Annotated in this window: 104 protein-coding genes and 2 pseudogenes (2 of these 106 running past the window's edge); 65 read left to right on the forward strand and 41 right to left on the reverse strand. The window is 63.6% G+C overall.

The annotated features are described in order from the left end of the window. The 8 genes from AWB65_RS08120 to AWB65_RS08155 all read right to left on the reverse strand — a co-directional run. On the reverse strand, positions 1-892 hold the 5' portion of the coding sequence (locus AWB65_RS08120; protein ID WP_087666668.1) for a serine/threonine protein kinase. The gene continues 428 nt to the left of window position 1, outside the view; the window shows 892 of its 1,320 coding nt (coding positions 1-892); it begins with the start codon at positions 890-892; its stop codon lies off the left edge, out of view. A 3-nt stretch (positions 893-895) separates the two neighbouring features. Then, positions 896-2,050 (reverse strand): S41 family peptidase, encoded by a 1,155-nt coding sequence (locus tag AWB65_RS08125; RefSeq protein WP_125474084.1) that lies wholly within the window; start codon positions 2,048-2,050, stop codon positions 896-898. A gap of 4 nt (positions 2,051-2,054) precedes the next feature. Continuing rightward, positions 2,055-2,507, reverse strand: a complete 453-nt coding sequence (locus AWB65_RS08130) for a hypothetical protein (protein ID WP_125474085.1) — start codon at positions 2,505-2,507, stop codon at positions 2,055-2,057. A 52-nt stretch (positions 2,508-2,559) separates the two neighbouring features. Next, a complete protein-coding gene (locus AWB65_RS08135) occupies positions 2,560-3,177 on the reverse strand; it encodes a hypothetical protein (RefSeq protein WP_087666671.1) in 618 nt (205 codons plus the stop codon). Positions 3,178-3,225: 48 nt separating this feature from the next. After that, positions 3,226-4,197, reverse strand: a complete 972-nt coding sequence (locus AWB65_RS08140; protein WP_235007546.1) for a serine/threonine-protein kinase — start codon at positions 4,195-4,197, stop codon at positions 3,226-3,228. A gap of 10 nt (positions 4,198-4,207) precedes the next feature. Next, positions 4,208-4,969 carry an FHA domain-containing protein gene (locus AWB65_RS08145; RefSeq protein ID WP_125474086.1) on the reverse strand — a complete coding sequence of 254 codons (762 nt, stop codon included), beginning with the start codon at positions 4,967-4,969 and terminating at the stop codon, positions 4,208-4,210. Between the two features lie 231 nt (positions 4,970-5,200). After that, positions 5,201-6,625, reverse strand: coding sequence for a PP2C family protein-serine/threonine phosphatase (locus AWB65_RS08150; RefSeq protein ID WP_159907558.1), 1,425 nt, complete (start codon positions 6,623-6,625; stop codon positions 5,201-5,203). A 119-nt stretch (positions 6,626-6,744) separates the two neighbouring features. Continuing rightward, positions 6,745-8,352, reverse strand: a complete 1,608-nt coding sequence (locus tag AWB65_RS08155) for an FHA domain-containing protein (RefSeq protein ID WP_125474087.1) — start codon at positions 8,350-8,352, stop codon at positions 6,745-6,747. Between the two features lie 559 nt (positions 8,353-8,911). On the opposite strand from AWB65_RS08155, the gene AWB65_RS08160 reads away from it, so the two are divergent. From AWB65_RS08160 to AWB65_RS08240, 17 genes are read left to right on the forward strand one after another with little or no spacing between them, the layout of a single operon-like run. Further along, positions 8,912-9,526 carry a Pvc16 family protein gene (locus AWB65_RS08160; protein WP_087666675.1) on the forward strand — a complete coding sequence of 205 codons (615 nt, stop codon included), beginning with the start codon at positions 8,912-8,914 and terminating at the stop codon, positions 9,524-9,526. A gap of 43 nt (positions 9,527-9,569) precedes the next feature. Beyond that, positions 9,570-11,552: a phage tail sheath C-terminal domain-containing protein gene (locus AWB65_RS08165; protein ID WP_087666676.1), complete on the forward strand. Its 1,983-nt coding sequence runs from the start codon at positions 9,570-9,572 to the stop codon at positions 11,550-11,552. Between the two features lie 34 nt (positions 11,553-11,586). Then, on the forward strand, positions 11,587-12,957 hold the full coding sequence (locus AWB65_RS08170; RefSeq protein WP_087666677.1) for a phage tail sheath family protein: 1,371 nt from the start codon (positions 11,587-11,589) through the stop codon (positions 12,955-12,957). A gap of 10 nt (positions 12,958-12,967) precedes the next feature. Next, positions 12,968-13,414, forward strand: coding sequence for a phage tail protein (locus tag AWB65_RS08175; RefSeq protein ID WP_087666678.1), 447 nt, complete (start codon positions 12,968-12,970; stop codon positions 13,412-13,414). Beyond that, positions 13,411-13,779: a hypothetical protein gene (locus tag AWB65_RS08180; RefSeq protein ID WP_087666679.1), complete on the forward strand. Its 369-nt coding sequence runs from the start codon at positions 13,411-13,413 to the stop codon at positions 13,777-13,779. The genes AWB65_RS08175 and AWB65_RS08180 overlap by 4 nt, the downstream gene beginning before the upstream one ends. Next, a complete protein-coding gene (locus AWB65_RS37730) occupies positions 13,722-13,949 on the forward strand; it encodes a DUF6760 family protein (protein WP_087666680.1) in 228 nt (75 codons plus the stop codon). The genes AWB65_RS08180 and AWB65_RS37730 overlap by 58 nt, the downstream gene beginning before the upstream one ends. 6 nt (positions 13,950-13,955) lie before the next feature. Then, positions 13,956-14,414: a phage tail protein gene (locus tag AWB65_RS08190; protein ID WP_087666681.1), complete on the forward strand. Its 459-nt coding sequence runs from the start codon at positions 13,956-13,958 to the stop codon at positions 14,412-14,414. Further along, on the forward strand, positions 14,411-17,560 hold the full coding sequence (locus AWB65_RS08195; RefSeq protein ID WP_087666682.1) for a hypothetical protein: 3,150 nt from the start codon (positions 14,411-14,413) through the stop codon (positions 17,558-17,560). Before AWB65_RS08190 ends, AWB65_RS08195 begins: the two co-directional genes overlap by 4 nt. Next, positions 17,551-18,267, forward strand: a complete 717-nt coding sequence (locus tag AWB65_RS08200; RefSeq protein ID WP_087666683.1) for a CIS tube protein — start codon at positions 17,551-17,553, stop codon at positions 18,265-18,267. The genes AWB65_RS08195 and AWB65_RS08200 overlap by 10 nt, the downstream gene beginning before the upstream one ends. Beyond that, positions 18,264-19,334: a phage late control D family protein gene (locus AWB65_RS08205; RefSeq protein WP_087666684.1), complete on the forward strand. Its 1,071-nt coding sequence runs from the start codon at positions 18,264-18,266 to the stop codon at positions 19,332-19,334. Before AWB65_RS08200 ends, AWB65_RS08205 begins: the two co-directional genes overlap by 4 nt. Beyond that, a complete protein-coding gene (locus AWB65_RS08210; RefSeq protein ID WP_087666685.1) occupies positions 19,331-19,978 on the forward strand; it encodes a phage baseplate assembly protein V in 648 nt (215 codons plus the stop codon). Before AWB65_RS08205 ends, AWB65_RS08210 begins: the two co-directional genes overlap by 4 nt. A 54-nt stretch (positions 19,979-20,032) precedes the next feature. Further along, entirely contained in the window at positions 20,033-20,443 is a 411-nt protein-coding gene (locus tag AWB65_RS08215; protein ID WP_087666686.1) for a gp25 family contractile injection system sheath assembly initiator, read from the forward strand. Between the two features lie 59 nt (positions 20,444-20,502). After that, entirely contained in the window at positions 20,503-23,565 is a 3,063-nt protein-coding gene (locus tag AWB65_RS08220) for a putative baseplate assembly protein (RefSeq protein ID WP_087666687.1), read from the forward strand. Beyond that, the gene (locus AWB65_RS08225; protein WP_125474088.1) at positions 23,565-24,740 is read left to right on the forward strand and encodes a baseplate J/gp47 family protein; all 1,176 of its coding nucleotides are present in this window, start codon (positions 23,565-23,567) and stop codon (positions 24,738-24,740) included. Before AWB65_RS08220 ends, AWB65_RS08225 begins: the two co-directional genes overlap by 1 nt. Then, positions 24,733-25,428: a phage tail protein gene (locus AWB65_RS08230; protein WP_087666689.1), complete on the forward strand. Its 696-nt coding sequence runs from the start codon at positions 24,733-24,735 to the stop codon at positions 25,426-25,428. The genes AWB65_RS08225 and AWB65_RS08230 overlap by 8 nt, the downstream gene beginning before the upstream one ends. Continuing rightward, on the forward strand, positions 25,403-26,413 hold the full coding sequence (locus AWB65_RS08235; protein ID WP_125474089.1) for a hypothetical protein: 1,011 nt from the start codon (positions 25,403-25,405) through the stop codon (positions 26,411-26,413). Before AWB65_RS08230 ends, AWB65_RS08235 begins: the two co-directional genes overlap by 26 nt. Positions 26,414-26,426: 13 nt before the next feature. Beyond that, entirely contained in the window at positions 26,427-28,694 is a 2,268-nt protein-coding gene (locus tag AWB65_RS08240) for an ATP-binding protein (protein WP_087666691.1), read from the forward strand. 54 nt (positions 28,695-28,748) lie between these two features. On the opposite strand, the gene AWB65_RS08245 is transcribed toward AWB65_RS08240, so the two are convergent. The 3 genes from AWB65_RS08245 to AWB65_RS08255 all read right to left on the reverse strand — a co-directional run bounded on the left by AWB65_RS08245 (position 28,749) and on the right by AWB65_RS08255 (position 31,091). After that, complete coding sequence (locus tag AWB65_RS08245; RefSeq protein WP_087666692.1) at positions 28,749-29,420, reverse strand: glycoside hydrolase family 19 protein; 672 nt, start codon at positions 29,418-29,420, stop codon at positions 28,749-28,751. Between the two features lie 302 nt (positions 29,421-29,722). Then, positions 29,723-30,253, reverse strand: coding sequence for a hypothetical protein (locus tag AWB65_RS08250; protein ID WP_087666693.1), 531 nt, complete (start codon positions 30,251-30,253; stop codon positions 29,723-29,725). A gap of 61 nt (positions 30,254-30,314) precedes the next feature. Then, entirely contained in the window at positions 30,315-31,091 is a 777-nt protein-coding gene (locus AWB65_RS08255; RefSeq protein ID WP_087666694.1) for an eCIS core domain-containing protein, read from the reverse strand. 599 nt (positions 31,092-31,690) lie between these two features. Between AWB65_RS08255 and AWB65_RS08260 the strand changes: the two genes are divergently transcribed. Then, positions 31,691-34,978, forward strand: coding sequence for a CHAT domain-containing tetratricopeptide repeat protein (locus AWB65_RS08260; protein ID WP_087666695.1), 3,288 nt, complete (start codon positions 31,691-31,693; stop codon positions 34,976-34,978). Positions 34,979-35,067: 89 nt separating this feature from the next. Then, positions 35,068-35,655: an OmpA family protein gene (locus AWB65_RS08265; RefSeq protein WP_087666696.1), complete on the forward strand. Its 588-nt coding sequence runs from the start codon at positions 35,068-35,070 to the stop codon at positions 35,653-35,655. A 32-nt stretch (positions 35,656-35,687) separates the two neighbouring features. Here the strand turns inward: AWB65_RS08265 and AWB65_RS08270 are convergent, their stop codons facing one another. Continuing rightward, a complete protein-coding gene (locus AWB65_RS08270) occupies positions 35,688-37,304 on the reverse strand; it encodes a serine/threonine-protein kinase (RefSeq protein ID WP_159907560.1) in 1,617 nt (538 codons plus the stop codon). A gap of 562 nt (positions 37,305-37,866) precedes the next feature. On the opposite strand from AWB65_RS08270, the gene AWB65_RS35470 reads away from it, so the two are divergent. The 4 genes from AWB65_RS35470 (at position 37,867) to AWB65_RS08285 (ending at position 44,730) form a co-directional block, all read left to right on the forward strand. After that, positions 37,867-38,067: a hypothetical protein gene (locus AWB65_RS35470; RefSeq protein WP_125474091.1), complete on the forward strand. Its 201-nt coding sequence runs from the start codon at positions 37,867-37,869 to the stop codon at positions 38,065-38,067. Positions 38,068-38,544: 477 nt separating this feature from the next. Next, complete coding sequence (locus AWB65_RS08275) at positions 38,545-39,900, forward strand: surface lipoprotein assembly modifier (RefSeq protein ID WP_159907562.1); 1,356 nt, start codon at positions 38,545-38,547, stop codon at positions 39,898-39,900. Positions 39,901-40,010: 110 nt separating this feature from the next. Then, entirely contained in the window at positions 40,011-43,160 is a 3,150-nt protein-coding gene (locus tag AWB65_RS08280) for a FecR domain-containing protein (protein WP_087666699.1), read from the forward strand. 262 nt (positions 43,161-43,422) lie between these two features. Beyond that, positions 43,423-44,730 (forward strand): OmpA family protein, encoded by a 1,308-nt coding sequence (locus tag AWB65_RS08285; protein WP_235007547.1) that lies wholly within the window; start codon positions 43,423-43,425, stop codon positions 44,728-44,730. Positions 44,731-45,188: 458 nt separating this feature from the next. On the opposite strand, the gene AWB65_RS08290 is transcribed toward AWB65_RS08285, so the two are convergent. Then, complete coding sequence (locus AWB65_RS08290; RefSeq protein WP_087666701.1) at positions 45,189-45,797, reverse strand: hypothetical protein; 609 nt, start codon at positions 45,795-45,797, stop codon at positions 45,189-45,191. Positions 45,798-46,446: 649 nt separating this feature from the next. Between AWB65_RS08290 and AWB65_RS08295 the strand changes: the two genes are divergently transcribed. From AWB65_RS08295 to AWB65_RS08320, 5 genes are all read left to right on the forward strand, one after another. Then, positions 46,447-47,616 carry a patatin-like phospholipase family protein gene (locus tag AWB65_RS08295; protein WP_087666702.1) on the forward strand — a complete coding sequence of 390 codons (1,170 nt, stop codon included), beginning with the start codon at positions 46,447-46,449 and terminating at the stop codon, positions 47,614-47,616. A 210-nt stretch (positions 47,617-47,826) separates the two neighbouring features. Beyond that, complete coding sequence (locus AWB65_RS08305) at positions 47,827-48,273, forward strand: Ohr family peroxiredoxin (RefSeq protein ID WP_087666704.1); 447 nt, start codon at positions 47,827-47,829, stop codon at positions 48,271-48,273. A 43-nt stretch (positions 48,274-48,316) separates the two neighbouring features. Further along, positions 48,317-48,589: a hypothetical protein gene (locus tag AWB65_RS08310; RefSeq protein ID WP_087666705.1), complete on the forward strand. Its 273-nt coding sequence runs from the start codon at positions 48,317-48,319 to the stop codon at positions 48,587-48,589. Between the two features lie 120 nt (positions 48,590-48,709). Continuing rightward, positions 48,710-49,219 (forward strand): peptide-methionine (S)-S-oxide reductase MsrA, encoded by a 510-nt coding sequence (gene msrA, locus AWB65_RS08315; RefSeq protein ID WP_087666706.1) that lies wholly within the window; start codon positions 48,710-48,712, stop codon positions 49,217-49,219. 104 nt (positions 49,220-49,323) lie between these two features. Then, positions 49,324-49,782 (forward strand): MarR family winged helix-turn-helix transcriptional regulator, encoded by a 459-nt coding sequence (locus AWB65_RS08320; RefSeq protein WP_087666804.1) that lies wholly within the window; start codon positions 49,324-49,326, stop codon positions 49,780-49,782. 152 nt (positions 49,783-49,934) lie between these two features. On the opposite strand, the gene AWB65_RS08325 is transcribed toward AWB65_RS08320, so the two are convergent. Together AWB65_RS08325 and AWB65_RS08330 are read right to left on the reverse strand one after the other, a co-directional pair. Further along, a complete protein-coding gene (locus tag AWB65_RS08325; RefSeq protein WP_087666707.1) occupies positions 49,935-50,759 on the reverse strand; it encodes an undecaprenyl-diphosphate phosphatase in 825 nt (274 codons plus the stop codon). Positions 50,760-50,987: 228 nt separating this feature from the next. Further along, entirely contained in the window at positions 50,988-51,905 is a 918-nt protein-coding gene (locus AWB65_RS08330) for a hypothetical protein (protein ID WP_125474092.1), read from the reverse strand. Between the two features lie 352 nt (positions 51,906-52,257). On the opposite strand from AWB65_RS08330, the gene AWB65_RS08335 reads away from it, so the two are divergent. From AWB65_RS08335 to AWB65_RS08350, 4 genes are all read left to right on the forward strand, one after another. Next, positions 52,258-53,913: a SulP family inorganic anion transporter gene (locus tag AWB65_RS08335; RefSeq protein WP_087666708.1), complete on the forward strand. Its 1,656-nt coding sequence runs from the start codon at positions 52,258-52,260 to the stop codon at positions 53,911-53,913. 99 nt (positions 53,914-54,012) lie between these two features. After that, positions 54,013-54,948: a hypothetical protein gene (locus AWB65_RS08340; RefSeq protein ID WP_087666709.1), complete on the forward strand. Its 936-nt coding sequence runs from the start codon at positions 54,013-54,015 to the stop codon at positions 54,946-54,948. Positions 54,949-55,055: 107 nt separating this feature from the next. Next, positions 55,056-57,551, forward strand: a complete 2,496-nt coding sequence (locus AWB65_RS08345) for a glycogen/starch/alpha-glucan phosphorylase (protein ID WP_087666710.1) — start codon at positions 55,056-55,058, stop codon at positions 57,549-57,551. Between the two features lie 29 nt (positions 57,552-57,580). Further along, on the forward strand, positions 57,581-58,255 hold the full coding sequence (locus AWB65_RS08350) for a VIT1/CCC1 transporter family protein (protein ID WP_235007548.1): 675 nt from the start codon (positions 57,581-57,583) through the stop codon (positions 58,253-58,255). 26 nt (positions 58,256-58,281) lie between these two features. On the opposite strand, the gene AWB65_RS08355 is transcribed toward AWB65_RS08350, so the two are convergent. Genes AWB65_RS08355 through tauA form a run of 3 tightly spaced genes read right to left on the reverse strand, consistent with a single transcriptional unit; the run spans position 58,282 to position 60,961 of the window. Next, complete coding sequence (locus tag AWB65_RS08355) at positions 58,282-59,202, reverse strand: ABC transporter permease subunit (protein ID WP_374729736.1); 921 nt, start codon at positions 59,200-59,202, stop codon at positions 58,282-58,284. Further along, a complete protein-coding gene (locus tag AWB65_RS08360; protein WP_087666712.1) occupies positions 59,148-59,927 on the reverse strand; it encodes a taurine ABC transporter ATP-binding protein in 780 nt (259 codons plus the stop codon). Before AWB65_RS08360 ends, AWB65_RS08355 begins: the two co-directional genes overlap by 55 nt. Further along, positions 59,924-60,961, reverse strand: a complete 1,038-nt coding sequence (gene tauA, locus AWB65_RS08365) for a taurine ABC transporter substrate-binding protein (protein ID WP_087666713.1) — start codon at positions 60,959-60,961, stop codon at positions 59,924-59,926. Before tauA ends, AWB65_RS08360 begins: the two co-directional genes overlap by 4 nt. 298 nt (positions 60,962-61,259) lie before the next feature. Here tauA and AWB65_RS08370 point away from each other — a divergent pair, with 298 nt between their 5' ends. The 5 genes from AWB65_RS08370 to AWB65_RS08390 all read left to right on the forward strand — a co-directional run bounded on the left by AWB65_RS08370 (position 61,260) and on the right by AWB65_RS08390 (position 65,899). Next, positions 61,260-61,727, forward strand: coding sequence for a rhodanese-like domain-containing protein (locus AWB65_RS08370; RefSeq protein WP_087666714.1), 468 nt, complete (start codon positions 61,260-61,262; stop codon positions 61,725-61,727). 33 nt (positions 61,728-61,760) lie between these two features. Next, a complete protein-coding gene (gene epsC, locus AWB65_RS08375) occupies positions 61,761-62,705 on the forward strand; it encodes a serine O-acetyltransferase EpsC (protein WP_087666715.1) in 945 nt (314 codons plus the stop codon). After that, a complete protein-coding gene (locus tag AWB65_RS08380; RefSeq protein ID WP_087666716.1) occupies positions 62,702-62,962 on the forward strand; it encodes a helix-turn-helix domain-containing protein in 261 nt (86 codons plus the stop codon). Before epsC ends, AWB65_RS08380 begins: the two co-directional genes overlap by 4 nt. A 95-nt stretch (positions 62,963-63,057) precedes the next feature. Continuing rightward, complete coding sequence (locus tag AWB65_RS08385) at positions 63,058-63,990, forward strand: family 2A encapsulin nanocompartment shell protein (RefSeq protein ID WP_087657662.1); 933 nt, start codon at positions 63,058-63,060, stop codon at positions 63,988-63,990. Next, positions 63,965-65,899, forward strand: a complete 1,935-nt coding sequence (locus AWB65_RS08390) for a family 2A encapsulin nanocompartment cargo protein cysteine desulfurase (protein WP_087666717.1) — start codon at positions 63,965-63,967, stop codon at positions 65,897-65,899. The genes AWB65_RS08385 and AWB65_RS08390 overlap by 26 nt, the downstream gene beginning before the upstream one ends. A 45-nt stretch (positions 65,900-65,944) precedes the next feature. On the opposite strand, the gene AWB65_RS36860 is transcribed toward AWB65_RS08390, so the two are convergent. The 3 genes from AWB65_RS36860 to AWB65_RS08400 are packed head-to-tail and all read right to left on the reverse strand — an operon-like array spanning position 65,945 to position 67,738. Beyond that, positions 65,945-66,718 carry an acyl-CoA dehydrogenase family protein gene (locus tag AWB65_RS36860; protein ID WP_235007549.1) on the reverse strand — a complete coding sequence of 258 codons (774 nt, stop codon included), beginning with the start codon at positions 66,716-66,718 and terminating at the stop codon, positions 65,945-65,947. Positions 66,719-66,721: 3 nt separating this feature from the next. Next, positions 66,722-67,150 (reverse strand): hypothetical protein, encoded by a 429-nt coding sequence (locus AWB65_RS36865; protein WP_235007550.1) that lies wholly within the window; start codon positions 67,148-67,150, stop codon positions 66,722-66,724. Between the two features lie 12 nt (positions 67,151-67,162). After that, positions 67,163-67,738 (reverse strand): peroxidase-related enzyme, encoded by a 576-nt coding sequence (locus AWB65_RS08400; protein WP_087666718.1) that lies wholly within the window; start codon positions 67,736-67,738, stop codon positions 67,163-67,165. Positions 67,739-67,944: 206 nt separating this feature from the next. On the opposite strand from AWB65_RS08400, the gene AWB65_RS08405 reads away from it, so the two are divergent. The 5 genes and pseudogenes from AWB65_RS08405 to AWB65_RS08425 all read left to right on the forward strand — a co-directional run bounded on the left by AWB65_RS08405 (position 67,945) and on the right by AWB65_RS08425 (position 71,806). After that, entirely contained in the window at positions 67,945-68,586 is a 642-nt protein-coding gene (locus AWB65_RS08405; protein WP_087666719.1) for a peroxidase-related enzyme, read from the forward strand. Positions 68,587-68,662: 76 nt separating this feature from the next. Further along, positions 68,663-69,007, forward strand: a pseudogene (locus AWB65_RS08410) (DUF3088 domain-containing protein). Positions 69,008-69,258: 251 nt separating this feature from the next. Next, positions 69,259-70,083 (forward strand): isocitrate lyase/PEP mutase family protein, encoded by an 825-nt coding sequence (locus AWB65_RS08415; RefSeq protein ID WP_087666720.1) that lies wholly within the window; start codon positions 69,259-69,261, stop codon positions 70,081-70,083. A 102-nt stretch (positions 70,084-70,185) separates the two neighbouring features. Then, entirely contained in the window at positions 70,186-70,632 is a 447-nt protein-coding gene (locus AWB65_RS08420) for an SRPBCC family protein (RefSeq protein ID WP_087666721.1), read from the forward strand. Positions 70,633-70,777: 145 nt separating this feature from the next. After that, entirely contained in the window at positions 70,778-71,806 is a 1,029-nt protein-coding gene (locus tag AWB65_RS08425) for an SGNH/GDSL hydrolase family protein (RefSeq protein ID WP_087666722.1), read from the forward strand. Between the two features lie 15 nt (positions 71,807-71,821). On the opposite strand, the gene AWB65_RS08430 is transcribed toward AWB65_RS08425, so the two are convergent. From AWB65_RS08430 to AWB65_RS08445, 4 genes are all read right to left on the reverse strand, one after another. Beyond that, positions 71,822-72,715 (reverse strand): NAD(P)-dependent oxidoreductase, encoded by an 894-nt coding sequence (locus tag AWB65_RS08430; protein ID WP_200821687.1) that lies wholly within the window; start codon positions 72,713-72,715, stop codon positions 71,822-71,824. Next, entirely contained in the window at positions 72,712-73,023 is a 312-nt protein-coding gene (locus AWB65_RS08435; protein WP_087666723.1) for a putative quinol monooxygenase, read from the reverse strand. Before AWB65_RS08435 ends, AWB65_RS08430 begins: the two co-directional genes overlap by 4 nt. A gap of 36 nt (positions 73,024-73,059) precedes the next feature. Then, the gene (locus tag AWB65_RS08440) at positions 73,060-74,418 is read right to left on the reverse strand and encodes an NAD(P)H-dependent oxidoreductase (RefSeq protein ID WP_087666724.1); all 1,359 of its coding nucleotides are present in this window, start codon (positions 74,416-74,418) and stop codon (positions 73,060-73,062) included. Between the two features lie 180 nt (positions 74,419-74,598). Next, positions 74,599-75,507: a LysR substrate-binding domain-containing protein gene (locus AWB65_RS08445; protein ID WP_087657673.1), complete on the reverse strand. Its 909-nt coding sequence runs from the start codon at positions 75,505-75,507 to the stop codon at positions 74,599-74,601. A 193-nt stretch (positions 75,508-75,700) separates the two neighbouring features. On the opposite strand from AWB65_RS08445, the gene AWB65_RS08450 reads away from it, so the two are divergent. Next, positions 75,701-76,729: a TRAP transporter substrate-binding protein gene (locus AWB65_RS08450; RefSeq protein ID WP_087666725.1), complete on the forward strand. Its 1,029-nt coding sequence runs from the start codon at positions 75,701-75,703 to the stop codon at positions 76,727-76,729. Then, positions 76,726-78,615, forward strand: coding sequence for a TRAP transporter large permease (locus tag AWB65_RS08455; protein ID WP_087666726.1), 1,890 nt, complete (start codon positions 76,726-76,728; stop codon positions 78,613-78,615). Before AWB65_RS08450 ends, AWB65_RS08455 begins: the two co-directional genes overlap by 4 nt. Before the next feature lie 1,163 nt (positions 78,616-79,778). Here AWB65_RS08455 and AWB65_RS37620 read toward each other — a convergent pair. After that, positions 79,779-80,513 carry a hypothetical protein gene (locus AWB65_RS37620; RefSeq protein WP_200821688.1) on the reverse strand — a complete coding sequence of 245 codons (735 nt, stop codon included), beginning with the start codon at positions 80,511-80,513 and terminating at the stop codon, positions 79,779-79,781. On the opposite strand from AWB65_RS37620, the gene AWB65_RS37625 reads away from it, so the two are divergent. Continuing rightward, positions 80,491-81,702, forward strand: a complete 1,212-nt coding sequence (locus AWB65_RS37625; protein ID WP_268808241.1) for a hypothetical protein — start codon at positions 80,491-80,493, stop codon at positions 81,700-81,702. The genes AWB65_RS37620 and AWB65_RS37625 overlap by 23 nt on opposite strands. 302 nt (positions 81,703-82,004) lie before the next feature. Here the strand turns inward: AWB65_RS37625 and AWB65_RS08475 are convergent, their stop codons facing one another. The 3 genes from AWB65_RS08475 to AWB65_RS08485 all read right to left on the reverse strand — a co-directional run bounded on the left by AWB65_RS08475 (position 82,005) and on the right by AWB65_RS08485 (position 84,852). Then, positions 82,005-82,838 carry an SHOCT domain-containing protein gene (locus AWB65_RS08475; protein WP_087666727.1) on the reverse strand — a complete coding sequence of 278 codons (834 nt, stop codon included), beginning with the start codon at positions 82,836-82,838 and terminating at the stop codon, positions 82,005-82,007. A 352-nt stretch (positions 82,839-83,190) separates the two neighbouring features. After that, positions 83,191-84,015, reverse strand: a complete 825-nt coding sequence (locus tag AWB65_RS08480; RefSeq protein WP_087666808.1) for an alpha/beta hydrolase — start codon at positions 84,013-84,015, stop codon at positions 83,191-83,193. A gap of 219 nt (positions 84,016-84,234) precedes the next feature. Next, positions 84,235-84,852 (reverse strand): dihydrofolate reductase family protein, encoded by a 618-nt coding sequence (locus tag AWB65_RS08485; RefSeq protein ID WP_087666728.1) that lies wholly within the window; start codon positions 84,850-84,852, stop codon positions 84,235-84,237. Positions 84,853-85,148: 296 nt separating this feature from the next. Here AWB65_RS08485 and AWB65_RS08490 point away from each other — a divergent pair, with 296 nt between their 5' ends. Beyond that, entirely contained in the window at positions 85,149-85,391 is a 243-nt protein-coding gene (locus tag AWB65_RS08490; RefSeq protein ID WP_087666729.1) for a hypothetical protein, read from the forward strand. Between the two features lie 95 nt (positions 85,392-85,486). After that, positions 85,487-86,749, forward strand: a complete 1,263-nt coding sequence (locus tag AWB65_RS08495) for a multidrug effflux MFS transporter (RefSeq protein ID WP_087666730.1) — start codon at positions 85,487-85,489, stop codon at positions 86,747-86,749. Here the strand turns inward: AWB65_RS08495 and AWB65_RS08500 are convergent. Beyond that, entirely contained in the window at positions 86,661-87,662 is a 1,002-nt protein-coding gene (locus tag AWB65_RS08500) for a LysR family transcriptional regulator (RefSeq protein ID WP_087666731.1), read from the reverse strand. The two genes, AWB65_RS08495 and AWB65_RS08500, sit on opposite strands and share 89 nt — an antisense overlap. A gap of 141 nt (positions 87,663-87,803) precedes the next feature. Here AWB65_RS08500 and AWB65_RS08505 point away from each other — a divergent pair, with 141 nt between their 5' ends. From AWB65_RS08505 to AWB65_RS08525, 5 genes are all read left to right on the forward strand, one after another. Then, on the forward strand, positions 87,804-88,742 hold the full coding sequence (locus AWB65_RS08505) for a 2-hydroxyacid dehydrogenase (RefSeq protein WP_087666732.1): 939 nt from the start codon (positions 87,804-87,806) through the stop codon (positions 88,740-88,742). A 73-nt stretch (positions 88,743-88,815) separates the two neighbouring features. Next, positions 88,816-90,192 carry an MFS transporter gene (locus tag AWB65_RS08510; RefSeq protein ID WP_087666733.1) on the forward strand — a complete coding sequence of 459 codons (1,377 nt, stop codon included), beginning with the start codon at positions 88,816-88,818 and terminating at the stop codon, positions 90,190-90,192. Between the two features lie 43 nt (positions 90,193-90,235). Beyond that, positions 90,236-91,411 carry a YncE family protein gene (locus AWB65_RS08515; RefSeq protein WP_087666734.1) on the forward strand — a complete coding sequence of 392 codons (1,176 nt, stop codon included), beginning with the start codon at positions 90,236-90,238 and terminating at the stop codon, positions 91,409-91,411. Between the two features lie 157 nt (positions 91,412-91,568). Beyond that, entirely contained in the window at positions 91,569-92,465 is an 897-nt protein-coding gene (locus AWB65_RS08520; protein ID WP_087666735.1) for a fructose bisphosphate aldolase, read from the forward strand. Between the two features lie 145 nt (positions 92,466-92,610). Then, positions 92,611-92,988: a hypothetical protein gene (locus AWB65_RS08525; RefSeq protein ID WP_235007551.1), complete on the forward strand. Its 378-nt coding sequence runs from the start codon at positions 92,611-92,613 to the stop codon at positions 92,986-92,988. Between the two features lie 36 nt (positions 92,989-93,024). On the opposite strand, the gene AWB65_RS08530 is transcribed toward AWB65_RS08525, so the two are convergent. From AWB65_RS08530 to AWB65_RS08560, 7 genes are all read right to left on the reverse strand, one after another. After that, a complete protein-coding gene (locus AWB65_RS08530; protein ID WP_087666736.1) occupies positions 93,025-93,648 on the reverse strand; it encodes a superoxide dismutase in 624 nt (207 codons plus the stop codon). Positions 93,649-93,681: 33 nt separating this feature from the next. Then, the gene (locus tag AWB65_RS08535) at positions 93,682-94,173 is read right to left on the reverse strand and encodes a DUF2753 family protein (RefSeq protein ID WP_087666737.1); all 492 of its coding nucleotides are present in this window, start codon (positions 94,171-94,173) and stop codon (positions 93,682-93,684) included. Between the two features lie 124 nt (positions 94,174-94,297). Further along, on the reverse strand, positions 94,298-94,723 hold the full coding sequence (locus AWB65_RS08540) for a cupin domain-containing protein (RefSeq protein WP_087666738.1): 426 nt from the start codon (positions 94,721-94,723) through the stop codon (positions 94,298-94,300). A gap of 77 nt (positions 94,724-94,800) precedes the next feature. Then, positions 94,801-95,616 (reverse strand): AraC family transcriptional regulator, encoded by an 816-nt coding sequence (locus tag AWB65_RS08545; protein ID WP_087666739.1) that lies wholly within the window; start codon positions 95,614-95,616, stop codon positions 94,801-94,803. Between the two features lie 23 nt (positions 95,617-95,639). Next, positions 95,640-96,572 carry a GlxA family transcriptional regulator gene (locus AWB65_RS08550; RefSeq protein ID WP_087666740.1) on the reverse strand — a complete coding sequence of 311 codons (933 nt, stop codon included), beginning with the start codon at positions 96,570-96,572 and terminating at the stop codon, positions 95,640-95,642. A gap of 22 nt (positions 96,573-96,594) precedes the next feature. Next, positions 96,595-97,566 carry a nitrilase-related carbon-nitrogen hydrolase gene (locus AWB65_RS08555; RefSeq protein ID WP_087666741.1) on the reverse strand — a complete coding sequence of 324 codons (972 nt, stop codon included), beginning with the start codon at positions 97,564-97,566 and terminating at the stop codon, positions 96,595-96,597. A 329-nt stretch (positions 97,567-97,895) separates the two neighbouring features. Continuing rightward, a complete protein-coding gene (locus AWB65_RS08560; protein WP_087666742.1) occupies positions 97,896-98,207 on the reverse strand; it encodes a DUF4148 domain-containing protein in 312 nt (103 codons plus the stop codon). Positions 98,208-98,636: 429 nt separating this feature from the next. Between AWB65_RS08560 and AWB65_RS08565 the strand changes: the two genes are divergently transcribed. After that, entirely contained in the window at positions 98,637-99,821 is a 1,185-nt protein-coding gene (locus AWB65_RS08565; RefSeq protein ID WP_087666743.1) for a porin, read from the forward strand. Positions 99,822-99,875: 54 nt separating this feature from the next. On the opposite strand, the gene AWB65_RS08570 is transcribed toward AWB65_RS08565, so the two are convergent. Then, complete coding sequence (locus AWB65_RS08570; RefSeq protein WP_235007552.1) at positions 99,876-100,601, reverse strand: substrate-binding domain-containing protein; 726 nt, start codon at positions 100,599-100,601, stop codon at positions 99,876-99,878. A gap of 234 nt (positions 100,602-100,835) precedes the next feature. Next, a pseudogene (locus tag AWB65_RS37825) lies at positions 100,836-100,961 on the reverse strand (hypothetical protein); the annotation flags it as partial. Between the two features lie 48 nt (positions 100,962-101,009). Between AWB65_RS37825 and AWB65_RS08575 the strand changes: the two are divergent. The 11 genes from AWB65_RS08575 to AWB65_RS08625 all read left to right on the forward strand — a co-directional run bounded on the left by AWB65_RS08575 (position 101,010) and on the right by AWB65_RS08625 (position 112,855). Continuing rightward, complete coding sequence (locus AWB65_RS08575; RefSeq protein WP_087666745.1) at positions 101,010-102,185, forward strand: phytanoyl-CoA dioxygenase family protein; 1,176 nt, start codon at positions 101,010-101,012, stop codon at positions 102,183-102,185. 130 nt (positions 102,186-102,315) lie between these two features. Next, on the forward strand, positions 102,316-103,230 hold the full coding sequence (locus AWB65_RS08580; protein WP_087666746.1) for a LysR family transcriptional regulator: 915 nt from the start codon (positions 102,316-102,318) through the stop codon (positions 103,228-103,230). A 140-nt stretch (positions 103,231-103,370) separates the two neighbouring features. Beyond that, positions 103,371-104,294, forward strand: a complete 924-nt coding sequence (locus AWB65_RS08585; protein WP_087666747.1) for an intradiol ring-cleavage dioxygenase — start codon at positions 103,371-103,373, stop codon at positions 104,292-104,294. A 65-nt stretch (positions 104,295-104,359) separates the two neighbouring features. After that, positions 104,360-105,238 (forward strand): sugar phosphate isomerase/epimerase family protein, encoded by an 879-nt coding sequence (locus tag AWB65_RS08590; RefSeq protein ID WP_087666748.1) that lies wholly within the window; start codon positions 104,360-104,362, stop codon positions 105,236-105,238. Positions 105,239-105,277: 39 nt separating this feature from the next. Next, complete coding sequence (iolG, locus tag AWB65_RS08595; protein ID WP_087666749.1) at positions 105,278-106,270, forward strand: inositol 2-dehydrogenase; 993 nt, start codon at positions 105,278-105,280, stop codon at positions 106,268-106,270. A gap of 24 nt (positions 106,271-106,294) precedes the next feature. Then, the gene (locus tag AWB65_RS08600; protein ID WP_087666750.1) at positions 106,295-107,383 is read left to right on the forward strand and encodes a Gfo/Idh/MocA family protein; all 1,089 of its coding nucleotides are present in this window, start codon (positions 106,295-106,297) and stop codon (positions 107,381-107,383) included. Positions 107,384-107,476: 93 nt separating this feature from the next. After that, a complete protein-coding gene (gene chvE / locus AWB65_RS08605) occupies positions 107,477-108,547 on the forward strand; it encodes a multiple monosaccharide ABC transporter substrate-binding protein (protein WP_087666751.1) in 1,071 nt (356 codons plus the stop codon). 92 nt (positions 108,548-108,639) lie between these two features. Then, positions 108,640-110,178 (forward strand): multiple monosaccharide ABC transporter ATP-binding protein, encoded by a 1,539-nt coding sequence (gene mmsA, locus AWB65_RS08610; RefSeq protein ID WP_087666752.1) that lies wholly within the window; start codon positions 108,640-108,642, stop codon positions 110,176-110,178. Further along, entirely contained in the window at positions 110,171-111,379 is a 1,209-nt protein-coding gene (gene mmsB / locus AWB65_RS08615) for a multiple monosaccharide ABC transporter permease (RefSeq protein ID WP_087666753.1), read from the forward strand. The genes mmsA and mmsB overlap by 8 nt, the downstream gene beginning before the upstream one ends. A 79-nt stretch (positions 111,380-111,458) precedes the next feature. Next, the gene (locus tag AWB65_RS08620) at positions 111,459-111,755 is read left to right on the forward strand and encodes a Dabb family protein (protein WP_087666754.1); all 297 of its coding nucleotides are present in this window, start codon (positions 111,459-111,461) and stop codon (positions 111,753-111,755) included. Between the two features lie 38 nt (positions 111,756-111,793). Then, complete coding sequence (locus AWB65_RS08625; protein WP_087666755.1) at positions 111,794-112,855, forward strand: maleylacetate reductase; 1,062 nt, start codon at positions 111,794-111,796, stop codon at positions 112,853-112,855. A 38-nt stretch (positions 112,856-112,893) separates the two neighbouring features. Here AWB65_RS08625 and AWB65_RS08630 read toward each other — a convergent pair whose 3' ends face one another. Then, positions 112,894-113,385: a hypothetical protein gene (locus tag AWB65_RS08630; protein ID WP_087666756.1), complete on the reverse strand. Its 492-nt coding sequence runs from the start codon at positions 113,383-113,385 to the stop codon at positions 112,894-112,896. A 382-nt stretch (positions 113,386-113,767) separates the two neighbouring features. Here AWB65_RS08630 and AWB65_RS36295 point away from each other — a divergent pair, with 382 nt between their 5' ends. Continuing rightward, complete coding sequence (locus AWB65_RS36295) at positions 113,768-114,616, forward strand: response regulator (RefSeq protein ID WP_159907576.1); 849 nt, start codon at positions 113,768-113,770, stop codon at positions 114,614-114,616. A 62-nt stretch (positions 114,617-114,678) separates the two neighbouring features. Here the strand turns inward: AWB65_RS36295 and AWB65_RS08640 are convergent, their stop codons facing one another. Next, positions 114,679-115,343, reverse strand: partial view of a diguanylate cyclase gene (locus AWB65_RS08640; protein ID WP_087666757.1) — the 3' portion only. 277 nt of this gene lie beyond the right edge of the window; 665 of the gene's 942 nt are visible here — the last part of the coding sequence; the start codon falls outside the window, past its right edge — the gene reads right to left on this strand; it ends in the stop codon at positions 114,679-114,681.

Raw genomic sequence — 115,343 nt, forward strand, 5'->3', positions numbered from 1 at the left:
CCGCCGCGATGAGCAGGCTCGCCGCCACCATGTAGTACTTCCAGATGCCTCTGCGCTGATACGCCTCGATCGCCTTGATGAACTGCATGCAGCCCTGATAGCGGTCGACCGGACTCTTTTGCAACGCGCGCTTCACCATGTCCGCGACGCGGCGCCTGATCTTAGGATTAGCGGCTCGCGGATCGGGTACCGGGCTCGTCAACTGCTGCGCCTGCACGGTCTGAAACGACGCTCCATGGAACGGCAGCTTGCCCGCGAGCATCTCGAACAGGATCACGCCCGCCGAGTAGACGTCCGACCGATGGTCGATCGCGCCGCTGTCACGCAGTTGCTCGGGGCTCATGTATTCCGGCGTGCCGATAATGTGGCCTTCCGACGTGCGAGCGAGACCCGCCGCCCGCATCGCGATGCCGAAATCGGTCAGGCGCGCGCGGCCTTCGCTGTCCACGAGGACATTCGACGACTTGACATCGCGATGCACGATCGCGCGCTGATGCGCGAAGTTGAGCCCCGCCAGCACGCCGCCGATGATCGACAGCGCCTGCTTCTCGGGCAGTCCGCGGCCGCCTTTGCTATCGACTAGATCGGAGAGGGCCTGCCCGTCGACGTATTCGAGGATCAGGAAATATTCGTCGCCGACGTGGAAGTAGTCGAGCATCCGCACGATGTTCGGGTGATCAAGCTCGGCCTGGTGGCAGGCTTCCTCGTAGAACCGCTGGGTGAAGCTCGGATCGCGGGTGAGTTCGGGCTTGAGTACCTTGACCGCGTACTTGCGGTCCGGGATCTCGATGTTGTGCGCGAGGTAGACCCGTCCCATGCCGCCTTCGCCGAGCTTCTTCTCGATGAAGATATTCGAATGGATGGTCCGGCCGATCAGGCTGTCGTCGCGCATGAATCACTCCGTCGATGGGGTTGCGCTTGCGTAGGCAGCGGTCCCGGCGCCCGCCGCGAGCGCTTTCATGGGCGCGAGGCCGCGGCCGTTGAAGGCGAGACCGCGCGGCGCCGTGAGATAGCCGGTGGTCAGGATCAGCGCGGAGCCGTCGGCGAGCTCGAAGATGTCTTGCCGGCTGCCCTTGCCGGCGCTCTGCGTGCCGATCGATACGCCGCGTTCGTTGCCGGTGAGCGCGGCGATGAACACTTCCGCCGCGCTCGCGGTAGCTTCGTCCTGCCAGAGATAGGGCGTGTGCGGGCGCGGCGTCCGGTCGAGCGTGCTCGAATAGAGACGCGCGCCGTCCCGGCCGCTGACCGTCACGATCGGCAAGCCCTTGTCGAGAAAGAGCATCGCGGTGTCGATCGCGGCGTAGAAATCGCCGCCTCCGCAGCCGCGCAGATCGAACACGACGGGATGCTTCGCGTCCCAGCGCGCGAGTGCGGCTTCGACCTCCGAGCGCGTGCTGGGCGCAAACCGCGCGATCCGGATCACCTGCAGCGAGCCCACCGTATCGAGCGTGAGAGCGGGCGCATCGACGCGAGAGCGCGTCACGCTAACGCGCCGGGTCGCGCCGCTCGCGTCCGCGATCTGCAGCAGCACGGGCGAGCCTTGCGCGCCGGTTGCGAGCGCGGCGAGCACCGGCAGCGGCTTGCCCGCGACGAGCGTGCCGTCGATCGACACGAGCCGCTCGCCCGCCCTGACGCCGGCAAGCTCCGCGGGTCCGCGAGCGTAGGGATAGCAGATCGTCTCGCCGGAGTGACGCCGTTCGAGATCCATGCCGACGCCGCCGTACGATCCTTTCGAGAGTGCGCGATATTTCGCGTATTCGTCGCGGGTCATGAAACCCGAATAAGGGTCCTCCGCGCCGAGATAGTCGGTCAGCATCCGCGCGACGACCTGGCGGGTGTCGGCCGTCGCGAACGCCGCCCGCTGCGTGATGACCGAGAGCGCGTCGGTGTAGAGGCGCAACGCGGCATCGGTGCCGCTGGCAGCGCGGGCGTCGGCTGGCCGGTGCTCGCCGTTGTCATCGACGGGCTGGCTGCATCCGCCAGCAAGGAGCGCTGTCGCGAGCAACGCTGTGGCTGGCCTGATCCTGAGTTTGGACGGGGGACGGGTCACCGGGCTATTTGATCTGCGAGAGAAGTTCCAGCCGCTTCTTGATGTCGGCCTTCAATTGATCGATCTTCTGCTGCTGCTCGGCAGGATTCATCGTCGTATTCTGCGAAAGCGCTGCGAGCGCCGCGCGGTCCTGGGTCAGCTCGGCGTCCAGCTTGCGCTTTCTTGCGCGCTGCGCGTCGTTGTCGGTGGCCGCCTGTTGATTGGCGGCCTGCAGCTTCGCCAGGCGCCGTTCGAGCTCCTTGTTGCTGACCTGCTTTTCGTGCAGTTCGGCACTGACCGTTTGCATCTGCTCCTGGAGCGCCGCCTGCTCCTTCTGGGCTTGCGTGAGCTGCACGGTCTTCTCGTCGATGCGGCCCTGCGTGGCGTTCAACTGCTGGTTCTGCTGAACGAGCGTGCAACCCGCGAGCGCCGGAATCAGCAAGCAAGCGAGCGTGATCGATATGGCTTGTGCTGGCATGGCGGCTTCCATTCCCTGTCATCGTGGGCAGTGTGACGCGCGTTCGCCCGGCCTAGATCCGCTGCCGCTGCGCTGCGAGCGCATTGGTCTCGCGCTCGGTCTCGGCAAGCAGCATCTGCTGACGCTGGATCTCGGAGGCGAGCTCCTGCGACTTCACGGTCTGCTGCGCCTGGAAGCTGCGCATTGAGCTGAGCTGCTTGCGTTGCAGCGTGACGCTGTCGTTGGCCAGCTTGATCTGCGTGTCGAGCGCCTTGCGCTGATCGGCGAGTTTCTGCTGGTCGACCGTCTTCTGCCGCATCTGCGCGACGAGCTGATCGGTATTCTGCGTCGCCGTGCCGACGTCCTTCTTGAGCTGGTCGTTGTACGCGGCGGTATCGCTGTTCACATCCTTGACGTACTTGAGACGCGCGTCGAGATCGTTTTCATGCCCCTCGAGCTCTTTCTCGCGCTTCGCCATCTTGTTGGAATAGGCGTAGCATCCGGCACCGCCGATTACGCCCACACCCGCCGCGATGGCCGCGCATTTTCCCGTGTCACCTCCCGCGAGCTTGCACAGGAGTGCCGCCGCGACCGCGCCGCCCGCGCCGCACTCGAGCGCCGCGTTCTGCTGAGGGGTGGCACAGGCCGTCGTCAACGCGGCGAGAAGGGTGATGAGGACGATCCGGATCATTGCGCGCTCCTGAATTGAAAAAGCACTGGTCCTGCGTAACTGAGACGCTCAACCGCTCATGACGATCATCACGCCCGCGACGACCACTGCCAGCGCGACGACCGCCATCGCGATGCGCGTCGGCGAGCCGAGCGGGCCCGCGCGGGCCGGGCGCGCGGTGTCGTCGGCGCCGGCGGCCAGGCGCCTCGCGAACTCGGCACAACCAGGGATGCGCCGTGCCGGATCTTTTTCCAGCGCGCGCATGACGAGCGCGTTCACGTGCGCCGGGATGCCCGGCGCGCGCTGCTTCGGCGGCACCGGCTTGGCGCTCAGATGCATGGCGAGCACCGCTGCGAGGGCCGCGTCGTCATTCTCGTTGTCCGCGCCGTCGGCCACGAACGGCGCCCGGCCGGTCAGCGCTTCGTACAGCACGCAGCCGACGCTGTACACGTCCGAGCGGTAGTCGATCGTGCCGGTCGCGCGAATCTGTTCGGGGCTCATGTAGGCGCTCGTGCCGACCGAACTGCCCATTTGCGTGAGCCGCTTCTCGCCGACCGCGAGCGCAATGCCGAAATCGGACAGATACGCATGCTGATGCGATTGATCGAGCAGCACGTTCGACGGCTTGACGTCGCGATGCACCATGCCGTGCCGATGCGCGTAGTCGAGCGCACCGAGCACTTCGGTGATGATCGGCAGCGCGGTCGAAACCGGCAGGCGGCGTTGCGGGCTTTTCTCCAGCAGCCCCGCGAGCGAGCCGCCCGAGGCCAGGTCCATGACCATGCACGGCTGGCCCGCGACGCTGAACACCTCGCGAACCTGGACAATGTTCGGGTGACGAAGGCTAGCATGGTGACGGATCTCGCCGATGAAGCGATCGGCGAAGCGCGCCTCGCCCGCGCCCGAATCGGCGATGATCTTGATCGCCACCTGATCGCCGCGCCGCTGGTCCCACGCGCGCCAGACGCTCGCCATGCCCCCCCGGCCGAGCAGGCCGTCGATCACGTAGGCGCCGACGTGTTGTCCGCTGCGAAAGCCCATGATGATCTCGTCACAGCACCCTGGAGCGGTCGCGAGGCGGCGGGTCATCCGGCTCGTCCGGATCGTCCGGATCGTCGCGGCGCGTGTGTGTCACGTGCGCGCCGCCTTCGTCCGCGATGATCTTGCGGAACACCCAGACCGTGTCGCCCGTCTTGATCTTTGCGCCGTCCTTCAGGTCGACGCCGGTGGTCTCGACGAACTCGCCGTCGACGAACGTGCCGTTCGTGCTGCGCAGATCGAACAGTTCGTAGCGGCCCTGGCGGCAGAGGATCGTAGCATGTTCGTTCGACATCGTCGGATCGGATTGCAGCAGCACGTCGCACGGCCGGCCGCCTTCACTCGCGACTTCTCCCTTGCCGATCACGTTGCGTCCTTCGTAGAGTACGAACAGTTCGCCCTGGCGCTCCCAGGTGAAGGTGGCGATCGCCCCGGTGATCTTGCGCCTTGCGACGGGCTGATGCGAGCGCGACGGCGCGCTGCGCTCGTCGCCCGGGTCGATGCGGGTGGCGCCGGAGTCGCGATTCGGCGAGCTGCCGGGAGTGACGGTAGCGTTGCGTGACATGGTCGGATTCCTCGATACGTTGGGCGCCACGGCATCGGGCGAGCTCTTGTCCCTCGACTGGCTTTCCGCCCGGCATACGGGGCATTCGGTCCAGCTCGGGTCCATCGGATGGCCCTTCGGACACGTGGTCTCGGTCTTGCCGTAGCCAGTGGCGGGCCGGGCGCCGCCCCACAGACGACCGATGACGGACTTGATGGTTTTATCGCTCATGAGGCACCGCCTTCGTGGGATGCGCGCAGGGCGCGGTTAGGGGAGCGCCACGGTGGCTTGGCCCTGCTGCGGCATCGCGTGGCGCGTGCTCGCGGCAGCGGGCACGTCCGGCTCGGCGATGCGCGCGGGCGGTCTCGTGCCTGGCCGGCGGCGTGCTGGACTGGCTGATCGGTCATGAATGGACTCCGTTCGTGAAATCATTCGAATGCGGTGCTGCGAATGCGGCGGATCTCATGGCGGACCTTCGGGTGAATCCTTCGGCGCTGCGCTCGCCGCCGGCGCCGCTGCGGTCGCGCCGGGCGGCGGCGCGGCGGCCGTGGCCGATTTCGTCTCCGCTGCCGATTCCGCTCCCGCCGACGCTGCCGGCACTTTGGCGCTCGCCGTGCGCGCCGGCGGCTGGGTTTTCTTCGCACTGTCGGCGCGAGGCGTTGCATGCGCGTGCGATGCTGAGGGCGCGCTTGCGTGGCTCTCGGCGTTGAGCCGCTTCTCCATCTGGTCGATGCGTCCGCGCAACTCGTCGAGTTTGCGATTGAGCTCGTTCTCGGCGGCGCGCTGGTTCGTGGCGTCCTGCTGGATGCGCATCTCGAGCGCCTTAAAACGCGCGTCGGGTGAAGCGGGCAGCGCGGCCGTATGGCTCGCACCGTTCGCGGACACGACGGCCGCACTCGTGCCCGATCGCGTCGTCATGCTCGTGCTCGCGCCAGGCGCCGAAGCGCCCGGCAATGCTGTCGCGGCTGAAGCCGATGTCGATGCGGGAGGTATCGGAGGGGCAACCACGGCTGCCGGCGTCAATGCCGTTTGTGCGGGCACAGCGTCACTGGCATGGCGCGCCCCGTCACCGGCGCCGACGAGCGTCGCATGCATGCCCGACCACCCCGGTCCCAGCGCCAGAGCCGCGAGCGCCGCCAGTGCCCCGCCGATGGCGCCGGGCACGGCCCAGCGTCGCCACGGTGCTTGTCTTGCGCCATAGTGCAGCACCTGCACGGTCACGTTGTCCTCGCCGCCGCGTTCGAGCGCGAGCCGCACGAGTTCGTCCGCCGTCTGCTGGGCTGCGTGACCGCTGCGCATCACCGCCGCAATGTCGTCGTCTTCGACGTAGCCGCACAAGCCGTCCGAACACAGCATGCAAGCCTCGCCGGGATGCACGCGCACCCAGCCGCTCACCTCGACCTCGACCCGCGCCGCCTGTCCCATCGCCCGCTCGAGCACGCTCGCGTCCGGATGATTCGCCGCCTGCGCTTCCGACAGCACTTTCGCATCGACCATCCGCTGCACGAGGCTGTGATCCTTGGTGAGTCGTTGCAGCGTGCCGCGCCGGTCGAGCAGATAGGCGCGGCTGTCACCGACGTGCGCGAGCATGACCTGGTTGCCGGCCGCGAGGAGCGCGACGGCGGTGGCGCCCATGCGCGCCGTCGCGGGATTGCTGCTCTGACCGCGCACGAACACGGCGTCGTTGGCTGCCTGGAACGCGCTTTCGAGCGTCGCGGCCGCGCTGTCCAGCGACGCTAGATCCGCCAGCTTCTGCTGCAGCGTCTCCACCGTCAACTGGGCGGCGAGCGCGCCGCCGGCATGACCGCCCATGCCGTCGGAGACGACGAAGATGTCGCCGGCTCGCGCGCGGACCCAGCTCATCCGGTCCTGATTCTCAGTGCGCACAAAGCCAGTCTCCGAACGTTGTCCAACCGACCATGTAGCCATAGGAGATGTCGCCATGCCTTAAGCCGCCGTGCTGTTCGCCTGTGCCGTTCAGTTCGCGTTCGTCGTATCGGGCGAGCTCACGGGACCCGGCGTTCGTAGTGGTTCTCGCGCCGGCCGGGATCGTCGCGCGGCGCCTGATAGTCGGCGCTGCGCACTTCGTAGGTCGTGCGGGCGAAGCGCAGCACGTCGCCCGGTGCGAGGCTGACGGGTGCTTCGCCGAGACGCACGTCGTTGCGCCAGGTGCCGTTGCTCGACTGAAGGTCGGTGAGGTAGAGCGTGCCGCCTTCGAAGCGGATGGCCGCATGCCGGCGCGAGACGTAGCCATCGTCCGGCACGACGAGGTCGTTGTCGTCTTCCGCGCCGATACGCACCGACGTCTTCTCGATCGGATACGGCTTGCCCGGGTGGCGTCCCGTTGTGTTGACGAGAAAGGCGGCTGGCCGTCCGGGCGCGGGCGGTGTGAACACCGCGCCGACCCGCGTGCTTTGACGTTCGCGCACGGGCGGTGGCGGACGCACCGGAGGTACCGGAGTGGGTCCAGGCTCGGGCCTGGAGCGCAACGCGAAGAAGATCGCGATCAACCCCGCGAGCAGAGCGAGCACCCCGGCGAGCAGTCCCTTCATGTTGATGGTGATGTTGAACAACGTGAACGACATGTTGAGCCACGAACGCGATGCGGGCGCCGGCGCCTCTGCGGACGCCGGCGCCGGTGCCGGCGCCGGCGTCGTCTCCGCGGGTGGAGTCACGTCCGGCTTCGCGGAGACGGGTGCAGCGACGGCCGAGTTGATCCGGATCAGCGTGACCGGCCGGCCTTGCGGCGCGTAGGCGAGCGCCGCCGAACTCGCCGTCGCGTTTCCGGCGTCGGAACGGTATCCGAACCTCACGTCGTAGGCGGACGGCTGAGTGGTGCCGAGTTCGTCGCGAATCGCGTCGGCCAGTTTTGGCGCGCTTTCGACGAGTTCGAATTTTCCGCCGGTCGCGCTCGAAAGCGACGCGAGCGACCCAGACCATTTTGGTGCAAGCGGACCGAACGCGATTGCATCGAGCGGCGCCTGACGCTGATGCGCGATTTCGACGAGTGTCTCGCGCGGCATCCTGCTGCCTTCATCCTTGCCGTCCGAGATGACGATCAGGCGCTTTGGCCCGTGCGCCGGATCGTTGGCGAGCCGCGCACCGGCGCTCGCGATTGCGTCGAACAGTTTGGTCTGGCCGTCGCGTCCGGACTCGCCCTGAATGCCATCGATCACCCGCAGCGACTCGTTCACGTCGGAGGTGAACGGCGAGAGCGGCGTGATGGTCGAGCCGAACGCCATGATGCCGATGCGCAGATCGGGCCGCGGCGTTGCGAGCACGTCCTTCATCGCGTTCTTGATTTCGCGCACGGCACCCTGCATGGAGCCGCTGCGGTCGATGCAGATGATGACTGTCGTCGCCAGGTCGGGGCCGAGGTTCGACGCGGGCGTCACCGTGCTCGCCGGCACGCGCGTATCGACGCCGTCGCTCTGCAAAACGAGCTGAAAAGCGGAGGGAGGAGGCGCATCGTCCGGAGAGCGCACCGTGACGATGATCTCCCCGCGCGCGGGTTGCGCGACGGTGACCGCTTGCAGATCGGCGGCGTGCACGTGGACGCTCGCGGCGAGCACGGCTGTCAGTACCCACGCTGCACGAATTACAGATAGGCTCACGTTGCCTCCTGCTGACTGACCCTGCGAGACACGCGTGGCGCGAGTGGCGTCACGCAAGACACGCTCATTGGACCGGACGCGCTTTTCAACACGCCAGCTGATCCTCAGTTATGCCGATGCTGAATATTCGCTGCGTGATCGCTCGCCCGGCTGGCCGCGTTTGCGCCCAGCTTTGCGAATGCACGCATTACGTCAGAATCATTTATAAATCCCGGTTGCCAACAGCGTTAGTGGTTTCGTCGCTTCGCCGTATTTTTTAGGAATGCATTTTCAATGCCCCATTGCTTGGACGTATTAAAGTCGAAAAATTGAATCAGCCAAAGACAACTAGCTGGCGCATTCAGCCACCTTTGATAGCGATCCTTGACATTGATTGAGGCGTCGCCTATCCCTCTAATCGTTCGGTAGCGAAGCGGGATTGAATGACTCGCCTTGCCGGACAGAAAAGCGCTCAGCACTCCAACCTCGCGGCATCTGCCGCTCCCGCATCGCCCCGGTCGTCCGACCGGCGTCTGAGCGGGCGCGGCAGTGACCAGACTCTGGCAGGACAGGAAAAGTCATGATCGACGACCTCGACGAGACGCTCGCAGCTTTGTTGCGGCGCGAGCTTGCGCCAGGCTTGTCCGAGCAGATCCAGGTCAGCTTCGAAGCGCCCGACGACCAGTTCCCGCCGCAGTCCGTCATGACACCCGCTGTCGACCTGTTTCTTTACGACGTTCGGGAAAATCTCGAATTGCGCAATAACGATGTCTATTTCGAACGCCGTAACGATGGCGTTTCTGAGCGCATGCCCGTGCCCGTTCGTATCGACGCGTCCTATCTGATCACGGCATGGCCGCGCGAGGGGCTCGCGAGTCCGGCGGAGGACGAGCATCGCCTGCTCGGGGAAGTGATGCGCGCGTTGCTGAGGCACCGCACGCTGCCGCGGGAGCTGCTGCGCGGACGGCTCGCCGAGAGCGACATGCCGCTGCCGGTGAGCGCGCTGCAGCCGGGGCGTCTGCAAAGTCTCGGCGAATTCTGGCAGGCAATGGGCGGCAAGCCCAAGGCGGCGATCAACTACACGGTCACGCTGTCGGTTGATGTAGGTATTCCGAAAGAAGTGAGGCTCGTCACGGAAAGAGTGTTCCGCTACGACGCCTGGATGAGCAGCGCCATCGTGCGCGCTCGCGTCTGAAGTTAATCCTGTTGGCGGGTATCGACTGTAAGGGGACGTTTCTATGTCAAGCGCTACTTATCTTGCCCCTGGCGTCTACGTGGAAGAAGTGCCTTCCGCGCAGCAACCGATCGCGGGCGTGGGAACCAACGTGGTCGGCCTCATCGGCATCGTACCGCCGACGATCTATCTTCCGGTGCCCAATCCGGACTACGATCCCGTCGCGGCGCGAGCGGCGCTTGAACTGGAAGCCCTCACCGCGAGGCGGGCTGAACTCGATCCGGGCAAGCCGGAACACGCAGGCGAGATAGCGACACTCGACGCGGAGCGTGAGCGGCGCATCGCGAGCTTGCGCGGCACGGAGCAGGAGCTCAAGACCAAGCTCGGACTCGCGCAGACCAAGCTTGTGTCCGCCAAGGCGGATCTGGACAAGGCCACGACCGAGCGCGACGATGCCCAGAAGGCGCTGCAGCCGCTCGATGCCGAATTCGAGGCTGCCTCCGCCGAAGACAAGGCGGCCAAGCAGGCGGCGCTCGACACGGCACGCACGACGCTGGCGAACAAGGAAACCGCGCTGCGCAGGGTCACGTCGAAGCACGCCGCAGCGGACACCGACATCGCGCGGCTGCAGCGTGAACTGGCCGAGACGAGCGCGCTGCTGCCGGCCGAGCCCGGGACCGCCGAGACGCCGAAGCCGGGCGAGCCCGTTCCGCCGGCACCTCAGAACGGCGAGAAGGAGGACGGAGGCGAGAAGAAAGGCGCTGGCGGCGACAACGATCCGCTTGCGAAGGAGCTGGCTTACTTCGACAGCGAGTCGAAGCCGGATGACCGCGCGCTCTCACCGTCGATCCTGCGGCCGTACATCCTGCAGGCGTTCACGTTGAAAGCGGATGCATGCGACACCAAGCTCTGTACCAACTTCACCGAGTACACGGACCGCTTCGGCACGTTCTCCGCCTATCGCGACGACCCCGTGCGCCCGGCCGCCGATCCGGCCAATCCCGATGCGCCGGACAACCCCGACAAGTGGATCTTTCAGCCGTGCCATCCGGGCCATCATGCGCTGACGCATGCGGTCAACGGCTTCTTCAAGAACGGCGGCACCAAGGCATTCGTCGCGCGTATCGAGCGGCTCGACCAGCTCGAACGCGTGCTGAAGAACTTCAGGTCGATCGACGAGATCGCGATCATCGCGGCGCCCGGTCTGCCGAGAACGCCGGACACCTGGGAAGCGCTGATGACGCATGCCGAGAACCGCGAGAACTGCTACGCGATCCTCGACACGCCCGAAGAAGTAGCGGACGCGCAGGGCGACCTCGATATCGGCCAGCTCCAATATTCCGGCACGAATTCGATCCTGCCGCGCGTGTGCAAGAACGCGGCGCTCTATTTCCCGCACATCGAAGTGAGCGATCCCGCGAAAGAGTTGCAGGACGCCGATCCGGGGCGCAGGGTTGCGGCGAAGTATCGCGGACGCACGTACGTGCCCCCGAGCGGACACATGGCAGGCATCTACGCGCTCACCGACACGCAACGCGGCGTGCACAAGGCGCCGGCGAACGTGGCCGTGCGCGGCGCGCTCGAAGTCAAGTACTACATCAGCAAGCCGCTGCAGGAGTTGCTCAATCCGCAAGGTGTCAATGCGATCCGCATCATGAGCAACACGGTGACCGTGTGGGGCGCGCGCGGGATGGGCGGCGACAAGCTCGCCGAGTGGAAATACATCAGCGTGCGGCGGCTCTTCCTGTTCCTGCAGAAGTCGATCGAGGAGGGCACGCAGTGGATCGTGTTCGAACCGAACGACGAAGCACTGTGGGGCAAGATCAAGCTCAACATCACGGCGTTCCTGACCAACGTATGGAGAACCGGCGCGCTGTTCGGCACGACCCCGGAGCAGGCGTTCTACGTGAAGTGCGACGCGGAACTCAACCCGCCCGCCGTGCGCGATGTCGGCCAGGTGGTGACCGAGATCGGCGTGGCGATCGTGCGGCCGGCGGAATTCGTAATCTTCCGCATCACGCAGTCCACCGGCATGACCAACGCGTGAACTACGCCATGAGCGATCGAGCGTGCGACACGCCATGAAAGCCGACCCGACATCCGGCGCCGCCTGGGGCCGTCACGAGGCGTATCGCACGCCTGGCCTGTATCTCGACTGGGACCCGAAAGGGCTTGCGGGACGCAGGCGGCTGGCCTCTGGCGTGCCGGTGTTCGCCGGCTTCGTCAAGGCGGGATCGTTCGGGCCGGGCGAGCGGCATGCGCGCCAGTTCGATCGCTGGGAGCGTTTCGACGCCGCGTATCGCGACGCAGCGCCCGGCGACCTGCTGTCCTGCGCCGTGCGCGGCTTCTTCGAGAACGGCGGCGAACGATGCATCGTGCAGCCCGTGCAGACCAGTCTCGATGCCTGGTCGGACATACACGACCGTGCAGAAGCGCGCGAACTCGCCGATCGGCTCATCTCGCCGTTCTCGGAGTCGGGCGTGCTGCGCGACCTCGAATATGTGGATCTCGTCTGCGTGCCCGATGCGATGACTCCGCAACTGCTCGCCTTTCCCGAGTATGTGTTCGATGTGCAGAGGGAGATCGTCGAATACTGCGCGCGGATGCGCGACCGCTTCGCAATTCTCGACACGATGCCGTCCTTGGCTATGCCCAAGGACGACGCGCAGGATGATGCGAATCGCGCGCCGTCCGGCACGATGACGATGTCCACCGTCCGCAGGCATAGCGCGCCGGGCAACGCGAATCGCGCGATGCTCGACGCAATCACGCAATGGCAGTCGCTGCCCGCCGAACACGGCGCGCTCTATTTTCCCTGGGTGCGCGTGCGCTCGCCGCGGCCGAACGCCGACGCGCGCGAGACGGTGCTGGTGCCGCCTTGCGGTCATGTCGCTGGCGTGTATGCGAGAAGCGATCGCCGCGTCGGCGTTCACAAGGCGCCGGCGAACGAACTGCTCGAAGGCGTGCTCGACGTCGATGTGCAGGTGAACGATCGCGATCAGGCCGATCTCAACGACGCGGGCGTCAACTGCCTGCGCGAATGGCCGGGGCGCGGACTGCGCGTCTGGGGCGCGCGCACGCTGAGCGACCGCGCCACCTCGCGTTACGTGAACGTGACGCGGCTCGTGCTCGCGGTCACGCGCGAGCTGGAGCGCAACCTGCGCGATCTCGTCTTCGAGCCCCACAATTCGGCGCTCTGGGGCGCCGTCGAGGATCGCGTGCGCGGCTATCTTCGCGAGCTGCATTCAAGTGGCGCACTGAAGGGCCGCGATCCATCGGAGGCGTACTTCGTCAAGTGCAATGCCGAGACCAATTCAGTTGAAGGGCGCGACGCCGGCACGCTGGTCGCGCAGATAGGCCTGGCGGCAACCGCGCCGGCCGAATTCGTCATCGTTCGAATCACGCAAAGTGCAGATGGCGTGACCTTGGGCGGACCCGCGACGCAGGCGTAAGGAGAGACACATGGCAACCGGAGATCGCAGAGACCCTTTCCGAGGCTTCAAGTTCAGGGTGCAGCTGGACGGCATCCAGCGAGCAGGCTTTCGCGAAGCGTCGGGGCTCGACGCCGCCACCGATCCGATCGACTATCGGGAAGGCGACGACAAGACCCTGACGATACACAAGCTGGCAGGCCTCAAGAAGTTCTCGAACATCACGTTGAAGCGCGGCATCACCGACGATCTCGATCTCTGGAAGTGGCGCAAGCAGGTCATGGACGGCAAGATCAAGGATGCCCGCAAGAACGGCTCGATCGTCCTGATGGACGACGAAGGCAAGGACGTGGCGCAGTGGGATTTCGTCGCTGCGTGGCCGACCAAATGGACGGGTCCGACCTTCAACGCGACGGCGAACGAAGTCGCGATCGATACGCTCGAGATCGTGCATGAAGGCCTGGATCGCACGAAATGAAGATCCAGACGGAGTTCCCCTTCACGTTGCCGCGCGGCTACGTCGACGGCGAGGGCAACCTGCATCGCGAAGGCGTGATGCGTCTCGCGACTGCGAACGACGAGATCGCGCCGATGAAGGATCCGCGCGTGCAGGTGAATCCTGGCTATCTGGCGGTGATCCTGCTTTCGCGCGTGGTGACGCGTCTCGGCGATCTGCCGCAGGTCAATCCGCGCGTGATCGAGGAACTGTTCGCCGCCGACTTCGCGCATCTGGAGGACCTGTACCGGCGCATCAACACGCAGGGACACAGCCGCCTCCATGTGGTGTGCCCCGGCTGCGACAAGAAGTTCGAGGTGGAGGTGGAGGCTTCGGGGGAGCAATAGGCTACCGCCCGGAGCAGATCTTCGAGGAGGTAGCCTATCTCGCCTATCACTTCCATTGGCCTTATACGCAGCTGATGACGCTCGATCACCTCGAGCGCCGCCGCTGGGTCGAAGAGACAGCGAAGATCGTGGACCGGATCAACGACGCACAGACCAACAGCCTGGAGTAGACCGACATGTCTCTCGACGTCCATGGCGCGGATAGCCTCTATCTCGGATTCCTCTATTCGGTCACGCTCAAGAACGCGCCCGATCCGGTGGCCGGTTTCAACGAGGTGTCCGGGCTCACCATCGAAACGGAAGTGGAGACCTTGCGCGAAGGCGGCGTGAACGGATACGAACAGCAGATTCCCGGCCCCGCGAAATACTCGTCGCGGCTCGTGCTCAAGCGTGGCATCGGCGACCTCGCACATTTGTGGGAGTGGTATGCGGGCGTTCTGCAGGCGCGGATCGAGCGCCGCGACGTGACCATCACGATGCTCGACAGCCAGGGCAAGCCCGGCATCAAGTGGGTATTCAAGGAGGCGTGCCCGGTTAAATGGACGGGGCCGGAACTGCGCGCGAATACGTCGGCGGTGGCGTTCGAGTCCGTCGAGCTGGTTCATCACGGCGTGGACCTGGGAGTCGGGCGGTGAACGAATCGGACAACGGCCACGGGGTTCCTCTCGGCGACGCGATCTGGCAACGCCACGCGGGTACGCCCGTCATCTCGAGTGCGCGCGAAGGCGCGCGCGGCGAGCATGGCAGAGGGCTCGGTGCGTCCGTCTTCGACAGGCATACGGCTTTCGCCGAGTCGATGTTCCGACGCCGCGGCGAGCACGGCGCGCGCGGGGGGCACGTCAGCGGGCCGTTCGTGATCGCGAGGAGGAGTTTCGACACGCATGACGGGAGCGGACAGGTTCTGCCGAACGAGGTTGGCCCGGATGGCCCGGACGACACGGCCGGACCCGCTCGCGCGGCAATGGCAGGCGATCAGCACGCAATGGGCGCCCAGGCGACCGAGACGGCCAGCGTCGTGAAAGCGGGCGCGGGTCAGGCTTTGAGTTCGAAGCGGGGCGTGGCGGCTTCGGCGTTGCGCGTGGCGAGAGCGGTCGACAACGGGTCACCGAACCGAATCGATCGGTTCGCGACGCAGGGCGAAAGCGCGGTTCAGGTCGAATCGACGCAGCCTCTCGCGCGTTCCGATGCCCCTTGGGCGAGCGGTCCTTCGGTTTCGCCGGCTGATGCGCCGATGCCCGCGCCGATATCCGCTCGCGCGGATTCGCCGGGCGCGGGTTTTTCAGGTGACGACGGTGCGGCTCACGTCGTCGCGGCGCCTCATGTGCCGGTGCTTACGCAGACGGCGCCCGGTCGGCGTTTGCGTGAAACGACTGCGGCGCCGCCGGCGCTCGCTCCGCTCGCGCGCGCGATGCAAGCCGTGCATCGGCAACGCGATGCGATGTCACAGCCGACATCGTGGGCCGGGGCGACGAGAGGCCTCGCAACGCCCACCGCCGCGACGCTGCCCGTCACCTTGGCCGGACCGGTTGTCGCGCGGCCGGTCCCTGAGTTTCGGCTGAACGCGCCGATGGGAGCCCCCGTTGCGGCTTCGCCGGTGCAATCAGGCCCGTCACGCATCGCGCGATCGGGTCTGCAGACAGGCGGCCCGGCGAATACGGCGCCGATGCCGCTCGCCCGCACGGCGCCAGCGATCAGGGAAACAACGGCGGCAAGCAGGGTGCCAGCAACCGTGGCGACGACACTAGAAAGCGCAGCGCCAGCATCAAACACGGCGAGAGCGACGGCGGCGGCGGGCACGGCAACCATAGCGTCAGCGATACGGCCGGAGCAGTCGCCCGTGCCCGCAATGCCGCTCGACGCGTTAGTTAGTCATGCTCCGTCGGCCAGCGACGAATCGCGGAATGCGCAGGAACCCGTGGCCGTGCGGGGCACGGAATCGAGCATTCCGGTTGCCCGAGCACAAACGGAACGCTCGACGCGCGCGACGAATGGCCTCGATGAACGGTTGCGTGTCGCGTTGAGTCAGGTGCGGATCAACCGGTCTGCCGACTCTACCGTTCCCGCGCGCGCGCTCGCAGCGGCGGCGCCATCGGACGATCGGCCGCATGCGGGTGAATCGGCGAAGGGTTCGGGACAGACCCATGCGGGTAACGTCGGCGGGCTCATTGCGGGCACTTCTCCAGCCGCGTCCAAGCCGGCGCGCGCGAACGATCCGCCGGCTCGGACCGTGGCGCGTGCGTCCTTCGATGCACCGGTCGTAGCGCGGGCTGGCGAAGCGCAGTTGCAACCGATGCAACTGATGCAACCGATGGCCCGGCCGAGCGTCACATCGACTACCGATGCGGCGAGTCCGCAGCTTGCGGGCGCGGTAAGTACGGCGAAGATCGATCCAGTCGCAAGCGCAACAGGCGAGATCGCCCGGAACGCGTATGCGCCGCGCGAATTCGCGTCGCGAGTCAGGACAGTCGAAAATGCAGCTTCGCCTTCGCCCGGACCGCTCGTCGCGCGGCGCCCGCTTTTGGTTGCGATGCGATCGGTCGCGTCCGGTGCTGTGGTTCCGGCGCCGCAGGGCGCGCCGCTCGCCGATCAGCCGATGCGGTTCGAACAGCGCCCGTTGCTCGCGGGGCGCGGTACGCACGCGAGCGCATCGACCTCAGCGGAGTCTTTGATCGTGAGCCGGGCGGTATCGACAACCGCGACCCTCGACTCACCCGGCTTGCCCGTTTCCACGCAAACGCAAACGCAAGCGGATAGGAACGCCACATCAGAGCCACCCGCTCCGATCCCGCAGCGCGATTCGGGCAGCGTGACGAACAGGATCGAGCGAGTGGGTGAGGCACAGCCGGACGCATCGGGGCCACACATGCCCGGACTGCGGCACGTGGCGAGTGACACGACGGTCGCGCGGAAGATCGCGCACGACGTCTTTCCATCGACGACATTCGGTGGTGGCGCGGCGCCGGAACCCGCGCGCACCGTCAGCGTGTTGCCCGCGGTGACGCACCGGCTCAGCGGCGCCGAGCGCGTGATCGCGCCTTCCCGCGATACGCCAGCCGATACGAACACGAGCACCCAAGCGAGCGAAACCAGCACCGCGCTCCCGGCTGTGCGCCGCTTCACGACGAGTCGATCGACGGCTTCGGGCGAACTCGCGTATCACGCTTTAACTCATTCGCGGATGCCGGACCTACCGGCAGCAGCACACGGTGCTCAGAAAGTGCCGTCCCACGTCGTCGCGAATCGGGCAGTTTCGCCAGGGGCGGCGGCACCGGGCGACGCACTCCCCGCGCTCGCCACGAACGCGGCCCCGATCACGCCTGCGGACCAGAGCCACGCTCCAAACGCACAGCAGGCAACGCAGGCATCGCTGCGCCGCAGTGTCCAAAGCGACGCGCAAGCCGTGCCTGCGCAGCGCCTGTCGCGCGCGCGTGTCGTTCTGCCGCTGCAGCGCGCCGTTCAACCCGGCAATGCGCACTCAACCCGCCGGGCAAACTCGTTCGCTCCGACTGCGTTCGTCTCGCACGACTCGCTCGCCGAGTCCTACGGCGTCGTGCCGGTCGCCTTGCAGGCCGAGCCGCACGCCGCCGCTTCAGCGCCGGCAGCCCCGGCCGGGCAAGCAAGCGCAAACCCGGCCGCGCACGCGAATCCGGAGTCGTCGCAAAAGAAAGATGCCGGTGCGGGCGCACCCGGCGCCGAGGAACTCGCCGAACAGGCGTGGCAGATCATCATGGACAGGCTCGCCATCGAACGCGAGCGTCGTGGGGGGGCAACATGGCCCTAGACAAGCTGACGATCCTGGTCGAAGCGGATGCGGGCAAGCTTCAATTCAACCGGCGCGACAAGAGTCACCTGATCGAAGCAATGTTCAATCCGAAAAGCCTCGGGATCACCCGTTCGGTGCAATGGGAGAGCGCGAAGGCGGCCAAGCGTGACAGTCCGGAACTGCAATACACGACGGCCAATCCCGCCACGCTGACGCTCGATCTCTTCTTCGATACCTACGACCGTCCGCAAGCCGACAAACCGAGCGTGTACGTCCACATGAAGAAGCTCGTCGACCTCACGCTCGTGAAAGGCGACAAGCATCGGCCGCCGGTTTGCCAGCTTTTCTGGGGCGCCCAGGAAATGATCTTCCAGGGCGTGCTGCAGAACCTCGACCAGAACTACACGATGTTCCTCGAGAACGGTGTGCCGGTCCGGGCCACGGCCAAATGCACCTTCATGCAATGGCGCGCGAACGCGAGCGATCTGAAAAAGCAGAACCTGATGTCGGCCGACGTTGCAAAAAGCTGGACGGTCCGGCGCGGTCAGACGCTCGCCAGCATCGCGGCCGAGGAGTATCTCGATCCGGCGAACTGGCGTGACATCGCGGCCGCGAACGGCATCGACGATCCGCTCGCACTCGCTCCCGGCACGACGCTGTTGCTGCCGGCGCTGCCCGTCGGAAGGCTTTCGCCCGGCAGCCGCCGTAATAGGGAGGAGCCGTGAACGCGCGCAGTGAGTTCGATACCCTCGCGCCCGAGTTCTCGCTGCGCATCAACGGTTCACCGTTGCCCAACGATGCCGCGGCGGACCTCATCGATGTCGTCGTCCTCGAGGATGTCGATGCGATGAGCATGTTCACCTTCTCGCTCACCTGCTACGACTCGGCGGAGATGAAAGTGAAATGGGTCGATGACGCGATCTTTCGCGAAGGCAATCCGGTCGAGATCGAGATCGGCTATCGCGACAACAAGCGCACGATCTTCAGCGGAGAAATCACCGGCCTGGAACCGACCTTTCTGGAAGGCAATCCGCCCACGCTGACCGTGCGCGGCTACGATCGCCGTCACCGGCTCGCACGCGAGCGCAAGACGCGCTCCTACACCAACGTGAAGGACAGCGACATTGCGAGCCAGCTCGCCGCGTCGGCCGGACTGAAGCCGCAAGCCGACGATACCAGGGTCACACTGCCATACCTGCTGCAGCACAACCAGACGGACCTGGAGTTCCTGCTCGCGCGCGCAAGGCGGATTGACTATGAAGTCGTGGTCGATGACCGCATGCTGATCTTCCGGCCGCGCAAGATAGACGGCGATGCGGTGCTCACGCTGCGCCGTGAAATCGAACTGCTGGATTTCCGCCCGCGCATGACGACGATGGGCCAGGTCGAGGAGCTGCTCGTGAAGGGCTGGAATCCAAAGGACAAGAAGGAGATCGTCGGCCGCGCGAGCGCGTCGGACGTGACGAGCCTGATGGCGGGCAAGGCGTCGGGCGCGTCGAGCGTGAGCCATCTGTTCGGCAAGTCGGGCAGCGCGAGCGTGGTGTCCGCCGTGCAGAGCCAGGACGACGCCGACGCGGTGGCCAAACAGCGCTTCGGCGAAATGGCGCTCGGCTACATTCGCGGCGACGGCCAGTGCATCGGCGATCCAAAGCTGCGCGCCGGCATCGTCGTGAAGATCGAAGGGATCGGCGAGCGCTTCAGCGGGCACTATTACGTCACCTCGACCGAGCAGCGCTTCTCCCCGAAAAAAGGCTACCGCACCCGCTTCGCTGCGAGGAGGAACGCGACATGATGCACGACGAACTCCTGCGCACCCTGCTCGCGCGCACCGACGCGGACGGCCGCTACTTCGGCGTGGTGGTCGGGATCGTGACCAACAATCACGACCCCGACAATATGCACCGGGTCAAGGTGCGCTTTCCGTGGCTCAATCTGGATGACGAAAGCAACTGGGCGCGGGTCGCGAGCGCAATGGCCGGCAACGGACGCGGCGCCTATTTCCTGCCGGAAGTGGACGACGAAGTGCTCGTCGCGTTCGAGCACGGCAGCGTCGAGCATCCCTATGTGATCGGCTCGCTCTGGAACGGCAAGGACGCGGCGCCGGAATCGAACGCCGATGGCAACAACGACAACCGCGCGTTCCGGTCGCGCAGCGGGCATGTAATCCGCATGTCCGACAAATCGGGCGGCGAGAAGATCGAAATCATCGACAAGACGGGCAACAACCGCGTCGTCATCAGCGCGTCGGACAACTCGATCTCGATCGAGGCGCAGGGCGACATCGCGATCCGCTCGCAAACCGGCAAGGTGACGATCGAAGCGATCGGGGTGGAGATCAACTCGAAGGCCGACGTCAAGGTGACGGCGAATACGACCATCGACGCGACGGCGACCGCACCGATGAATCTCAAGGGCGCGATGATCAACCTGAATTAGCGCGTTCGGCGGCCGCCACGCACGGATCGCGCGTCACGAACAAGGGAGCAGACGATGCCTGCAGAAGTGCTCGGAGTCGGCTGGGACTTTCCGGTCAAGCTCGCCGCCGACGCGAACGGCGACTCGCGCATCGCGATCGCGCGCTATGAAGAGTGCGTGAAGCATTCGATTCTGATTATCCTCTCGACGGCCAAGGGCGAGCGCGTGATGCGTCTCGACTTTGGCTGCGGACTGCACGATCTCGTTTTCGCGGTGAACGGCAGCGCGACGCAGGGCATGGCGGCGTTTCACGTGCGCGATGCGCTGGAGCAATGGGAACCGCGCATCGACGTGCTGAACGTGGCGGCATACGCCGGGGGCGATTCCGACGAGCAGTTGTTGCTGGAGATCGACTATCGCGTGCGTCTCACGGACAGCCGGTTCAACCTCGTCTATCCGTTCTATCTCGACAGGCCGCTCGCGTGACACCGCAAAACGCTCCCCTCGTCCGGACACAGCGGCTGAGCGCCTCGCGAATCGGTGCGGTGCTCGCACGCGAGCTCGAATCGCAGGCGCAAATCGTTGTTCGCGAGCAGGATCGCGATCCGTTGCGCGAGGCGCTCGGACAGGTGTTCGCGCACTACTGCGATGTGCTGACCGATCGGCTCAACCGTGCGCCCGACGCGCATCTCTTCGCATTCACGCAACTGCTCGGCGCGGCCCGCGAGGCTGCCGTGCCGGCTCGCGCGCCGCTCGTCTTCAAGGCCGCGCGCGGCGCTGCGAACGTCCCGGTGCCCGTCGTGCCTCGCTACACCGAGGTGGCGGCGCCGCCTGCCGCGGGCGAGAGCGAGGCGGTCGTGTTTCAGACCGAGGCGGATCTCGAAGTCGTGCGCGCCGACATCACGCGCGCCGTCGCGGTCGATACCGGGCGCCGCCTCGTCGCCGATGCGAACGGCGTGCTTGCCGGGACGGGGCTGCCGCCCGGCGTCGATCCGTTTGCGCATGCCGTGCCGCTGATGCGGGCGATGCTTATCGGCCATCCGACGCTCTGGGCGACGCCCGATCTCATCGGCTTCTCGTTGCAGGCGGATATCGCGCGTCCGGGCGCGCGCGAGCCCGGCACGCAGCTGAGCTGGGGCATCGCCACTGCCGACGGATTCGCCGCGCTCACGCCGTTGCTCGACACGACCAATGGTCTGACCCAAAGTGGCGAAGTGCGCTTTGGTGCGCTGACCGAGGGCGTGAGGGTCACGCCGTTCGCGCTGCACGGCGTGACGAACTGCTGGCTGACGTGCCGCATCGTGCCTGCCGTCGTTCGACCCGCGCCGCAAGCGCCGGCGGCCGATTCTCCCAGCGAGCCGGCAAAAGCAACGGCCACGGCGCCTGCAACGCCCGAAGCACCGTCGGCGTCCGCGCGCACCGCAAGCGCTCCGCTGACCATCGCGGGATTGCGCCTTTTCGCGGACCGCGCGCTCGAAGCGGCGCCTGTCGAAGCCGCGCTGTTCGGCCGCCTGCCGCTCGACGTGACGCGCGATTTCTATCCGTTTGGCGAGCGCCCGCGTTTTGGCGACGTGTTCTACCTGGCGTCGGGCAGCTTCGCGATCGCCAACGCTCGCGCCGTGCTTTCGATCCAGTTGACCAATCCCGCCGGAGTCGCGCCCGATGCCTCGCCCATCCCGCCGGTGAGCCGCGCGGGCGATCCGCGCGTGCAGTGGGAGATGCACACGCGCGCCGGCTGGGTCCCGATCGCGGTCGACGACAAGACGCACGCGCTGACCCGCAATGGCGCCGTCAGCTTCGGTATTCCCGCCGACGTAGAGGCGACCTCGATCGGCGGCGTGACGAGTGGCTGGCTACGCGTGCGGCTGGTGTCGGGAAACTACGTCCCGGAACTGCGCCCGGCCGATCCCGTCGTGATACCCATCGATGCGCCGCCGTCCATCGCCCGGATCCGCGTGTCGATGTCGCTGCACATCGGGCCTGTCCTGCCTGAGCGTGTCGTGATCGAGGACGGACTGGAGGCGCGCCATGTCGTGGTCGCGGCGCTGCCGCAGTTCCCCGCGTTCAGCCCGTTCCAGCCTTATGACACCGAGGGTCGTGCGCTCTACCTGGCGCTCGCGGCCGATCCCGCGCAACTCGCGAAGCGCACGCTGAATGTCTACTTCGCGCTTGCGGCGAACGATGCGCGGCCGGTCTGCCGCGTCGACGAGAGCGCATTCGTGCAGCGCTGGCAGGTGCGCGGGGCGACCCGCTGGCACGATTGCACGGTGATCGACCGCACGGGTGCGCTGATGCATCCGGGCATCGTCAGCGTGACGATCGGCGAGGACGTGGCGCCGTGGACCACCACCGCGCTCGACCCGAACCCGGCGCTGGTCTGGCTGCGTGTCATGCTGGCTGCATCGGTCGCGACGCCGGGAGACGAGGGCGCGCTGGTGCCGGTGGCGGACCCGGACCGCCTGGCGGCGGCAAGGGCGTCGGTACGGCCAGCGGGGTCCGCTCCATGCGACGACAGCGCGTTACTCGCCGTGCGGCTCATTGCGTTGAACGCGGTGAGCGCCATCCAGTCGATCCGGCTCGAGCGTGAGCTGGTCGGTTCCAGCAGCGGCCGGCCGTCGCAGTCGTTCCGGCTCGCGCGCAGTCCAGTGGTCGGCGAGGTGCTGCTTGAAGTGCGCGAAGGGCAAGAGAGCCAGCCGGTCGACCCCCGCGACTGGGTACGCTGGACCTGCGTTGAAGACTTCACCGGCGCGAGCCACGACGCCCGTGTGTTCACCCTCGATCGCACGAGCGGCACGGTGCGCTTCGGCGACGGCCGGCACGGGCGGATCCCGCCGGCGGGCGGCAATAGCGTGCGCGCGAGCTACAACGCGGGCGGCGGAGCGCGCGGCAACCAGCCGGCCTGCACAGTCGCGCAACTGCGCACGACCATTCCGTATATCCAGTCGGCCGCCAATTGCGATGCCGCGACGGGCGGCCAGGATGCCGTCGACAACACGTGGCTTCGCGCAACGGCGCTCGCCCGCATTCGCCATCGCGACCGCGCTGTGTGTGCCGAAGACTATGCCGACCTCGCGCGCCGCGCCTCGCCGCAGGTGGCGCGCGCCATGTGCCGGGGCGCAAGGGACCTGTCGAAGACAGGTGCGTCGAACCAGCCCGAGCAGGGCGTCGTGAGCGTGCTGATCGTGCCGCACAGCGCGGATGCCGAGCCACAGCCCGCGCGGGCGCTGCTCGAACGCGTGAGGAGTTATCTGCTGGCGCGCTGCGCGGCTGGCGTTGAAGTGATCTTGCTCGGTCCCGCGTATCTGCGCGCGAGTGTCGATGCGCAGATCGTGGTGGCGTCCGGCGCGTCTCCGGTGCGCGTCGCCGCCGCATGCGAGGCGCGGGTGAACGCGTTCCTGCATCCTGTCACGGGCAATGCGGGCGGCGAGGGCTGGAGCTTCGGCGAAATCCCGCACGCGTCCGACCTGCTCGCGATGCTGCGCATCGTTGACGGCATCGATCACGTGCGCGGACTGCGGATTTTCTTCGACGCCAGCGAGCCTGACCTGCGCGAGCGCGGCGACTTCCTCGTCTGCGCGGGGCGCCATACGATTCGAGCGAGCGGATGATGACGCAAGCTCCCCATCTCGATGACCGCGATTTCGACGACCTGGTTCGCGAAGGGCTGGCGCTGCTGCCGGTCTACGCGCCCGAGTGGACCGACCACAATCCGTCGGACCCGGGTGTCACGCTGATTGAATTGCTCGCTTATTTCGCGGACATCCTGCTCTATCGCATCGGACGCATCACGCCCGCCGCAAAGCTGCAGTTCCTGCGCCTGCTCAAAGGCTCCCCCGACTACGACTTCAGCCAGCGCTTCGCCGACGCTGCGGGCCAGCCAGCACGCGTCGTCGATCCGATGGACGAACTCGCGCGCGAGATCCGCGAAGCCGTGAGCGAGCTCGCCCATCTGCAATGCGCAGTAACGCCGGGAGATTTCGAGCGTCACGCGCTCGCGGTGATCGAACGCGAACTGCCGGGCCGGCGCGCGCACGCGCACTGCATCGCGAATGCCGACCTGAGCGGAGGAAACCACTCGCGTGAGTCGCTCTCGGCCGCGCGCGGGCACGTAAGCCTTTTGATCGCGCTACCCGACGACCTGCCGCCGCACGAAGCCGCGCGCGTGCGCGACGCCGTACGCGCTGACCTGCTGCCGCGCCGTCTCCTCACGACGCGCCTCGCCGTGCTCGCGCCGCCCGTGCTGCGGGCGGGCATCGGCTTCTCGCTCGCACTCTTGCCCGGCGCGTCGCTGCAACGCGTGCTCGATGATATCCGCGCGGTCTTAGGGCGCCGCTACGCGCTCTTCGGCGCGGATGCCGAAGCCGACGCAGATCTCGATGCCGGCGCCGAGGAACGGATCTTCGGCCGGCCGCTGAACCTCTCGGAAGTCGCCGCGCTGATCGACGATGTGGACGGCGTCGATTATGTAGAGGACTTGACCGTGCGCACGCTCGGCAGCGAGACAGAGGGAGCGGACGCCGAACTCGGTGTGCAGATCGGCGCGAGCTCGACCGTCGGTATCGACGCGCGTCTTGGCGGCATGCATGGCACAGGCGCCGAGCGGCTTGAGCGCGACAGCGCGGGTGCGCTTTCGTCGGTGCTGCTGCGGCCGTGGGAAGTGCTGAGGCTGGAGCTCGTTCCGGACGCGGTGCGGCTGATCGACAGGCCGGCGGCGCTCGTCCTGCGCGGCGGCGCCGTCGAAAACATCGATGGCGCGCCGAATGGAGACGTCGATCATGAATGAGCCCGCCGACCGCATGATGGCGGCGCTGCCCGCCATTTACCGCGCTACCGACGATAGCGGGCAGTTGCGCGCCCTGCTGCGCGGCTTCGAGGCGATGTTGCTCGACAGCGGCGACGCCGCCGAGCCGGCGATCGCGCAAGACATCGACGTCATTCCAGAGCTTTTCTCGCCGCTCGGTGTGAAGCCGTCAGGCGAGCTCGCCACGCCGAACGGTTTGTACCGCATCCAGGCGAACTGGCGTAGCGAGGCGCCCGAGCGTTTTCTCGCCTGGCTCGCGCAGTGGGTCGCGTTCAGCCCTTATCCGCTGTTCCCGCCCGAGCGGCTGCGCAGGATCATCGCCGGCATCGTGCCGCTCTACGGCAGCCGGGGCACGCGCCACTACCTCGAAAAGCTGCTGGCGCTCTGCTTCGACGAAGTGACCGATATCTCGATCGACGAAGAGCCGCTGCACGGATTCCTGATCGGCCGCGCGCGACTTGGAACGGACACTGTACTGGCCGCGGACGAACCGTTCCGGTTTCGGGTGGCAATGGTCGTGCGCGAGCACGGGAAGACCGTGGCGGGCGACTGGGAGGCATTCGAGGACCGCGTGCGCGCGATCGTCGATTTCGCCCGGCCGGCGCATACCGAGTACGAATTGGTGCTACGAAGAGGCACAGGACATGCACAAGAAACTGCTGATCAATAAAAAGCCGGCGTATTACCGCGGCCAGTTGTTGCTCGAGGACGATTTCATCGCCGAGCAGCGTTATCACGCGAACGCACGTTATCGTCACTCGCTGAACCTGCACGGCTGGGGCGTCGTGCGCGGTCTGGAAGTGCGGCACGCGGGCACGAACGAGATTGTCGTGAGCCCGGGTTTCGCCATCGACGGACGCGGCCACGAAATCGAACTCGTGCAGGAGGAGAAGATCGAGGTGCCGTCCAACTCGGCAAACGCGACGCTCATGGCGAGCCTCGTCTACGACGAGGACGATACGCCCGCCGCCGGCGACAGCGAGCGCCGCACCCGCAAGTGCTATGCGGTGCTGGCGCTCACGGTGGGTGTCGCCGAAGCGGCGGTCGTCCTCGCGAGCGTCGAACTGGACGAGCACAGCCATGTCACCGCGCACGGCATCAGGACGACCAACCGGCGCAACCTGAAGACGCCGCTATCGCCGGGCTGCGTCACGGCGCGCGCGCTCGATCCGCACTTGCGGACCGGCTGGCTCAGGATGCCGTTCCGTCCGACCGCCTGGCCGTCCGATGAAGAGGATGCACCACCGCCGTTTCGCGTGGGGCCGACCGAAGCGCGCTCGCATCGCAAGATCAAGGACGAGCCGAACCTGAATGGCGCGGGCGGCACGATGGCGATCTCGCTTGCGCCCGGCGTCACACGCGTGTTGAAGCTGCGCGTCGCCGGTGCGGAGAACGAGGGTCGGCTCAGGGTCGAACTGTATATCGGCGGCTGGGACGCGAAGAACCGCAAGCATGTCGCGAACGTCGTGCTCGATGCGGAAGTGAAGGGCGGACCCTATGACGAGACCTGGGACGTGTCGAAAGGCGACATTCATCTGGAGACCTCCACGCTATCCGTCGCGATCCGTGCCGACGGATACGCGAGGGTGTCCCTCGTCGCCGTGGAAGTGACCTGCGATCCGGCGCTGCTGCAGGTTGCGCCGGTGATCGGCTGAAGCCGGGCACGCGATGGCCAAGGCAAATCGACCTTCCGTCGAGCCATTCGCCGGCTCGCTCGATCATCTGCTCGCGGAGCTGGAGCGGATCGATCTGCTGATCCGTTCGCGGGTCGCCGCATTCCGGGCCTGCCAGCCCGGTGACGAGCAGTTTCGCGGGCTCTATGTCTCCGAGCAGCAGGTCGATGCGCTGCTCGCCGCGCCGCTCGGCAAGCCGGCATGGCTCGGCACCGATGCCACCGACGCCGCCGATGCCAAAGCGCGCGCTTCGCTCGACACGCGCCTCGCCGAACTCGCGCGCCGCAATGCCGAGCGCAAGCGGCTGGCGCTGGAAGCGGGCACCGGTCTGCGGCTCGAACGGCTGCGAAACCTTTTCGGACTGGACGAGACCGACGTCGATGTCCTGCTCGTCTGCCTCGCGGTCGAACTGGACACGCGCTACGAGAAGCTCTATGCATACCTGCAGGACGACGTGACGCGCACGCGTCCGAGCATCGATCTCGTGCTCACGCTGCTCGTGCCGGAGCCGATGCAGCGCATCGCCGAACGCGAGCGCTTCGCAGCGGGCGCCCCGTTGCGCGCGGTCCATCTGCTCGAACTGTTCGACGATCCCGCGCGCGTCTCGCCGCCGTTCATCGGCAAGGCGCTTAAGGCGGACGCGCGGATCGTCGCGTTCCTGCTCGGCTCCGACCGGCTGGACGCGCGGGTCGCGCCGTACGTGGAACTGCACGACGGCGGCCCGAACCTCGGCGCGCTTCTGCTCGACGACGACACGAAGCGGGGCCTGCTCGGCCTTCTGCGCAATGCCGCCGGTGCGGACCGCAAGGATGCGAGCACCGGCGACGCCGCAAACGACATGCGTTTCGTGATGCATCTGCAGGGGCCGCACGGCTCGGGCCGGCGCGCCGTCGCGGGCGCGCTGTGTCATGAACGCCACCAGCCGCTTCTCGCCGTCGATCTCGAACGGCTCGTAGCCGATGGCGGAACGGGGCTCGCCTCCTCGCCGCAATTCGAACTCATCGATCGCGAAGCGCGGCTCGCCGGCGCGGCGCTCTACTGGAACGGCTTCGACACTCTGCTCGCCGCGGGGCGCGAGAGCGAACTCGGCGCGTGCCTGCGGGTTGTGTCCGGCGCGCGCGGGCCGTCGTTTCTCGCTGGCGAGCTGCCGTGGTTCGAAAGCGGCGCACTCGGCGACGCGCGCTTCATCGACGTCCGCCTGCAACGGCCTTCCGTGCCGACGCGCATCGAGCTTTGGCAGAAGGCCGCGGCCGCGCAGAAGGTGGATGCCGTGCAGCTGGATATCGTCGGCGTTGCGACCAAGTTCAGGTTCACGCCCGGTCAGATCGCCGAGTCGATGCATACGGCCGCGAGTCTCGCGGCGTGGCGCGATCCGGAACACGCGCGGATCGCGTCGCAGGACCTGTACGATGCATGCCGCGCGCATTCGAATCGCACGCTCTCGACGCTCGCGCAGAAAATCACGCCACGCTTCAATTGGAACGACATCGTCCTTCCGGCGGACCGCCTCCAGCAGTTGCGCGAGATCTGCAATCACATCAAGTACCGCAACCAGGTCTTCAATCAATGGGGCTTCGACGCGAAGCTGGCGTCGAGCAAGGGACTGTCGTTCCTGTTCGCGGGGCCGTCGGGCACCGGCAAGACGATGGCCGCGGGAATCATCGCGGCCGAACTCGGCCTCGACCTGTACAAGATCGACTTGTCGCTCGTGATCAGCAAGTTCATCGGCGAGACGGAGAAAAATCTCGGCAAGATTTTTGACGAAGCGGAGACCGCGAATTCGATCCTCTTTTTCGACGAAGCCGATTCGTTGTTCGGCAAGCGCAGCGAGGTCAAGGACTCGCACGACCGCTACGCGAATATCGAGGTGGGGTATTTGCTGCAGCGTATCGAGGAATACGAAGGCATCGCGATCCTCGCTACCAACTTTCGCAGGAACATGGACGAAGCGTTCGTCAGGCGCCTGCAATTCACCGTCGATTTTCCGCTGCCGGGCGAGGATGACCGGTTTCGCATGTGGAGCGGCATCCTGCCTCAGGACGCGCCGCGCGATCCCGCGCTCGATCTCGCGCTGATGGCGAAGCGATACACGCTCACGGGCGGAAACATCCGCAACGTGGCCCTCGCGGCCGCGTTCCTCGCAGCCGACGACGGCGACATGATCCGCATGACGCACCTCATCGCCGCGACGCAGCGCGAGTATCAGAAGATGGGCAAGCTCGTCGGCGATCGCGACTTCGAGCACACGCCCGCGTCGTCTTGAACGCCGTTCGGCCGGTAATGCGGTTATGTCCTGAACGGCGTTTCTGAATTGCGTTCAGACGACGGTGCTGCCGCCAGCGACATCCGCGCCGAGAGCGTTGCTCGCCAGCTCGAACGCGTTGTCCCGGCCTTGCTCGCCTTCGTGCGCCGGATTGATCTTCGCCGTGATCTGATGGAAGGCACCGGTGTCCGCCAGCTCGTTGCAGCCGTGCGACTGCCAGAACCAGGCGGCGACCAGCGCGGCAGTGCTGGCGTCGTTGCGCACGCTGTCCGGGTTCGACACGAGGTCTTTGCCGATCGCCCGGCCGGCGGCGTCGAAGTTGCTTTTGAAGGTCAACTGGATGAGGCCCGAACCGCGGTATCGCCAGCCATCGCCGCATGCCGCCGGACCATTGCCGCATTTGTTCTGATAGACGAGGTTCGCGATCTTTTCCTGCCGGTCCGGTGGCACGCAGGTCTCGCCCGGCTGACGGCCGAGCGCATTGCATTGCTGCTGCGTCAGCGACGAGAACACGGCGTCGAGCCGGGCGGCCGCATAGTTGAATCTTTCGGCGACGGGCGGCAGCGGGAAGCCGCCGCTCTCGTAAGCGAGTTGCGCAAGAAAGGCTGCCTGGCGTGCGGGCGTGTTGATCTGAAACCGGTCCATAGCAGCGGACAGAGGGCCGAGCCAGAATGCCGCGCTCGCTTGCTGCGCACCGGTTGCCGCCATGAACGTTGTCTGGTCCATGTGAGTTCTCCGCGTCGAATATCGTCGGGGACAGGCCGCCCGGCAGATGGATCGAGCCGTTCCCGGAAATGGAATGCCGCCGGAAATGTCGTAAGGATGAAGCTGTTTTGATGGGCGGGGTGTCGGGGCTGGCATGACGGCGCGGGATTGCCGCGTGCCGGCCTGTTAAGGTTTTAGCACGTAACAGCCGGCAATTTCGGTTCGGATGCCGACGTATGAGCGGCTCGCCACACTGGACGGCGGAACCCGCCAAGTAAATGTCATCGCGCTTTCACATGCACTGCAAATGCTTGCTGGGCGCCCTAGTGACGCAGCATCACGACGGCCCACGTGAGCACGATCGAACTCAGGATAAGCAGCGCATATTTCACCCAGAAGCTGTACTGATAGCGCCATTTCGTGGGCTGGTTCTCGTCGATGTCGACCCTGACGAGCCGGTGTCCGGTCGTCGCTTTCCTGACGACATGCTCGAGAATCGGAATCTCGGAACGGGCAATCGATTTGACCGTCTCGATGTCGAATACCTTCTTGCCGGCCATACCCGTGAAGAGCGGGATCAGCTTCTTTTCGGTCAGTTCGCTCACCAGGCTGAGCGAGAGTAAAAATGAAACGATCACCGCGAGTTGTATGTTCGGCAACGCCGCGTGCAGGCCATCGCCGATAAAGCGAAACAAGCGTTCCAGTATTGGCGCCACGAACGCATCCATGAACAGGAAAAGCGGAACGACGACAATCGCGGCACAGCAGAAGCACACTCGGGCATAGAGAGTCATGGTGGCGATCTTTTCCCTGGCTTCCTTGTAGATCAGGTCGGTGACTTCGGCGGTGATCATTGCGGTTCCTCTTAGGCGACAGCATCAATGCCGATTGCCGATTGGCCGGTGCGGCTTTCTTCTACTCGTCGGCGTGGGTGTGCTCGGCCCGCTTCGTTCGCAGGACTGGGCTGCTTCCCTGCTGCACCGTGTGCGCAACTTCATGCGCAAGGAGATGCTGACCCTGCGGACTGTGAGGGTCGTATTGCCCCTGATTGAAGTGGATATCACCTCCCGTGGTGTACGCACGCGCGCTGATCGCCTTCGCCGCCTCGACCGATTGCGACCCCGTGTGAATGCGCACGCCGGTGAGATCCGCGTTGAGTGCATCGCCGAACTTCCGTTGCAGCGTGACCGGCAAAGGTTGTCCAGCCGACTTCGACGCAGCATGCACGGCATGCTCCGCATCGGGATGAAGGCCCGCGTCGCTCGCGTCCTGCGACGAGCGGTCGATGCTTCGCCGATGTTCATCGTCCGGCACGGATTGCGCTGTGATTGACGGATCGACGGCACGCTGTGGGGTCGCTTCAGGCATGGTCATCACACGATCGGCGAAGTGTTCCGCCTCCTGTTCGCTGGCGTCCGCCGGGTGGCTGACGTCGAGCTTGGCCTGGATCATGCCCTGGACATGGCGGTTGCCGACCGTGCGCTGCATTTGCAGCAGCGTCTGCGCAGGATCGCGCCAGACTTTCGATGGCGATCTCGCGACTTGATTGCAGAGCGCACAGCGATGCGCGACTACGGGTGTAGCCGCCATCGCCTTTTCCTTGTCTTTGTCCTCTTCCCGCATCTCCGGCTGGCGCGACACGCGTGTGCCCGAGCTGTCAATGTCCGTTGCATATTCGCGTTGGTACGTCACGATGGACCTCCGTCAAACGCCAGACTTCTGCGGGCCCGCGCGGGCTGCTCAAAGCGCTCGCGCAACGCGAAGCGCCGGTGCGCCACGCGAGCGCCTGACGATTCAAGCAAAGGTCACGGCGAACGCCTTGTCAAGCTCATCGACGCCGGTTTGACCGAATAGGCTGGACGTATGGCGCGATTGCTCAAGCAACGCGAGCGGGGGTTTTGCAAACAGCGAAAAAACCTCCGCCAGATTGAAAGCATTCCTGATGCATTGGGTACCGGATCAAACATCGAGTGCGGTTTCGATTTGGCGTGCGAAGTCGATGACTTGGCGGACTGATCGCAGTCGCGCGCCGGAGAATGCATGGCATGCACGTCGATGCTCGTAGATGGCAACGTCGGGATGGAGGCGATCGACGTTGAGCGTAGCGCCTTTACGTCGAAGTGCGGATCGTATTAGAGCCGCGCACCGCCCCCTGACCGCTAGTCACTGCTGCAAGTGTTTACATGGAGTCGAAGTGGTCGATCAATGCGATGCCGAATGCACGGGTCAACGCATCGAGAAGGGTCGGCATGCGAATCATCCGCACGGCCACGACTAAACGGTAAAAGCACATGACGCGGATTCGGGCCAATCACAGCGTGGCCATCGGTCTCTCCATGTTTCTGGCCGTACAGCCAAGTCCGGTCTGCGCGCAGACTCCGGCGCCGTCCCTGACGGGAGCCGCGTCCTCGCCCGCCGGCGGAGAGGCGCTTGATCTCGCCGCGCGGGCCCGTCAGCTCGCGGCGTCGAATCAGATCGAACAGGCCATCTCGCTCGGCGAACGCGCGCTCGTCATGGCACGCTCGCGCTACGCTCCGCGACACGAATACGTCGCGTATATCCTCGATGATCTCGCTACCTGGAATGCCCGGCAGCGGCGCTTCGCCGAGGCGCTGCAGTTGTCCCGGCAGGCGGTGGAAACGATTCGAAGCGCGAAGGGCGCGGAGTCGAGGGACTATGCATGGCTTGTGAACAACCTTGCTTCCATCTATGCCGCGAGCGGTCAGTTTGAGCAGGCCGTGATTTACTACGAGAAGAGCGCCACCATCTTCACCAGGAACGCGGCAACCGATCCTGAACACGCGGCGCAAGTCGCGCGTAATCTCGGTGTCGCGTATCTCGAACTCGCGCGTCCCGACGATGCGGAGACTCAGTTCGCCGCAGCCCTGCGAGCGACACGCGGGCTCCGCGGTGATCAAAGCCCGGCGACGGCACGCGCTTATCTCGATCTGGCAGGCGTACATCTCCGGCAGGAGTCGATCGTAGCCGCGCGTAACGAGGCAAGCGTCGCGCGCCGTATTTTCTCTGCGCAGCAACCCGTGGACGCCGCGAGCCTGGCGTCTGCGGACGTCACGCTCGCGCAGATCGACATTTACGATTCGAGGCTTGACAGCGCCAAGGCGCTGCTGGACCAGGCGTTGAAGACGCTCGATGCGTCCGCATCCGCGGACCCGCTCGCGCGCGCCTCGGTGCTTTACAACATCGGCTGGATCGAGATTTTGCGCCGCGAGGCGATCGAGGCTGAGCATGTCTACACGGAAGTCCTTGCCATCTACCGGCGCGCGTACGCCGATTCGCATCCGGCCGTCGCGCGAGCGCTGCATTGTCTCGCGATCGTCTATCAGGATCTCGGCCAGTTTGACGAGGCAAGACGGCTCTATGAACGCGCTATCGCGGCTTTCACGGCGAGCCTCGGCGACGCGAGCGCAGCGGCGGCTGCGACGCGCGTCGAGTACTCGCTGCTGCTCTCCGAGTCGGGCGACGCCGGCCGCGCGGCCCTGCAGGCTCGTACCGCGCTGTCGACCTACGAGCGTTTGCCCGGCCGCTGGGATGTGCGGCGCGGCTACGCCTATTCGGCGCTGGCCCGCGCCGAGCATCGCGCAGGCGATCTCGCGAACGCCGAGAAGCACTATGCGATGGCGCTCGCGCTGATCGGCACGGTGCGCGGTAGCGAGTCGTCGGATTTACCGCCCGGTCTCACCGATCTAGCGCGCATCCATGTCGCGCAGAAGCGCTACAGCGAGGCCGGCGACGAGCTTGCACGCGCGGTCGGCATTCTTCGCAAGGACGGAGCGACGACGGCCGCCGGGCTCGCCGAAAGCCTGTCCGAGCTCGCGAACCTGCGACTCGCAGAAGGCAATCCGACCGATGCGCTTTCGATATCCCGCGAGGCGGTGCAGATCGCGCGGCAACGGCTCGATGTCGCGCAGCGTGCGCTGTCGTCATCGGCGCTCGGCGAGCAGCGGCTGGCGCGCGGGCTCTTCGAACAGTTCCTCGAAATCGGCTGGGCCAATCATCCGGCACCCGATACCGCGCTCATGCGCGAGATGTTCGAGGTGGCGCAGCTTCCGCATCTGAGCGGCACGGCGGGGGCGGTCAGTCAGATGGCGGCGCGCTTCGCCGCCGGACAAGGGCGGCTGGCAGAGCTCGTGCGCCAGCGCCAGGATGCGGGCGAACGCTGGCAAGCGCTGGATCGTTCAATGATCGAGGAACTGGCCGGGATGCCAGGCGTCGCGTCCGGCCAGGCGCGCGCCCCGGGAAACCGTCAGGCGCTCGCCGAACTCACTCGTTCGATCGAAACCCTCGACGAGACCCTGCGACGCGATTTTCCTCGCTATGCGGAGCTGACGCATCCCCGGCCGGTCGCCGCGAGCGCGGTGCAGGCGCTGCTGAGGCCGCGCGAGGCGTTGCTCTTGCAGGTGACGTCGCCTGAAGCGTCCTATGTGTTTCTCGTCACGTCCCGCTCGCTCGATTTCACCCGCGCAAACCTGAACGCGACGCAACTCAGGCGGACCGTCGATTCGATTCGCGCGGGCCTGAAGCTGGAGGGCGTGAGATTCATGGAGGATTTGCCCGTCTTCGATGTCGCGTCGGCGAATCTGCTGTACCGGCAGCTTCTCGCACCGTTCGGGCAACAACTAGGCCGCACGCAATATCTGGTCGCCGTGGTCGATCGTGCCATGCAGAGCGTGCCGCTCTCCGTTCTTCTCGCGACGCCGGCCAGCGAGCCGCCCAAAATATTTTCCGATTACAGCAAGCTTGATTTCCTGAGCCGCCATCTCTCGTATTCGATCGATCCCTCGGTCAGCGCATTCACCGCGCTGCGCGCGGTCACGCTGCAATCGGGCGCGAGCAGGCCGTTCATCGGCTTCGGCGATCCGGTGCTGACCGGGGACGGCAAGCCCAGGCGCGCGGCGTTGCCCAATGCATTCGCCGGCGGAGTCGATCCTGAACTGCTGCGCACCCAACTCAAGCCGCTCCACGAAACGCGCGACGAACTGACGAGCGTCGCCCATGCGCTCAAAGCGAGTGACCGCGACCTGTTTTTCGGCGCGGATGCGAGCAAGCCGAGGGTGATGGGCGCCGATCTCGCTTCATATCGGATCGTCCAGTTCGCCACGCACGCGCTCTCCGCGGGAAGCTTTGGACTGGCCGAGCCCGCGCTCGTGCTGACGCCGCCAAAGAAGGCGACCGCCGCCGACAACGGCCTGCTCGCGGCAAGCGACATCGCGACCTTGCGGCTCGACGCCGACTGGGTCGTTCTGTCGGCCTGCAATACGGCGGCGCCCGAAGGTCGCGATGGTGCGGAAGGACTGTCGGGGCTCGCCAAGGCGTTCTTCTATGCAGGCGGCCGGGCGCTGCTCGTAAGCCACTGGACGGTCGAGTCCCGTTCGACCGCGGTCCTGATGGTCGGCACGATGCGCGCGCTGGCCGACCATCCGGAGATCGGACGGGCGGAGGCACTGCGTCGCGCGATGCTGTCGATGCTCGATGGTGAGAGCAAGCCGGCGTTCGCGCATCCCGTGTTCTGGGGCGCGTTCGTCAACGTGGGAGAGGGCGCGCAGACCGCGTCGCCTTGATGAAATGCTTCAAAAGGTCCGTGTTCCGCGCGTGGCAGCGTCCGGAAAGCGGCTTGCGTGATCAATACCGATGATGAAGAGGTGATCCGATGGCTTCTGTTTCCTGTCTCATGCGCGTTGTCGTGATGGCTTGCGGCGCTTCTATCGTCCTCGCGACGGAACTCGTCTCTGCGCAAGCCGTGTTCGACGAACGCAATACGAGCGCGGATCAGCTTAGAAAAGCGCTCACGCCCGTGGCGCCGGCGACCACGCGCGGGGAGCCGATCACCGTGCGCGGCTTCGATCCTTTGACGCCCGACGCGGCGGCGCCCGTGCAGCAGGGAACGACGGGCCACACGGGGGGCGCGTCGTTGCTGATTTCGTTCACGAGCAACTCGACGAACCTCACGCCGGCCGCGAAGGCGGCGCTCGACCAGTTGGGGAAGGCGTTGCGCTCCGAGCAACTGGCTGCGTACCGTTTCCAGGTCGAAGGGCACGCCGATCCGCGCGGCCCGTCCGATGTGAACATGCGCCTGTCTACGGAACGCGCCCAGGCAGTCGTGCAATACCTGTCGAGCGTGGGCGGCGTGGCGCCGGAGCGCCTGACGGCGGTCGGCAGGGGCTCGACGCAGCCGATGAATCGCCACAACCCGGCCGCGCCGGAAAACCGGCGCGTGACCATCATTACCGTGCAGTGAAGCGTGCAGCGCCGGGCCGCGACCGGCTCGACTCACTCGTGATAGGCGACGGAGTCGATCTGGAACATGGCGGCGCCAAAGGAATTGGGACAGTCCGCGCCGGGCGCGCAATGCGGCGTTCCGGCGAACGGGGAATAGCGCTCCGTGCGACGCGCGGCCGTTTCGCGTTGAACGACGGGCGAAATCTTCGCGAACGGAGCTTGCCTGCTGAGGCCGGCGTCGCTGAAGTCGCGCGGTGAAGCGGAGACGATCACGAGAAACCGGTTCGGACCGACCGGCGCGGAGGCCACCATCGGCCAGTTGGAGCGAGGAAGGAACAGCGTTTCGCCGGCCGAGACGCGGTTGTTTTCGTCGCGCTCGTTGGGAAACAGCATCGTGTATTGGTCGGTCGGGTCCGTCATGAAGACGTAGACGAAGCCGCTGCGGCTCGTCGTGACGGCGAACGTGAGCTTGTCCCGGCCGATGCGCGCGCTCGAGGCGGACTGCACGGTGACGTGCTGCGACGCGTCGGCGAGTTGGACGATGCGTGCCATTTCGCCCGCCGGTGTGTAGGGCGGCGGCGGGGGTGGGGGCGGGGGCGGCTTCTGGAGCGGCGGCTTCAGCAAGTGCCAGCCCGCACCGCCGCCGAGCGCCACGACACCGAGCACCGCTGCGGCGATGTAAAGACGCTGCCGGTCGGGTCGTGACGCCGGTTCGGGTTCGACCGGCGGCGGGGTGGGATGGCCGTTGCCCGCATCGATATGGGTCCCCAGTTCCGCGGCGAATTCAGCGATGCTTTGCGGCCGGTGTTCGGGCCGCACGGCGAGTGCGTGGTCGATCGCTTGCAGAAAGCGTGCCGAATAGCGGCCGCTTGCGACGACCGCGAGCGGCTCATACATGTCCTCCATCGTGCGGCTGATCGAAGCAGGAGGCGCCGTCCCCGTGATCGCGAAATACACGACGGCCGCAAGCGCGTAGACATCCGTCCACGGGCCTTGCGTCATTGAACGCTCCAGGCCGTATTGCTCGACCGGCGCATATCCGGTCTTGTAGATCACAGTGGGCGCATGGCTCATCGTGCCGATGATGCGCCGCGCCGCGCCCAGATCGAGAAGCACCGGCCGCTCGGGGTCGCTGGCGATCATGATGTTGTCCGGCGAGACGTCGCGGTGATAGCACTGTGCGCGATGCAACACGCCGAGCGCCTCCATCAGCGGCCGGAGCATTGCGCGGAGCCAGTTTTCGTCGGGCGGCGTGCCTTTCGCGCGAATCGTGTCCCAGAGCGTCATGCCCTCGTAGTACGGCATCGCCATGTACGCCGTGCCGTTCGCTTCCCAGACACGAAGCACCCGGACGATCGACTCGTGATCGAACTGCGCGAGCAGCCGCGCCTCTTCAAGGAACTTGCGCTTGGCCTCGACGAATATTTCCTCGTGCCTGTTCGAGCGCACCAGCACGTCGGTGCGGCCCGAACGGCAGGCGAGCGTGGCGGGCATGAATTCCTTGATCGCGACCTGACGATGCAGCAGCGTATCGTAAGCCAGGTAGACGATGCCGAATCCGCCCTCGCCAATCAGCCGGATCAAGTCGAATTCCGCGAGCCGCGAACCGGGCGCGAGCGCGAGCGTGCGTTCGCCGAACGTTCCGGCTGATTCATCGATACGAGTCATCGCGTGGCACTCCGTGAGAATCCGGCAGTCCGTGCGGCGCGCCGCACGTGGCTCGATGCGCCGGTCCGAGCCGGAAAGCCGGCGCGGCCGGTCCGGTTCCCGCATGCGAAGCGCGATTGCGCGGCCATGCGATCCGATCTCGATCGAATGCTTGCCCCGTGGCGTGCGGTGGATGCTTTTTTCAGCAGGGTCGAGCCTGAGGTCGTGCGGCAAAAAGGTGGGCTTCAGTTCAAGTGTATTGGGCGAAGTTTGAACTTACAATCCCCATCGAAGAGGGGGGCTTGCGGGGCGCGAGGGGCGCGGTCCTGATCGATTCACCCAATCGGACGATCGCTCGATGTCGGTTGAAGCGCCGGCATGCTAAGCGCACCAGACGCTAAGCATCACCTATCGAAAACGTGACAACATCAGAGGGGTTCGAACACAAGCTCGGGGTTCTCAAAGGGCGATTTCAACCTGAGCGCAAGATTGTCATAACGCTGTGCGTCCCTGCCGCTCTAAGCTGGAGTTCAAGCCCGCGCTAGGCGGACTGACTGGCCTTTCAACGCAAAGGAGATACAACATGAGCGACGTGAACACGGGTGACACGGATTCGGATTCTTTTCCTGCCTGTTTCCGCAATAAGTTCAGCGGTCTATATAAAACCTTCAACAAGGGAGACCTGGCTTTTCCGACCAATGAATGGGTTCGCATTCACGCTGGTACTTGCGAATGTGAAGGAAAAACGGGCGACGACTGCCAGGAACCCGGCGATCCCGGTTGATCGCGCATTCAGATGCCCTTCCAGACTCTGCGCCAGCCGTTCATTTGCAAATGGGGCGAAGAATCAAGCATGCGCAAGCGTCTGGCTGTGCGTCTTCATTCAGCGTCCGATCGTTCGTATTGTCGTGTGCGACGAAATCCGGCGCCACTGCGACAGTCACGCGGGAGGTTGATGTCTGAGCGCGTTCAATCCTGTTGCTGTCTGGAGGAACGATATTTATTATTTCCGCATATAGAGCGCGACGTAGTGTGCGAATAATTTACCTAAAAATGTGCACGGTTTTTTTGCCCTTTATTTTGCAACCGACTGCATTTGTTTTCGCGCGCTTCACGCTGCACAGACCCGGCTTTCGCAAGGGACTCAAAATGAGCAATAAGAACCGACACGTTGCCGGGTAATATGCAAAGCTCTGCTTCCGGACGTGTGCAACGGCCTGCACCTCAAAAGCGCAGCGCATCGGTACGAATGGCCTGTCACTTGAAGTTTGCCGCGGAGAGAGTGATCCCGCTTGCGTTCGTCGCCACGGGCACCACGGCTGCGGCGCAGGAGATCGCGCCCGTCGTGTCGCCCGAGCCAGGAAGCCGTGAATCGCCGCAATATCGCGCCGCCTTCGAAGCGATGATGGCCGATCCCACCAACTCGGAGCGTTCGTTCGAGTTCGCGAGGGTGGCAGCATCGGAGGGTGACTTGCGAGGTTCGATCGCCGCGCTCGAGCGCATCCTCAAGATCAACCCCGGCCTGTCGAACATTCGCCTGCAATTGGGCGAACTATACCTGCGCGCGGGCGCGACGGACCTCGCGGCCGTCTATCTGCGACAGGCACTCCTCGCGCCCGACGTCCCTGGCCCCTTGCGTCAGCGCGCGCAGTCGCTGCTGGGTCAGGCCGAGCGCGCGCAGCGCAAGCATTTCTTCACCGGATCGATCTACGCCGGCGGGCGCTACGACAGCAATGCGAACGCCGGTCCGTCGTCGCGCGAAGTCAGGGTGCTCGGGCAGCAAGGTCTGCTCGACGAGCAGGCACTCGGTCACAGCGACTGGTCCGCGGAAGTGGGCGGCACGCTCAACTACACGTATGCGTTCGACAGTCAGGCCGGCAACGACCTCGAAGCCAACTTCACGACGTATAACCGCCGTTATAAAGACACGCACCTGCTGAATCTGAACAGCTTCGGGACGGACATCGGGCCGCGCTTTTACATCGGCGGGGTATTGGACCCGAGTTGGTCGGTTCGACCGTTCGTGTCCGCGACCTATCTGCTGTTGAACAGCCGCGACTATCTGGGCGGATACGGCGCAGGCGTGAATCTGCGCAAGATCTTCGCGACGGCGTCGTATTTCGACGTGACGCTCGAAACCAGCGATCAGCATTTTTTCAACCAGGGCGCGTTTCCGACCAACTCGAATCGCTCGGGGATGTACACCGAACTGCGCGGCAGCGTGAGCTACCAGGTGCTTCCCGCGACGCGGCTCTTCAGCGGACTGAGTCTCGCGCAGCGCAACTCGGAGGCCGGCTTCGAATCGTTCAAGGAGATCGGCTTCGGGGCGGGCGTGACGCAAACGTATCCCGCGCCGTTCCACTGGACCGAGTATTCGTGGAGCACGTCGCTTTATGCGGGCGTGCGCCGGAGCGTCTACAACGAAGCCGACCCGGCCGTCGATCCGACGGTCAAGCGCCAGGACAACCGGTTCGACATCGTCCTCTCGAACAACGTGCGCATCACGCAGACGCTCACACTGACAGCGGTCGTGCAGTACTCGAACACCAATTCCACGCTGCCGAATTTCAAGTATCACGACACGAGTGCCAGCCTCGGGCTCGCGTGGAGCTTTTAGGCGAACCATTCCGCTTCGATTCGAAGCGCCGCACGACAGCGCAACGGCCAGCGCGTGCGTTCTGTGGTTTCACCCCTGGCCGTCGATCACCGTAGCAGGAGCAAACGATCATGACCAGATTGATGGCAAGGATCAATGCGATGCCGGCAATGATGGTGGGCCTGATGATGGCGGCGCCGCTGGCGCAGGCCAGTGTCGAAGGCGTGACGCTGAGTTTTTCGCCCGGCAACGGACTCAAACCGCGGGTCGAGGTTAAACGAGGCGTGGTGGCCGCCGGTCAGCGGTATGCGACCGGTGCATCGGAGATCCGGGAAGTGCTGTTCCCCGACGGGACATCGGTCACGCTTGCGCCTAACACCGAACTCGAGATCGATGCATTCGATTATCCGGACACGGGTAGCGGACAACTGGCGCTGCGGTTGGGAAAAGGACTCGTGCGGATCGCGGGCGGCAGATTCAGTGAGGCCAAGCCTATCGTGGTCAGGACGACGGCAGGAGAGGTCAGGCTGGACGCGGCATCGGCGGTCGTCGAGGTGACTGCCGAAGGGCGGACGCGCGCGAGCCTGCTGGTCGGGCGGGACGTCGAGATGGTGAGCGGCGGGCAGACGCAGCGCATCGAGCGGCCGGGCTTCGAGCTGGTTTCGCTGACGGGGCAGGCGCCGCCCGCTGGGCCGTCGCGGGAAGCGGAAGGCGTGGCGGCTGCCGATGCGTTCGATTTGGGAACCGCGCAGTTGTCGGGGCTGACGAAGGACGAGGAGGATCAGCTTGGGCGGGCGGGGCTGTCGCAGATCGCGGCGGCGGGGGCGGCAACGCTGGCACTGGCGACGGAAGACAAGCCGTCGGGAAGTCTGTCGATAGAGACACCACCGCCAGCACCGCCAGCACCGCCAGCACCGCCTACGGGCGGGTTCGTGGAGATTGGCTCAACAGCCGGAGGAAAAGGATCGGAGGGATTTGGCCCGGGCAAGTTCCTCGTCGCCGGGTATAGACCGGATGATCAGCCATCGGAATCGAACGGCGACCTGCGTTCGCTTGCCCAGAGTCGCGGAAATGCGACGGTCAACGGTGGCACTTTCGACGAGCCTGTCAGGGGGCGCGTGCCGACGACGAATCGTTTGTTTATCTCCAGCGAACCTTATACTCAGAGCATCGGCATGCCCACACTCGTATCCGACAAGTTCGACGGAGCTTTGCTCGCACTAACACCGCCCGATGCGCAATTGCAATATATCTTCCGGCAGGAAAATAATCCCGGCCCAGGCGATCAAGGCTTCCCGGGGATTCAATTGGACGGGATCAACCAGCGGCTCGGTTTCGGAACCGATCATGTCTTGTCGGGTTTCAATTTTGATACCTCGCCACCGTTTCTGTTCAACAAGGGCATCATCCCCTGGCCTCAGCCCGGCGTGTTGGGCGTCTCCTACGACGTAGCAGAAACGGTTGCCACCGTCCTGAACCCGACCCGTCCCGGCAGTGGCTCCATCTTTGGGACTGCGTCGCACTGGGAGATCCTGCAGGCGGGGTTCAAGATGGACACGCGAAAAACCGCTCCCTCGGCGCCTGATGATCCTCTCGGCAAAGTAGAGGCTGAGACCATGATTCGCGCCGCCGACAACTTCCTTCTGGTGGAGGTCAGACCGGGCAGGCTCAACAGCGCCAACGCTCCAGAACTTGACCCTGCGAGAGGGGAGCGCTTTCTGTTCGCGACCGGCAACGTCGATGCCGGTCGCCTGATTCCATCGACCGAACAGAATCCCGGCGAGGTGAATTACGCATTCAAACCCACGTTCGCCGTCGACCGCTTCTTCTTGTCCGCCGGCCTTGAGAATTTCGATCAGAAAAAGGATCCGGGCAGGACGGTCGCATCCAATATTCGCGCGTTCCTGCGCCAGCCCACCGCAGTGGGCCAGACATTGAGCGACACCGGTTTTTACGTCGTGAATGCCGGCCCCGGTTCGCCGCAAGCGCGGAACAGTGTGCTACATGCGGACTTTGGGCAGCAAGGCGACCGTGGCAATCAGCAATCGACCATCTCGGTCACCGTGGGCGATGTCAAATACGAACTGAGGCACTGCGACAGTTGCGCCGCTGCCGCCGTGCCGGGGCAGTCGGTCATGGCGAACTCGGTCATTGCAAGCATAAGCGGCCGCACCATAGGCTCGTCGCGCGGCAATGTCAGGCCGGGCCAGTTCGGCACCGTCGCGATTTCGAGCCCGCTCATGAGCACGGCGTTCGGGGGCGGTAATCCTGCAATGCCTAATCGCGATGGTTACGCCGGCTATTTCATCCTTGAAAACTACACGCCGCCGACGGATCAGGACGTTACAAATCATCTGAACGGCGGTAGCGAACACGCCCTCGGCAGCAACACGACCGACGACGTACAGTACGCGGTTCTTCGTCTCGCCACCGCTACGGGACAGGTGCCCGTCAACACGCGCAGCGGCGCGATCCTGACCGGCTGGGCCGGCGGTCTCGCCGAGAAGGAAAACGGCCCCGGCGCCGCGCTCACGATCAACCCGATCGGCAGCGGCACCAGCCCGAACAATTTCGTCATCCAGACCGATGCCAGCGACAACCGCCTGCAGGTCGACCTGCTTCTATCGGGCCACGCGCCGATGACGCTCGGCGGTCCCAACAACCCGTCCGCGATGATCGACGACAACCGCTTCGCCGCCGCCAACGGTTCGGTCGCGATGGTCAACGCGAACCTGTTGCGCGATGGCGCGGGCAACCTGCCTGCATCGCTGAACCTGCCCAACGGCCACCCGATCCCCAACTACCAGTATCTGCAGTGGGGCTTCCTGCTTGGCGACACCGCAGGCACGGCGGGCGTCGACCTGGAACATCTGCATATGGGCACATGGATAGCCGGCCGTGCCGCCGACCAGTTGCCGACGACGGGAAGCGCGACCTATAGCGGACACGCAATCGGCAACGTCGCGAGCGGCGGTGCGCTCTACACAGCGGTCGGCTCCTACGACAACACCTGGAATTTCGCGCAGCGCAATGGCACCGTGAACATGAACTTTGACGGTGCGCAATATAACGGCACCACGCAACTCACGAGTGGCGCCAACTTCCAGGGCACGATGTCAGCGGCGAGCAGGGCGGCAGGTGTGATCGGCAATTTCGTGCAGGCGCCCGGCGGCACCCCGGCCGGCGTTCCGCCGCCGGCGGTAGCGGGACGCTTCGTAATTCAGGAGACCGCGGGCAACCCGTACCGGGCATCGGGGACGTTCGGTGCCGAGCGTCGCTGAAGGTTGTTCGGCCGCGACCTGGAGCGGTCAATGCTGATCGGTGGCTGATCGAGCCGCAAATTGGGCGTCGCCGTATCGTGACGATGTCCTAAACTGGACTTGGCGGCAGCGTCTCCATCCTGCAAACATATCGGAGTGAGTCAGCCGGTTCATCACTTCGGGTACGAGCAGCATCGCGAACCGCAGCGCATGGCGCAGCAGGATTTGAACTGCAGGGAGGTGGAAGATGCGCGAATGTGATCCGGTGGTAGCTCGGCGAAGCTTGAATGAGTCCGAGAGCCATAGTCATCGGGCGGGCGAAGCGACACGTGGAGGCGAGCTTGCGTCCAGCAGCGCGACATCGCTTGCGGCGGCCACGCTGATGCTCGGTGCGCCCGGAATCGGCCGCCAGCAGGCGACGAACGCAGCGCTGACCTTGCAACGTGCGGTCGGAAATCGCAAGACGCGCGACATGATTCTTGCGCGAGAGCATGAAAAATCCGCACTGAACCGCGCCTCGACCGAACCTGGACCGAAAGGCCAAGAGCCACCCATCGCCAAGGCCGGTCAGACACTAGGCGATCATTCCGCCAGTCTGATTCATCGGGTGCCGGAGGAGATCAAGACGCCAGGCTGGGGACGTACCATCCTCCACGACGACTCGTGGATGAAATTCGATCCGTCCGGGACCGTCGAGACCGGCACGGCCTCGCTGCCGATTTCCTTCCCGATCGGCGCTGATCCGCAAACCGTCAACCTGCCTGCCGATACCACGAGCGGTACGGTAAGAATGCAGGTCAACGCGAGCTGGTTCAGGAATGTGTGGGATGGCAATCTCGAAGGCAGTGGCGGGGTCTCGATGAATGTTTCATTCAAGATCAATGCCGACAACAAGATCGACTGGGGACCTGCGCAGCCGAAAGTGACTGTACAAGGCGTCGGCGCGACCATTCAGGTTCCGGTGGTCGCCGGCGCAGCCGGTGACGACGTGTTGATGTCGCCCATGATCAACGGCATGGGAACAGCCACTGCGGCATTGAATACGAATGTCGGCTATTCAGCCAACGGAGTACAGGGTGGCGTAACCGCGGGCTCAAGCACAACTGTGGTCGCAGGCGGCGTCCAGGGACGCACGTACGGTGTCAAGCTCAAGGTCGCGCCAATACCCATACAAAATCAGAGCTTTACCGCGTACTTTGCGGTGAATTCGGCGAAAGTAGAAGACCAATCGCAGACTAACCTTGTTGTCTGGTATGGCAAGCTCCCTCCGGCGATACGAAAGAGCGTCGAGGAAGGCACGACGACGATCTGGATTCTGGGCAATGCCAGCACGACGAACACGATCGAGTACAACCGAAACCTGTCGGAGAATCGGGCGAAACGGTTGAGGACGATTCTGCAAAGCTACACAGGCAGCAGAGCGAAGATCGAGGTCAAGGCGAATAGTTACACGATGGCCAAGCAGTTCAACCGCGATACTGGGGCAAAGGTCGCTGAGGAAGATGACGAAGCGCGCTTGGCCGAGGTCATCATCAAGTACGAGAGCCGGTCGGCTGCGCCAGAGCCTGCCGGCACGCAGCCGAAGCCCTAGAGAGCGGCGGACCTGTCTTCACGACTGGTCCGGGCCTTCAGCAACGCCTGCGCGATGCTGGCGTCAGGTAACGGGTCACGATGCGTCAGCTCATAAATCAGATGCAGGCTGGCCCACTCGCCCAGTCGCGGCGAGCGCGCTCAGCAACCGGGCGGCGGCGCGCTTAATGACGAGCTCGGGATTGTCGTTCTTCGGATGAGTAATGGCAGCCGGTTGGCCTTCCGCGGCCGGGTCGGACGACGTGCACGGCTCTCAGTCCAGCGCCCTGGTCAACGGAAAGATAAGCACGATATCGACCAGCCCGTGACCAATCCTCGCGGCATAGTAACTCCAGCGTCGCAATGTACCGGACGTTGATCATTGGAATTTCTCGGGTGTGCGCCTTGACCGATTTGGATCGCACATCGCCTCAAGCCCCGCCGCGACCCGCGTTACCGTCGTCGTGACGTCGTCCGGCCTTAGCGCTTGTTTAGAAATTCGTACAGCGGGCCCTTGAAGTCTGATGGCGGTGGCGTTCCCTTGCGTTGCGTCTTCTCCAGCGCGGCGGCATGATTCATGTCCGCTCCCATGAAGCGAACGATTTTGCCCATTCGCTCTGCGACCTCGTATTCGTCACGCGCGATCGATCCTCCGCCGATGCAGATCAGTTCATCGGAAACTTCGACCATGACCAATGAAGTTAACGAGAGCATCCGCGTATTTCCGACATATCCGCCCCAGGATTCGTCGGTAACGATGAAAACGGTGCCCACGGCGGTCGAGAAAGCGGCTTTCTCTCGCTCGGCCATCGAGGACACTACGCCGATCGTTTCGAATCCTCGTTCGCTCGCAATCGGGTATACCGCGCCTATGCCCGCGGCAGTGGCGCCCGCACAGACCTTCGTCGTGACCGGGTCGAACCCGGCGAGAAGGTCTGACAGGCATTGCTCCAGCGCGCCCTGATCCTCATAACCGGCGTTAGAGTATCCCGAGAAGGTCACGACGTGATGTCCGGACTGGCGAATCTCGTCGATCGCGGCTCGCGGAACGCTGACCCGCACGATACGGGGCTTGTCTTGTTCTGTCATGCCACAGATCCTTGGTCTGGTGAAGGGCGTGAGACGGTGTTCATCGCGATACCCGGTCGCCATCAAACAAAGGCGTGCAATTGCCCGGTCTTTACCGATGCACAGTGCAGGTGCGACCGGGGCATCGTTCAAAACATCATAGACCGACGGCACGCCGCGCGGAGCGACAGAAAAGGGCAGCACGGGCGTGAAAGAACACAAAGGCGGAGCATGATGCCATTCTGGCGCAAACTGACAGCAACGATAGTCTCCCTTCAGACAGACAGAATCAGATTCGTCAAAGGAGAGGCGCGCGCGAAATAAGGCAACGCCTGTTTCGAACGCACGGCATCGGGCGACGCCCTGCAGACATCGCGCGCACTTCAGTGTGGACGCGGCGCGCATCGAGCGTGTAGACGGACGTTCTACCGCTCGAACGCTCAAAACGCATGGCAGTACACATCACAAAGTGCGACATCCAGCGGCCGCGAAGAGCCCACGGAGGTTCTCCGTCGTGCGCCCCCCCGCGCGGCGAGACTTTTGCGTTTGCTGCTAACCGAAAACCGTCGAGTCGCCTATCCTGATTGAGGATACGCCCATGCAACCGGCATTACCGATATCGTGTTGGAGAGAGCATTCCTTTTCAACGTGCCAATCAGCGAGGAGTTCCATGCCACAAGAAGCGTCCGTGCTCGAGTCCAAGCTGGACAAGAAACCTCCCTACAAGCTGCTCGCGCTCGATGGCGGGGGCATTCGCGGTCTCATCACGATCGAAGTGCTCGCCGCGATTGAAGCGCTCCTGGAGAAAGAGGAGAGGTCAGGCAAGGAGTTCGTGCTCTCCGACTATTTCGACTATGTAGCCGGCACGAGCACCGGTGCGGTGATCGCCACCTGCGTCGCGCTCGGCATGCGGGTCGATGAGATCCGCGCGATGTATCTCGATAGCGCCGAACTCATGTTCGACAAGGCCTCGCTCCTTAACCGTCTGCGCTTCAAATACGACGACGAACCCCTCGCAAGGAAGTTGCAGAGCGTGCTTTCGCTGCAGACCGGCGAAGCCCAGCCGACACTCGGTTCGGCCGGCCTGAAGACGCTTTTGATGATGGTGCTGCGCAATGCGAGCACCGATTCTCCGTGGCCGCTGTCCAACAACCCGCGGGCCAAATACAATGGTCCGGCGGGCCTCGCGGGCTGCAATCTGGAATTTCCACTCTGGCAGGTCGTACGCGGCAGCACCGCTGCACCGACCTACTTCCCTCCGGAGCAGATTCTCGTCGGCAAGCAGCAGTTCGTGTTCGTCGACGGCGGCATCACGCCCTACAATAATCCTGCGTTCCAGTTGTTCCTGATGGCGACGGCCGAGCCTTATCGAGTGTGCTGGAAGCCAAAGCGTCCGGAAGAAATGCTGATTGTTTCGATCGGAACGGGAACGAGCCCGAAGGCGAACGGCCAGCTTGAACCCGACGACATGAACCTGCTCTTCAACGCCACGACGCTTCCATCCGCGCTCATGTTCGCCGCACTGAACGAGCAGGATCTACTTTGCCGCATGTTCGGCAAGTGCCTGATCGGCGACGTTTTAGATCGCGAAGTGCACAGCATGGTTGTCGGGTCCGGTGCTCACGGCAGCGGCGGTCCCGTCGATCCGAAGCTCTTCACCTATCTTCGCTACAACGTGGAACTGACGCGGCCGGGCTTGAGCGTTCTCGGCCTCGGAGACCTTGATCCGCGCGACGTGCAGAAGCTCGATTCGGTCGAACACAAGGACGCGTTGCGCAAGATCGGCGAGAGTCTCGGCGCACAGCGCGTGAAGCTCGATCACTTCAACGGCTTTCTCTAGGGAAGGGGACGCCAGCCAAAGCGCCCTTTCATCAGACCTATGTCGCTCGGTTCAACGCGGTAGCACCGGTCTCTTTTGACTATCAAGCCTATCGCGCGATTAAATCGCATGCGATTGACATCGTTGGTTTCTTCGTCCATTATGCGTCGCATGCGATCTAAACGCATGCGAGCAAAATACACGCAATCCCCGTCCATCAAGGAAACCATCATGACCAAGATCGAAAAAGTCATCTTCTCAGGCACGACTCACACCACGATCAATCGCGACCCCGACGCGCAGCGAGGCGAACACGGCGTCGTCGATATCAAGCTGTCGGCGCCGGGCGGCGAAAACTACCAGTTCATCGCGGCCGAACCGCATCCGACCGCCGAGCAATTGTTTGCCGGTGCCTGGTCGGCTTGTTACATCAGCGCGCTCGGCATCGCGGCGTCGCTGATTAAGGTCACGTTGCCGCCCGACGCTTCCGTGGATATCCAGGTCGACGTCGGCCAGACCGGTCCCGGCTGGTTTCTCGGCGCGCAGTTCACCGTCCGTGTACCGGGCGTGGCGCAGGATGTCGCCGAGGCGATCGCACACTCGGCGCATCAGATCTGTCCGTATTCGAAGGCCGTGCGCGGAAATATCGACGTCGCTCTGAACGTCATTACGGCTTGATGCGGCAAGGCACGCACCTCTCACATTTTCGAGGACTTACATCATGAAGACCAGACTCATCGCTGCGCTGCTCGTCGCGCTCTCGGCTTCGGCCGCTGCTCCCGCTTTCGCCAGCGGCTATGGACCGGCACCTTTTTACACGCCGTCGATCGGCGCGCCCGCAACGCAACGTGGTCAGAGCGTGCAAACGCTCACCGCCGAGCGTGATGATGCTGCCGGTCCGCAATCGGCTTATGGCGGCGTTGCCGTCGGCCGGTCGCAAGCGGGGACTCATGTCGCCGTGACTCGGCGCGACGAACTCTATTCACGTCACTAAAGTCGCGTTCGACCAGCCCCGGAGCAAAGGAACAAAATTCCAGCTATCGTATCGAACGACGAATCGATTAACCTTGCACAACGGTTTTTCGGCTAAACGCCACTCTTGGAGAGAATTGAAATGACGACGCAAACGGAAACCGCCATCCTGGCCGGCGGCTGCTTCTGGGGCATGCAGGATTTGCTGCGGCGCTACCCCGGCGTGTTGTCCACACGCGTGGGTTACACGGGCGGTGACGTACCCAACGCCACGTACCGCAACCACGGCACGCACGCGGAAGGCATCGAGATCGTGTTCGATCCCAGCCAGATCAGCTATCGCCAGATCCTGGAATTTTTCTTCCAGATCCATGATCCGACGACGAAGAACCGCCAGGGAAACGACACCGGAACGAGCTATCGCTCGGCCATCTTCTATCGCAACGATGAGCAGAAGCAAGTGGCCGTGGACACCGTCGCGGACGTCGATGCCTCCGATCTCTGGCCCGGCAAGGTCGTGACCGAGATCGTTCCCGCCGGCCCGTTCTGGGAGGCCGAGCCGGAACATCAGGACTATCTGGAACGCCTTCCCGACGGATATACGTGCCACTTCGTCCGGCCGGGTTGGAAACTGCCGGTGAAATCAGCTTAAGCAGCGGTTGGCTGCCGTCCTCGTCTCGCATCATTCGCGATATAATCGCATGCGATGTATCGTGTTGCATGCGGGACGTTGGTGTTCAGCCAAAGGGGATGCAGATGAAAAACAAGGATCAGGCGTCGCCCGCGAACGTGATGCTTTCCGACTTCCTGTGCTTCGCGGTTTATTCCGCGAACCTGGCGTTCGGCAAGGCCTACAAGCCGATTCTCGAGGAACTCGGGCTGACCTACACGCAATACATCACGATTATCGCGCTGTGGGAAGAAGACAACCAGACGGTCAGCGGGCTGGGAGAGAAGCTGTTTCTCGAATCCAATACGCTCACGCCGATCCTGAAGAAGCTTGAGGCAATGGGTTATCTGGAAAGGCAGCGCGATCCGCAAGACGAACGACAAGTGCGGGTCAGCCTCACCAAAACCGGTCGACGGTTGCGCGAAAAGGGTTTCAAGATGGACCTCGTCGAGGCGACTGGCCTGGCGCCCGAGGAGTTCGCGAAAGTGCAGAAGGCGATCGTGACGCTGCGCAAGAATTTGATCGAGTCGCTTCAGACCGATTGACGTGCGATGCCGTCGAGAAACATCACGGTCTCCGACCTCTTCCGGCAACACAACGAAGGCGAGCCGCGTCACGGGATTTTTTCGGATCGCGGAAGATGTTGCGTTTCCACGATCCGAAACCGTCGTCACTGACGATATCGAGCGCCGGAGCCTCAGTCCGCCCAGTCGACGAGCCCGAAATGCGCCGTCAGCAGCACCGCGATCCCGAATGCGATCCGATACCACGCGAACGGCACGAAGTTATGCGTGGCGACATAGCGCAGCAGCCAGCGCACGCACACCCACGCGCTGATGAACGAAAACACGAGCCCGACGGCAAAAAGCGGTACGTCACCGGCCGACAACAAATGCCGTTCCTTATACAGGCTGTACACGCCAGCGCCGATCAGCGTGGGGATCGCCAGAAAGAAGCTGAACTCCGTTGCCGTGTTGCGGCTCAGGCCGAACAGCATGCCGCCGATGATGGTCGAGCCCGAACGGCTCACGCCCGGCACGAGCGCCAGGCACTGCATCAGCCCGACCTTGAGCGCATCGAGCGGCGACATGTCATCGACGGAAAAGACGCGCGTCGCACTGGCGGGCCGGCGCTCGGCCCAGAGAATCACCAGCGCGCCGACGATGAACGACGTGGCCACGACCGTCGGCGTAAAGAGATGGGCCTTGACCGCTTTGCCCGCCAGCAGACCCACCACCACGGCCGGCAGGAACGCGATCAGCACGTTCATCACGAAGCGCCGCGCTTTCGCGTCGTCGCGGATGCCGGCGGCGGTGTCGGCGAGACGCCGCCAGTAGAAAAGGATGATGGCGAAGATGGCGCCGGTCTGGATCGCGATGTCGAAGACCTTGGCCTTCTCGCTCGTGAAGTGCAGCAACGAGCCGGCAAGTATCAGATGGCCCGTCGACGAAATGGGCAGGAATTCGGTCAGTCCTTCCACGACGCCCATGATGGCAGCTTTGATCAGTAGCAATAGATCCACGGATTCCCCGGCAATAGGAAGTTGAGAAAAGGGGTGAAGCTAACACGAGGTTATTACCCCTGTCAGCGCGCCGGCGCTCCTTCGGCCACCGAGCGTTCCGGCTGTCGTCCGGCACTTCAGTGCGGGCGACGGGATCAGGCCCGAGTGAGGCTGCGACGCTCGTCGCAGGCGATTCCGCTCGGATGTCTTTTCGACAGATCGCGAACGTTTGCCCGGTCGGCCCGAGCGCTAGAAGCTCATCGCAAACCCGAACGAGACGCCATGCACGTTGTGTCCGAACACGTACCGGACCATCGCGCGCGTCCTCGTGATCACCACCGGGTACTTGCTGCTGTCGAGTTCCAGACCGACCCCGAGCGACGTGAGGTTGTTGAAGCCGAGCACCCCGGCGCTGTCGCCGAAGTATTGCGAATAGGCGGTTTCGAGCACATAGCGAACTGGCCTGTCAAGTGCATGCCAGCCTGTGGGCGCGCGCCAGCGTGCCCACAGGCTCAGTTGCTGCGCGTCCGCCGTTCCATGAACCGCCTGGGATGAGCTGCCAAAGCTCTGCAGATGAATATCGGTGGCCCGCAGTTCGACGTCGATCTCGTAGTTCTCGCGGTAGTGCTCGAAATCCAGCATGAGTGAGCCGCCGTATCCATAGGCGTTGAGCGCGCCGTCTTCGAGGAACTGGAGGTTGCTGTCGGTGACGTGGTTGACGACCGACTGCGCGACCCTCAGGTCGCTCGCGACGCGGCCGATCACGCCGTTGAGGATCGGGCGTATCGACAGTTCATCCGTGATCGGGAAGTTCCAGCCGACACCGACCGTCGTGCTGAACGAGTTCCATTTCACTGGAAGCGGGCGCTGCTGCGTGCCGTCCGATGCGACGAACGTCGGGTCATAGCGACTGTATGCGAGCGTGCCCTCGAGATAGAGTGGAAACGATTTGCTCAGCACGAAGCCGCCGCCGAGCTGGGTCTGACCGAAGCCAGGGTTGCCGGTCGCGCCGCTGTTGATCGAGAGGGAACTGGTGGTGACGTCGGGAACGGTCGTGTAGGTCATGAGCGACAGCACGGCGTCGGCGTGGTCCTTGACGTCGCCGCCTATCACGGTGCGGTTCGACAGCGGAGGAGCCGCCTGGGCCCCACATTCGGTCGACAGCAAGGCTGACGCGAACGCGATGCAATACGCGACAGACGCCTGACGCAGGGGACATGCAAAAAATTCCAGACGATTCGGCTGAACCAGGCAACGAATCAACGTGCATGAAATCATCGCGCACCTCGTGTGGACGATCGCTGCAATCCGGGAGACGTCGATGGCAAGAGTACACGGCCCGGCCCAAAACGAATACGGTTCGCTTGAATGACCCGGTCGAATGGTATAGAACTGACGATGCGGTAATATAAAACTTGACTCATCGGGAAGGCAGCGTTGTCGATCGGATCGCGCCAGCTCTGACGGCCGCGATTCAAGTCATCGAGCGTTCCACCAGGCAGGGACTCCGGGGCAAGCGATGTTTCCTCCCGCGCAATGGCTCAGGCTCTATCGGCCGCAGTGGCTCGCGCGCGATGCCGTCGCGGGCGTGACGCTCGCCGCCTACGGCATTCCGGTTTCGCTCGCGTACGCCTCGCTCGCCGGGCTGCCGCCGCAATACGGCGTCTACTGCTATCTGGTCGGCGGGCCGTTCTATGCGCTATTCGGATCGTCGCGACAACTCGCGATTGGGCCAACTTCCGCGATCTCCTTGCTCGTCGGTGTCTCGGTCGCGGGCATGGCCGCGGGCGATCCCGGACGCTGGGCGTCGATCGCGGCGCTAACCGCCGTGATCATGGCGGGCATGTGCGTCCTCGCGTGGCTCTTGCGCCTGAGTTCGCTCGTCAACTTCATCAGCGAAACGATCTTGCTCGGCTTCAAGGCCGGCGCTGCGTTGACCATCGCCCTGACCCAGTTGCCGAAGCTATTCGGGGTGAAGGGCGGCGGCGACCACTTTTTCGAGCGCATCGCCACGCTCGCCGGGCAGCTCCCCGCGACCAACCTCGCGGTGTTTGCGTTCGGCATGGTGGCGCTAGCCGTGTTGCTGCTCGGAGAGAAGTTTTTGCCAGGACGTCCCGTTGCGCTGCTCGTCGTGGTGGTGTCGATTGTCGTGCTGTCGGTTACGTCGTTGCGCTCGCTTGGGTTCAGCGTGGTCGGCGCGTTGCCGCAGGGCTTGCCCGAGTTTCGGCTGCCTGGATTGCGCGCGCGCGACGTGGACGGCGTGATTCCACTGGCTTTCGCATGCCTGCTGCTTTCGTATGTCGAGAGTGTGTCAGCCGCGCGCGCGTTGGCACAGGCGCACGGCTACGAAATCGATTCGCGCCAGGAACTGCTCGGGCTGGGCGCGGCGAATCTGGCGGCGGGGCTGTTTCAGGCCTATCCGGTCGCGGGCGGCCTGTCGCAGTCGTCGGTCAACGACAAGGCAGGCGCGAAGTCACCGCTTGCGCTGATATTCGCGTCGGTTGCCATAGGCTTGTGCCTGATGTTCCTTACCGGACTGCTGGCGAATCTGCCGAACGTCGTTCTCGCGGCGATCGTGCTGGTTGCCGTCAAGGGCTTGATCGACGTCGGCGAAATGCGTCACGTTTGGCGCGTCAGCCGTTTCGAGTTCAGCGTATCGATGGTCGCCTTCGCGGCCGTGCTTCTGCTCGGGATTCTCAAGGGCGTCATCGTTGCCGTGCTGGTTTCGATGCTGCTGCTGATCCGGCGCGCCGCGCGCCCGCATGTTGCCGTGCTCGGCCGCATTCCAGGGACGCGCATCTTCTCGGACATCGAGCGCCATCCGGAGAACGAGCCTGTCGCGGGCGTGCTGGCGTTTCGCGTCGAGGCGTCGCTGCTCTATTTCAACGTCGAGCATGTGAGAGCTGTGGTTCGACAGAGAGTTTGCTCGACGGAAGTGACGCTCAGGCTGGTGATCTTCGATCTGTCCACGACGCCCATCGTCGATCTTGCAGGCGCGCGCATGCTGGCTGCCGTGCACGCGGAGTTGCATGCCGCGGGCGTCGACATGCGAATCGTGTCGGCGCATGCTGAAGTGAGGGACATGCTGCGCGCTGAAGGTCTCGAAGAACGCGTCGGGCAGATCGGGCGACGTGCCTCGGTGGCCGACGTGATCGAGAGCATGCAGGGCGCCTGACCTGGATGGATGATCCGTCGTGGTTCGGCCGAGAGCCCAACGGCCATGAGCAGCCCGACCACCTGCTTAAATACATTCTCCAACAGGCGTGGAGGAGCCATGAAAGCCATCGTCGCCTGCGTGGCGGCATGCCTTGGCGAACTGGCCGGCGCATCGCTCGCCGACGCCGCAATCCGCTATGCGCAAGACCTGCGGCCCAGCGGTTCGATCTTGCTTGAAATGTCGTCGTCCGCGTTGCTGGTTCCGCAACGATCTGTCTATGACGAGATGCTGATGGAGAACGGTATCGAGCCGGGGTCGAGCAAGGCGAAGTTGATCGTCGCGTGGGTCGAGCGGATCCATCACGACCCGACGATCACAAGCAACATGCAGCAGGCGAGGGCGCTTTTCCTCGGCGCGCAGTCGCGCTCCGACCTCGTCGCGGACGGGCTCGCGCGTCTTGCGCCGCCGCGACGCCTGCAATACGTCACGCTGATCACGAGGTTCCTCGACACACTCGTCCCGACCGACTGCTTCGGGTTGAACGATATGAGCGAGGTCGTGAACCACGTAAGCCTTGGCGAGATGTCGGAACCGGACATCGACGAATACTTCCGGATGCTGCTCGACGCCATTCGCGCATCCGCATCGAATGCGCCTCTCGACATACCCACGCCGCAGCAATCCGCCGATGCGCAAACGAGCCTGAAAAACGCGTTGTTGATCGAGCTGGACAACACGGAGGCGAACGTCGTGCGTTACGAGGCGTATATGGCGAACCCGAGGAATGCCACGCCGGACAACGCATGCTGGGCAATCAGAGTAACGATGCACGCGATCCTTGCGATGCCGGAACCTTATCGTGACGTCGTGCTGCGCAACACGGTCAGTCCGCGCAATCGCCGGGTAACGCCCGATACGCGCGGGTTTCCGATGAAAGAAAGCGTTCCGGCATTGCCGCAGACGCGAATCCGGAATGCGCATGCCGGAGCATGCTTGCAATCGGCGCGCTTTAACATAAGCTTGCTTGAGGGAAGGACTTGTACCGTGTTCTGAAGCGCATAAAAAACATCAGCTTCGAACCCATCAACCCGACGCGCGTGCATGGCGGTAATCGAGCGACGATGCTCACCCCGGCGCCCGGGTATCCCGAGGGCCCAAGCATGGACGACTCCCCCACCAACGCCTCGCCTTGCTCCGATCCTGCGCGCAGTGGTCTGGATCGTGGCTCGCTGCAACGCGGCATCCTCGACAACCTCATCTGCCTGCAAGGCCGTTACCCCGGCGTCGCGACGCCGCACGACTGGTACATGGCATTCGCCTACACCGTGCGCGACCGGCTGCTCGCGCGCTGGGTGGCATCGGCGCATACCTACCTTTCGCGTGAGGTGCGGATCGCCTGCTATCTCTCGGCCGAGTTCCTGATCGGTCCGCAGCTCGGCAACAATCTCGTGAACCTCGGCCTCGAAACGGAGGCGCGCGCGGCCTTGCAGGCGCTCGATCAGGATCTCGACGCGCTGCTCGCGCTGGAAGAGGAACCCGGCCTCGGCAATGGCGGGCTGGGGCGGCTCGCCGCCTGTTACATGGACTCGCTAGCGACGCTCGAAATCCCCGCGATCGGCTACGGCATTCGATACGAATTCGGCATCTTCGACCAGGAGATTCGCGACGGCTGGCAGGTGGAAGTCACCGACAAGTGGCTGCAAAAAGGCAACGCATGGGAAATCGTGCGGCCTGACGTGAGCTTCTATGTCGGCTTCGGCGGGCACACCGAAAACGAGACCGATGAGCAGGGTCACCTGCGCGTGCGCTGGATACCGACGCGTCAGGTCAAGGGCGTCGCGTGCGACATGCCGATGCAGGGCTATCTCGTCTCCACATGCAACACGCTGAGGCTGTGGAAGAGCGAGGCGGTCGAATCGTTCGACCTTAAGGACTTCAACGCCGGCGACTACTATCAGGCCGTGCAGGAGAAGGTGATCTCCGAAACGCTATCCAAGGTGCTGTATCCGAATGACGAGCCGGAAGCCGGAAAGCGCCTGCGTCTCGCGCAACAGTACTTCTTCGTTTCCTGTTCGTTGCAGGACATGCTGCGGCTGCTCAAGCTGAAGGGCAAGCCGGTGAATCGCTTCGGCGAAGTCTTTGCGGCGCAGTTGAACGACACGCACCCGTCCATCGCCGTCGCGGAGCTGATGCGCCTGCTCGTCGACGAGCGGCAACTGCCGTGGGATGAAGCGTGGGATATCACGCGATCCACGTTCGCCTATACGAACCATACGTTGTTGCCCGAAGCCCTCGAGACCTGGGGACTGCCGCTCTTTCAGAGGTTGCTGCCGCGCTTGCTCGAAATCATCTACGAGATCAATCGGCGCTTCCTGGACGAGATCCGTCAGCGCTTTCCGGGCGATGATGAGCGCGTAAAGCGAATGTCCCTCATCGACGAGGCCGGCGACAGGAAAGTGCGCATGGCGAACCTCGCGACGATCGGCAGCCACGCAGTCAACGGTGTGGCCGCGTTGCATTCTGAATTGTTGAAGCAGACCGTCATGCGCGATTTCGCGGACGTGTGGCCCGATCGGTTCTGCAACGTGACGAACGGCGTGACGCCGCGCCGCTTCATGACGCTGAGCAATCCGGGCCTCGCCCGTCTCCTCGACGAGACGATCGGCTCAGGATGGGTCACCGATCTCACGCGACTCAAGGCCCTGGAAACGCACGCCGACGATGCGTCGTTCCAGGACCGGTGGCGCAAGGTCAAGCAGTCGAACAAGGAGGCGCTGGCGCGGCTGATTCAGGAGAGAACAGATATCGTCGTCGATCCAGCGGCATTGTTCGATATTCAGGTCAAGCGCATTCACGAGTACAAGCGACAGCATCTGAACGCGCTTTACATCATCGGTCTGTATCAGCGTCTGCGGCGTGATCCCCGGCTTGCTGTCGCGCCGCGCTGCTTCGTGTTCGGTGGAAAGGCGGCGCCGGGTTATGCGATGGCGAAGCTCATCATCCGGCTGATCACGGGCATGGCCGAAGTCGTGAACAACGATCCGCAGATCGGCGGGCGGCTGAAGGTGGTGTTCTTCCCGGACTTCAACGTGAAGAACGCGCACAGCGTCTATCCCGCTGCGGACCTGTCCGAGCAGATCTCGACGGCGGGCAAGGAGGCATCGGGTACGGGCAACATGAAGTTCATGATGAACGGCGCGCTGACGATCGGAACACTCGATGGAGCGAACGTCGAGATCCGCGAGGAAGTGGGCGCGGAGAACTTCTTCCTGTTCGGACTGTCGGCCGCGCAGGTCGAGCAGGTGAAGCGCGAAGGATATCGTCCGGCGGAGCGGGCGCAAGCGGACGACGGCTTGCGGGAAGTGCTGGACCTCATCGCCAGCGGACACTTCTCGCGCGGTGAGCCGGATGTGTTCCGTCCGCTCGTCGATAACCTGCTGCATGCCGACCCGTTCCTGGTGCTCGCCGATTACGCCGATTACGTCGCGTGCCAGGATCGCGTGAGCGCGGCCTGGCACGACACGCGGCGATGGACGCGCATGTCGATCCTGAATACGGCGCGCTCGGGCAAGTTCTCGTCGGATCGCGCGATCAGCGAATACTGCGAGCGGATCTGGAAGACGCCCGCCGTGAGGATCACTCTAGCCCGATCTTGAGTGCGAATTTGGGGTATCGAGCGATGTTCGTGAGCAAGTCACCACGCGTGGACGAGGCCGAAACACGAGAGCCCGTGCTCGATACGGTCGATCGGGTCTCGGAGTTGTGCTTCGGCTTGTTCATGGCGTTGACGTTCGTCGGTACGGTTTCGGCGACGACGAGCGGTGATGATGCCGGCAGGAAGATGCTCTACACGGCACTGGGATGCAATCTCGCGTGGGGTCTCGCAGACGCCGTGATGTACCTGATTCGAACGCTGACGAATCGCGGAAGGCGGCTCTCGCTCGCGCTCGCCGTCAGGAACGAGCCCGATTCCGCTGCCGGCGTGCGCGCGCTGCGCGACGCCTTGCCCAAGTCCCTGAGACTGCTCGTCACCGATGCCGAGCTCGAACCCGTCCGCAGACGCCTGGCCGAAGCTGAGGGCTTACCCGATAGACCCCGCTTCGTCCGTGACGACTTCGTCGCGGCGGCCGGAATCTTCACGATCATCGTACTTTCGACATTTCCTGTTGCGGTGCCGTTTGTCGTCATCGGGCACGTTCCCACCGCCTTGCTCGTTTCGCGCGTTCTTACGCTTGCGATGCTGTTCGGCTGTGGCCTCGCGCTCGGAAGCTATGCCGGCTGGGGTGGCTGGAGGGCGGGCTTCGCGATGGTCGTGCTGGGAGTCCTCCTGACGATGGCCATTATTGTGCTGGGCGGTTGATCGGCGTGTGAAGCGGCAATCAGCCGTCATCGCCCCTTCCACGGCACCAGTCGACGCTCCAGCACCCGCATGCCAAAGTCGAAGACCCACGCGATCAACCCGATCAGCACGATCCCCATCACCACGACGTCCGTGCGCAGGAAGCTCGACGCATTGAGCACCATCTGCCCGAGTCCCGCGGTCGCGGCGACCATCTCCGCCGCGACGAGCGTCGTCCAGCCGAAGCCGACCGCGATGCGCAATCCGGTCAGAATCTCGGGCAGCGCGGCGGGCAGCACCACGTGCCAGACCACTTGCCGGAAGTTCGCGCCGAGCGACCACGCGGCATTCACCTGCTCGGCGGTCGCGCTCTTTGCGCCAGCCCGCGCGGCCATCGCGATCGGCGCAAAGCAGGCAAGCCAGATCACGACGATCTTCGCGGTTTCGTCGATGCCGAACCAGATCACGACGAGCGGCAGGTAAGCCAGCGGCGGCAGCGGCCGATAGAACTCGAGCGGCGGATCGAGCACGCCGCGCGCGATCCGGCTCACGCCCATCAGGATGCCGATGGGCACCGCCGTCACGACGGCGAGAGCAAACGCACCGAACACGCGAAGCGCGCTCCAGAGCAGATGCTCGGACAGCGGCAGGCCGCCCTGAAGGCGCCCGTGCACGGCATCGACGAAGGCGCGCCACACGGCTTCCGGCGAGGGCAGAAAGAGCGGCGGCAGCCAGTGGAAATGCGTCGCGGCCCACCAGAGCGCCGCGAGCGCCACGACGCATGCGATGCTCGGCACGGCCGTCGGACCGGCGCCCGGCATGCCGCGATAGCGCCTGCCGCGTCTCGGGCGGCCAGCGCGAGAATGAGTGGTCGTCGCTGCATGCGGCAGCGGCGCGTCCTGAACGGATTGCGTCACACGGCCTCCGTTACGGGACGATGCAGACGGCGCGTCAGACGCTCGCGCCATTCGATGAACGCCGGTGACGACTTCACCGCGCGCGCATCGCGATCACGCACGTATTCGCGCGAGAACGGCAGTTCGTGCACCTCTTCGATACGGCCCGGACCCGGCGTCATCAAAACGAGCCGCGTCGCCAGAAAGAGCGCTTCTTCGACGCTGTGCGTGATGAAGAACACCGTCTTGCCCGTGCGCGCCCAGACATCGAGCACGAGTTCCTGCACGTTTTCGCGCGTGAGGGCGTCGAGCGCGCCCATCGGTTCGTCCATCAGCAGCACTTCGGGATCGCTCGCGAGCGCCCGCGCGATCCCCACGCGCTGCTGCATCCCGCCCGACAACGCATACACCTTCGCGTGCTCGTGCTGCGCGAGGCCGACGAGCGCGAGCGTGCGACGCGCGATCTCGTGGCGCTTCGCCCGGCTGACGCCGCGAAAGCGCAAACCGAGCGCGACGTTGTCTAGCACGTCGAGCCACGGCATCAGCGCGTGCTTCTGGAACACCACGCCACGCTCCGCGCCCGGCCCGACGATCGGCTCGCCGTTGAGCGATGCAGCGCCCTCGGTCGGTTCGAGAAAGCCGGCGAGGCAGTTGAGAAGCGTGGTTTTTCCGCATCCCGACGCACCGAGCGCGACGACAAACTCGCCGCTGCCGATCTGCAGATCGACACCTTCGAGCGCGGGCGTGCTCGCGCCTTCGTAGGTCACGCCGAGATTGCGGATGGACAGCGACGTCATTTTGCGGCCTGCTGCGCGAAGCGCGGATCGACGCCGGTCGAATAGTCCGCGAGCACGTTCTGGATCGTGCCCTGTTGCTTGAGGAACTGCGCGGTTGCCGTCAGCGACTTTGCAGCGCCCGATTGCTGGCCGCCGCCAAGCCAGGTCGGCGACGCCTGTTCGCGCGCCGTCGGGAACGCGTAGAGCGCGAGGCTTGCGGGAACATCCGCGGCCGCCGCGCCCGACTCCTGTGCGACCGCCTGCACCTGCTTCGAGCCGGCGGTCCAGTCGGCTTTGTGATTGCGATATTGAGCATCGGTATCGGCGAGCACTCTCACGAAACCGGCGAGGAACGCGGGATTGTCCTGCGCGAACTTGCGCGACGCGACGATACCGTCGAAGGTTGCCTTGCCGGTGTCCTTCGCCACTTCGCCGGACGTGATCAAGACCTTGCCGTTCTGCTTGACCTTGGCGAGCACCGGGTCCCAGATGTAGGTCGCGTCGATATTGCCGCGCTCCCACGCCGCGGCCACTTCGGGCGGTCGCAGATTGACGATCTTCACCGACGACGGATCGACACCCGCCTGCTGCAGCGCGACGAGCGCATGGAAATGCGATGTCGACACATACGGCACGCCGAGCGTCTTGCCCTTCAGGTCAGCGAGCTTGGTGACGCCCGAGCCGTTGCGCACAACAAGCGCTTCGGCATCGTTGATGTTGTCGAGGATCCAGAAGAGCGACAGATCGACGCCTTGCGAAAGCCCTGCTGCGATCGGACTCGACCCCGCTTCACCCACTTGTATCGAGCCCGAAGCGAGTGCGCGGATCACGTCGGCGCCGCTGCCGAGCTTGCGATAGGTGACCTTGTAGCCGGTGGCTTTCTCGACGGCGCCGCTCGCTTGTGCATAGCGCCACGGCACCACCATGTCCTGATAGCCGATGACGACCTCGCGCGTTTCGGCCTGCGTCGCAGTGGAGGACAAGGTGAGCGCTGCCGCGACGGCAAGCGATGCACCGACGATCGGAAGGCGCAAAAGGCGAACGATGGGATTCATGGAACGTGTGTGAGGGTCGTTGTGAAGCTTCCGACTATAGGCACTTCGCGTGCCGCGCCTTCTAACGTTTTATGCGTAGCAAATGACACGAACGCAGCTTTGGTTTTCATCGGGGAAACGCTCGTGCTTCGAGCGCTGGACGCGCAAAACGCCAGGCCGCTTCTATGCAAATGACATTTGCTTGGTTTGCCTTTGCGCTCATGTCTCGCATCATCGTCGGTGATGGCTATAGACGGTTGCGTTTCGTCAGACGACTGTCGGAGCCATCGCTTTTGGACGAAACGAAAACGGAGACGTCATGACGCACGAAGTACAAGAACGGGTGATTCATCCTGTGCTCGAAGCGGCACGAGAGGCCGCTACTGCTGCTCAGTTGCCGTACGCAGGCGGTGTATCCCCGCGCGATGCCTGGGCGCTCGTGCAGGCCGGCGACGCGGTCCTGGTCGATGTGCGCACCGCCGAGGAACGCAAGTTCGTGGGCCAGGTGCCCGATAGCTTGCATGTCGCGTGGGCCACCGGCACGAGCCTGACGCGCAACCCGCGCTTCACGCGCGAACTGGAGGCGAAAACCGGCAAGGAAACGGTCGTGCTGCTGCTGTGTCGCAGCGGCAACCGCTCGGCGGCGGCGGCCGAAGCGGCGGCGAAGGCAGGCTTCACCAGTGTGTTCAACGTGCGCGAGGGCTTCGAAGGCGAACTCGACGCGCATCAGCGGCGCGGCACGCAAAACGGCTGGCGCTATCTCGGCTTGCCCTGGGTTCAGGATTAAGCCAGCAACGTTCAAACCAAAAGGACTGACACTGTGGCTGTATTCGACATCGACGACATCGTCCAATCGCTTCAGACGGTCCGCCAGCAATGGCGTGAAGTGCAAAAGCGCTCGCTCGAACCGGGCGGGCGCGAGCTGCCCGCGCGCGAGGCGCTTGCCGGCATCGTCGGCGCGCTGAAAGGCGCACTCTTTCCGATGCGGCTCGGGCCGCCCGATCTGCGGCAGGAAAGCGAGAACTTCTACGTGGGTCATGCGCTCGATTTCGCGCTGCAGGGGCTCCTTGCGCAGGCGCGGCTCGAACTGCAATTCAAGGCGCGTCATCAGCCGCGCGACGATCACGCGATCGAGACCCGCGCGAGCACGGCCGTACGCGCGTTCGCAAACACGCTGCCGCGCATCCGCAGCCTTCTCGACACTGACATTCTCGCGGCCTATCAGGGCGATCCGGCGGCGGGCAGCGTCGACGAAGTGCTGCTGTGCTATCCCGGCATTCTCGTGATGATTCACCATCGCATCGCGCACGAGTTGTATCGGCTCGACCTGCCGCTGCTTGCGCGCATCGTCGCGGAGATCGCGCACGGCGAAACCGGCATCGACATTCATCCGGGCGCGCGCATCGGAGGGGGATTCTTCATCGATCACGGGACGGGCGTGGTGATCGGCGAGACGACGGTCATCGGCGACCGGGTGCGCATCTATCAGGCGGTGACGCTCGGCGCCAAGCGCTTCCCGCGCGATGCGGAAGGGCATCTGGAGAAGGGGCTCGCGCGCCATCCGATCGTCGAGGATGACGTCGTCATCTATGCGGGTGCGACGATCCTCGGGCGCGTCACGCTCGGGCAGGGCGCCGTGATCGGCGGCAACGTGTGGCTCACGCACGATGTCGCGCCCGGCAGTTACATCACGCAGGCGCTGTCGCAAAGCGGCGAGGCAGGCGCGCGCGTCCATGCGCTGCAATCCGAGCAGGTCGCGCCATGAGCACGCTCGTGCGCCATTTTGGCGCGACCGTGCGCGAACTGCGCGAGTTGCAGGGCTGGACGCAGGAGCAACTCGCCGAACACGCGGGGTTGAACCGGTCGTACGTCGGCGAGATCGAGCGCGGCACCTGCATCGCGTCCATCGTCACACTGGACAAGCTCGCCACGGCGCTCGATGTGACGATGGCGCGCTTGCTGGCCTCGTCGAGCAGTGGTGCATGCGGCCTTGCAGCCGAGTTGCAAAAGAGCGAGACGTGACGGCTATAGCATGTTGAACGGCGTTTATGGCGTCGTGATAATGACGCCCGTTCATAAGCATTCCCTTCCTGCTTCTATAGACCCCGGAGCTTCACATGACCGCAACAGTCGGCGGCCCGACCGCGCTCGGCGATACCGCAGCACGGCAACTAGCCAACGCCACCAAGACAGTCCCGCAGCTTTCGACGATCACGCCTCGCTGGCTCACGCATCTGCTGCAGTGGGTGCCGGTCGAGGCAGGCATCTATCGGCTGAATCAGGTCAAGAACCCCGAGGCGGTGCGCGCACTATGCACGCAGCGCGAAGACGAGAGCATGCTGCCGCGTACCTTCGTCCCTTACGACGAAGCGCCGAGGGAGTACTTCCTCAACGCGGTGAGCACGGTGCTCGACGTCCACACGCGCGTGGCCGATCTCTACAGCAGCCCGCACGATCAGACCAAGGAGCAGCTGCGTCTCACGATCGAGACGATCAAGGAGATTCAGGAAAGCCAGCTCATCAACAATCCGGACTACGGCCTGCTCGCGAACGTCGCGGAAGAGCAGCGCGTCTTCCCGCTGACCGGCGCACCGACGCCCGACGATCTGGACGAGTTGCTCACGCGCGTCTGGAAAGAGCCGGCATTTTTCCTGACGCATCCGCTCGCGATCGCCGCGTTCGGCCGCGAGTGCACGCGCCGTGGCGTGCCGCCACCGACCGTCAGCCTCTTCGGCTCACAGTTCATCACGTGGCGTGGCATTCCGCTGATCCCGTCGGACAAGGTGCCGATCGCCGACGGCAAGACCAAAATCCTGCTCTTGCGCGTCGGCGACAAGCGTCAGGGCGTGGTCGGCCTGTATCAGCCGGGCGTCGCGGGCGAGCAGGGACCGGGGCTGTCGGTGCGCTTCATGGGCATCAACAACCACGCGATCGCGTCGTATCTGATCTCGCTGTACTGCTCGCTCGCAGTGCATTCGCCGGATGCTCTGGCGGTTCTGGACGATGTGGAGATTGCGAAATACCATGAGTATTCCGACACCTACAAGTAATCCCGTCAGCCACGCCGCGCCCTCCTTGCCGCAAGCGGACTTGCCGGCGGGTTTGCCTGACGTGGCGACGCTCGCGCGTCTCGCCAACGAGTTTTTCTCGAGCGTGCCGGGCCTCACCGCGCCGGTGACGAGCTCGGCGAGCAATCCCGCGCCGCCCGGATCGCCATTCGCCGGGCCGGGAGGCGCGGGCACCGGCATACCCGGTCTTTCGATTCCGCAGGGCAAGGTGCCGGGCGCGAATCTCGCGCCGTCATCGCCGATGCACGTGCTGTCGCTCGGCAATCGCGCGCCCGCGCTCGCGCCGCATGCGATCTCACATGACGGCGTGCCGGACACGCTGCAGACCGTCGCGCCCGCGATGGAACCGCGCTTCGGCGGCGGGGCGCTGGGCACGGAGCCGGTGCAGGTCGAACGTCCTTCGGCATCGAGCGCGGCTACGTCGGGCTATTACTTCCTCAACGACGCTGGCCCGCCGACGCACGGGCGTCAGGAGGCACTGAAGCCGGGACAGGGCGTGAGCGCGGAATCGTTTGGCCTTCCCGGCGACGACTTCCTGCGAGCGCTGTCCGCTCCGCAGCGCGGAGCAACCGCGCCGGCAGCAGCGCCAACGCCGGGCAGTTTCGATCGTGCAGGCTCGTACTACTTCGTCGACGATGATCGCAAGCAAGCGTCGTATGCCAGATCCGCGCATCCGCCATTCGACGTCAACGCGATCCGCCGCGACTTCCCGATTCTTCAGGAACGCGTGAACGGCAGGCAACTGGTCTGGTTCGACAACGCGGCGACGACGCAAAAGCCGCAGTCGGTCATCGACCGGCTCGCGTACTTCTACGCGCACGAGAATTCGAACATCCATCGCGCTGCTCATACCATCGCGGGCCGCGCAACCGATGCCTACGAAGGCGCGCGCGACACGGTGCGCCGCTTCATCGGCGCGGCATCGACGGAAGAGATCATCTTCGTGCGTGGCACGACCGAAGGCATCAATCTGGTCGCGAAGTCGTGGGGCGTGAAGAACGTCGGCGAGGGCGACGAGATCATCGTGTCGCATCTCGAACATCACGCGAATATCGTGCCGTGGCAGCAACTCGCGGCGCTGAAGGGCGCGAAGCTGCGTGTGATTCCCGTCGACGATTCGGGACAGGTGCGGCTCGACGAGTATCAGCGCATGCTTAACGGTCGCACGAAGATCGTGTCGGTCACGCAGGTGTCGAATGCGCTCGGCACGATCGTGCCGGTGCAGGAGATCGTGGCGATGGCGCATCGGGCGGGCGCACGCGCGCTGGTGGACGGCGCGCAGTCGGTGTCGCACATGCGGGTCGACGTGCAGCAGATCGATGCCGACTTCTTCGTGTTCTCCGGCCACAAGCTGTTCGGGCCGACCGGTATCGGCGCGGTGTACGGCAAGCGCGAGGTGCTGGAAGACGTGCCGCCGTGGGAAGGCGGCGGCAACATGATCGCGGACGTGACCTTCGATCGCACCACGTATCAGCCTCCGCCAAGCCGCTTCGAAGCCGGGACGGGCAACATCGCGGACGCGGCAGGGCTGGGCGCGGCGATCGACTATGTGACGCGCATCGGCATCGAGAATATCGGGCGCTACGAGCACGACCTGCTCGCCTATGCGACGAGCAAGCTGCAGCCGATTCCCGGCGTGCGGCTGATCGGTACGGCGAAGGACAAAGCGAGTGTGCTGTCGTTCGTGTTGAAGGGCTACGAGACGGAAGAGGTCGGGCAGGCGCTGAACGAAGAGGGCATCGCAGTGCGCTCGGGACATCATTGCGCGCAGCCGATCCTGCGCCGCTTCGGTGTCGAGGCGACGGTGCGGCCGTCGCTCGCGTTCTACAACACTTGCGATGAAGTGGACCGGATGATCTCGGTCATACGGCATCTTTCGTCGCGTCGTTGAGTGAATGCCGGGCGAGTGCGCTTCTCGCTCGCCCGGCATGTTTCATCACACCTTCCCGAGCACCCCTAGCCACGCTTGCCCGATCACTTCGTGGCTCGCGTCCGCATTGGGCGGATGAAACGCCCCGGCGCGCACATCGCGATAAAGCCGCTCAAGCTCATTGTTGCGTGAAAGGGCGCCAGCGCCCGCGATCTTCAGCGCGAGATTTACCACGCGTAACGCGCCATCGACCGCATGTTGTTTCGCGGCGAGCAGATGCGCGATCCAAGGCTCGTCTTCGGCATAGCCTGTCCACCAGCGATTCGCGACACGCTCCACCAGCGCCTCGATACTGTCCAGTTCGATAGCAGCCTGGGCGACGGCCTGCTGCGTGAGCGGCTTGTACGCGTAGGTCTTGCCGCCGATCGCGGGCGATGCACGATGCTTCGCCGACTCCACCGCAATATCGAACGCGCGCTTCGCAATGCCGTAATACACCGCCGCGAGCCCCGGCAATACGGCGCCGAGAATGCCGTCGACGAAGGGATCGTCTGGAATACCGGCGGGCAGCACGCGGATCACCTGGGCGCGCGGCGCGATTGCGCCTTCGAGGTAGGTATCGTCGCTGCGCGTGGCGCGCAGGCCGAGCGCATCCCACGTCTGCACCGTTCGATGGCCCGCCGCATCGCGCCGGATGAACGCATGGACGATCTTCGGCGCCAGCGGGTCGGATTCGTCGATGCCGTGCACGCCGAGCCAGTCCCACGCGGGCGCGAGCGACGTGAAGATCTTGCGGCCATCGAAACGGTAGCCGCCGTCGGGCAGAGGCGTTGCTTTCACCGACTACCAGGCGAGACCGAGATCGTTACCCGGCTCGCCGTGGCCTGCGGCAAAGACTTTGCCCGCGCCGGCTTCTTCGAGAATCCATTGCGCCGAGGTATCGCCGCGCCGGTACAAGTGCAGCGCCGCGCCGACCCAGTACAGATGCATGTTCAGCGCGAGCGCAGTCGCGGGCGCGCGTGCCGCGAGACGCGCCTGCTCGCGGACCAGTTGCGGCAGCGTGAGCCCCAGTCCACCGAATTCGAGCGGCACGCTCGCGCGCAGGAAATTTGCGTGGTGCAGATCGCTCAGATCCTCGGAGAAGAAATGATTCTCGCGATCGTAGCCGGCGGCTCGCGCGCCGATCGCATCGAGCAGTGCATCGGACAACACGCCCACCGGGCGCCGTGTTGCCGGAGCCGGCGCGGTAACGGGTTCAAGTACGGTACTCATCGATGGTTTCCTTTACGTGAGAGCCGCGAAATATTTCTCGTCCGGCACGACGCCGGCCGCGATGAAAATACGGTTGGTATGGTTGAACCACGACGCGGTTTCGATCGCTTCGAGAATATCGGCGTCGTCGAGGCCGACGTCGCGCAGCCTGTCGAGATCTTCCGTCGTGATCGCGCGCGGCGACGTCGTGATGGTTTCTGCAATCTCCGCTAGTGCGAGTTGTCTCGGCGAGAGACCGGCGAGGTGATAGTCGAGCGCGATGCGGCGCGCCTTGACGCGATCGCCGAGCACAGCGCCGAGCGCGTGCGCATGATGAATCGTGCAGAGCCCGCAGCCGTTCGTGCGGGACACGATGACCGCGATCAACTCACGCTCTTCGATCGGCAGGCGGCCGTTCGTCGCGCTGAAGAGCTTTTCGAAATACTGCGTGAAGCGGCGCGCCGTGTCCGGATTCAACGACAGCGCGCGAATCCAGTTGTCGCCGTGGTGCTGCTCGATCAACTGGCGGATGTCGTCGCTCAACGCATCGTGCTCGGGAACATCCAGGCGACCGAGGGCGCGTGCGCCCGCACTAAGGACTTCTGCCATGTCGCATTCCTCGCAAATGGAGTGGAGAAAGCTGCAGCCCATTATGTGCAGCGGTAGCGCGCGCGATCCAATATCGATTTGCGATTTGCTTTTCGATCCGCCTGCGATGCGCGCGATGCGATTTGCTTATGAGAAATCGGCCATACGAAGCGTCGGCGTGTGCGCTAATTTGAACGCTGTCCCTCAAGCCTTAGGAGAAGCCGCCGATGTCCACGCTCGCGCCTGAAATCGTTCATCTCGCGGATCACGCGAAGGCCGAAGCCGAACCGGTCTCGCGTTTCGGCGTGCCCGACGAGAACCGCCTGCCGCCGCATGTCGCGTCGATCTACGCGAAGTTTCGCCGTCAGTACGGCTTCGTGCCGAACTGGCTTGCCGCGCTCGCGATCAATCCCGACACGGCTTATCGGCTCGTCACGTTCTACGAGCATCTGTTCGATCCTCATCGCAGCCAGCTCACGGCGGCGGAGCGCGAACTGATCGCGGTGGTTACGTCGGCCGCGAACCAGTGCAGCTATTGCGTTTTCAATCACACGCAGGCGCTCGCGAACGTGCTGGGCGATACGGTGCGCGCACAGCGCATCGCGCAGGGCTTCCATCACGTGCGTCTCTCGGCGAAGGAGGCCGCGCTCGCCGAAATTTCCGAGCGCCTTACGCGCGACCCGAGCGCTATTCGGGAAGAAGATCTGCAATCGCTGCGGTCGATCGGATTCACGCCGCAAGCGGTGACGGAAGTGCTCGAAATCTCGGCGTTCTTCAACTATGCGAATCGACTGACGATCGCGTTGAACGTCGTGCCGGACAACCAGTTCTTTTCCGGGCGGGACATCGGGAGCGCGTCGACGCCGTAGCGCCTCGATTTCCAGACGTAAGTGTCTCGCGATCGACGCGAGATTCGGTTAGTCCATCCGATGGAGACCCAACCTGATGAGTCGTGACTTGCTTCTTCTGCTGGAAAACGGCTTCAATGATCCCGAGCGTCCGGGCGAGTTGTTCGTCTGTCCCGACTGTGCGCCGATCGAGGGCCTGCTCGCGAGCGATCCGTCGCGCAACGCGCGGCTGGATATCCGCCGCGTGCCGTTCGCGTGACCCCGCAAGGCAGTCATCGAAGTGCTCGGTGAGGCGCGTCAGGGCTTGCCCGTGCTGATCCTCGGCGACGAATATGCGTTCCCCGCTGACGCCGGCACGTTCGGTGAGACCCGCTATGTCAGCGACACGCGCCGGATTCTCGAACTCCTCGCCGAGCGCCACGGCTTTCCCAAGGTGCATTGATCGTCGGCGCTTCGCGCCCGAGACGCGCTCGGTCGCCGGCGTCATGCACGCCCGACGACGCCCCTTCGCTGTTCTTCGATAAAAGCGACTAACGGTCACGTCGCGCGCTCTCCTGGAATGCCGCAGGATGAGCGTCCCATCGCACCCACGCGGGCAATCCGGTTCATCCCATTCGCTCTCAACGTCTCGATGATGGACAATCACGCCATCCGACACGGGAGCCTCCGCTCCTGTTTAATAGGAGACACGCCATGACCCGCACTGTTGCCGAGAAGCGCGCCGCCTTCAAGGCATTGCACGATTCCGGATGCTTCATTCTGCCCAATCCGTGGGATGCAGGCAGCGCCCGCTATCTGAAGACACTCGGCTTTCAGGCGCTCGCCACGACGAGTTCCGGTTTCGCCTGGTCCACCGGGCATGCCGACAACTCCTTGCCTCGCGATGCCATCCTTGCGCATCTGCGCGAGATCGTCGAGGCGACGGACCTGCCGGTCAACGCAGACTTCGAAAGCGGCTTCGGCCGCGATCCCGCCGGTGTCGCTGAAAGCGTGAGGCTGGCGGTGGAAACCGGCGTCGCGGGCCTGTCGATCGAAGACTCCACCGGCGATGCCGCCGCGCCGCTTTTCCCGATCGATGTCGCCGTCGAACGGATCAGCGCGGCGCGGAAAGCAATCGACGAAAGCGGTGGCGATACGCTGCTCGTCGGCCGGGCGGAGAATTTTTTCGCCGGCAAGCCGGACCTCGACGATGCGATCGCGCGGCTCAAGGCCTACGCCGATGCCGGCGCCGACTGTCTCTACGCGCCGGGAATCAAGACGCGCGAGCAGATCGAAGCCGTCGTCGCGGCGGTGGCGCCAAAGCCGGTCAACCTGTTGATCGGCTCGACGTCGACGTTCACGCTGCAAGACGTAGCCGCGCTCGGCGTGCGGCGGATCAGCGTCGGCGGGGCGCTGGCGCGCGCAGCCTGGGGCGGTTTCATGCAGGCGGCTGAGGGACTTGCCGACGGACGCTTCGACGGCTTTGCCGGGGCGGCTTCCGGCGCGCAACTCGATGCCCTTTTCCGCGCGCAGTCGTGAAAATTTCACTACGGGTTTTCCCTGTTTCAGCCGATGTCGATGCGAGCGCGGCTGGAGCGTCGTAGAGATGTGACCAACTTGAATGTAAGAAACGAGACCACCATGACTACCGGAACCGTCCAGCTTCACCGCGTCTTGCGCACGACGCCCGAACGCCTCTACCGCGCCTTCCTCGAACCCGATGCCATCGCGAAGTGGCTCCCTCCCTACGGCTTCACGTGCCAGGTCCACCATATGGAAGCCCGCGTCGGCGGGACGCACAAGATGTCGTTTCGTAACTTCGGCACCGGCCACGGTCATTCGTTTGGCGGCGAGTACCTCGAACTGGTGCCCAACGAGAAGATCCGCTACACGGATCGCTTCGACGACCCGAACCTTCCCGGACAGATGCAGGTCACCGTTACGTTGCGGCAGGTTTCATGCGGAACCGAACTCAGCATCGTGCAGGAGGGCGTGCCGGAGGTTATTCCGGTCGAGATGTGCTATCTCGGCTGGCAGGAGTCGCTCGTGCAACTGGCGCGGCTGGTGGAGCCGGAGATTCCGGACTGACGCGCAGGACGCATGCTTGACGCCGGGAAGCTTGAGGCTACCGACAGCGCATGTTTCTTGCTTTTTGCTGCTGCTTATCGGAGAGCGACACACCAGACGGCCGCAACCCCGGCCGCTGCTCCCCGGCCGGTCAAGGAGAGCAGCAATGCAAGGAAAAAACGACTGGGTACGCGCTGCAATTTTTGCCTTCGCGATAGCGATGCTTTCAGCGTGCGGCGGCCACGGTGACGACTCGGGCGACAGCGGCGGCACGCCCACCACTCCGCCCGCAGGCGGTGTTCACCTGCAAGTCGTCTCGTTCGGCGACAGTCTCTCGGACGTCGGTACCTACGCGCCGCTCGCGAGCCCGGTCGGAGGAGGCCGCTTCACGACCAATCCCGGACAAGTGTGGAGTCAGAATGTCGCGCAGTACTACGGCGACACGCTGACGGCCGCCTACACGATCGACTTCACGCATAAGCTCAGTGCGCAGAGCGGCTTCGGTTATGCAGAAGGCGGGGCAACGGTCGCGACGCCTGCGGATCAGTCGGATTTCCTGACCGCCGTGATCGGCAACATTGAAATGCCGGTCACGCAGCAACTGTCGAGCTATCTGGCTTCGCACGGCAGCTTCAACTCTAATCAACTGGTGCTCGTCTGGGCCGGCGCCAATGACGTGCTTCGCGCAGGCCAGCTCCCCGCCGCAGCGCCGACCGTGCAGACGGCCGCCACGACCCTCGCGCAGATCGTCGGGCAGATCGTACAGGGCGGCGCTACGCACGTCGTGGTGGTGAATCTTCCGAACGTCGGTTTATCGCCGGAGGGCCTTGCTTCGTCCGATGGCGGAGCCAATCTCACGCAGTTGTCGCAACTCTTCAACGACACCCTGAATTCTGCCTTGCAGACGAACGGCGTCCAGTCCAAGGTCATTCGCGTCGATGCCTTCACGTGGCTGAACCAGATCATCGCGAACTTTCAGGCTAATGGGTTCGCGGTGTCGAATACCGCCGTCGCGTGCGATCCCAAGAAGACGCCCAATCAAACGGCATTGCTGTGTTCGCCCGCGACCTACGTGACCAGCAACGCGGACCAGACATACATGTTCGCGGACGAACTTCATCCGACGACGCATCTGCATGCACTCTTTGCGCAGTATGTGGAGCAGCAGATCGCGAGCAGCGGGCTGGGGCACTGAGCGTCGCGGGCAAGCTCACGATACCGGCAAGCCATTGCGCCTGCGCAGTTCGCGAATCAGCGCGCTATGGTCCAGTTCGCCATCGCCGTGTTCGACCATGTCGGTGAAAAGGCCATCGACGAGCCCCAGTACCGGCAATTCCAGCCCCACGCTTTGCGCAAAACCGAGCGCTGTCTTCGTATCCTTGATCTGATACTTGGCTGGCCCGCCCGGCGCGAAATCCCGCGCGATCATGCGTGCCGCGTGCTGGCGCAGGATCGTCGAGTCGGCGAATCCGCCGAGCAGCGCCGCGCGGACCTGCGCGGGATCGGCGCCGCCGCGCTCCGCGAGCAGCATCGCTTCGGCGACCGTCGCGATCGTGCTTGCGACCATCATCTGGTTGACGAGCTTCGCGAGCTGCCCTGTGCCGGCCGGTCCGATGCGAGTCGGACGGCCCATCGTCTGCAGCACCGCGCGCACGCCTTCGAAGACCGGCGCCTCGCCGCCTGCCATGATCGCGAGCGTGCCGTCCTGCGCGCCTTTCTCGCCACCGGAGACGGGCGCGTCGAGATAGCCGATGTCGCGCGACGCCGCCGCCTTCGCATGACGCTGCGCGGTATTGACGGGAATCGAGCTCATCACGATCAGCACGCTGCCCGCGCGCATCCTCGCGATGATGCCGTCGTCACCGAGCAGGATGTCGTCGCACGCGGGGCCTGAGCTCAGCATGCAGATCACGACATCCGCATCGCGCGCGGCTTCGCTTGCATGACCGACTACCTCGACTCCTGCGCCGGCGAGTGTCGCCGTCTTGTCACGGGTGCGGTTCCACGCCGCGACCCGGTAGCCGGCGCCAGCGATGCGCCGGGCCATCGGCAAGCCCATGATGCCCGTGCCGATGAAGCCCACTGCAAGACTCGCGCGCATCATGCAGGCTCGCGACGGCCGAAGCGCACCGTGCGTTCCGCGACGATCAGCGCCGGAAAGCCGGCACGAAAACGATCGAGGTGCGTGGTCTGCAAGTGCGCGTCGAACGCGGCGCGATCGTCGTAGACTTCGTAGAACATGACGCGCGCCGGCGTCTCGTCGAGCAGGACGATGTCGAACTGCCGGCAGCCGGGCTCGTCGGCGAGCGAGTGCCGGGCGTCGTCGCGTGCGAGCGCGAGGAAGTCGCGAACGCAGTTGGCCTTCACTTCGAACTCCGCGACGACTACGAACGCTTCGGTTCCGCTATCCATGCTGGACTCTCCATTCGATGCCATGATGTGCGCGCCTCACGCTGCCTTCGCCGGCTTGCCGAGCGCACTTTGCTCCATCTCGCGACGCAGCGCCACTACATCGAGATCGCGTTCCAGTTCAACATCCTCGAAGCGCACGATGGTGTCCTTGGCGACCGGACGCTTGAGTCTGACGTTGTGCGCGAGCCCGATCGGCAGGCCGCCGATGGCAAGGCTCTTCGATGCCGGGATCGCATTGGCCCAGACCGCATAGCCGCCTTCGCCGTCGAGCATCTCGCCCGGCTTGAGGTCGCGCTTGGCGGTCGCCACGGCGTCGCCTCGGAATTCCTTCGACGATCCCGTCGCTTCGCCGCGAAGTACCGCCGACAGCACGCTCACGCTGGTTTCGAGGCCGATCATGTGGAACGGGCGCCACATCGAGCCGTACCAGCCGGTCGGATCGACGAGCAGGCCGTATTGCTTGAAGCAGGCGCGCGCGTATTCGTTCGGCGCCTTGAACGTGACGAACACGCCGTAGCGGATGTTGTTAAACACTTCGCGCCCGTCCGGTTCCTGGCTGGCGGCAATGTCAACGAGGCCGCTGCGCGACAAGCGTCCGCCATCTTCCGCTGGCCGGAATACGCGCGCCAGATCGTGCAGGCCCGCGGGGGGAAACGCGAGGCCGTTGTCCGGGCAATCGAGGCCCGTGCCGTTCGCAACCGCCGCCATCTCGATCGCGGCCTTGGTGCCGTCGGTGAAGGAGTTGTACATCTTCGGGTTGAAGTCGCCCTTGGCCACTTCTTCATCGGTCCATCCGAAGAAGCTCCACACTGTGTCCGGCGTCGAATAGCGATAGCGCGGTTCGAAGTTCATGCCCTTTCCGGCCGAGGTCAGCTCGAACCCGCACGAGCGCACCCAGTCCACGAGTTCGCAGATGATCGCGGGCTGGTCGCCGTACGCCATGCTGTAGACGAGACCGCGATCGCGAGCGCGCGCGGCGAGCAGCGGGCCGCACATCGCGTCGGCTTCGACATTGACCATGACCACATGCTTGTTGCCTTCTATCGCGGCCAATGCGTGGCGCACACCGGCGATCGGATGACCCGTCGCTTCGATGATGCATTCGATCTCATCGCACGCGGCGAGCGCGGCGGCATCGTCGAGGACGCAGGTGGCGCCGGTCTTGACGGCATCGGAGAGGGTACGTGCACCGTATTGCTCGGTCGGCCAGCCGACTCGCGCAAGCGATGCGCGCGCCTTGCCGACGTCGAGATCGGCGACGCCCACGACATGCAGCCCTTCGATATGGCGGGCCTGCGACAGCACCATCGAGCCGAACTTGCCGGCGCCGATCAGGCCGACGCGAACGGGACGTCCGGATGCGTTGCGTGCCTGGAGCAGACTGGAGAGATTCATGTGCAATCCTTTGTGGTCGAGACTATGGATCGTGGCCGCGAACGCGGCGCGCGGTGATTGGCCGGGGTGGCGTGATCGAAGGCATGACAGCGGTGCGCCTTACTTGCGAGCAAGTGTAGTCAGGGGCTTCTGCCAGAACAATTAACATTTCCGAGGCGATTTGTTAGCCAGGCTTCAACATCAGCGGGCGGCGGGAAGTTGGGACGCGGACTGCCAGGCGGCACGCTCGGCGCGCAGCCAATCGAGGAACAGGATCACTTTCTTCTTGTGCAGATGCTCGAACGGGCAGACGATCCACTGCGTCGTCAGGCGGATCGCCGGGGGCTCGCGCACCGGGCAGATCAACGTGCCGTCGCGCAACTCGCGCCACATCATGAGCGTGCTTTCGAGCGCGATGCCCATGCCGTCGACGGCGGCATCGATTGCCATATGGCTGCGATCGAACAGCACGCGCTGCCCTGGATCGAGCGGCGCCGCGCGTGCCACCGAGAACCAGTGTGGCCATTGGACCTGCGACTTGATCGAGTAGATGAGTCGATGCCGCTGAAGATCGGCGGCATCGAGACTCGATGGCGCGCAGTACGCGGGCGAGCATACCGGCAGGAACGACTCCTCGGTCAGCGCCTCGACATACACGCCCGGCCATTGCCCGGTGCCGTGACGGATCTCGATATCGACTGCTTCCTGCGCGAAGTCGGTCATTTCATTGGTGCCGTTCAGGCGCACCTCCAGATCGGGATGACCGTCGAGAAACGAGCGCAGACGCGGCAAGAGAAACTTGGTGGAGAGCGTTGGCGTCGCGCGTACGGTCAGGAGCGTGACGGAGCGCAACCCGCGTATACGCTGAGTCGCATCCGCGATGCGATCGATCTCCTCTGAAATCATCGCGAAGTAGCGCTCGCCTGCTTCGGTCAATGCCACGCCGCGTCCGACCTTCGTCATCAACGCCGTGCCCAGATGAGTTTCCAACGACTGGATTTGCTGGCTGACGGCCGATGGCGTGACGTTCAATTCCGCGGCTGCGCGAGAGATGCTCCCCGAACTCGCCGCCGCATGAAAAACACTGATGGCCCGCAATGGCAGATACATGATCACCCTTTAGATTGGCTACACCTTTGCGCAAAATAATTGAATTGTCCTTCACCAACAAGCCTCTTATATTTTGCACACGCAGGACCGGCAGCGCCTCGACAAGAGTCGAACAAGCGCCGCAACGTGCCGCGACGCCATACCTACAAAGTGGCGCGTGGGCGCGAAAGTTCATATAACAGGAGACAGCATCATGAGCACGTCGAACTCGCCGCGCCGCATCTCGCGACGCGCGGTGTTGAAGGCTGCGGCCGCCCTTCCGCTGGTAACGATATGGACCCGGCCTGCACGCGCCGCCGAGTTCACCTACAAGCTCGCTACCGGGCAATCCCTTAATCAGCCGATCAATGCGCGACTCAAGGAAGCCATCGACCGCATTCGCGAGGCGAGCAGCGGCAGGCTCGAGATCCGCTTCTTCCCCGCATCGCAACTCGGCTCGGACACGGACCTGCTGTCGCAGACGCGCTCGGGTGCCGTCGAATTCCTCAACATCTCGGGCTCGGTGATGTCGACCGTGATCCCGCTCGCGGCCATTACCAATCTCGGCTTTGCGTTCTCGGACTACGATCAGGTCTGGCGGGGCGTCGATGGCGATCTCGGCAAGATCATCCGCGCGCAGATCGACAAGAGCGGGTACGTGTCAGTGTCGAAGGCGGCGGACAACGGCTTCCGGCAGATCACCTCCGCCACGAAGCCGATCAAGGCGCCCGACGACTTGCGCGGCTACCGCATCCGCGTGCCGGTCTCGCCGATGTTCACGTCGCTCTTTCAGACGCTAGGGGCGAACCCTACGTCGATCAACTTCAACGAGCTCTACACCGCGTTGCAGACGCATCTCGTGGACGGTCAGGAAAACGGCCTCGTCACGATCGAAGCGGGCAAGCTGTATGAAGTGCAGAAGTACGTCGCCGAGACCAATCACATCTGGGACCCGTTCTGGCTGCTTGGCAACCCGCGCGCATTCAACGCGCTGCCCGACGATCTCAAGACGATCGTGAAACGCGAATTCGACCGGGCGAGTGTCGAGCAGCGCGCGGACGTCGCGCGATTGAATACGTCGCTGAAGTCGCAGCTTTCCAGCAAGGGGCTGACGTTCGTTCCCGCCGACAGGGACGCGTTCCGCGCAGCGCTCTCGAAGTCCGGCTTCTATACGCAATGGCGCGACAAGTTCGGCGCCAGCGCGTGGAGCGCCCTCGAAGCGGTGACGGGGAAAATATCATGAGCGCCGCGCACAACCTGGAGGTGCCGGGACCCTCGTTCGTGCGCGACGCGCACGGCGAGAGCGTCATCGAACGCTGGTTGCGTCGCGGGATCGAGGTGCTCGCGGCGGCGGCGGTCGTCGGCGAGGTGGCGCTGCTGTTCGTCGGCATCGTGGCGCGTGCTGTGTTTCATCAGCCGCTGATCTGGTCGGACGAACTCGCGTCCATCCTGTTCCTCTGGCTTGCGATGCTGGGCAGCGCGCTCGCGGTGCAGCGTTCGTGTCACATGCGGTTGACGTTCTTCGTATCACACATGACACCGCGCGCACAGGCGTGGGCCGAAACGCTGGCGGTCGCCGCTGCGGCTGCTTTCTTCGCGCTCGTGATGCATCCCGCATACGACTATGTGCAGGACCAGGCATTCGTGGAGACGCCGGCACTCGGCTGGTCGGGCTCGGTGAGAGCACTGGCGATTCCTTTCGGCTGTGCGGCGGCATTGGTCAGTTGCGGGCTGCGCCTCGCGCGGCACGACCGGCGACATATCGTCGGTGCGGTTGCGCTGATGGTGCTGATCGCGGGCGCCTGCTATCTCGCCAGGGCGCCGTTGACGCATATGGGGCAGGGCGCGTTACTGGTGTTCTTTGTCGGCGTGCTTGGAACGGCGGTGATGGCGGGCGTGCCGATCGCCTTCGCATTCTCGCTCGCGACGAGCGCCTATCTGCTGACGACGACATCGACGCCGCTCAGCGTCGTCGTCGGCCGCATGGACGAAGGCATGAGCACGCTGATCCTGCTCGCCGTGCCGATGTTCGTACTGCTCGGGCAACTCGTGCATGTGACGGGCGTGGCGCGCGTGATGGTTGCTTTTCTCGCGTCGCTGCTCGGTCACGTTCGGGGCGGCATGTCGTATGTGCTGCTCGGCGCGATGCTGTTGATCTCGGGCATCTCTGGATCGAAGACGGCCGATATGGCGGCTGTTGCGCCTGTGCTCTTTCCCGAGATGCGCAAGCGCGGGATGAAGGATGGCGAACTGGTGTCGCTGCTTGCCGCGTCCGGCGCGATGAGCGAGACGATTCCGCCGTCGCTGGTGCTGATCGCGATCGCGTCGGTGACCGGCATATCGATCGCGGCGCTTTTTACCGCGGGCATCTTGCCGGCGATCGTGCTTGCGTTCGTGCTCGGGGTCGTAGCGTGGTGGCGTGCGGGACGCGAGGAAGAAACGGATGAGAGCCGTGCGGGAGCGGTGAGGGCACCGTGGTCGCATGTGCGTCGCACGTTCGTGATCGCCTTGCCGGCGCTGTTGCTGCCGTTCCTGATTCGCAGCGCAGTGGTCGAAGGAATCGCGACCGCGACGGAGGTATCGACGATCGGTATCGCCTATTCGCTCGTCATCGGTCTCCTGATCTATCGCGGCGGCCTCAAGTGGAAAGCCGTCATGCCGATGCTGCTGCAGACGGCCGCTCTCTCCGGCGCGATTCTGTTCATCGTCGGGGCGGCGAGTGCGATGGGCTGGGCGCTGACACAGTCGGGTTTCTCGCACGACCTCGCCAGCATGATGACGAGAGTTCCAGGCGGTGCCGCTGGCTTCATGCTGGTGTCAATCGTCGCGTTCATCGTGCTTGGCAGCGTGCTCGAGGGCATTCCGGCCATCGTTCTGTTCGGACCGCTGCTGTTTCCGGTTGCGCATCAGCTCGGCATCCACGAAGTGCACTATGCGATGGTCGTCGTGCTCGCGATGGGACTCGGGGTCTTCGCGCCGCCATTCGGCCTGTGTTATTACGCGGCGTGCATCATCGGCGAGGTATCGCCGGAAGCGGGGCTCAGGCGGATATGGATCTATCTGGGCATGCTGCTCCTCGGGCTGATCGCGATCGCCTTCGTTCCCTGGATCTCTATCGGCTTTCTCTGACATATCGCGTACATGCGCGTTGAGAGCTAACCACACTTGCCGTTTGCGGCGGTGTGGTTTTGCCTTTTACGAGCGCTTGAACACCAACGGCCTGAAGCGAAATTCTTTAGCTCCCTCGGGCTTGGTTCCCTTTGTCCAAGCGATGCGTGCGCTTGCGAACAGAACCTACGAAGGCATTGCAGGACGCATGTTTATCCGTGTGACGTTGCTCGGATAAACCCTCATCGGTGGATAGGCATCGGCCTCGATTCTCGACATCCGAACGCCTCTCGATACTACGACTCGCCGCTTTTTCACCGCGAACAAGCGGCCGATCACATTTCTCGTAGATAACATTCTGTAAGGTAGTTGGGTATCCAAACTTTGAATGTCGCTTGAGGTTATCTGCGGCTATCAAGTGCTTCGACAAGCAAACGTTTTCTGTGGGGCACTGCACCCGAGAAAGCGCGCTTGCATGTGGTCTCGGTGGTGCATGCCACAGATGCGTTCGGCTTGGGCAGTCATTCTGCCGTCCAAGCCGTGTTCCTTTTTGAGCAAGAAAAGGAGGACGACATCACGACATGTTCACATCGGAGACATCTATGGGTGCCGCATACAAACGAGGCCTGAACATCAGCCTCAAGACAAGCTGCCTGATCCTCGCCACTGTTATCCCGGCGTTATCGATCGCACAGACCAACGCCGTGCAACCGAGCGCTGCAGCAGTCGCTCCTTGCTATCCGACCCAGGCCGATTGTGCGCGTGTCCAGATCACGCCTGCGTTGAGCACGATCACGCTCGCACAGGACGACATCCGTCGGGGCGCACCGGGTCAGCTTCTCGCCGCGTCCGGCGACGGCGATTCAGCAGCAGCGTACGGACCTGATGCGGGCGATGGCAGCACGAGCAGCGGCACGCCGCCTGTCGTCTTCATCGGTGGTGGCGGGACGAAGGCTGGTGGCGCTGTCAGCAGCGCGGGCAGCGCTGCGGGCAATGGCAGCGGCTCTGCTGGTGGTGGAGTTAGCGCGGGTACGTCGGGCGCCGGTTCGGCGGGGCATGGATCGACGGGCGGTGGCGCGTCGGGCGGTGGATCGACGGGCGGTGGATCGACGGGTGGTGGATCGACAGGCGGTGGCGCGTCGGGCGGTGGATCGACGGGCGGTGGTTCGACGGGTGGCGGTGATTCAGGCGGCGATGGATCGGGCGGTGGAGACGGCGGCGATGGTGGCGACAGCGGCGGCGGCCATGGGCATGGTCACGGCCACGGTCATGGTCACGGCGATGGCCACGGCCATGGCGATGGTGATGGCCACGGTCACGGCGATGGTGATGGGCACGGTCACGGCGATGGTGATGGGCACGGTCACGGCGATGGTGATGGGCACGGTCACGGCGACGGTCCTGGGCATGGTGATGGCCACGGTCACGGCGACGGTCCTGGGCATGGTGATGGTCACGGCCAAGGTCATGGTGATGGTCCTGGTCACGGCGATGGTCCCGGTCACGGCGATGGTCCCGGTCACGGCGATGGTCCCGGTCACGGCGATGGTCCCGGTCACGGCGATGGTCCTGGTCACGGCGATGGTCCCGGTCACGGCAATGGACCTGGTCACGGCGGTGGCGTGGGCCACGGCGGTGGGGAAGGTCACAGCGGTGGGGAAGGTCACAGCGGTGGTGAAGGCCACGGCGGTGGCGCGGGCCACGGCGGTGGGGAAGGTCACAGCGGTGGTGAAGGCCACAGCGGTGGCGAGGGGCACAGCGGTGGCGAAGGTCACAGCGGTGGCGAAGGTCACAGCGGTGGCGTAGGCAACGGCGGCGGAGAAGGCCACGGCGGCGGAGAAGGCCACGGCGGCGGCGAAGGCCACGGCAATGGCGGTAGCAGCGGCGGCGGCAACGGTGGCCCTGGTGGCAGCGGCCATGGCGCCGGCGCGGGTGGTGGTAGCGCAGGCGGCAGCGGCGCAGGCAACGGCCATGGCGGAGGTTCCGGCAATGGCGGCGCAGGTAACGGCGGCGCGGGCGGTAACGGCGGTGGCGCAGGTGGTGCGGGAGCAGGCGCAGGCGGTGGCCACGGCGGGGGTTCCGGCAGTGGCGGCGCGGGTGGTGGTGCTGGTGGCGGCAACGGCGGGGCCGGCAGTGGCGGTCATGGCGGCGGCGCAGGTAACGGTGGCGCAGGTGGTAACGGCGGCGGTGCTGGTGGTGCAGGCGCAGGTGCAGGTGCAGGCGGTGGTCATGGCGGAGGTTCTGGCAATGGCGGCGCAGGCGGTGGCGCTGGTGGCGGGAACGGCTCAGGTGGCGGCAACGGTGGATCTGGCAACGGCGGTCACGGCGGCGGCGCGGGTAACGGCGGCGCAGGCGGTAACGGTGGTGGTGCGGGTGGTGCAGGCGGTGGTCACGGTGGAGGTTCCGGCAGTGGCGGCGCGGGTGGTGGTGCTGGTGGCGGCAACGGTGGGGCCGGCAGCGGCGGTCATGGCGGCGGCGCAGGTAACGGTGGCGCAGGCGGCAACGGCGGTGGTGCTGGCGGGAACGGCGGCGCGGGCGGTGCAGGCGGTGGTAGCGCGGGCGGCAACGGAGGCGGTGCTGGTGGGGCAGGCGCAGGCGGTGGTCATGGCGGAGGCGCTGGAAGTGGCGGCCCGGGCGCCGGTGGCGGAAACGGCGGAGCCGGCGGCGGTGGTAAGGGCGGCGGCGGTGCGGGTGCCGGTGCAGGCGGCGCGGGTGGTGGCGCTGGTGGTGCCGGTGGCGGTAGCGGTTCAGGCGGCGGAAACGGCGGAGCCGGCGGTGGTGGCAAGGGCGGCGGCGGTGCGGGTGCCGGTGCCGGTGGCGGTGGCGGTAGCGGTTCAGGCGGTGGAAACGGCGGAGCCGGCGGTGGTAAGGGCGGCGGAAACGGCGGGGGTGCTGGTGCCGGTAACGGCGGCGCGGGTGCTGGCGGCGGCAATGGCGGACCCGGCGGACCCGGCAACGGCGGTCACGGCGGCGGCTTTGGCGGCGGCTTCGGCGGTGGCGGCTTTGGCGGCGGCTTCGGTGGCGGCGGACACGGCGGCGGCTATGGTGGTGGTTCCGGCGGTGGCGGCGGTCACGGTGGCGGCGGCTCGAGGTAATGTGACGAGCTAGCGTCGCTGTCGACGAGTGAGGCAGAAGGGACGATCGAAACACCTGATCGTCCCTTTTTCACGTTTACGCGGCAATAAGGACTGGCGGACACCATCCCGAGAAATGTCAGCGCCGAGAAGAAAGAATGGCTCGACTCCGGCGCACCGTCAGAAACCTTATGCGCCGAATTTTGGAGACGAGCGTTGTGATTTGCTATGAGGGGCTAGAGCGATCTGCGTGGAAGGCGCGACTTGCGGATTGCCGGCGGCACGTTTCAGCGAACTGCCCTTTGAGAACGGCCCGCGCCCGGACACTCGACTACCTCACAAACGGCCTAGCAACTCCGCCTTCTTGGCAGCGAACTCCTCATCGCTGAGAATCCCCTTCGCATGCAATTGATGGAGTTTTTCGATGGTGGCGAACACGTCGGCCTCGCGGGTGTCAGGCTGAGTGCTGGCGGGCTTATCCTGCATCGGTGACGATGCCGGTTGGGGGATTCCACCGTCCGAGACCACGGGCAGGCTTGCGACAGCAACGAGGCCGTGCTGGCTCGTGAAGGTGAGAGACCCGCCGCGGGACTGCTGTTGTGAGAAGCCGCTGATCTGGTGATCGAGCGTATCGTAAACTGTCGACTTGCCGTGTATTTCGATCGCCAGGCGCCTGGGCTGCGCGAAGAAGGCATAGCGGACGTCGTTTTGCGCGCCGGTGCTGTTGGGCCAGCCGAGATCGGCGGGCCACCAGTCGTCGGAGGTGCCGGGGGCGGCAGGAACAAACAGACTCGCCGGTCCGACCGGTCCCGCCGCTGTCTGCCGCTGGCTGCTGCCGCCGTCGTTTCCATGCTGCCCAGTCCCCTGGCTCTGCGACTGAAAGCTGCCGCTGCGAATCAGGTCGGGCTCATTCGCGATCAGGCGGGAGAGCTCGGAGCAGAGCGCCTCGACCCTCCCTTTCAGGTGGCTGTTGAACATGTCGGAGACCATGGTCATTCCGCCCCTCATCCACTGGCCGGAGCCGCCGAAGTCGGGGTGATCGAACTGGGCCATACTGCCGTTGCCGCGAATCACGGAGTCCAGCATGCTCGTCACGGCTTCCGTGCTGAACCCGTGTCGCTGGGCGAGTTCTTCGATCAATCGCTGGCCGGACGGGGTGAGTGTTCGCATGATGATCCTTTGACTGGGTGCGCGTTCGCTCGCGCCAGGATTCGGAATTCCGACGTTGTCGCTACCGCGCGATCATCGCACGGCCCGATGACGGACGCTGTCGCAAAGTCTGGCATCCAATCGGGACGATGAGCGCGATTCGATATTTCTCCGCGTCCCAGGGCGTCACGGCTTTTGCGTGCGACTTGCGGTATTCAAGTGAATGAGAGGGTGGCTTTCGCGGAACCGCGCCGGTTCGCCATGAGTGCGTGTGCATCGTCCGAATGCACGACGAGCAAGGCGCATTCCAGACCGACCACCGGCAATAGAACCGAAAGCCCGCTATCCAGCGTCGATCATCGAAATCGCATCTTCAATGCGCGTGAATGAAGGCGCTGACGTCCGCCAGAACCGGTGAGGCCGTGTTCGGCGCCGTCGAGAACGACTCGACAATCGTGTCGTGGCCGTACCCCGGATATTTTTTTAGTTCGACGACGTCGTGATGCGCGCGCAATGCGTCGGCGAAACGATCGCTGTTATGCGGATCGACGTCGGTATCCGCCGTGCCGGCGGCGAGCAACATCGGCGGCTCGTGACCGGTGACCAATGCAAGGGGGAGCGCCCGGTCGCGCAGTGCCGGCGGGAAGATCTCGTCCATGTGAGGGTCGCTCGTCGGGATCGCGGCGTACGGACCCGCGAGTCCGATCATCCCGGCAAGCGAGGTATTCGACATTCCCTGCGCGGCCAGGTAGCGCGGATCGGTCGCGAGCATCGCCGCCATGTGCGCGCCGGAGGAATGTCCCATGACGAAGATGCGCGAGGGGTCGCCGCCGAATTCGCGCACGTGATCGCGCGTCCAGCGCACGGCGGCGGCAGGGTCGTCGAGGAAGCCGGGAAAGACGGCGTCGGGATAGACCCGGTAGTCCGCCGCGATCGTGACGATGCCTCGCGCAGCGAGCGCTTCTGCGACGCCGCGCGACTCCGAGCGACGGCCGCTTTGCCAGGCTCCGCCGTAGAAATACACGACGACAGGGTAGCCCGCGCGCGCGCGGGGCTCGGGCACATAAACGTCGAGCCGTTGGCGGCGCCCCTTGCCATAGGCGATGCCGCCCGGATCATAGTGGCTGTGAACCCGATACGCGATAACGCCGACTGCGCAGGCGGCCAGTGACAGTGCAATGAACTTCCGTCTCGCCATGACACGCATGTCGCTATCGGTCCAGGGTTGTGATGCGAATAAACGGTTGCCGCGCACATGATTCTCGCAGCGTCGGGAGACTGGCGCGCGGTCGCGGGTATGACTTCAGTCGCCTCGCGCTCGACCGGAGATCGACCCGCTACTTCGCTATTAAACGATGCCTGAAAACGGCTGTACGTGCGGCAGGCATCGTTGAAGTCAACCTGCGACCTGATTGACTCAGTCGAACGTTCCTGTGCGCACCTCGCCGTTGCGCTGGTAGCGGGCAATCAGCACGCCGCGAGGCGTTGTGGTCGACTGCGCCAGAGTGAAGGCGGACGCCAGCGCGTCATCGCCGAACAAGCGCTTGCCGCGTCCAAGCAGGATGGGGAAAACCTGAAGCCGAAGCTCGTCGACCAGGCCGGCTGCGAGCAGTTGGCGCACCATGTCGCCGCTGCCGAACGTGAGCAGATCGGCGCCGTCCTGATGTTGAAGCGCACGTATCGCGTCGGCAGGATCGCCCTCCAGCGCATGACTGTTCTGCCAGTCGAGCGTATCCGGCCGATGCGTCGACACGTGCTTGCGTACGCCGTTGAACTTCTCGGCGATGGCGCGGCTGGCTGAATCGGCGGGTACGTGTGGCCAGTACGACGCGAATATGTCGTAGGTGCGACGCCCCAGCAGCAGCGCGAACGGCTGCGAGAGCAGGTCCTGCAAGTGCTGGCCGGTGGCTTCGTCCGCATAGGGAACGATCCAGCCACCGAAACGGAAATCGCCGCTGGGATCTTCTTCGGGGCCGCCAGGGGCTTGAAATACGCCATCCAGACTGATGAAAGCGGATACAACGAGCTTGCGCATGATGGGCTCCAGGTCGGCGGACCCGATCGGTCCATAGATACGACGGTCGAGCCGCGTCGGGATCGACAATCATCCCAGCGGTCTCTGCTTACTGCCGGCCTCGGCCTGAATCAATCGTCAACCCTGTTGCGACGACTGCAAGGCCTCCCTGCGTGGTCCCCCGTACGGAAGCCCCGCGCGCCCCCCATTATGCTGGCGACCAGCCGCTGGGTTTCCTTGACCGGCTCTCGCGGTCAGGCCTGCGGGTTATCCCCCGATTTCTCGCGGGCCGCCTACTCAAAAGAACAGGGGAGACCGTGAGGGACATCAAAACTTTCGTGTCGCAAATCACGATCAGCGACGACACCTACGCCAAGCTTCTGCGCGTAGGCGAAATCACGCAGCAGGACCCGCACGCGTGGGCCGATGCAATCCTGGCGAGGCTCGCCGCCGACGTGATCAAGACGGAGGGGAGCCGTGCTATCCGCATCCCCCGTCCGCATCGTTCGAGCTATCGAAACCTGAATGAAATGAGCGAGTGCGATTCAGCCGCCGATTGAGGGCGTCTCGCGCGGATTCGCCCGACGACAGGCACAATACGCGTCGATGACGCGGCACACGCGCTGCGTCGCTGCAATTCGCCCTCGACGCCTGAATGAACGACGACACTTCTTACCGCCCGGTCGCCGCGCCCATGCGCGCCGCCAATTCGCAGCGTTTCCTGCTGTTCCTGGTCTGCCTGTTCGCTTCGGCAGGGCAACTCGCCATCGACATCTACGTGCCCGCGCTTCCCGCGATGGCGCGCTTCTTCGAGACCTCGCCACAAGCGATTCAGTCGAGCGTTTCCGGCTACATGGCGGCGTATGCGCTGGGCCAGCTCGTCTTCGGGCCGATCGCCGATGCCTACGGAAGGAAGCCCGTGCTCGCCTTCGGGCTCGTGATCTTCACGATCGGCTGCCTGCTGTCGCTCGCCGCGCCGAACCTTGAGACCTTCCTTCTCGCGCGTGCCTTGCAGGGCTTCGGTATCGCGACGACGAATCTGCTTGCGAAAGCCATCATCACCGATTCGTTCAAGGGCATTGCGCTCCTGCATGCGTTCACGTACATGGCGATTGCATGGGGACTTGCGCCGATCATCGCGCCCGTGATCGGCGCGCATCTGCAGACGTGGTTCGGCTGGCAGGCGTGCCTTGTCTTCCTGCTGATCTATTCGATCGTGATGTGGGCGCTCGTCTGGCGGTATCGCGAGACCTTGCCGAAGCCCGTGCGCCTGGAGCCGCGCACGCTGATCGCCAATGCCGGCAGGGTGCTGTCGAGCCCGGTGTTTCAAAGCTGCTTCCTGGCGCAGGGCCTGTGCTACAGCATCTTGCTGGTCTTCAACATCATTGGACCGTTCATGGTGCAGAACACACTGCACAAGCCGCCGACTTATTTCGGCTACCTCGCGCTCGGCATCGGGATGATGTACTTCCTCGGCGGCATATCGAATCGCGTGCAGGGGGCGCGCTTGCCGACTGCCGAGCAGCGCCTTCTGATCTTCTCGCGCGTGATGGCGGCGAGTTCCGTCGTGATGCTCGTCCTTGCGCTGGCGGTCGGCCTGCGCGTCTGGACGCTCGCGACGCCCGTGCTTGTCATGGGTTTTTGCGCGGGCGCGATGTATCCGACCTTGATGGCCAAGGGCAACTCGCTCTTTCCGCACATCGCGGGGCTGACGAGCGCGATCCTCGGCTGCGCATTGCTGCTGGTGTCGTCGTTGATGATGGGGCTGGCAGGCTTTGTCTCAGTTCAGATACTGGCGCCGCTCGCGGCGTTCTTCGTGATTCTTGCGTTCACCGTCGTTTGGATGGTGACGAAGTTGCTGCGGCATCTGACGCAGATGCAGACGGAGACTGCGCAGCGTGGTGCTCAGGCGCTGTAGTTGAAGTTGAATCCAGCGTCGCGACGGCCGCAAAGTGAGCGACGGCAAAGCGGCGGAAGTTCTCCACAGCCGGGTCGTCCAGTTCCTCGCTCCACGCCAGATCGATGTTCGCGTACGCGTTCGTCGCCCAAAGCGGGCGGAACACGACATCGCTGAAACACAATTCCCGCGCCGACGCCGGCACGATGGCCACGCCGATGCCGGCCCGCACCAGCGCGACGATCGTATGCGTCTGGTCGATGAACTGCACGTAATCCGCCTGCACGCCGGCCGCCGCGAACAGACCGGCGATCCGGTCGTGGAAATACCTGCCACCCTCGGGTGAATACATCACGAACGGCGCGCCATCCAGATCCTTTGCGGCGATCCTTCGCCGTCTGGAAAGCGGGTCCGTCGCCAGCATCGCGAGCATGAGCGGCTCGCGCGCCACCGGACAGAACGCGAGCCCCTTCGTCGCGAACTGCGCGCGCATGATGCCCAGGTCGATTTCACGCGTTTCCAGCGCCTTGACCTGCTGCACCGACACCATCTCCTTCAACACGACCTTGATGCCCGGCAGATTCTTGCGCGCAGCGGACAGCAACTGCGGCATCAGGTAATAGCCCGACACGGCCGTGAACCCGAGCGTCACCTGGCCTTCGTCGCCGCGCGCGACCCGGCGCGCTGAGTCCGCCGCCTGAGTGGCGAGCCGCAGGATGCGCACGGCGTCGTGGTAGTACGCGCGCCCGGCGGGCGTCAAACGGACGCTGCGGCTGTTGCGGTCGAACAGGACCAGATCAAGCGCCTGTTCGAGGATCTGGATCTGCCGGCTGAGCGGCGGCTGCGTCATGAACAGACGCGCGGCGGCCCGCCCGAAGTGCAATTCTTCGGCGACCGCTACGAAACAGCGAAGGTGATTCAGTTCGACGATCATGTCAATTTGTGGATTGATCGATGCTTAATATAGCTTAGACCTTAATCGATCACCTGCCTATACTCGTCTTCAATCGAACGGGGAAGAAAGTCGCCCCAAGCCTCCCTTCACCCTGCAATCCCGCCCGCAAAAGGATTCCGCATGCCGTCCGACGTTCTGTTGATCAACCCCGTGCTTCCTTCGCTCGACAAGCAACTGAGCGCGCTCTACGCCGTCCACCGCTATTACGAACACGCCGACAAGGCTGGCTTTTTGCGCGAAGTCGGCGCGCAGATCAAAGGCGTGGTGACCGGCGGCGCAACGGGCATCAGCAACGAACTGATGGACGCGTTGCCCGCCTTGCGCATCGTGGCGGTCAACGGAATCGGCACCGATGCCGTCGATCTCGACCATGCGCGCGCCCGCGGCATCCACGTGTCGACGACGCCCGGCGTGCTCACCGACGACGTCGCCGATCTCGCCATCGGCCTGCTGATCTCCGCCTGCCGCGGCCTGTGCGTCGGCGACGCCTACGTGCGCGACGGCGAATGGGGCAAGTCCGGCTTGCCGCTCGCCCGCAAGTTCAGCGGCATGAAGGTGGGCATCGTGGGTCTCGGCCGCGTGGGCCGCGCCATCGCGACGCGCGCCGCCGCGTTCGGCTGCCCGATCGCTTACACGGACCTGAAGGCGATCGACGGCGTTCCGTACACCTTCGTCGCGAGTCTTCACGACCTCGCGACCCAGAGCGATGCGCTGGTGCTCGCGGCATCGGCGGATGAGGCTGAAGGGATCATCGATGCGAGCGTGCTCGATGCCCTCGGCCCCGACGGCTATTTGATCAACGTCGCGCGCGGCAAGCTCGTGAACGAAGCGGACCTGGTGCAGGCGCTCGCGGCGAAGCGCATCGCGGGCGCGGGCCTCGACGTCTTCGTCGACGAACCGAACGTGCCGGCCGAACTGCTCACGATGAAGAACGTCGTCGTGCAACCGCATCGCGCGAGTGCGACCGTGCAGACGCGCACCGCGATGGGCGACATCGTGCTTGCGAGCCTTGCCGCGAGCTTCGCTGGCCGCCGCCCCGAGACCAGCGTGACGCCGTGATGCATTGCCTCTGAGCGCCGCGCGCGCTCGTCCCGCCACGACACCATCCCCGAACAAAACAGGGAGGAGACACATGAAGAACCTCGATATCGCGACGTCCGCGCCGCCTGAAGCCACGAACGCCACGGCTCACGCAGCGGCCAAGGCCAAGGTCGGACATTTCCGCTACTACATCCTCGCGCTGATCTTTTTCGTCACGGTCCTGAACTACGCGGACCGCGCGACGTTATCGATTGCGGGTACGTTCGTCGCGAAGGATCTGGGCCTGTCGGCATCGGCGCTCGGCATCGTGTTCTCGGCGTTCGGCTGGGCGTACGCGATCGGCCAGATTCCCGGCGGCTGGCTGCTCGACCGCTTCGGCGCGAAACGGGTCTACGGTGCGAGCATCGCCCTGTGGTCCATCTTCACGATGACGCAGGGCACGGTCTCCCTCTTCGGCACGGCCGCCTCGGCGACCATCGCGCTCTTCATCATGCGATTCATGCTGGGACTCGTCGAATCGCCGGCGTTTCCGGGCAACGCGCGCGTCGTGGCGACCTGGTTTCCCACCGCCGAGCGCGGCACGGCAAGCGCGCTCTTCAATTCCGCGCAGTATCTGGCGGTCGTCGTCTTTACGCCGCTGATGGCATGGTTCACGCATGCGCTCGGCTGGCACCACGTGTTCTTTTTCATGGGCGGGCTGGGGATCGCGGCGGCGTGCGTCTGGTTCCTCGTAATGGACGACCCGCGCACGCATCCGCGCATGAGCCGCGACGAACTCGATTTCATCGCCGCGAACGGCGCGCTAGTCGGGCTGGATGCCGGCGCCGCCAAAGACCGCCGTCGCTTCACGCGGCGCGAGATCAGCACGCTGTTCACGAGCCGCATGCTGTGGGCGATCTACATCGGGCAGTACTGCATCACGGCGCTCACGTATTTCTTCATCACCTGGTTCCCGATCTATCTGATGAAGGAACGCGGCATGAACGTGATGACCGTCGGCATGGTCGCGGCGTTGCCAGCGATCTGCGGGTTCTCCGGAGGCATTCTCGGCGGCATGCTGTCCGACTTTTTGATCCGGCGCGGCGTCTCGGTTTCCGTCGCTCGCAAGATGCCGTTCATGATCGGCATGACGCTCGCGACGGTCGTCATGGCCGCGCCGTTCGCCGTGAGCAATACGGCCGTGGTCATCATCATGTCGCTGGCGTTCTTCGGGAAGGGACTCGGCGCGATCGGCTGGGCCGTCGTATCGGACGTGGCGCCGCGCGAGATGACCGGCTTGAGTGGCGGCGTGTTCAACGGGATCGGCAACACGGCGGGGATCGTGACACCGATCGTGATCGGCTATGTCGTTGCGAGCACGGGCTCGTTCGACCGGGCGCTGTGGTTCGTCGGCGCGCATGGGATCGTCGCGATCCTCGCATATGGCTTGCTTGCAGGGCGATTCAAGCGCATCGAGCTGAAAGCGTGATTCAAAAGCAGGCCGCGCCAGAAAACAACGATTGGAGACATCAATGAATCGCCATCTTCGCAAATGGGCGAGCGTCGTCGCCTTATGTGCCGCGACCCTCGGTTCGCCACTCATCGCCCGATCAGCGGCGTCCCAACTGATCCTGTCGAGCCAGGACGGTAAGGTCATGGTCGTCAATGGGGACACTAAAACGGTTGAGGGTCGTGACACCGTCGCGATCATCAAAGTGACCGGCCATCATGCTGAAGTGCTCACGGAGTTCGCCGTGCCCAATTCGGTCTTCGGTCCGCCGGAGTCGGTGGACACGACGCCGGACGGACGGCTCGCCCTCGTCACGGCCGGAGCGAAGAGGGACCCGGCGGACCCGAACAAGACAGCGCTCGACGATCTGGTCAGCGTCGTGGATCTGACCGAGAAGCCGCCGAAGGTCATCGATACCTTGCATGCCGGGCCCGCCGTCGGCGGCATATCGATCAGCCCCGACGGGACGCTGGCGATCGCGGCGTCGCGTTCGGACGGCTCGATTACCGTGTTCGGCATCGACGGCAAGAAGGTCACGCAGACCCAGAAGATTTCGCTCGGCGCGAATTCGGGCCCGGGCCACGTCGCGTTCACGCCGGACGGCAAGCGCGCGCTCGTCACGCGCGACGGCGACCATCGCGTGACGATCCTGGCGATTCAGGCAGGCAAAGTAGAAGTCACGAAGCGCGATGTGTTTCCCGGCCAGCGTCCCAATGGCATCGACGTGAGTGCGAAAGGCGACTTCGCGATCGTGTCGAACATCGGCAAAGGGCAGGGCGACACGGACACGGTCAGCCTGATCGATCTCACCGTCGAACCGCCGCGCGTCGTGGATACGGTGAGCGTCGGACAGACGCCCGAAGGCGTCGCGATCTCGCCGGATGGGAAGCTTGTCGGCGTGACGGTGATGAACGGCACGAACAAGGCAAGCGACTCGCCGTTTTATCATCGCGCGGGCAGTTTCGTGCTGCTGCGCGTTGCGGACAAGAAACTGGCGCGCGTGAACGACGTGCCGACCGGTGGCTGGACTCAGGGCGTGGCGTTCACACCCGATGGAAAGACGGTGCTCGTTCAGAACACGATGCAGAAGCAGATCGAAGTGATTGCGATCAGCGGTGGCCGCGCCGCCGACACAGGCCAGCGACTCCAGTTCGATGCCGCGCCCGGCGGCCTGCGGACGATGCATGCGCCGCAGTAAGGGGTGCCGCCACGGCACCATTCCTCCCTCACGATCCGACCCTTGCGCCCGATGTGAGAATATGCGCACACAAGTCGCGTCTCAAAAACGGTAAACTAACTGCAGGGATCGTGCTCGCGCGCGTTCCAACGCTTTTTACATAAGGAGGGACAGGTTCGTGGCTAACGAAAAAATGCTGGCGCAAATGGCCGAGAAACAGGGTTTCATCGCGGCTCTGGATCAAAGCGGCGGTTCGACGCCTGGCGCGCTGCGGCAGTACGGTATTGCGGAAGACGCCTACAACGGCGACGCCGAGATGTTCAAGCTGATGCATGAAATGCGCGTGCGCATCATCACGGCGCCCTCGTTCACGGGAGAGAAGGTGATCGGCGCGATCCTCTTCGAAGCCACCATGGATGGTCAGGCGAACGGCAAGCCCGTGCCTGCGTTCCTGTGGGAAGACAGAGGCGTGGTGCCGTTCCTGAAGGTCGACAAGGGCCTCGAAGCGGAAGCCGACGGCGTTCAGCTCATGAAGCCGAATCCCGGTCTCGACGCGCTGCTGGAACGCGCGGCCAAGCTCGGCATCTTCGGCACGAAGATGCGCTCGGTGATCCATCAGGCGGACGAGAAGGGCATCGCCGCCGTGGCAAAGCAGCAGTTCGAAGTGGGTGCGCAGATCATCGGACACGGTCTCGTGCCGATTCTCGAACCCGAAGTGTCGATCAAGAGCCCGGACAAGAAGGGCGCGGAAAAGATCCTGCGCGATGAATTGCTGAAGGGCCTGGACGCGTTGCCGGAATCGAGCCAGGTGATGATCAAGCTGACCATTCCCGACGAAACGGATCTTTATCTTCCGCTGATCGAGCATCCGCGTGTCGTGCGCGTGGTGGCGTTGTCGGGCGGCTATTCGCGCAGCGACGCGTGCAAGCGTCTTGCCGAAAACCACGGCATGATCGCGAGCTTCTCGCGCGCGCTCATCAACGAGCTGAAGAAGTCGATGAGCGACGAGGAGTTCAACAAGACGCTCGCCGATTCCATCGACGAAATCTACGGCGCGTCGGTCGAGAAGGTCTGACGCTTCGACGTGGTTCAAGCGCGCCGTCCAGTTGACGGCGCGTTTTATTTTCAGCCGACGTATTCCTCTGCTCATTGCCGCAAGAGTCCCGGGCGGCGGATAGCCCTCATTGCCAGAAGGAACGATCCGCGTCTCAGGCGGTCGTATGGCTGATGACACCGCAGCGGGAGATGTGATGCAATTCGACAAGCAGCAAGAGAAACTTGGCCGCAGTAACGCGAACCTTGGCCTGGGTGGACCGGGCTTGCCAAGGAAGATCCTGACGATCGTAGTGGGTGCGGCGCTGCTGGTTGCGGCCGTGATGGTATCGCTGCTCATGCTGGCCGTCGTGCTGGCCGTGGGCGTGGTGATAGGCGGCTACTTCTGGTGGAAAACGCGCGATCTGCGCAAGCAGATGCGGGCGCGGATGGACGAGCAGATCAACGAGCGGATGCACCAGCCGACGCACGAAAGGCCCGGCGAGCGAGTGGTCAAAAGCGGCGAAATCGAGGACGTCGAGTTCGAAGACAAGACCCGGCATTGACAGAAAGAAGTGGGGGAAATCTCCCCCACTCATCGTTTACTTCTTTGCTTCGGCATACCGCCGAGAGACTTCCTTCCAGTCGATGACATTGAAGAACGCGGCGATATATTCCGGCCGGCGGTTCTCATACTTCAAGTAGTACGCGTGCTCCCACACGTCGAGGCCGAGAATCGGCGTATTGCCGGAGCCGATGGCAGTCATCAACGGACTATCCTGATTGCCCGTGCTCTCGACGGCAAGCTTGCCGCTCGCGTCGACGCTCAGCCATGCCCAGCCGCTGCCAAACCGCGTGAGCGCGGCTTTGATGAAGGCGTCCTTAAAAGCATCGAATCCTCCGAGGTCGGCATCGATTGCCTGCGCGACTTCGCCTTCCGGCTTGCCGCCACCTTGCGGCGACATGATCGTCCAGAAAAGACTATGGTTCGCATGCCCGCCGCCGTTGTTGCGCACGGGTGTGCGAACCGTTTCGGGCAGCGAGTCGATTTGCGCGATCAATTGTTCGATGGGCAGGTTCGCGTGCTCGGAGTTTTCCAGGGCGGCGTTGAGGTTATTGACGTAAGTCTGATGATGCTTCGTGTAGTGCACTTCCATCGTGCGCGTGTCGATGTTCGGTTCGAGCGCATCGTATGCGTAAGGCAAGGGAGGCAGTGAATAAGCCATTTGCGAATCTCCTTTTTCTGACGATGAGAGGAATCAATGCCGGGCCGGGCCGCTGGCGGAAAGCGCCAGACTGGCGTCGTCGAGGGTCCGTGCAATGAGGGGATGCTGCCCATAACGGGCGAGGTGACGAATCAGTGCCACGTGGGTTTCGCGGCTGTGACGCAGGGCGATCCGCCGAAACGTGGCGGTACGCTCCGCGCTAAGTGTCAGCGCGATCAGGAATTCGTGGGCTTGGCAGAGCAGGCGCGCGGCGGCGTCGCGATTGCCTTGGTCTGCGTGAAGATCGGCGAGGTTGTGGTGAGAGACGACGAGCGCCGCGATGCAGTCTTCGTCGCGCCCGGGCGGAGGCGCTTCGATGAGGCGGCGCGCAATGGTCAGCGCGTGCTCGTAAGCGGTGAATGCCGTTGCTTGTTGCTGTTTGCTTGCGGAATTCATGCCCTGCCGCGTGAGTTCTTCCCAAAGCGGAAGACTCGGGCCGTTGGCGACCGGGTTGTCAACGGCTGAGTGTTGAATCCTCTCGTGCATGACGCCGGCTCCTGTGCAAGAGCCCTTTGCGTCGACCGGAATGCCTGCGTACTCGGGTTGATCAATGATAACCAGTATCGGATGACTCTGCACGCGGGTCGCTTTTATCGCCGCTAAAGCGACATCAAATCCACTGGTCGTTTTCTACGGTACGCCCGTTCGTTGCACCGTCGCCCGTGTTGAGCACGCCTCGCGGCTCGATCAGCAGCAGCTTCACTTCCGCGTCGGCGCAGGGCTTGTGTTCGATGCCCTTCGGGACGACGGCCATCTGGCCGGGGCGCAGCACGATCGAACCGTCGCCCGACGGCCCGTCGCGAAAGTCGATGCGCAACTCGCCTTCGAGCACGATGAAGGTTTCGTCGGTGTCGGAATGCCGATGCCAGACGAACTCGCCTTTCACCTTCACGACCTTGAACTGGTAGTCGTTCATCTCGGTGACGACGCGTGGTTGCCAGTGACCATCGATCTGCGCGATCTTGCTGACCAGGTCGATGCTCTGGCACTGGCCGCGCCCGGCTGGCAGGCTAAAGTGGCTTGAGGTTTGGGACATCGTTAGCTCCGTTCAAAGGTCGATGCGTCCAGGGTACGCATGCTCTTTGCGGCCGTATTGAACGATCGTGGGTGTTTTCAGGCGCCCGCAATCTGGAGCCAACGCCCCGGCGTCAGCCCGAAAGCCTTTGCGAAGTGTCGGGTCATGTGGCTTTGATCGGCGAAACCCGCCGCCGCTGCGGCGTGAGCGAGCGAGGTGCCAGCGAGCAGCATGCGGCGCACGGCATCGAGCCGCCGCATCGTCAGGTAACGGTATGGACTCGTGCCGAAGAACAGGCGAAAGTCGTTCGACAGACTCCATCGATCGCGGCTCGTCACTGCCTCGAGTTCGTCGAGCGTAACGATGCGCGCGCAATTCGCGTGCAGGTACTCGCGCGCACGCCGCGCCGCGAGGAAGTCGCCTTTCGGGCGCCTCACTGGCGTGCCGGCAACCGCGGCAAGCGCGTGCGCCAGTTCGGCGAGCGCATTGCTCTGTTCGAGCGGCTCGATCGTGTACCCGACATTCTGCAGCAACGTCGAGGTCGCCGCTGCCAGGCGCGGATCGCTCGTCACGCCTCCTTCGAGGAACGGCAGTTCGCGTCCGCCGAGCGCGTCTTGAAAGAGCGCGGGTTCGACGTAGATCATCCGGTACTGGAACCCTTCGTCGGTGCCGGCCTGGCCGTCGTGAGCCTCGTCCGGATGCAGGACGAGCGTGTTGCCCGGCAGGCTGTCCCGCTGGCTGCGCCGATAATTGAAGCTCTGGACACCCGCGAGCGTGCGGCCGATCGCGTAGGTATCGTGGCGGTGCATCGCATACGCGTTGCCGTGAAAGCACGCCTCGATGCGCTCGATGCCTTCTATCGGCTCGGCGCGCTTCACCCAGTTACGGGACGGGAGCGGTGTTTGTCGGTTCATGATCGATGGCCGTGGATGCGTGCTCAAGCGCGGCTTGCCCGCTGAATGACTTGTGGCGGCTGACCGAAAGCGCGCACGAACGCGCGGCGCATCCGTTCCCGATCCCCGAAGCCGGTCTCTCTCGCGATGCTGTCGACGGTCCGGTAACCGCCTTCGATCAGCAGCCGGGCGGTTTCCAGACGCAAGTTTTCGATGGCCTTTGCCGGAGACTGGCCGGTCTCCGTCTGGAACACCCGACGGAATTGCCGAGGACTCAAATTGGCGATTCGCGCCAGATCATCGACGGATAGCTCGGACTTCAGATTGTCCTTTGCGTAGATCAGCGCGGCCTGTATCCGGTCGGTCCTGGGTTGAATTTCCAGCATCACCGAAAACTGCGATTGCCCGCCCGCCCGACGGTGATAGAGGACCAGTTGCTTGGCGACGCGGCGCGCGACGTCGTGCCCCAGGTCCTGCTCCACCAAGGCGAGCGCCAGGTCGACACAGGCGCTCATGCCGGCCGACGTCCAGACCTTTCCGTCGTTGATGAAAATGCGATCCTCTTCTACCTTCACCTTCGGAAAGAGACTCTGGAAAGCGCGTGCACTTTCCCAGTGGGTCGTCGCTCGCCGTCCATCGAGCAAGCCCGCTGCAGCAAGAATGTAGGCACCCGTGCAGATAGACCCGATACGCCGGGTCGACGGCTCGGCTTCACGCAAATAGTTGACCAACGCAGGCGACGCCCGCACTTCGCGGTTATAGCCGGTGACGATAAGGGTGTCGAAGGGTTGCTTGACCAGCGGTTTCGTGTCGATCCCGAATCCGGCCGATGTCTGCACGAGCCCTCCATGCTCCGATAGCAGACTGATTTCGTAAGCCCGCTTGCCAACCGCACTGTTCGCGAGTTCGAAGGCCGAGCACATCGATAGCCCCAGGACCTGAAAGTCGGGATAAAGAATAAGGCCTACGTGGTGCATGACGCCTCCGACACGTGAACGCTTAGACAACGGTTTCCTCATTCACGACCGCTTCGAGCTTCGGCCGCGCATTGCGCTCCTCGACGTGAGAGCGTGGCGTGCGGTCGATCGAAAGGCTCAGGAGCTCGGGACGGCTATAGTGGCCGCGCGAATCCATCTGACGCTTGCGCTTGTCGATCTTCCACAGATCCAGGTCCGCGATCACTTCACCCTCGCCTTCGGTCAGGGAGCCGAGTATCTCGCCTTCGGGATCGATGATCGCGGTGAAGCATCCGCCGGAGATCGGTTCGATCGGGCAACCCGTGTCGGCCATGATCTGTGCCTGTTGCTCCGGATAGAGCCATGCGGTTGAATTGACGACGAAGCAGGCCGATTCCAGCGCATGCATGCGAATGCTGACTTCCATTTGCCGCGTGAAGAGATCGCCGGCAAACGAGCCAGGATACATCGACGCATGGATCTGCTCGCCATCGGCCATCAGCGCGTAGCGGGCCAGCGGGTTGTAGTGCTCCCAGCAGGCGAGTTGGCCGATCCGGCCAACGGCGCTATCGACCGCCTTGAGACCGGAACCGTCACCCATGCCCCAGATCATGCGCTCGTGATAGGTCGGAGAAATTTTCCGGCGCCGCTGGATCAGCGTGCCATCGGCATCGAAGAGCAACTGGGTGTTGTAGAGCGACCCGCCATCGCGCTCGTTGACGCCGATCGACACCACCATGTTCGCTTGCGCCGCCGCCTTGCCGATCGCATCGGTGGTCGCGGAGGGAACGGTCACGGCCTGCTCCAGTAGCTTGTAGTGCTCGGCGCCCATCTGGAAGGGCGTCTGCACGAATGAGAAATAAGGGTAATAGGGCACCACCGTCTCCGGGAAGACGGCGAACTGCACACCTTTCTTGCCCAGTTCGAGAATTTTCTGCACGACTTTTTCGACGGTGCCTTCGCGGCTGTACAAGACGGGGGAAATCTGGACTGCGGCGGCTTTGATGACGGTCATGATGGTGTTCCTCGGTGGTTTCGCGGATTCGATGAATACGAGATTACACACACCGGTGAGTGTCCGTAGGTCGAGGGTACACCTTTTTCGGTCATCGCTGCGTGCGACCGGCAGGGAATCGAAACGTGCGACATGAGTGCGCACTTCGCGATGATTCGCGATGCAACTAACTGACGTTTCGCGGCTCTGAGGCCGGTCCTGTGTCGGGCAAGCCGCTCGCCGTGTTTGTCATTGGCATCGACGCCTTCGCACCCTGGCGTGACAGGGTTTAGTCGGCGACTACCCGAGATCCGTAGCTCAGGCAGTCGACGACAACACATCGAAGCACATCAAGGCGCCGACGCCCCTTGCTTCTTCGCGTCCGCTTTTCGTTGAGCGTTTTGAAGGTTCTGCGGGTAATCGGTCTGATTTCCGGCGGGTTTATACCCGTTCTTCTCAAGTTCACTCAACTCCGCATTGTTTTTCGCGCGCTGCGCTTTTCGATCGGTCTTCCGCTGAGCCTTTTGCGCCTGCTTGGACGTAGCAGCGCTGGCCGCAGCGGCTTGCTCATCGGCAGCATGAACCGACGATACTGGTATCGAGATGAGGCACAACGAAACACTTGCGGAAATCACGCGGACAATCAGTTCGCTGCGTTTCATGTCTTCGCTCCTGGGATGATTGTGACGGCGTTAGCTGTCATCTACGTTTTCGTTAAAGACCAAGCGTTTGCGGCGCGACCAGGACTAAAGCCGCCCAATCGAGTGCTTAGCATAACGCTGAAAGATTATCCCGCCTTCTCCTCGAATTCAGTTTCCCTGTTTGCGCGAAAGAGATTCCCCCTTTGGCTCTTTGTGCAAGTGGTTAGGGAATATAGACTCCGGCAAAACTACAAAAGAACGTAGTGGAGACGCCGCTTACGGCATTCATCGCCGTATGCGCATTTCTTCTCTTGCACCTTGCCCTTACCCGTTGTTCAAGCGTGATGCTGATCAAAAAGCGTCACTGCTGACGCATGGGCGGAGGAAAGAGTGTCGGCTTTAAAGCGCATGACCATTTAAAACTCACGATCAAGAACATCAGGAGATACGATGAAAAAGGTTTTGTGTGGATTGCTGGCGGTCACTGCCGCCGCATCGGCTCATGCTCAAAGCAGCGTGACGCTGTACGGCATCGTCGACAACGGCCTTGTGTATGAAACGGGCTTGCCGAACGGTCATGTGTTCGGCGCGCAAAGCGGTGGGTGGGCACAGTCCCGCTTCGGCCTTAAAGGCGCGGAAGATCTGGGCGGCGGCACCCAGGCGATCTTTCAACTCGAGTCGCGGCTGAACACACAAAACGGAACCGTGGCGAACGGAAGCTTCTTCGAAGGACAAGCGACCGTCGGAATTCGCAACGATACGTGGGGGCAAATTAAGTTCGGCAATATGGGTTCGGCCGAAATCAGCCAGTATTCCGGAGACGTCGATCCACAGCAAACCAAGAAGTATTCGATCGGCACCCTCGTGCGCGGACGAATCTTTTCTCAAGCGGCGAACGGTGCAGAGTATCTGTCGCCGACTATCGGTGGATTCACTTTGCAAGGGCAGTATGACCTGACCAATTCACCGACTTGGAATTCTGGTAATCCGGGAAGCGCGCCGGGCCAGTTGGGGACTACCAGCGGCCTCGGCAGTTCTCAAGGGCGGGCGGACGGCATCAAGTTGTCGTACGCGAATCGGGGTCTCTTCTGGCAGGCCACCTATGATGAAGTGCGTGACGGCAACGGCCAGTTCAGTAACGTGTATCTCGCGTCACGTTCCATCCTTACTGGCTTGACCTATGCATTCGGACCGGTCACAGCTTATGTCGGCTATCAGCACCTTAGCGCTCCGGATGCGTCGACGGGTGGTTACTTCGGAACCGGCGCTGCGTCGGCGCCGCCGGGGGGAACCACGCTGCCGACATCGGTGAATCACGAATGGGTCGGTGCGATATGGCAGACGACGCCCGCTCTCGCCATCACCGGGGCGGTGTACCACGCTAACGCCAACAACGGCAACGGTAACGCTACGCTGTTCACGCTCGGCGGGACGTATTCGCTGTCGAAACGCACGCTGCTTTACACCGAACTCGGCTACGTGCGTAACAGTTCGACGTCGAACCTCGGTCTGAATGGCGGCCTCTATGGCGCGAACACCAACGACGACCCCGTGAACGGCAGCGCATCCAGCTCCAATCCGAACTATGGCAAGAGCCAGTTCGGCGTGATCGCGGGCCTTGCAACGAGCTTCTAAAGAACGCGTGCGAAGCCCGATGCGATACCGGGCTTCGCAGCGTCTCAAAGCGCTTCACAAACGCAATCTGCTTGCGATGTAATCCGGCACGTTCTCAGGCGTCACGACGACGACAGACGATGAAGACGAGACCGCCGTGGCCGGCATCAGCTTGTGAAAGTGCATGACGTGCTGGCATGCGTAGCGCATGTCCTGCCGGAGATCATGGTGCAAGATCGCCTGGACCTTGCCTTCTCTCAGAAGCCGGACGTTGTCCCTGTCCAGGTCATGCCCGATGAAGCAAACGGGATTCTGCTTTCGTGCCTCCAGTGCGCGGAGTATGGCGGTGTTGCCACCGCCCATCGAATAGACGGCCGCGATGCTGGTTTCCGCGTTTACGACTTTGCGGACCCGCTCCTCGGTCGGGCCATCGAGGCCGTGTCCTCCGCTGGCATCGATCAGCTTGAGTTGCGGATGCCGTGTTCGCAACGCGCGCCGGAAGCTGATTTCACGTTCCTCCTCGCCCCGGAAATGTCCATCGCTCATCGTGATCAGAACGGTGTTCGGTTGAGGCCCAAGCCATTGCCCGACTAGATACGCGGCTGTGGCACCCGCCACGCGGTTGTCCAGTCCCGCATACGCAACGCGTCCTGATAGCGGAATATCGGTAAAGATCGTGACGACGGGTATTCCCTGACGCTGCAACTCACTGATGGCTTCCGCAATCTCCGGAACATCGCGTGCCTTCAGGAAGACGCCGTGGCTTCCGCGACGGCTGATCGTCTGCAGTGTGTCGAGCACTTCCGATGTCGACATCGTTTCGCGCAAAGTGAAGCGCGGTCGAAAGGTTGCCGGCTGGAAAATGGGCAATTCGGCATCGAGTGCGCTCTTGATCTCGTCGGCGAAGCGGGCGGGTGCCTCGACGACGACGTCGACAAAGAGCTTCCGCCCGGTCGTTGCCAGGCGCAGTTCCTGTTTCTCGAGTTCCTTGATCGCTTGCTCGACTCGCAGGCGCGTGTGCTCGCGTACATGAGCACGATCGTTCAATACGCGATCGACGGTTGCCACGCCCAGACCCGCCTGAAGCGCGATTTCCTTGATCAGGAAGCGATGCGCCATCTCCACGCTCCTTTTGATAGTTTTTTGATGGCTTTTTGCCATGCCGATGTATCTCTTGGGCGCTATCCTACATCGAAAACGGAGACGCAAATGACTCACGATTCTCAGAGCGGCGGCTGGTATCGCGAACTTGATTGCCGGTTGGACGATTTTGTGAAGGTTCTTTCCGAAGGTGACATCGGCACGACGCGATACGCGGCTGATTTTGTCGAGCGAATCCCGGTGTACGACTGCCCAGACCTCGCGGGCGTTCTGAGCGATGAGGTGCAACGGTCCCGGTTGCAGGCCGAGTGGGCGCGTGTATTGAGAGAGGGCGCTGGCGTATTCATCCTCCGGCAAGCTTTCGCCGATACGCAATGTATCGACGAGGCCACGCGGGTCTTCGAAATCATCATTCGAAGCGAGAAGGCGCAGGGATCGAAAGGAGGCGACCATTTCGCAAGAGCCGGCGCGAATGACCGCATCTGGAATGCACAGGAAAAACTGTGCCTCGCAGCGCCTGAAGTGTTTGCGGAATACTTTTCGAATCAGGTCCTGATGGCCGCAGCCGAGGCATGGCTCGGGCCCTGCTATCAGATGACGTCACAGGTGAACGTGGTTCGACCGGGCGGGGAAGCGCAGCAGCCTCATCGCGACTATCACCTCGGATTCCAGTCATCGGAAGGCGCTGAGCGTTACCCCGCAGACGTGCACGGGATGTCCGCGTTGCTGACGTTGCAAGGGGCCGTCGCGCACAGCGATATGCCGGTAGAGAGCGGTCCGACGAAGCTTCTGCCGTTTTCGCAACGGTATGCCGCGGGATACGCAGCGTGGAGAAGGGCGGACTTTCGCGACTATTTCGAACGCCACTATGTGCAGGCTCCGCTCGCCAAAGGCGATGCAATCTTCTTCAGCCCCGCGCTCCATCACTCGGCTGGCTCGAACGTCACGGCGGACATTCACCGCGTCGCGAACCTGCTCCAGATCTCCTCCGCATTCGGCCGGGCGATGGAGACGCTCGATCGCACGCGCATGTGCGAAGCGGTCTATCCCGTGCTGCGCGAGCGCATGCGAAACGGACGCATGCAACCGGCCGAGATCGCCGCAGCCATCGCAGCGTGTGCTGAAGGCTACCCGTTTCCGACCAATCTCGACCGCGATCCTCCGCTAGGCGGTCTTGCTCCGCAAAGCCAGAGCGAGTTGATGCAACGCGCACTTCATGACGACTGCGATCTCACCGAGCTGTCTCGTCGCTTGAAGGAGCACGCATGGAAACGCAGCACATAAATCAAAATACTTGATGTGTTTTTGATAGTTTTTAGAGTCAAAAAGATAGAACTCGTGGGCTACCATGAGGCCGGCATCGTGACCACGATGAGCGACCGCAAGTTGAGCCATCACGAGGTAGCAGAAGGGTATGGACCAGTTCAAGGAACTCCAGTTGTTCGTCGAGGTTGCCGAATCGGGCAGCATCAGCAGGGCCGCGGAAACAGTGGATCTTTCGATTTCAGCCGCGAGCCGTTACCTGATCTCGCTGGAGGCGCGGCTCGGCGTTCAGCTCGTACGCAGAACCACGCGCAATCTCTACCTGACACAGGCCGGCGCCGAGTTTCATCGGCGATGCAAGTCGATATTGACCGATCTCGGAGAAGCCGAAGCGGTCATCAAGGAAGCCGTCGTGCGGCCTAGCGGCGTGCTTCGCGTCACAGCGTCGCTATCGTTTTGCATGCTGCACATCGCCCCGATGCTTCCGGACTTCACGGCGCGCTATCCGGATATCACAGTGGACGTCATAGCGGCCAACCGCTACTACGACATCATCGAAAACGGCGTCGACGTCGCGATTCGAACGAAGGTCTTCGAAGCAGACAGCAACATCACGATCAGAAGACTCGCCTCGACGCGTCGAATCCTGGCTGCGTCGCCGAGTTATATCGAAGCCAATGGATCGCCGTGCTTTCCGGCGGAACTGGCAAGGCACAAGCTGCTCAATTACGGTCTTGCCGACAATCCCCGCGAGCTGATGTTTCAACGCAATGGCGACACCGTCGCCGTCAAGATCAAGCCGCTGCTCGAATCGAACGATGGCCAGATACTGCGCGTGGCCGCGCTTGATGGCATGGGCATTCTCGTGCAACCGAAATACATCGTCCACGACGATTTGAAGGGCGGCCGCCTTGTTCCAATACTCGATGACTGGGACCTCCCGAGGCTCACGATGAACATCGCGTTCCAGACTAGGGCTCACATGCCAGTGAAGGTGCGCCTCTTCATCGACGCGCTCATCGAGCGCTTCCAGCTCAACGAATACGAACGTCACTGGACCGCTTGAACCGCAAGCACGCGGCTATTCGCGCGTGCTTCTGCTTTCCCGATCCTCGCGAAAGAGTTTCCCTTTTCAGCTCTGTTTTGCCAGCGTCAAGGAATATAGACTCGCTTCAAAGCTTCACACAAGATCGATGGAGACAAGCTATGCAAGCACAAGCCTCAACCGTTAGCCAATCCTCGTCGCCGTACTTCGACGAGGCCCGTTCCGCCGAGGTCGTCAATGCCCGGATGGGTCCGGAAGCCGATGCGCGGCTTCGTCAGGTCATGTCGATCCTGGTCAAGCATCTGCACGAAGCCGTGAAGGAAATCGAGCCGACTCACGAAGAATGGTTCGCGGCAATCCGCTTCCTTACCGAAACCGGACAGATCTGCAGCGACTGGCGTCAGGAGTACATCCTGCTCTCCGACATCCTTGGCGTATCGATGCTCGTCGATGCGATCAACCATCGTCGTCCGAGCGGCGCGACACCGAACACGATCCTCGGTCCGTTCTATGTCGCCAACGCGCCCGAGTATCCCAACGGAACGAACATCTGCCTCGACGGAAAGGGCGAGCCGATGGTCGTTGCGGGCCGCGTGACCGATATCGAAGGCAATGCGATTCCCGATGCGAAGCTCGAAGTGTGGCAGACCAATGACGACGGCTTCTACGATGTCCAGCAAAAGGGCGTTCAACCGGACTCCAACCTTCGCGGCGTTTTCACTTCCGATTCGGAAGGCCGCTACTGGTTCAAGTCCGTCAAGCCGCGTCACTATCCGATTCCTTCGGACGGCCCGGTCGGAAAGCTGCTCGGCGCAATGGGCCGTCATCCGAACCGCGCGGCGCACCTGCACTTCATCGTGACCGCACCGGGCTTTGACCCGGTCATCACGCACATCTTCACGCCCGACTGTCCGTATCTTTCCGAGGACGCGGTCTTCGGCGTCAAGCGCGAGCTGATCGCCGAGTTCAACCAAGTCGACGACATCGACGCCGCGCGGGAAGTCGGCTTATCGTCGCCGTTCTGGTCGGTGTCGTGGGACTTCACCCTTGCGACGTCCACCACGCCCACGCGGGCAACTCCGTAATCGTTTGCCACGCAAGAGTGCGCCGACGACCACCCGACTAAACCTGAGAGACAGGAACCTTTGACATGAGCGCGAAAGAAGTTGACCTGCTGGCTGCGTACTGGACGCTTGCTGGCGACGTGTATCCGTGTGCCGCTACCGAAATCAGTCCGTTCCCGCTGCGTGACCGCGCCGAAGCGGCTGCGCGGGCCGGCTGGAAAGGCGTCGGCCTCATCCTCGACGATCTCGAATACAGCATCGAAAAGTACGGGCTCTCGGGCGTAAAGAAGATTCTTGAAGACACGGGCATGAAGTACTTCGAGCTCGAAATCCTGATGGACTGGTATCTCGACGGCGAAGCTCGTGTCAAATCGGACAGTTGCCGGCAGCGTGTCATCGAACTGGGTGGCGAACTCGGCATGCGCAATCTGAAAATCGGTGCGAATCCCTTTGACAAAAGCCCGGTCGACTTTGCGCGCATGACCGACGAATTCGCGACCCTTTGCGCAGATGTCGCGACGGTTGGCGCAACGGTCGCCATCGAGTTCATGCCTTTTTCCCGCATCCGGAATATCGCGGACGCACTGACGATCGTGGAAGGCGCCGGCCAGTCCAATGGCGGTCTGATGGTCGATCACTGGCACGTGGCACGCGGTGGCAGCCCCTATAGCGAGGTCGCGCAAATCCCGGCGCGCTTCATCAAGGGCGTCGAGCTGGATGACGTCGGCGCGCAAGTCAAAGGAACGCTGTTCGACGATTCGACCTTCAACCGCCAGCTTTGCGGCGAAGGTGCAGGCGACTGTCCCGCCTTTATCGATGCCCTGCAACAAGCTGGCTGCACGCTGCCTTACTACGGCGTGGAACTCATCTCCGAGACGCACCGCAAGTTTCCGCTCGACGAAATGGCCAAGCGCGCCTTCGACACGACGATCGCGCAGTTCTCCGCGAACCGCGCCGCCGCCTGAACACCTGAACTCAACAACTGAGCATTTCTGGAGACTCACATGATTCGAATCGCCGTACTCGGGGCCGGCCGCATCGGCCGCATTCACGCCAGCAATGTCGCCGCCAGCCCGAACGCTACGCTCGTCGTGGTAGCGGACCCGTTCGAAAGCGCGGCTACGTCGCTCGCAAGCCGTCTCGGATGCGAAGCTTCGACCGATTGTGCCGCCGTCCTCGAACGCAAGGACATCGACGCCGTGGTAATCGGCACGCCGACGGACACGCATATCACGTTCATGCTGGAAGCGGTCAAGCGCGGCAAGGCTGTGTTGTGCGAGAAGCCGATCGACCTCGACATGGACAAATCGCTCGCGGCTGCGAACGAAGTGGAGCGCCTCGATGGCCGCGTGATGCTCGCGTTCAATCGCCGATTCGACCCGACGTCGCAGGCGTTTCGCAACGCGATCGACGCGGGCGACGTCGGCGAAGTCCGCCAGGTCATCATTTCCAGCCGCGACCCAGGCATGCCGCCGCGTGACTATGTCGAGCATTCGGGCGGCATCTTCCGCGACATGGTGATTCACGATCTCGACATGGCGCGCTGGCTCCTCGGCGAAGAGCCGGTCGAAGTCATGGCGACGGCCAGCCGTCTCGTGGACCCGTCGCTTGAAAAGCTGTCCGATTACGACACGGTCATGGTGCAACTGCGCACGGCCTCGGGCAAGCAATGCCATATCAACTGCTGCCGGGAAGCCGTGTATGGCTATGACCAGCGCATGGAGGTGTCGGGGTCGAAGGGCATGTTGTTGCAGGAGAACCTTCGCCCTTCGACGATCCGCCGCTGGTCCAAGGAAGCGACCGATGTCCGCGAGCCGCTGCTCAACTTCTTCCTCGAACGCTACGAAGCCGCCTACAAGGCCGAACTCGAAGCCTTCGTGGACGCACTGAAAACGAATTCGCCGCTGCCGACGTCGGTTCAGGACGGCCTCAAGGCGCTGCGTCTTGCCGATGCCGCGCTCGAGTCCGCCGTGTCGGGCAAAACGGTCAAGGTCTGACCGGCAATCTGGAGGAGACACATCATGACGCGAAAGATCGGTCCGAACCAAACGCTTGGAGTGGCATGTCTGGGTATTACGCATCCGCACACGTCCGGGCGCGTCAAGGCGATTCAGCGACGCACCGACGCGAAGATGCTCGGCGCGTGGGATACGAGTCCGCTGCTCACGCCGTTCGTGGACGCGCTCGGTCTCGAAGCGCGCTCGAAAGAGGACATTCTGGCTGACGAGAATGTTCACGTCGTGCTCGTTCATTCGAAGAGCGAGAAGATGGCCGACCTGACCATCGAGGCGCTCGAAGCAGGCAAGGCTGTGCTGTGCGAAAAGCCCGCCGGGCGAAGCTCGACCGATGCGAAGCGCATCGTCGAGGCGGTGGAGCGCACGGGCGGGCTCGTGCAGGTGGGTTACTGCTGGCGCTTCGCGCCGTCGGTCGATGCGATGCAGGCGGCGCTCAAGAGCGGCCGTCTCGGCAAGGTGGTGCAGGTACGTGCGCACGGCGGCTGTTCGCACGACGAGGCAGGCACGGCCCACATGACGCAGCCCGGTGATATCGGCGGTGCGGTGTTTGTCATCGGCTGTCATCTGGTGGACCGCATCCTTTTGCACTTTGGCATGCCGCGCTCCATCAACGCACGCATCGCGAAGTTCCCGAACTTTCACGGCGACGAGTCGCGTGAAGATGCGGCGGGCGCAGTGCTGAACTACGACGACAAGATCGTCACGGTCGACTTCATGTCGTGGGACGTGTTGCCGTGGACAGAGAGCTGGGACATCACCGCTTACGGCACGGAAGGCATCATGTCGTCCCGTTCGCTGCCGTCGAGCTACAAGATTTACGACGCGGGCAAGGGCGAGCATCCCGAAGGCTGGACGGAATGGCAGGAAACGAGCTTCCCGGAGATCTGGGCCACGAAGAAAACCGAGTACTCGCCGGACATCGCCGAGATCGGTAATCCGGTGTACTTCGACCGCGAATCGAATGCGTTCTTCGATGCGCTTCGCAACGGCACGCCGTCGGTCGTGCCGGCAACGCAGGCATACAACATCAGCCGCGTGATCGAAGCGATGTTCGCTTCGTCGAAAGAAGCGGGCGCGGAAATTCATATCGATTGAACGTTCGAAAGGCTGGTGCCTTCGGGCGCCAGCCGCTGGCACAGACGAATCGAAATGTATATTTAAATAGGTAATCCTAAACAGGAGACAGACATGAACATCTTGAAGAACGTTGCGATCGCCCTTGCCGCTTCGGCCGCGTTCGCCGTAGTATCCGGTTCCGCTTACGCCGAGGACAAGGGCGTGGTCGGTATTTCGCTGCCGGACAAGACCGAATCGCGCTGGATCACCGACGGCAAGAGCATGGTCGAGGCATTGAAGGCCAAGGGCTACACAGCCGACCTGCAGTACGCGAACTATGACGTGCCGACCCAGGTCAACCAGGTCGAGAACATGCTGGCTAAGGGCGTTAAGGCGCTAATCATCGCGCCGATCGATGGCAAGACTTTTTCCGATGCGCTCGCACTCGCGCAGAAGCGCCACATCAAGGTCATCTCATACGACCGGCTGATCAGCCAGACGAAGGACGTCGACTACTACGCGACCTTCGACAACTACGGCGTAGGCGTGCTTCAAGGTCAAAGCATCGTTACCGCGTGGCAGAAGAGCGGAAGCAAGACGCCGTACAACATCGAGATATTCGGTGGATCGTCGGACGACAACAACGCGCACATGGTCTACGCAGGCGGCATGTCGGTGCTCAAGCCCTACATCGACAGCGGCAAGTTCATCATCCGCAGCAAGCAGGTGGCGTTCGACAAGGTCGCGACGCGCAACTGGGACGGCGCGACCGCTCAGTCCCGCATGGACAACCTGCTGAGCGCCTTCTACGGCAAGGATCACCTCGACGCCGTCTGGACGCCCAACGATGCAATCGCGATCGGTGTGATCTCGTCGCTCAAGGGTGTCGGCTACGGTTCGCCGCAGCAGGTGATGGCGGTGGTGACGGGACAGGACGCGGATGTGCAGAACATCAAGGCGATCATCCGCGGCGATCAGACGACAACCGTCTTCAAGGACACGCGCAAGCTCGCGAGCGTGACGGCCGACATGGTGGACGACGCGCTCACCGGCAAGACCGTTGCCGTCAACGATACGAAGAGCTACAACAACGGCGCCAAGATCGTTCCGACGTACCTCGTCAAACCCATCCTCGTCGACAAAGCGAACTATCAGTCGGAACTGGTCACGAGCGGTTACTACACGCAGGCGCAAGTCAAGTAAGGCACGTGCAGCATTCGCGTCGCGGGGATTCCGACGGAATTCCCGCATCACGCAAGCACGTGTCTAGCGTGACCAACCAGAGGAGTTTAACGATGGATACCATTCTGGAGATGCGCGGCATTCAGAAGAGCTTTGGCGCGGTCAAAGCCCTGAATAACGTGAACATGAGCGTCCGGAAAGGCGAGATTCACGCCATATGCGGCGAAAACGGCGCGGGCAAGTCCACGCTGATGAAGATCCTGAGCGGCGTCTATCCGCATGGCTCTTATGGCGGTGACGTGCTGTACGACGGCGAGGAACGCGCCTTCGGCGATATCTCCGACAGCGAAGCGATCGGAATCGTCATCATTCACCAGGAACTCGCACTGGTGCCGATGCTTTCGATCACGGAGAACATTTTTCTTGGTAACGAGCAGTCGAAGCATGGCGTGATCGAGTGGCAGGTGTCGCGTTCGAAAGCGAAGGACTTGCTCGCCAAGGTAGGGCTGACGGACTCGCCGGATACGCCGGTCGGCACGCTCGGCATCGGCAAGCAGCAACTCATCGAAATTGCCAAGGCATTGTCAAAGGAAGTCCGGCTGCTGATTCTCGACGAGCCTACCGCCAGCCTGAACGAGAAAGACAGCGACACGCTGCTCGATCTGCTGCTCGAATTGAAGGCTCGCGGTGTGACGTCGATCATCATTTCGCACAAGCTCAACGAGATCTCGCGCGTCGCGGACGGCATCACCGTGATCCGTGACGGCTCGACGGTCGATGCACTCGACTGCCGGACCGAAACCGTGAGCGAGGACCGCATCATCAAGGCGATGGTCGGCCGCGAGATGTCGGACCGGTACCCGGCGCGTACGCCGGATATCGGCGAGGTGATCTTCGAGATCAAGGACTGGCGCGTGCAGCACCCGACGCAACGCAACCGCGCCATGATCAAAGGCGTCAACCTCAAGGCGCGAAAGGGCGAAATCGTAGGTATTGCCGGACTGATGGGTTCGGGACGTACAGAGCTTGCGATGAGCGTCTTCGGCAGAACGTATGGGCAGGACATCACCGGTACGGTGCTGATGCACGGAAAGCCAGTGGACGTCTCGTCGGTGCAGAAGGCCATCAAGGCCGGCATCGCCTACGTGACCGAGGACCGCAAGGGCAACGGCTTGCTGCTCGACGACAACATCCAGAGAAACATCTCGCTCGCGAACCTGGGCGGCGTGTCGAAGCTCGGTGTCGTCAACGAACACGAGGAGATCACCGTCGCGGCGGATTTCCTCAAGAAGCTCCGGATTCGTGCGCACGGTGTCACGCACGTCGTAGGGAATCTGTCGGGCGGCAATCAGCAAAAGGTCGTGATCAGCAAATGGCTGTTCTCCGATCCCGAAGTGCTCATCCTCGACGAACCCACGCGCGGTATCGACGTGGGCGCGAAATACGAGATCTACAACATCATGAATCAAGCGGTTGCGGCAGGTAAGTGCGTCGTCATGATCTCCTCGGAAATGCCCGAGTTGCTTGGCATGTGCGACCGCATCTATGTCATGAACGAAGGCCGGTTTGTCGGCGAATTTACCGCGGAAGAAGTCTCGCAGGAGAAGATCATGCGGGCGATCATGCGAAACGGAGGCATCGAAAATGCGTAAGGCTCTTTCCCCAACGGCTCCCGATGGCGCCGAAATCAAGAACAGCGAATTCCTCAGTCTGCTCAAACGCGGCGCCAGCGAATACGGGTTGCTGTTCTCACTCGTCGTCATCATGGCGTTCTTCCAGGTATCGACGAGTGGCGTCCTGATGCAGCCGCTCAACCTCACGAATCTGGTGCTGCAAAACAGCTACATCGTCATCATGGCGCTTGGCATGCTGATGGTGATCGTTGCAGGTCACATCGACCTGTCCGTCGGATCGACGGCCGGTCTGGTCGGTGCGCTGGCAGCGGTCCTGATGGTGCAATACGAAGTCAACTACGTCTGGGCGACCTTTATCTGTCTCGCGGCCGGTGCGTTGATCGGTGCAATCCAGGGCTACTGGATCGCGTTCTGGCGGATGCCTTCGTTCATCGTCACGCTGGCGGGGATGCTGGTCTTTCGCGGCCTGACGAACCTCGTGCTCGAAGGGCAATCCATCGGACCGTTCCCGGCTGCGTTCGGTACCGTCAGTTCGGGCTTCATTCCCGATGTATTCCACGGTTCCGGCCTTCACCTCACGTCGATTCTTCTCGGCATCTTCGTGGGTGTCCTGTTCTTCGTGATCGAACTCCGCAATCGTGCGGGCGCCGCCCGATACGGCATGGAGAGTCAGGCGTTCTCGATGTTTGTTGCGAAGAACATTGTCCTGACCGGTTTGATTGTTTTCTTCTGCTACCTGCTCGCGTCGTATCGCGGCCTGCCGACGGTCCTCGTGATCATGGGCGTGCTGATCGGCGTGTACACGTTCGTAATGAACCGCACCACGATCGGCCGACGGGTGTATGCGGTCGGCGGCAACGCCAAGGCGGCTCGCCTGTCGGGGGTCAGCGTGCCGGCCGTCAGCTTCCTCACTTTCGTGAACATGGGCGTTCTGGCCGCCCTGGCAGGCCTCATCTTCGCGGCACGGCTGAATAGCGGCACGCCGAAGGCCGGCACCGGCTTCGAACTCGATGTGATCGCGGCGTGCTTCATCGGCGGTGCGTCGGCATCGGGTGGCGTGGGGAAGGTGGTCGGAGCGGTGGTGGGGGCATTCATTATGGGCGTCATGAATAACGGCATGTCGATCATGGGCATCGGCGTCGATTACCAGCAGGTGATCAAGGGTGTCGTGCTGCTCGCAGCCGTCTTCGTCGACGTCTATAACAAGAACAAGGCTTGACGTCCTTTCTCAGGGCAGACCAGATGCGGAACACGGCAGCGCATCTGGCTCGTTCATCAGCTACACCAACGGAAACAATATGATCAAGCACATCGTGATGTGGGACGTCCGTGGCGAGACACCCGAGCAAAAGAAGCAAACCGCTCAACTCGTGAAGACCACGTTCGAGGGCCTTAGCGGCAAGATTCCGGGACTGAGCAAACTCGAGGTCGGGATGGATGTGAGCGGTGTGGACTACGCTTGCGATGTCGTCCTGTACACAGAGTTCGAAGATCCGGAGTCGCTTGAGGCCTACGCGTCGCATCCCGAACACCTGCGCGCGAAGCAGGTTCTGGGGGACTGCCGCATCGCTCGTCACCAGGTCGATTACATCTAGGCTTGATGTTCATTCGACGGCACAGGAAGTCAAATCTCATGTACGAGTTCACCTATACCACGCAGGCGTCGAGAGTCGTATTCGGTGCCGGCAGCATGAAACTGATTCAGCAGGAAGTCGAGGCGCTCGGCGCGAAGAGGGCGCTGGTTCTCTGCACGCCGGAACAGCAAGCGCAGGCCGAAGCGGTGTCGGCGCTTCTCGGACCGTCCAGTGCCGGCGTCTTCGACGGCGCCCAGATGCATGTGCCGATCGAGAACGCCCGACGTGCACGCGAGCACGCGAAAGCAGTCGATGCAGACTGCGCGGTGGCGATCGGAGGCGGCTCGACGATCGGTCTCGGCAAGGCGATTGCGCTCGAATCATCCTTGCCGATCATCGCGATTCCGACGACGTATGCCGGCTCGGAAATGACGCCAATCTATGGCATCACCGAAGGTGGTTTGAAGAAAACGGGACGCGACAACAAGGTCATACCGAAGACCGTCCTTTACGATCCGGAGTTATCGATCGGACTGCCGGTTCATCTCTCACTCGTGAGCGGCCTGAATGCGATCGCACATGCCGCCGAAGGTCTGTATGCGAGAGACGGCAATCCTGTGATGTCGCTGATGGCGGAAGAGGGCATTCGTGCGCTTGCCAACGGGCTTCGCGGTGTCAAGAAGAACGGCAAGGACAAAGCGGCGCGCAGCGATTGTCTCTATGGCGCGTGGCTTTGCGGGATGGTTCTCGGCAACGTCGGCATGGCGCTTCATCACAAGCTTTGCCATACGCTTGGCGGCACGTTCAACCTGCCGCACGCCGAGACGCATGCAATCGTTCTGCCTCATGCGCTCGCCTACAACAGCCTCGTCGCGGACGACGCGATGGCGCGAATCGCGAGGGCGCTGAACGTGGAATCCGCGGCCGACGGCCTGTATGAGCTCAACAAGGAACTCGGCGTGCCACTCGGCCTTCGCGAACTCGGTTTGGGCGAGGCCGATCTCGACCGCGCTTGCGACGTGGCAATGTCCAATCCCTATTGGAACCCGCGACCGGTAGAAGCACAACCGCTCAGGGCATTGCTTCAGCGTGCCTGGGAAGGCGATCGGCCGCTCGCGTAGTCTCAACGCCCGCTCTTATCGAAAGAGCGGGCGCTTCTTCAAGCAGAAACGTTCGTGCAGGATTCACGCGGCGACAAAGCGCTCGCAGGCGCCGCTTCGCCGCCATGCTGATCCATCAGCAAGTCGATCAAGGCCGTTCCTCTGCGTCCCGTAGTGACGTAACTTTCTCCGTCCGCAAGACCCGCTTCGCGTCCGACAGAAAACTCGGTAGCGGAATCAATATGAGCGACGATTCGATCCATATCGTGCGCTTCGATAAGCGGAAAGACGCAACTCGCCGCGAAACGCATAGCGGCGCTCGAAACACCGGATTCTTCGACCCGCCACGCGGCGCAAATCATGAGGCTGAATCCGTGCATATAACCGATCAGTTTGATCGGAAAGCTCGCGGGAAGCGTGCGATGATCGAACTTCGAAAACCCGGTGGTGTCATCGGTCAGCGTCGCTACGATCGCGGCTACCTTGCGCGCCGTGAGCACTTCCTGCGATTCGCCCGACGCCGCGTTGACCTGCATTAAACGCTCGAACATTGACTTCGATCTCCTGTAAGCGATGAGTTTCGCCGATGTGTCGTTTAAACAAGACTCCGAAGTGTTATGGGCACCCAATATCCTTCCGGAAGCGGTTCACATTGTTACCCACATTTCTTCAGATTGCAAAATACTGTTGCGTTGCCGCACTAACGCGAAAGGGGCAGAACGAGCCCGTGTTTTTAAGGCAAATTGGCGACGGCCGGCAATTGCGGTTAACCTCGAGCGCCGCGACAAATCTCCCTGCCAGTCGACGCGAAATAGGCCTGTTTTCCACCGGTGTTTGACGGATTGACCGGCCTCTTCGCGTCGATAATGGAGGAAAGGGTGCCTGGCGATCGTCGACCGGGCCCGGCCTTCCAACAAACCTGACGGTAAACCAATGAACGAACCGGTCGCATCCCGCCTTCTGCCGCAAAAAGCGCGCATCCTGATCGTCGACGACGACGTCACGACCATCCGCCTCATCGGTCAATTGCTCGTCGATTTCCCCGATCAACGCTTCGCGACCACCGGCGAAGGCGCGCTGGCGCTCGCGCGCGAGTGCAAGCCTGACGTAATCCTGCTCGACGCGAATCTTCCCAGCATGACCGGCTTCGACGTATGCGAGTTGTTGAAGAACGACCCCGAACTCGAGGACGTTCCCGTGATTTTCGTAACGAGCCACGATGCGCCCGCGCTGGAACTCGACGCGCTCAGAATGGGAGCCGCCGACTACCTGACCAAGCCGCTCGTCGCCTCGCAATTGCAGGCCCGTGTGCATGCGCAACTGCGCAAGCGCCAGCGCGCCCAGGGAGCAAAAGCGACGGACGCCGCATTGCCGGCGAATGTTTTGGCGCTCGTCGCCGGTGACGCCGCCGAGCGGGAACTGCTGCAAGCGCTGACCGACCTCGGCGAGCTGCAGTTCGCGCGCGAAGGTGAAGCCGCGCTGACGCTCGCTGCCAGCCATCGTTTCGACCTGATCCTGTTCGACGTCGGCACGCATGGCACGGACGTGCTGAAAGCCCTGTCGCGTGCTCAGCGCGACGTTCCGGTGATCGTTCTCGGCCAAGCGTTCGATGCCGAGATCGAGCGCCGCGCCTTCGACCTCGGTGCATCCGATGTCATCTTCCGACCGTTCGACACGGTGGTATTCCGTGAGCGCGTCAAGAACGCACTCGCGATACAAGGCAAGACCGAAGAAGAGGCAGCGACGCTCTTCGTAAGCGCTGCGCAATCCGATCGCTCTTAACACCTGATCCGATCTGAGACTCAATCAAGCGAGGCAATGAAAGTTGCCTCGCTTTTCAGCGTTTACCCGCCGAAAGCAACATTGACCCGCGCGCGCCCGGCAAGCTTGGCGGCATAGAGTGCCTCATCCGCGGCGCGCAACAGTCCTGCGGGCGAGAGATCGCGAGCCGGTGCGACCGATGCCACGCCAAGCGAAATCGTCACCCACGGCTCGACCGCGGACGCCACATGTTCGATCGACAGCGCGCGCACGGCCGCCAGCATGCGTTCGGCGATACTGACCGCGCCAGGCAGGGCCGTCTTCGGCAAGAGGCACGCGAATTCTTCGCCGCCGTATCGCGCGACGGTGTCGTAGGGGCGTCGCAACGTCTCCGAGAGCGCCCGGGCGACAGCCTTCAGGCAACCGTCTCCGGCCTGATGCCCGTAACGGTCGTTATAGCGCTTGAAGTAATCCACGTCCACGATCACGAGCGACAGCGGCGCGTTCTCGCGAATGCAATGCCGCCAGTCGGCCTGGAAGTCCTCGTCGAACTTGCGACGGTTCGCGACGCCCGTCAGGCCATCGAGCAGCGCGCTTGCGCGCAGCAGATCGCCTTGCAGCTTGAGCGTGAGATGAGTGCGCACGCGGGCGCGCGTGACGACCGGATTGATCGGCTTGACGATGAAATCGACGGCGCCGAGTTCAAGCCCCTTGACCTCGTCGTCTTCCTGATCCTGCGAAGTGATGA

The organism is Caballeronia humi (assembly GCF_001544475.1).
GTDB classification, from domain to species: domain Bacteria; phylum Pseudomonadota; class Gammaproteobacteria; order Burkholderiales; family Burkholderiaceae; genus Caballeronia; species Caballeronia humi.

Bases quoted from the DNA above. Each gene is read 5' to 3' on its own strand.
- AWB65_RS08130 (WP_125474085.1), bottom strand. From the start codon at position 2,507: ATGCCAGCACAAGCCATATCGATCACGCTCGCTTGCTTGCTGATTCCG.
- AWB65_RS08135 (WP_087666671.1), bottom strand. From the start codon at position 3,177: ATGATCCGGATCGTCCTCATCACCCTTCTCGCCGCGTTGACGACGGCC.
- AWB65_RS08140 (WP_235007546.1), bottom strand. From the start codon at position 4,197: ATGGGCTTTCGCAGCGGACAACACGTCGGCGCCTACGTGATCGACGGC.
- AWB65_RS08145 (WP_125474086.1), bottom strand. From the start codon at position 4,969: ATGAGCGATAAAACCATCAAGTCCGTCATCGGTCGTCTGTGGGGCGGC.
- AWB65_RS08160 (WP_087666675.1), top strand. From the start codon at position 8,912: ATGATCGACGACCTCGACGAGACGCTCGCAGCTTTGTTGCGGCGCGAG.
- AWB65_RS08165 (WP_087666676.1), top strand. From the start codon at position 9,570: ATGTCAAGCGCTACTTATCTTGCCCCTGGCGTCTACGTGGAAGAAGTG.
- AWB65_RS08170 (WP_087666677.1), top strand. From the start codon at position 11,587: ATGAAAGCCGACCCGACATCCGGCGCCGCCTGGGGCCGTCACGAGGCG.
- AWB65_RS08175 (WP_087666678.1), top strand. From the start codon at position 12,968: ATGGCAACCGGAGATCGCAGAGACCCTTTCCGAGGCTTCAAGTTCAGG.
- AWB65_RS08180 (WP_087666679.1), top strand. From the start codon at position 13,411: ATGAAGATCCAGACGGAGTTCCCCTTCACGTTGCCGCGCGGCTACGTC.
- AWB65_RS08190 (WP_087666681.1), top strand. From the start codon at position 13,956: ATGTCTCTCGACGTCCATGGCGCGGATAGCCTCTATCTCGGATTCCTC.
- AWB65_RS08200 (WP_087666683.1), top strand. From the start codon at position 17,551: ATGGCCCTAGACAAGCTGACGATCCTGGTCGAAGCGGATGCGGGCAAG.
- AWB65_RS08210 (WP_087666685.1), top strand. From the start codon at position 19,331: ATGATGCACGACGAACTCCTGCGCACCCTGCTCGCGCGCACCGACGCG.
- AWB65_RS08215 (WP_087666686.1), top strand. From the start codon at position 20,033: ATGCCTGCAGAAGTGCTCGGAGTCGGCTGGGACTTTCCGGTCAAGCTC.
- AWB65_RS08225 (WP_125474088.1), top strand. From the start codon at position 23,565: ATGACGCAAGCTCCCCATCTCGATGACCGCGATTTCGACGACCTGGTT.
- AWB65_RS08230 (WP_087666689.1), top strand. From the start codon at position 24,733: ATGAATGAGCCCGCCGACCGCATGATGGCGGCGCTGCCCGCCATTTAC.
- AWB65_RS08235 (WP_125474089.1), top strand. From the start codon at position 25,403: ATGCACAAGAAACTGCTGATCAATAAAAAGCCGGCGTATTACCGCGGC.
- AWB65_RS08240 (WP_087666691.1), top strand. From the start codon at position 26,427: ATGGCCAAGGCAAATCGACCTTCCGTCGAGCCATTCGCCGGCTCGCTC.
- AWB65_RS08245 (WP_087666692.1), bottom strand. From the start codon at position 29,420: ATGGACCAGACAACGTTCATGGCGGCAACCGGTGCGCAGCAAGCGAGC.
- AWB65_RS08250 (WP_087666693.1), bottom strand. From the start codon at position 30,253: ATGATCACCGCCGAAGTCACCGACCTGATCTACAAGGAAGCCAGGGAA.
- AWB65_RS08260 (WP_087666695.1), top strand. From the start codon at position 31,691: ATGACGCGGATTCGGGCCAATCACAGCGTGGCCATCGGTCTCTCCATG.
- AWB65_RS08265 (WP_087666696.1), top strand. From the start codon at position 35,068: ATGGCTTCTGTTTCCTGTCTCATGCGCGTTGTCGTGATGGCTTGCGGC.
- AWB65_RS08270 (WP_159907560.1), bottom strand. From the start codon at position 37,304: ATGACTCGTATCGATGAATCAGCCGGAACGTTCGGCGAACGCACGCTC.
- AWB65_RS35470 (WP_125474091.1), top strand. From the start codon at position 37,867: ATGAGCGACGTGAACACGGGTGACACGGATTCGGATTCTTTTCCTGCC.
- AWB65_RS08280 (WP_087666699.1), top strand. From the start codon at position 40,011: ATGACCAGATTGATGGCAAGGATCAATGCGATGCCGGCAATGATGGTG.
- AWB65_RS08290 (WP_087666701.1), bottom strand. From the start codon at position 45,797: ATGACAGAACAAGACAAGCCCCGTATCGTGCGGGTCAGCGTTCCGCGA.
- AWB65_RS08295 (WP_087666702.1), top strand. From the start codon at position 46,447: ATGCCACAAGAAGCGTCCGTGCTCGAGTCCAAGCTGGACAAGAAACCT.
- AWB65_RS08305 (WP_087666704.1), top strand. From the start codon at position 47,827: ATGACCAAGATCGAAAAAGTCATCTTCTCAGGCACGACTCACACCACG.
- AWB65_RS08310 (WP_087666705.1), top strand. From the start codon at position 48,317: ATGAAGACCAGACTCATCGCTGCGCTGCTCGTCGCGCTCTCGGCTTCG.
- msrA (WP_087666706.1), top strand. From the start codon at position 48,710: ATGACGACGCAAACGGAAACCGCCATCCTGGCCGGCGGCTGCTTCTGG.
- AWB65_RS08320 (WP_087666804.1), top strand. From the start codon at position 49,324: ATGAAAAACAAGGATCAGGCGTCGCCCGCGAACGTGATGCTTTCCGAC.
- AWB65_RS08335 (WP_087666708.1), top strand. From the start codon at position 52,258: ATGTTTCCTCCCGCGCAATGGCTCAGGCTCTATCGGCCGCAGTGGCTC.
- AWB65_RS08340 (WP_087666709.1), top strand. From the start codon at position 54,013: ATGAAAGCCATCGTCGCCTGCGTGGCGGCATGCCTTGGCGAACTGGCC.
- AWB65_RS08345 (WP_087666710.1), top strand. From the start codon at position 55,056: ATGGACGACTCCCCCACCAACGCCTCGCCTTGCTCCGATCCTGCGCGC.
- AWB65_RS08355 (WP_374729736.1), bottom strand. From the start codon at position 59,202: ATGGCGCGAGCGTCTGACGCGCCGTCTGCATCGTCCCGTAACGGAGGC.
- AWB65_RS08360 (WP_087666712.1), bottom strand. From the start codon at position 59,927: ATGACGTCGCTGTCCATCCGCAATCTCGGCGTGACCTACGAAGGCGCG.
- tauA (WP_087666713.1), bottom strand. From the start codon at position 60,961: ATGAATCCCATCGTTCGCCTTTTGCGCCTTCCGATCGTCGGTGCATCG.
- AWB65_RS08370 (WP_087666714.1), top strand. From the start codon at position 61,260: ATGACGCACGAAGTACAAGAACGGGTGATTCATCCTGTGCTCGAAGCG.
- AWB65_RS08380 (WP_087666716.1), top strand. From the start codon at position 62,702: ATGAGCACGCTCGTGCGCCATTTTGGCGCGACCGTGCGCGAACTGCGC.
- AWB65_RS08385 (WP_087657662.1), top strand. From the start codon at position 63,058: ATGACCGCAACAGTCGGCGGCCCGACCGCGCTCGGCGATACCGCAGCA.
- AWB65_RS08390 (WP_087666717.1), top strand. From the start codon at position 63,965: ATGAGTATTCCGACACCTACAAGTAATCCCGTCAGCCACGCCGCGCCC.
- AWB65_RS36865 (WP_235007550.1), bottom strand. From the start codon at position 67,150: ATGAGTACCGTACTTGAACCCGTTACCGCGCCGGCTCCGGCAACACGG.
- AWB65_RS08400 (WP_087666718.1), bottom strand. From the start codon at position 67,738: ATGGCAGAAGTCCTTAGTGCGGGCGCACGCGCCCTCGGTCGCCTGGAT.
- AWB65_RS08405 (WP_087666719.1), top strand. From the start codon at position 67,945: ATGTCCACGCTCGCGCCTGAAATCGTTCATCTCGCGGATCACGCGAAG.
- AWB65_RS08415 (WP_087666720.1), top strand. From the start codon at position 69,259: ATGACCCGCACTGTTGCCGAGAAGCGCGCCGCCTTCAAGGCATTGCAC.
- AWB65_RS08420 (WP_087666721.1), top strand. From the start codon at position 70,186: ATGACTACCGGAACCGTCCAGCTTCACCGCGTCTTGCGCACGACGCCC.
- AWB65_RS08425 (WP_087666722.1), top strand. From the start codon at position 70,778: ATGCAAGGAAAAAACGACTGGGTACGCGCTGCAATTTTTGCCTTCGCG.
- AWB65_RS08430 (WP_200821687.1), bottom strand. From the start codon at position 72,715: ATGATGCGCGCGAGTCTTGCAGTGGGCTTCATCGGCACGGGCATCATG.
- AWB65_RS08435 (WP_087666723.1), bottom strand. From the start codon at position 73,023: ATGGATAGCGGAACCGAAGCGTTCGTAGTCGTCGCGGAGTTCGAAGTG.
- AWB65_RS08440 (WP_087666724.1), bottom strand. From the start codon at position 74,418: ATGAATCTCTCCAGTCTGCTCCAGGCACGCAACGCATCCGGACGTCCC.
- AWB65_RS08445 (WP_087657673.1), bottom strand. From the start codon at position 75,507: ATGTATCTGCCATTGCGGGCCATCAGTGTTTTTCATGCGGCGGCGAGT.
- AWB65_RS08450 (WP_087666725.1), top strand. From the start codon at position 75,701: ATGAGCACGTCGAACTCGCCGCGCCGCATCTCGCGACGCGCGGTGTTG.
- AWB65_RS08455 (WP_087666726.1), top strand. From the start codon at position 76,726: ATGAGCGCCGCGCACAACCTGGAGGTGCCGGGACCCTCGTTCGTGCGC.
- AWB65_RS37620 (WP_200821688.1), bottom strand. From the start codon at position 80,513: ATGGCCGCTGCCACCAGGGCCACCGTTGCCGCCGCCGCTGCTACCGCC.
- AWB65_RS08475 (WP_087666727.1), bottom strand. From the start codon at position 82,838: ATGCGAACACTCACCCCGTCCGGCCAGCGATTGATCGAAGAACTCGCC.
- AWB65_RS08480 (WP_087666808.1), bottom strand. From the start codon at position 84,015: ATGGCGAGACGGAAGTTCATTGCACTGTCACTGGCCGCCTGCGCAGTC.
- AWB65_RS08485 (WP_087666728.1), bottom strand. From the start codon at position 84,852: ATGCGCAAGCTCGTTGTATCCGCTTTCATCAGTCTGGATGGCGTATTT.
- AWB65_RS08495 (WP_087666730.1), top strand. From the start codon at position 85,487: ATGAACGACGACACTTCTTACCGCCCGGTCGCCGCGCCCATGCGCGCC.
- AWB65_RS08500 (WP_087666731.1), bottom strand. From the start codon at position 87,662: ATGATCGTCGAACTGAATCACCTTCGCTGTTTCGTAGCGGTCGCCGAA.
- AWB65_RS08505 (WP_087666732.1), top strand. From the start codon at position 87,804: ATGCCGTCCGACGTTCTGTTGATCAACCCCGTGCTTCCTTCGCTCGAC.
- AWB65_RS08510 (WP_087666733.1), top strand. From the start codon at position 88,816: ATGAAGAACCTCGATATCGCGACGTCCGCGCCGCCTGAAGCCACGAAC.
- AWB65_RS08515 (WP_087666734.1), top strand. From the start codon at position 90,236: ATGAATCGCCATCTTCGCAAATGGGCGAGCGTCGTCGCCTTATGTGCC.
- AWB65_RS08525 (WP_235007551.1), top strand. From the start codon at position 92,611: ATGGCTGATGACACCGCAGCGGGAGATGTGATGCAATTCGACAAGCAG.
- AWB65_RS08530 (WP_087666736.1), bottom strand. From the start codon at position 93,648: ATGGCTTATTCACTGCCTCCCTTGCCTTACGCATACGATGCGCTCGAA.
- AWB65_RS08535 (WP_087666737.1), bottom strand. From the start codon at position 94,173: ATGCACGAGAGGATTCAACACTCAGCCGTTGACAACCCGGTCGCCAAC.
- AWB65_RS08540 (WP_087666738.1), bottom strand. From the start codon at position 94,723: ATGTCCCAAACCTCAAGCCACTTTAGCCTGCCAGCCGGGCGCGGCCAG.
- AWB65_RS08545 (WP_087666739.1), bottom strand. From the start codon at position 95,616: ATGAACCGACAAACACCGCTCCCGTCCCGTAACTGGGTGAAGCGCGCC.
- AWB65_RS08550 (WP_087666740.1), bottom strand. From the start codon at position 96,572: ATGCACCACGTAGGCCTTATTCTTTATCCCGACTTTCAGGTCCTGGGG.
- AWB65_RS08555 (WP_087666741.1), bottom strand. From the start codon at position 97,566: ATGACCGTCATCAAAGCCGCCGCAGTCCAGATTTCCCCCGTCTTGTAC.
- AWB65_RS08560 (WP_087666742.1), bottom strand. From the start codon at position 98,207: ATGAAACGCAGCGAACTGATTGTCCGCGTGATTTCCGCAAGTGTTTCG.
- AWB65_RS08565 (WP_087666743.1), top strand. From the start codon at position 98,637: ATGAAAAAGGTTTTGTGTGGATTGCTGGCGGTCACTGCCGCCGCATCG.
- AWB65_RS08575 (WP_087666745.1), top strand. From the start codon at position 101,010: ATGACTCACGATTCTCAGAGCGGCGGCTGGTATCGCGAACTTGATTGC.
- AWB65_RS08580 (WP_087666746.1), top strand. From the start codon at position 102,316: ATGGACCAGTTCAAGGAACTCCAGTTGTTCGTCGAGGTTGCCGAATCG.
- AWB65_RS08585 (WP_087666747.1), top strand. From the start codon at position 103,371: ATGCAAGCACAAGCCTCAACCGTTAGCCAATCCTCGTCGCCGTACTTC.
- AWB65_RS08590 (WP_087666748.1), top strand. From the start codon at position 104,360: ATGAGCGCGAAAGAAGTTGACCTGCTGGCTGCGTACTGGACGCTTGCT.
- iolG (WP_087666749.1), top strand. From the start codon at position 105,278: ATGATTCGAATCGCCGTACTCGGGGCCGGCCGCATCGGCCGCATTCAC.
- AWB65_RS08600 (WP_087666750.1), top strand. From the start codon at position 106,295: ATGACGCGAAAGATCGGTCCGAACCAAACGCTTGGAGTGGCATGTCTG.
- chvE (WP_087666751.1), top strand. From the start codon at position 107,477: ATGAACATCTTGAAGAACGTTGCGATCGCCCTTGCCGCTTCGGCCGCG.
- mmsA (WP_087666752.1), top strand. From the start codon at position 108,640: ATGGATACCATTCTGGAGATGCGCGGCATTCAGAAGAGCTTTGGCGCG.
- mmsB (WP_087666753.1), top strand. From the start codon at position 110,171: ATGCGTAAGGCTCTTTCCCCAACGGCTCCCGATGGCGCCGAAATCAAG.
- AWB65_RS08620 (WP_087666754.1), top strand. From the start codon at position 111,459: ATGATCAAGCACATCGTGATGTGGGACGTCCGTGGCGAGACACCCGAG.
- AWB65_RS08625 (WP_087666755.1), top strand. From the start codon at position 111,794: ATGTACGAGTTCACCTATACCACGCAGGCGTCGAGAGTCGTATTCGGT.
- AWB65_RS08630 (WP_087666756.1), bottom strand. From the start codon at position 113,385: ATGTTCGAGCGTTTAATGCAGGTCAACGCGGCGTCGGGCGAATCGCAG.
- AWB65_RS36295 (WP_159907576.1), top strand. From the start codon at position 113,768: ATGAACGAACCGGTCGCATCCCGCCTTCTGCCGCAAAAAGCGCGCATC.